Raw genomic sequence first — 113,706 nt, forward strand, 5'->3', positions numbered from 1 at the left:
CAACGCACCCGACAACACGACCGCGACTACCGCATCAACGCCGAACGCACCCGCAACGCAGCCGCCGGCGATAGCGGCACCGATCCCCCGCCCTTCTGAAAAGGGTGGCCGCCCCTACACCGTCACCGGCAACGACAACATGCCGCGCAGCGTGACGTTTGGCTTGTACTTGGGCTCGCCGCCGAGTTCGGCATTCGGAAACCGCTTCGTCACCGCCGACAACACGATCGAGGCCTCCAGTCGCACCAAGGGTGCGCCGAGACAGAAGTGCGCACCGTGGCCGAAGCCGAGATGCCGGATGACGCCACGGTCTGGATCGAAAACGTCGGGATTCCCGTTGGCGGCCGGGTCGCGGTGGGCCGCAGCCAACAACACGATCATGGTGTCGCCCTTGGGAATATGCAGATCGCCCAGGGTGATGTCGTCAGCGGCAACGCGACCCAGCAGTTGCGCGGCCGGGTCGAAACGCAGCGTCTCTTCGATGACCCGCAACGCACGCTTCGGGTCGGCACCCAGCGCCGCCCACTGCTGCTTGTCGCGAAGCATGGCCAGTACCGCCGTGGCCATCATGCTGACAGTCGACTCATGTCCTGCGATGAGCAACAAATTGCAGGTAGAGATGATCTCGTCCTCGGATAGCTGATCCCCGGACTCTTCGACGGCGATCAACGCGGAGATCAGGTCGTCACCGGGATCGCTCCGCCGGGCGCTGATCAGGTCGCGGAAGTAACGGCGCAACCACTTGCCCGCCTCGATGCGGTCGGTGAAACCCTCGGGCACCTCGCCGGTGGCCGACAGGAACGGATCGACCGTCTGGGCCAGCAGCGTGGAGGCGATCCCGAACTTCGGTTCATCCTCGACCGGAACACCGAGCAGCCGGCAGATGACGGCCACCGCGACCGGATAGGCCAGCCCACCGACCGCATCGAACTCGCCACGGTCCTGCGCAGTGTCCAGCAAAGAATCGACCGTGCTGATGATCTCCTGGCGCAGCTGGTTGATCACCCGCGGCGCAAACGCCTTGGCCACCAGCTTGCGCAGCCGGGTGTGGTCCGGCGGATCGAGGAACAGAAAGGCAGGCGTCCGTCGCTTGTCGACGAGTCCGGCCAGGCCGAACGGTCGGGGCTGCTCCCCTGCCGCGATCTGGCGCTGCGCGATGGCCGACTTCATGCGGTCGCTGGCCGCTGCCGGATGCCGCAGCACGGCATCGCAGTGTGCGTAGGAGGACAACACCGTCAAGCTGATCTCGGGGATCTGCAACGGCCCGTATTCACGCAGTTGGCGGTACACCGGATAGGGGTCGATCCGGTTCGCCGGGTCGAGCGCGCGGCCGAGAAGTACCTGCGGGGTGGACACGGAGGTCATGCCCTCATTGTGCAATTGCGTTCTGCAGACGTCTGCGCCACCACCGAATTCGTTCCGGATCCGTCACCGTGTGCTCCGCAGGCAACTGCGGTGCCGGCGACATCGGTGCGACCGGCAGGAACCCCACGACCGGGACCAGACTTCGCGACGCCGCGACGGGATCCGCAGCCACCACCAGTCCCGCGCCCAGCTCGCAGGCGAAGGGCAGTGTGGGCAGCGCGCCGGCAAGGGCCACCCCGACCGCTGCACCAACGCTGGTCTGCTCACCCGAGGTCACCACGCAGGGCATCCCGCTGATCTCGGCGACACGCAGTGCCCGCCGCGCCCCGCCGAGCACACCGCAGTGCAGGATCGCGATATCGGCAAGGCCGCGCAACTCCAGATCCGGCGCAGCGTGGACGGCGATCGGAACATCGACCAGGCGTCGCACGGCGCGCAGCTGCTCGTGGTCGGCACAGGGGCGCGCAATGAACTCGAGGCCACCGGCGGCGCGGTCCAGCGCCCCGATCGCAGCCACCGCGCTCGCGGCGTCCCAACGCTCCCGCGCATCGCACCGGATGTTCCCGTCGGGTCCCAGCGCCGCACGGACCGCCGCCACGCGATCGATGTCCTCACCCGTCGCGCCGTGTACCTCGACCGTGGCGGTGCGGCATCCCGATTCGAGGACTTGCGCTTGGGCACGACCGGGGTCGACGGCGCCGATGCCCACGGCAACAGGGACGCGCCCGCGTACCGCATCCGGCCAACCGACCGTGCCCACCTCGGTGGCTGCCGTGAGCCACCGTCCCAGCAGCTGGTCGGGACAGTCGGCAGGCGGGCTGAATTCGCCCCAGCCCTGCGGTCCTTCCAGCATCATGCCCTCGTGTGTGCCGCCGTCACGGAGCGGAACGGCGAACACCGCGGCGGCCTCGAGGTCGATGAGGGTCTGCACAAGCAGTGGACGCTAGTTGCCCGTGGCGGCGAAGGTGTACAGCGGCACCAACATTTCCGCCGGCGTCAGCGAACCATGATGGCCGAGAAGGTTCGATTGCAAGGGTTCAGCACCGGAGCGGATCACCGCGCGGTCAGCACCGGAGACCACCACGACGTCACCGATGCGCGGCGCGACATCCTCGCGTACGTTCGGTCCGAACCAGCCGGCGCCGGTGACCTCCACGCGGGTCAACACGGTGAAATCGCTGCCCAGCGTCTCGCGCCAGATCGCGGCAACATCGTCGGCCGCACCGGGTTCGGTGTAGACGTGCCGGGCGCGTGGTTCGCCGCCCAGCGTGCGCACACCGGTCTGCAGCACCGCGGTGCTGTCGAAGTCGACCGGGTCGGCGACCTGCACCATGCCGTGGTCGGCGGTGACGATCAGCGCCGACCCGGCCGGTAGCCGTTCGGCGATCAGTCGGATCATGAGGTCGATCTGCGCCAGTTCCAGCGCCCAGGATTCGGAGTGGGGACCACGTACATGGCCGGTCATGTCGAGGTCGCCGTGATAGGCATAGACCAGCGTGCGGTCGGCAGCCGACAGCGCCGTGAGCACCCCGTCGACAAGGTCGCCCGAGGAGAAGGTCGGCCGGAAGTCGCCACCGCGCAGCGCCGCCCGGGTCAGCCCAGAGCCCGCCTGATAGGTCGGTGCCACCTGGGTCACCACCACACCGTCGGCGGCGGCCCGCTCGAAGGCGGTCCGCGATGGCTGGAAATGCTCGGGGATGAGCTCTTTTAGCAGATCGACCTTGGGCCCCTGGCCCATCAACCCCCATTTCAGCGGATTCATCAAACGGTCGTGACCGGGCACCGAAAGCAGGTAGCCGACCAGGCCATGCTCCCCCGACGGCAGGCCGGTGCCCAGCGACGCCAGGCTCGCCACCGTCGTGCTGGGGAAACCCGCGGTGAGCGATCGGTCCGGCCGGGCGGCGAGCAGCGGCGCGACATCCCGGCGGGCCGCGACCAATTCGCTGCCCATGCCGTCGATCAGCAGGACGGCGATTCGTCGCACCGAACCCAGATCCAGACCTATCCGGTCCGACTCGCCAGCCACACCGAGAACCCCGAGCACGGACGGAAGAAGGTCGGCGAGTGCGCCGGTGCCGTAGCGCGGGGAGACGAACATGCCGCCAGACTAGGCTTGCCCCATGTCGAGCGTGCTGACGGTCAACATCGCCCACCCCATGACCAACCCCGATCACAAGAAGAAGCCGACCGGCATCGACAAGCGCCCCACCGATGATGCGGTCGCCGTACGGGCTCCCGGCCCGATGCGGGGTGGTCTCGGCAGTGGCCTGGTCGGCGATCTGGTCAGCGAACAGAAGTACCACGGCGGTGACGATCAGGCGGTTTATGCCTATGCCCGGGAAGATCTGGACTTCTGGGAGGGCGAACTCGGCCGCGATATAGGCAACGGCGTGTTCGGCGAGAATCTCACCACCGCGGGCATCGACGTCACCAACGCGCTCGTCGGCGAACGCTGGCGCATCGGCACGGACGGTCTTGTGCTGGAGGTGACGCGTCCCCGCACCCCGTGCCGGACCTTCTCGGCGTGGCTGGATATCGACGGCTGGATCAAGACATTCACGCGCAAGGGTGCACCGGGAGCGTATCTGCGCGTGATCTCCCCGGGGTCGGTGCGCGGCGGCGATGCGGTCGAGATAATCGATCGCCCGGACCATGACGTGACGATCGGCACCGTCTTCCTGGCGATGACGACGCAGCCCGCCCTTTGGCCCGCACTGCTCGCGGCCGACGCCCTGCCGGGTGAGCTCAAGGAGAAGGCCCGGCGCAAAGCCGGGGTGTGAATCAGCGTCGCGGCGTCAGCTGCGCACCCATCAGCCGGGCAATCTTGTCGGCGAGGTAGAGATGGCCCGCGTCGGTGGGATGCACCCCGTCAGCGGCGATCAGATCGGGGCGGCCGACGAACCAGCCCTCGGCAATCGGATCGACGAATCGCGCGCCGGCCGATCGGGCAACGGCCGCCAGCGCATCCCGGATGCGCAGGATCTCCACCGGCACGTCGGCGGTCGGCCAGGGCGGCCCGATGACCAGGAGGCGGGCCGCCGGTGCGATCCCATGCACCAGGGCAAAGGCATTGCGTGCCTGATCGACGACATCCGTTACCGCCACCGGTTGGTCGTTGCGCGATCCGAAGAACACCACCAACCGATCATCGGGCTGGACTGCGCGCGTCGTCAGATCCCAGAACAGGCTGCCGCGGTCACCCCGCACGCCGTAGCCGGCCCGGCCCTCTGCCGCGACATCGGCGACGACGGGCCTGCCCTGGGAGGCCAGCAACTGCCAGGCCTGAGCCGGCCACCCGGCCGCACCGATCCCGCCCCAATCGGTCCCGTTGGTATACGAGTCGCCGATCACCGCAACCCGGCTCGACGGTGTTTCCACCGACAGTCGCCGCGCGTCGATGCGGGCGTCCGGTATGGCGACGCATACGAGCATCACGACCACCGCTGCCAGAGTCGACAATGGCAGGATGGGGCGCCGCAGCACGTCTGTCATGATCATCGGCGGCGAGCTTACTCGAAGAACCCGTGAGAAGCCCTGCCGCACACGGCCATTGGGGTTCCCCGGCGGGTCATGCCGACAGCCGGGTCTCGGAGTCCACCGCGCGCACGCTGGCGGCAGGCTTTTTTCTACCGACCATCCGACGCATCCATATCCGGGCCGGCTCCTCCACCACGTGATACAGCGCCGCCGACGCCGTCAGGGTGATGGCGAACACCGCGACCAGCCACCACACTCCGCCTGGTCCGGCCATGGTCAGTTCGAACTGCTTGGCCGCCCAGATCCAGGCGGTGTGGATCAGCTCGTGGACCATGTACAGGCTGAACGAGATCTGCCCGCCGTAGATCAGGATGCGGTGTGAGAGTAGCCACGGCAACGTGCCCGCACCGATCGACAACGTCACCACCAGCGGCACGAACAGCAGGTCGACGACTCCCCCGCTGTCGATCACACCGGGGATCGGATGCTCGTCCAGCCAGTACAGGCTGCCGATGATCGTGGCGACCAATGCGATCGAGGCCAGTCCTGCCGCGGTCCGGGCCCGGTCGCTTGGGTACAAACGGCGCACCGCCGCGCACGCGATGACTCCGGCGGTGAACTGCATCAGGATGCGGGGCAACCAGCTCCACGGCGTATAGAACTGGCCGCTGGCCAGCAGGAACATCACGGGCGGCAGGGTGGCCGCGAACGACAGCAGCAACAGGCTGCGAGCGCGGGTGGCCGCGGCCATTCGGAACACCACCAGCGCCAGGAAACCGAAGATCAGGTAGGCCAGCCACTCGGCGCTGATCGACCATGCCGGCCCGTTCCAGCTCGAGCCGTCGAAGTAGGGCAGGTACCACAGCTGCACGAGAAAGAGCTGCCGCAGATAACTGGTGGCGGTCAGGGTATCGGCTACTTCGGACGGGAACCGCCCGACGTAGAGGGTGAAGATGATCCACAACGCCGCCAGATGCAGGGTGACCAGATAAACCGGCCACACCCGAGCCAACCGCATCCACAGGAAGTGCAGGGTGTCGCGGGTCGACCAGGTCGGACCCATTCGGTCCAGGTAGTTCCAGGCCAGGACGAAACCGCTCAGGATGAAGAACAGGTCGACGCCCTGGGCGCCGCTGTTGAGAATCGGTGCCAACGCGGTATTGATATCGGGTATCGACTCGGCGAGCAGCGGGCGGAAATGGAATAACACCACCCAGATGGCGGCGAAGAGGCGAAGGCCGGTGAGGGCCTTGATTTCTCCGCTACGCACGACACTCTTTTCGCGTTCCGATTACCTCGCGCTCGCGCGCGCTGCCCGGGCGGACCGTTCTCCCCGAGGTCCTCACTTCCGGCTCACGCAGAATAACAGCGCTACGGCCCTTGGCGCGGTAGGGCGAGATCGCGCCGCGGGAACCGGACCCCGTCCGGATTAAGGCGCCGGGGTCGGTGGTGCCGGTGCCGGTGGCGCCGGCGGTTTGTTGGCCTCGTACTGCTGGGCGTTGCGGTTGAGCGAATCGAGGTAGCCGCGCACCTGCAGTCCGGCCAGCAGCGGGCCCACTCCCGGCGCCGGCGGCTGTTGATCGGTCAGCGTCCAGGTCTGGCACTCGGTGGTCTTGAACACGCCATCGGTCGGCAGGACCTGGACGACCTGAGGCTGCTTGGTGAACGCACGGTCCAGGGTCTCGCCTTGTTCGGCACCGTCGACCGCCGGTGCCATCCGCCGCCAGGAGCATGTGCCGTCGGGGAACGGTCCCGCCGAGGCATACACACCGGGCACGATATCGACGCCGACCCGGTAGGTGCCGTCCTTGTCGATCACGGTCGCCGGCACCGGGGCCGGGGCCGGAGCGGGATCAACGGCGGGCGCGGAAGGGTCCGCCGGAGCCGGACTAGGGGCGGGTGGTTCGGCGGTCGCGAAACCGGCAGAGGCCATCGCAGCCACCGCCAGAACCGCACCGAGCATCGCCGGATTCCTCAAAGCCATGACACCCAGAGTAAGCGCGGCGCGGCAGCTGCGAAAACGAGTGGTGCGACTCACCCTTGCGTCGCGACCGAATGATTCGGCAAATTCGTTGCGGCCCTTCGGTTTCCCAGTCCAGAGGAGCCATCGCCGCCGCGTCGACCTCGTATCGCTACCGAGTTTGCGAGAACTTCAAATCCGGTCGCAAAGGTTCACGTCAAACAGGTCGACAGAACACCGCCGCGGAGCGTATTTGTGACGTGAACTGCGCTTTTATCATCCTGTGTTGGGAGTCACAGGATTTTGCCCGCTTACAAAATGCTCTGTTAACGTCCGTCGCCATGTTTGCTGTAGCTTCACTATTGGCGCTGGTTGGCCAGGTGTCGGGAACGCCATACATCTCGGGTGGGGACTCCCCGGCCGGGACAGATTGCTCGGGCCTCGCATCATGGGTCAGCAACGCCGCCACGAATCGGCCGGTTTTCGGCGACCGGTTCAATACCGGCAATCAGGAAAGCGCACTGCTGGCGCGCGGGTTCAAGTACGGAACTCAGCCCGGCGCGCTGGTGATCGGATGGAACAGTGGCCACACCGCAGTGACACTGCCGGACGGGACCGCGGTGTCCTCCGGCGAAGGCGGCGGAGTCAAGATCGGCGGCGGAGGCGCGTACCAGCCGCAATTCACCAAGCACATGTATCTCCCCGTCGAGGAGATCGCGCCGGCACCACCCGCGCCGGGAACACCCCCGCCGCCTCCCGCGCCGGGCACACCCCCGCCGCCGGCGCCGGTGGCCTTCGTGCCGCCCCCGCCGGGACAGCTCCCTCCCGTCGCACCCCCGCCCGGCGTTCCCGTCTAGGCGAGACTCAGACGTAGCGGGGACGGCCCGCCAAAGCGCCCAACACCATCTGCACTATGTACACCGTCATGACCATGACCCAAGGCACCGTCCATCCACCGCTCGTCTCGTGCAGCAGTCCGAAGAGGAACGGTCCGACCCCGGCCAGTAGATATCCCAACCCCTGCACCATCCCGGACAACCGGGCGGTATCCGCGGCAGTCCGCGAGCGCAGGCCGATCACCGCCAGAGCGAGCGAGAACACGCTCATGCCCAGTCCGAGCAGGACCGTCCACAACAACGGCGCCGCCATCGGCGCCAGCGTCAACCCCAGAACTCCACCGAAACCGAGCAGTCCCAGTCCGACGATCCAGCCGCTCTGACTGGCCCGCCTGGCAGCCATCGGGGCCACCACGATGCTGATCGGCACGGCGATCACCGCGTTCAAGCCGAGCAGCAGTCCGGCATCGGACTTGCTCATCCCGTGGTCTATGAAGACCTGCGGTAGCCAACCCATCACGATGTAGGCCAGGCACGACTGGCACCCGAAGAATCCGGTGATGGTCCAGGCCAGCCTGCTCCGGAGCATCGAACGCGGTTGTCCCGCCGCGACGGCCGGCGTGGTGGCAGCTGCCCGCGCATGGTGCCCGCGGATGGCCAGCACCCAGAAGACCAGTGCCGCGGCGGCCAGGCCTGCCCAGGCACCGAGAGCGGGCCGCCAGCCGCCGAACAGGTCGTCCAGCGGCGGGGTGACAGCGGAACCGGCGGCGCCCCCGCCCTGCAGGGCCGCCGTATAGATGCCGGTCATCAAGCCGATCCGGGCGGGAAAGGACTCCTTGATCACGACGGGTATCAACACGTTGATCAAGGCGATCCCGGCGGTGGCCACCAGGGTGCCGCCGATGACGACCGCAGGCCCGTCGACGACGCGCAGCACCAGGCCGCCGATCAGGACCCCCAGTGCGGCGGTGATGGCGTGGCCCAATCCGATCCGACGCGCCAGATAGGGCGCAGTCAGTCCGGCCAGCGCAAAGCACAATCCCGGCAAGGTGGTGAGCAGTCCGGCCCACAACGCCGATGTTCCCAGCTCACCCCGCATGTCCGCGAGCAGCGGCCCCACACTTGTGATGGCCGGGCGCAGATTCGCAGCCGTCAGCACGACCGCCGCCATCAGCAGCACGCCACCGGCGACCACCTCGGCGGGACGTGGATCGCTCGGACCGTGGGCCTCGACGTCCCGGCCGTCCAGGGTCTGCGGGTGGCGGCTGTGGTTCATCTGCACTAGGTTGCCATACATCCGATGATTGGATGAAAGGGGTTTCGCGTGCCGTTGGCTTCGACGCGCCGGACAGGCTTGGTCGACCAGGCCATCGAGCAGCTGCGCAGTTCAGTGGCCACCGGCGAATGGCCGGTCAACGCCAAAATCCCGACCGAACCGGAACTGGCGCAGTCCCTCGGAGTGGGACGAAACACCGTCCGGGAAGCCGTCCGTGCCCTTGCTCACAGTGGGATCTTCGAAGTCCGACAAGGTGATGGCACGTATGTGCGGGCCACCAGCGAGGTCTCCGGAGCCCTGCACCGGTTGTGCGGCTCGGAACTGCGCGATGTGCTTCAGGTGCGGCGTTGCCTCGAGGTGGAGGCCGCCCGGCTGGCCGCCACGGCACGCAGCGCCGAGGATCTGGTCACGTTGTGGCAACTCTGGGAGCGCACGGAGCAGCTCCGCGGCGACCGCCGGGACGAGGAGTTCGCCCGCGCCGATGCCGACCTGCACTTCGCGATCGTGCGCAGCGCACACAACGCGGTGTTGACGGAGCTGTACCGCGGATTGACCGAAGTCGTGCTCGCAAGCGTGGTCACGAGCACCGGAAATCTCGATGACAGCCCGCAGCACCGCGAGCTGATCCAGGCCATCGCCGACGGCGACCAGGCGCTGGCGAGCAGGGAGGCCGGCGGCTTTCTCGACGAACTACTCGACCGGCTTCCGGAGCGGTAGTCGCCTACTCCGGCTGCAGGACGTCGGAATCGACGAACGTCAGCGAGCCGCTGTCGAGCAGGACTGCCCACCGCCGCGCCGGATCCGCAATGTGGTGCTCACCGATATCGACGGACTGACCAGCCGTGTCACCGAAATCGTCGACGATCACTCCGACTGCCTCGTCCTCGGTACCGGCATGGACGCGCACTCGCGCGTCGATGGCGAATCCCTGATCCTGGTTGTCGGGGCCGGCACCGACGATTCCCTGAGCAGTCACCAGAACTCCCTAGTCATCCGCGGCGGCCGCCATCCGCGGCCACCCAGTCGAGTGAGACGCAGAAACGGATATGCGATCCGGCCCTGCGCTGTTTCTCATTGCACGTCCAGCCCCCGACGAGCATCGGTTCGATCCCCTCGTACCGATCGACGCCCAACCGAACACGCCGATCCTCATTTACCGAATACAACGTTGTCAATCCGTCCGCCGCAACGAGCCGGAAAGATGGTCGGACTGGCGTTGCACCCGGTGTGTCCATCGTAAACTCCTGGCGCGCCAATCTGCTCGGCCACAGCCCCGCAAAGGACTCCCGAAATGTCGGCGACCGCCGGGTGGTCAATTTGCGGATGGCACAAAAAGCGTGCGCGCTCGCCATTCGAATTCTCGAATGGACAAAGCACCGAAAATCCCCGTTCGTGCAATTTCAGCAAATTCATCTACAGGCCGATGGAGACCATCCGGCACCACGCCGGAGCCGCGGCACAGTGCGGTGTGGGCTGAGCTAACGTCTGTCCCGTGATCGTGCTGCTTCCCCCTTCGGAGACCAAACGCGCCGGCGGCGACGGCCCAGCTCTGCGATTGCACGACCTCAGCTTTCCGGCCCTGAACGGCGTGCGCGGCGAGCTCGTCGACGAACTGGTCGCACTGGCCTCCGATATCCCTGCCGCTCGTCGGGCGCTCGGTGTGACCGCTGCCCAGGATGGCGAGATCGCCCGTAATGCCGAGCTGACGACCGCGCCGACCATCGCGGCCATCCAGCGCTACACCGGGGTGCTCTACGACGCGCTCGACGTCGACTCGTTACGCGGTGCCGCAGCGGCGCGGGCACGTGCCCGGCTGGCGGTCGGGTCCGCGCTGTTCGGCCTGCTGCGCGCCGACGACCCGGTTCCGGCCTACCGACTCTCGGCGGGGTCGAAGATCCCGGGACGCTCCACACTGGCCGCCCGCTGGCGCCCGGTCCTGGAACCACTGCTGGCCGAGATCGCCGAGGACGACCTCGTCATCGATCTGCGGTCGGGGTCCTATGTCGGACTGGGCCGGCTTCCCGGGGCCGTACGAGTGGAGGTCCTTGCCGAACGAGAGGACGGACAGCGTTCGGTGGTGAGCCATTTCAACAAGGCGCACAAGGGCAGACTGGCCAGGGCGCTGGCGACCAGTCGCGCAGAACCCGATGACGCCGCCAAGGTCGCCGGTATCGCGCGCCGGGCGGGTATGTGCGTGGAACGCGACGGGAACACCCTGACGGTCATCGTGCCCGCATGAGTTAAATCGTTATGTAACAACGCGATCACAGCGAGCGTCGCACCGTGGCGACTCATCCGTGCGCTGCTAGTTTGCCGTGCATGACGCATCCGACAAGGCTGCGGCGCTGGGCGCGTCGTTGCGTGTCCACAGTCCTGGCCACCGCCGTCGCGGGCTCGCTGATCGGCGCTCCCGAGGCCGCCGCGTTCTCCAGGCCGGGGCTACCGGTCGAACAACTCGACATCCCGTCACCATCAATGGGACGCAACATCCGTGTCGAGTTCCAGGGTGGCGGCCCCCATGCGGTGTACCTCCTCGACGGACTGCGGGCTCAGGACGATTTCAGCGGTTGGGACATCAACACCGCGGCGTTCGAGTGGTACCACGACTCCGGTCTGTCCATCGTGATGCCTGTCGGCGGTCAGTCGAGCTTCTACAGCGACTGGTATCAGCCGGCCACGGGTAACAATGGCACGCTCACCTACAAGTGGGAGACGTTCCTGACCCAGGAGCTGCCCGGCTGGTTGGCCGCCAACCGCGGGATCAGCCCGGTGGGCAATGCGGTTGTGGGGCTTTCGATGTCGGGCGGATCTGCGCTGACACTCGCCGTCTGGCACCCGACCAAGTTCATCTTCGCCGCCTCGCTGTCCGGCTTCGTCAACCCGTCGCTGGGTCTGTGGCCGACTCTGATCGGACTGGCCATGCGCGATGCGGGCGGATACAACGCCACGAGCATGTGGGGGCAGACCAACGACCCGGCCTGGCGTCGCAACGACCCGATGGTCAACGTGGCGACGCTGGCCGCCAACCGCACCGCGATCTGGATCTACTGCGGTGACGGGACCCCCTCCGACCTCGACACCGGCGGTGATTTCGGCGGGATGTTCAGCGCGCAGTTCCTGGAGAACATCACCCTGAACACGAACAAGACCTTCCAGCAGCGCTATCTTGCCGCGGGCGGCCGCAACGGTGTCTTCAACTTCCCCAAGGACGGGACACACAGCTGGGGCTACTGGGGATCCCAGCTGCAGGCGATGAAGCCGGATCTGCAACGCGTGCTCGGCGTGATTCCGCCTGCCCCGCCGGCCGCCGCGCCAGTGCCGGGCGCTCCTGTTCCAGGTCTGCCACCGGCCGTCGCACCGGCCGTGGGCGCAGGACAACCCCCAGCGGCGGTCGGTTCACCCGTCCCGCCGCTCGCGGCAGCGCCCCGCGTCGCCGCGCCCATCGCACCGGCCCTCGCGGTCCCGGCAGCAGCCCCGGCGGCGGTCCAGCAGGCCACACTTCCGCCCTCCTGAGTATTCGACGGTACGACGGGCATCCGGGTGGGTAGTTTCACCCCATGAAGCTGATTTCCCCGACCGATGCGATGTTCCTCGTCGGCGAGTCCCGCGAGCATCCGATGCATGTCGGAGGTCTTCAACTCTTCGAACCACCCGCCGATGCCGGGCCGGACTTCGTGGCGGACATGTATCGGGCGATCGCCGGTTTCGGCGATTTCCAGCCGACATTCCGTAAGCACCCGGCGACGTTCTTCGGCGGAATCACCAATATCGGTTGGACTTTGGACGACGAGGTCGACGTCGACTACCACCTACGCCGTTCGGGTTTACCGAGGCCCGGGCGGGTACGTGAGCTGCTCGAGCTCACCTCGCGCATCCACGGCAGCCTGCTGGACCGTCATCGGCCACTGTGGGAGGCGTACTTCGTGGAGGGACTCAGCGACGGCAGGTTCGCCATCTACACCAAGATCCACCACTCCCTCATCGACGGCGTCTCGGCACAACGGCTGATGATCAGGACACTGTCGGCGGACCCGCACGATCGCGAGATCCGGGTTCCCTGGACCCTGGCGCCCAAGCGCAGGCCGGCGCGCCCGAACACGGCGGGATCACTGGTGCGGTCGGTGACGGGTACCGCCTCGGCCGTCGCGGGGCTGGCCCCGACCACCTTGGGGTTGGCCCGCGCCGCCCTGCTCGAGCAGCAACTCACGCTTCCGTACCGGGCACCCAAGACGATGTTCAACGTGCCCATCGGCGGCGCCCGCCGGTGCGCCGCGCAATCCTGGCCGCTGGCGCGGATCCGGGCGGTCAAGGCGGCCACCGGCGTCACGGTCAACGATGTCGTGTTGGCCATGTGCGCCGGTGCGCTGCGCGCCTACCTCGAAGAGCAGAACGCGTTACCCGAAACTCCCTTGGTGGCAATGGTTCCGGTGAGCCTGCGCAGTGAGCACGAGCAGGACGCCGGCGGGAACATGGTCGGCACCATCCTGTGCAACCTGGCCACCGACACCGCCGATCCGCTGCGCAGATTGGAGGCCATCAGCTCCTCGACGCGCGACAACAAGCGGGTGTTCAGCGAACTCCCGCGGACTCAGGCACTGGCGCTGTCGGGTTTCCTGGTCGCCGGGCTGGGTCTGAGCCTGGTCCCCGGCGTCGTGTCCTCGACTCCGCCGCCGTTCAACATCGTCATCTCCAATGTGCCGGGGGCACGAGAGCCCATGTACTGGAACGGGGCCCGACTCGACGGCAACTACCCCATGTCGATCGCGCTGGACGGCCAGGCCCTGAACATCACGCTCACCAACAATGCCGACAACCTCGATTTCGGACTCGTCGGTTGCCGGCGCAGCGTGCCGCACCTGCAGCGGTTGCTCGTGCATCTGGAGGATTCACTGACCGACCTGGAAAAGGCCGCCGTCGGGATGTGAGCCGAACCGGCGGCAAAGGCATTCGCGGGACGCTCTTTTCGCGATGCGGGCTTCGCGTCACGGGACGGGCACCGGTTGGCATCGGATCGGTGTCGGCTCCGACGCGCGGTGAATCTGGGAGCCGAACCGCGATAGGTTCCCCACGTCGTTTGTCGCCGGCCGAATCAGGAAATCGATGCCACCCACCGTCAACAGGCTCGCCATCACGTCTGTTGCGACGGCAGGGATGTGTTTCGGCGTGTTGGCCATGAGTTCCGTGGTTTCGGCCGAGCCGACGACCAGTCCAGGCGTGCCCTGCCTGGATATGGTCCAGCAGCTGTCCACCAGTCCCGAGATCGTCCCGCAGGCTGTCGATGCCGCGGTCGCGGCGCCCGCGGAAACGGGGGTGTCCCCACTGATCGAGGCCCCGCTGATCGAGGCCGCGGCCGTCCCCCCGGCGCCCGAACCGTCGGCCGTCGCGGCACCACCGGCGCCCGAACCGGCGGCCGTCGCGGCGCCCATCGCCGAACAGATCGCCGAACCCATCGCCGAACCCGTAGCCGCAGCGGCTGTTCCGACCGAAACGCTGGACCTGATCTCTCCGGTGCTGGCCGGACCGCCGGTTGCCGAACCTCTGTCGGCCGCGCCGATCGGGCCGCCGCCGGCGGTACCGGTGGCGCCGGCACCCGTCCTGCCCGCCGCCGTGCCGCCGGTACCCGTGCCCGTGCCGGGCGCAGCACCTCCGGTCGCACCGGTGGCCGCGCCGCTGACCCAGGCCGGCGCTGTGATCACTCCCCCGGCGCCCGTGCTGAGCCCGGCACCCGTGATGGCCGAAGCCGCGGCGGTACCACCGATTGCCGATGTCGCCGAGACCGTTCCGGCTCCGGTGGAGGCCGCTGCGGCCGAGCTGGTCGAGGCCGCCGCACCGATTCCGGTCGCTGCAGCGCCGGTTGCCGCAGCCGCACCGGCCGAGGCCGCCGCGGCTGCATCGGCTGCTGCCATATCTGCTCCGGCTGCCGCCGCATTGGCCACCGATACCGTGCTGCCCGCCATTGCCTCGGCGCCCGCGGTGCTGGCGGCGACGCCGCCGCCTCCGCTGGCACTACCGGCAATGCCGGGCCTGCCGGTCCAACTGCCTGCCTCGATCCCGTTCCCGACCGACCTGGTGTGTGAGGGCACCGCCTGGTGACGCGCCGCCCACATCTCCTATGGCCGTAAGGATCACCGGGTTTGGGCGATCAGGGTGCGGGCACACCCGGAGCGCGGACCACGACCGGTACGGCCGGGAAGTAGATCGCCATCTCTGATCGGCATTTGCGCAGAGCCGCGGTCGCATAACCCTTCTTGCGGCATTCCGGATGGATCCAGACCCGGACTTCGACCTCGTGGTCGACGAGCTCGCCGAGCACCATGCCGACCTTGCGATCACCCTCCAAGGCGACGAACCATGCCGCTTCTTCGGCGTCGACCCGGCCGAGCGCAGCCCTGATCTCATCCTCCAGACTGCCCGCGGGACCGCCCCTTCCGTCGCCGGCGGTATGCATGTCTTCGATGCGGGCACCGAAGATATCGCGGTCCTCGGTGCCGGAGAAGGTACGCAGCACGACGCTTTCGGCTCCGGAGGCCGGCCGGTCGTTGAGGGTGAAGGTGAGCTGGCTGTTCAAATCCTCCAATTCGGCGGCGATGCTGCGGCGCGAATCCTTGGTGAGTTTGTCGAAGGACAGCCCGAACACCGCTTCGCTGCCTGCCTGGCTGGTGCCCAGCAACTCGGCGATCGCCGAGACAGCGGCATCACGGTCATCGGCGTCGACGATGATGTCGAGTACCTCGTGCCTGCGGTCGAGTGCCTTGAGCAAGGCATCGGTGATATCACGACGGGCGGCAGCACGATCCAGATCGGTCATGCCCCAACCTTAGACCCGAGCGATCCGCTTCTCGCCGGATCGCCGCGCCACGAACCGCGCGTGGCGGGCGCGCATGGTCAGCTCCGCTCCGTGTGCGGGAACAGACCATCGCGCAGCAGCGTGTCCACCGACGTCTGCCAACGATCGAGTTGGGATGGGGCGGTGAACGGTTCGGGCAGGTGACGTTCGATATGCGGGCGCAGGCTCACCGCACCGAGGGCAAGCACCAGCGCATTGGTCGCCGCCCACACCACGTCGATATCGGGACGCGCTTCGCCGCTGTCGGCGCGCGCCTGCCAGCGCGCGACACCGACCTCGAACAGGCGGTCGAAGACCACGTGCCCCAGTGCGCTGCCGTCGACCAGCGCGCGCCCGAGGTAAGCAGCCACATCAGGATGCTCGGCGATGATCCGATTCACCCGTCGCCCCACCTCGGAGATCGAATCCGATGTGCGCTCGTCGATCGGCTGGGCCATCGGCGTGATCACGACGTCGAGCACGTACTCGTCGACAGCCTTGATCAGGCCCGCCTTCGTCGCGAAGTGGTGCTGGACCAGACCCAGCGACACCCCGGCGGCCGCCGCCACACCACGCAGTGTCGTCGCGGCGGCTCCTTGCGCGGCGAAGCTCGCCAGCGCCGCACCGCGAATTCTGTCGATACTGCGCGGTTCTGCCACGCCCGGTCCGCCGCCCTCTGCGCTCACATGAGTAACCGTAGTCAACATCACTCCTCCACCGCCTCGACGGTAAAGACGAATTTACGATACAAACGTATTGTCGAGTTCGGAAGTTTGGAAGGGGGGAACATGTATCCGATAACGGCAGCCGACGGGATGTGGACGGCACCGTGTACGCAAGATCCCGACCGTTGGACGACGACCGCCGACGAGGGGGCCAAGGCACTGTGCCGCGCCTGTCCACGGCGCTGGCAGTGCGCAAAAGAGGCCTGCGTGACACCGGGCGCCGAGGGGCTGTGGGCCGGGATCGTGTTGCCGCCGGCCGGCCGCAGCAGGCAGTTCGCGCTCAAACAGTTGCGGTCGCTGGCCGAACGCAACGGCGTGTCCGTACGGCGCCGATCGAGCTGAATCAGGCCACGCGGGCCTGGGTGTTTCCGGACTGTTAGCCGTGACACACTCTGCTGATGGTTCCACCCATCGAGCGCCCCAAGCTGGAGGGCAATGTCGCGGTCAGCGCAGACCGCCAACTCGGTTTCGCCGAGTTCGGTGACCCACAGGGCCGGGCGATCTTCTGGTTGCACGGCACCCCAGGGGCGCGACGCCAGATACCTGCCGAAGCTCGCGCCTATGCCGAACTGGAGAAGATTCGGCTGATCGGGGTCGACCGGCCCGGCATCGGTTCCTCGACACCGCACCAGTACCCGAACGTACTGGCCTTCGCCGCGGATCTGGGCACGATCGCCGACACTCTGGGCATCGACGAGTTCGCGGTCGTCGGATTGTCCGGTGGCGGGCCCTACACGCTGGCCACCGCCGCCGCCATGCCCGACAGGGTGGTCGCGGCCGGTGTACTCGGCGGTGTGGCGCCCTACGTGGGACCCGACGGCATCACCAGTCCGCTGATGAACCTGGGCTCGACGGTGGCGCCCGTCCTGCACCTCGCCGGGGCTCCCATCCGGTTGGTAGCGGCGACGGTGATCAAGATCGTCGCGCCGATCGGGTCACCGGCACTCGATCTCTACGCCCGCGTGTCGCCCGAGGGTGACCGCAAGCTGCTGGGGCGACCGGAGTTCAAGGCCATGTTCCTCGACGATCTGCTCAACGGCAGCCGCAAACAGTTGGCTGCGCCGTTCTACGACATCGTCGACTTCGTCAGGGACTGGGGTTTCCGCCTCGACGAGGTGAAGGTGCCGGTGCGCTGGTGGCATGGCGACAGGGACCACATCGTCCCCTTCTCCCACGGCGCGCACGCGGTGTCCCGGCTCCCCGACGCCGAGATGACGGTGCTGTCCGGCGAAAGCCATCTCGGGGGCCTCGGTCGCGCCGAGGAGATCCTCCGTACGATGTTGGACATCTGGGATCGCGAGAGGCCAAACTCTCGCTGAAAGGAGTTCGGCACGTGGATCTTTCGGGCACCGGCATCTGGAGTTCACACTTGCGCTACGGTGACGCCGGGCAGGCCGCCGAGGCGGTGGCCGAACTGGAGCAGCTGGGTTATCCGGCGGTCTGGATCCCGGATGTGGGCGGACCGGTGCTCGAGTCGGTGGAGAATCTGCTCGCGGCGACCACGAGGATCACCGTGGCCACCGGCATCCTGAACCTGTGGATGCACGCTCCGGCAGAGGTCGCCGCCGCGCACGCGCGTCTGCAGGCCGCTCACGGCCGGCGGTTCCTGCTGGGCATCGGCGTCAGCCACGCCCCGCTGATCGACTCCAAATCCCCTGGCACCTACCGCAAGCCGCTCGCCGCGACCGCTGCGTTCCTGGACGGGCTCGACAACGCCGAACAACCGGTGCCCGCCGAGGATCGGGTGCTCGCCGCGCTCGGGCCGAAGATGTTGACGCTGGCCGCCGATCGTTCGCGCGGAGCACACCCCTATCTGGTCACCCCGGAGCACACCGCGACAGCCCGCGAGGTCCTCGGGACCGGCCCCCTGCTCCTCCCGGAACAGACGGTGGTGCTCAGCGACGATGCGGATGCTGCCCGCGGTATCGCCCGCGACTGGGTGCGCAACTACCTGGCAATGCCCAACTACGCGAACAACCTGCTGCGGTCCGGCTTCACCGAGGGCGACGTCCACGACGTCAGCGACCGACTTGTCGACGCCATCGTGGTATCCGGTGACGAGGAGGCAATCCTCGCGCGGGTCGACGAGCACAAGGCCGCCGGCGCCGACCATGTCTGCGTGCAGGTCCTCGACGCCGACCCGGCGGTCATGCCGATGGCGCAGTGGCGCAGGCTGGCACCGGTGTTGAACTGACGCGTGCGGGTGAGGCCGACGCGCGTGTCGGTCTCACCTGGTCACGTCAGGGCAGCTGCGTGCTGCCGAGGTGCTCGCGCAGCAGATGCATCGCCACGGTTGTCGACCGCTCGCGGACATCGCTGCGATCCCCTGGCAGGTGCAGTGTCCGCGCCACGGTGTCGCTACCGGCCACGGCCAGCCCGAAACACACCGTGCCCACCGGTTTCTGCTCCGATCCCCCGCCGGGCCCGGCGATACCGGTGATGCCCACCGCCGTGTCTGCGCCGAACCTGGCGAGCGCACCTTCGGCCATCGCCCTGGCGACCGGTTCTGACACCGCGCCGTGCTGGGCGATCAGGGCCTCGTCGACGCCGAGCAACTCGATCTTGGCCTCGTTGGAGTAGGACACCACGCCGCCGGCGAGATAGGCCGAGGAGCCGGCCCGGTCGGCCAGTCGGGCCGCCAACAGACCGGCTGTGCACGATTCCGCGGTGGCGATGGTCCGGCCGGCAAGCGCACCGGCGACCTGGTCATCGATCAGGGAACCGTCCTCGGAGAACAGCTCGCGCGGATAGCGCTCGCGCAGCAGCTCGACAAGGGCGGTGTAGCTGTCGGCGGCGTCGGGTTCATACCGGGTGACGATCTCCAACTCGCCGCGGCGCAGACATGTGGTGATCTCCAGGTTGTCGAATCCGGCCACCTGGAACTGTGCCTCGCGCAGTGTTTCTGCCAGGCCAGACTCGGGCAGCCCGAACATCCGCACCGTCCGTTGCAGGTACCGGGTGCGTCCGGCTATCGCGCGCTGAACCCCGTCGGTGGCCACCGCGGTCGACCACATCGGCTGTAGCTCCCGCGGCGGGCCGGGCAGCACCACGACCGTGGGCTGGTGTTCGGAATACAGCACGACACCAGGGGCGGTGCCCACCGGCTCGAGGATCTGCGCCCCGACCGGCACCATCGCCTGCTTGCGGTTGGCCGCCATCACGGCGTCGAAATCCACACCCGGTCTGCCCGCGCCGAGCCGGCGCAGGATGGCCGCGATGCGCTGTTCCAACGCGTCGTCCAGGACCAGATCGCGACCGTAGAACCGGGCGACGGTGGCGACCGTCAGATCGTCGGCGGTGGGGCCGAGGCCGCCGCTGGTGATGATGAGGTCGACGTTCTGGCCCGCCAGGAAAACCAGCTGTGCGGTGAGATCTTCGGCGCGATCGCCGCATTGGGTGATATGCGCCAGCTCGACGCCCAGCTCCAGCAGTTGGTCGGCCAACCACGGGCCGTTGAGATCACGGACCCGACCGGTCAGCACTTCGGTCCCGGTGATCACGATCCCGGCGCGCACGCTCATGTGTGAAGCCTAGGCAGCGCGTCGGTCAGCGAGACAGCCAGCCCTTCACCGTGTCGAGCTCGCGGGTGTACTGCTCCATCATGTCGTCGTGGTAGCGCGAGCCACCGGAGAGCGCATCGTCACCGCCCCAGATCACCCGAATCCGGGTGGCGTCGCGCAGATAGACGTCGACGCGGTCGATCGTGCGCCGGTTCCATCCCTTGTCGGCGGTGAAGTCGGCGAGGGCCTGCCGTTGCGTTCCGTCAGCCATGGGTCCTCCTCAGTCGGCTGCCCGCCATCCTGCCCTGTGCGGTGGCGGGCGTCGCGAGCGGTGCCGGTCGGCACCGGATCAGAAGAGGTCCTTGTGCGGAACATCGGTCACCAGGCCGCCGTCGACCACGAACTCCGCGCCGGTGGAGAAGGACGACTCGTCGCTGGTCAGAAAGACGATGAAGGTCGCAACCTCTTCGGAGGTACCTGGGCGGCCCAGCGGCGAGGTGACCATATCGTCCGGGAAATGCTTGGTCATCGGGGTACGGATGAATCCGGGGTGCACCGAGTTGATCCGGATGTTGAACTTGCCCAGTTCGATCGCCGCTGACTTCGCCAGACCGCGCACGGCCCACTTGGACGCCACATACGGGTGCACCATCGGCGCGCCACGCAGACCCTCGATCGAGGACACGTTGATGATCGATCCGCCGCCGGCGGCCTTCATCTGCTCGACGACGGCCTGCATACCGAGGAAAGTGCCGGTGAGGTTGACGTCGATGACCTTCTGCCACTTCGCCATGTCGAACTGGCCGATCTTGCCCAGCGCGACGATGCCGGCGTTGTTGACCAGCGTGGTGACCTTGCCATAGGTCTCGACGGCAAGGTTGACCGCGGCCTCCCATTGGTCGGCCTGGGTGACGTCGAGGTGGATGTAGCGTGCGGCGTCACCGATTTCGGCAGCCAGCGCCTCGCCCTTGTCGTCGAGGATGTCGCCGATGACCACCTTGGCACCCTCGGCCACCAGCATCCGGGCGTGCGCGGCGCCCATACCCTGCGCCCCGCCGCTGATCAGTACAACTTTGTCGTCCACGCGTCCCATGCGCGCACACGCTACCGCACGGCATGACAGAACTAGAACCTGTTCCAATTCGCGGCCGAACCGCGCATACTGCGATCAGACCACACACCGTCAGGAGACTCGTATGGCCATTCGCGTGGCACTCGTCGGCACCGGAAACTGCGGGAGGCTGGCCCTGATCCAGCTGATCGAGGATCCGCGATTCGAGCTCGTCGCCGTCGGCACATCCACCGAGTCGAAGGTCGGCGTCGATGCCGGTGAGCTGGCCGGCCTGCATATCAGCACTGGCGTGCGGGCCACCCTCGGCATGGATGACGCCATCGCCGCCGCCCCGGACTGTCTGGTGTACTGCGCGATGGGTGACACCCGCCCCGTGGAGGCCACTCGTGATGTGATGGCCGCCCTGGCCGTAGGCATCAACGTGGTCGGATCCGCGCCGGGGGGCCTGCAATTTCCCTGGGGAGCCATGCCGGAGAAGGCCATCGCCCGGGTGGAAGAGGCTGCTCGCCAGGGGAATTCGAGTGTGTTCATCACCGGGGTCGACCCCGGCTTCGCCAGCGATCTGGTGCCCTTCGCGATCGCCAGCACGTGTCAGCGCATCGACCAGATCAAGACGATGGAGATCGCGGACTACGCCACCTACGACGGCGCCGAGGTGATGTCGATCGTGATGGGATTCGGCAATCCGATCGATCAGCCGGGCATGTTGTTCCTTCCCGGGATCCTCGGCGCCGCGTGGGGAACGGCCATCCAGATGCTCGCGGCGGGACTGGGTGTCGAGGTCGAGGAGATCACCGAGAGCTACGAGCTGGAGCCGGCACCCGAAGATATCGAGGTCGCCACCGGTGTCATCGCCAAGGGCACCGTCGCCGCCATGCGGTTCGAGATCAACGGAATGGTCGGTGGCCGACCTGTGATCGTCGTCGAGCACATCACCAGGGTGCGTGAGGACCTTCGGCCGGACTGGGCCCAACCTGCCCAACCGGGCGGTTCGTACCGCGTGGAGATCACCGGCGAACCGTCCTACGTCGTGGACATCTGCCCGACGAGCGCTCGCGGCGACCACAACTACGCCGCGATCCTGGCCGCTGCGGGGCGGATCGTGAACGCCATCCCGGATGTCATCGCCGCACCCGCAGGCATCCGCACCACCCTCGACCTGCCGCTGGGCACCGGTAAGGGCCTGGTCTATCAGGTCTGATCCACCGATCCGCACAATGGAGGGGTGACCGACCCGCTAGCCGCCGTCCTCGCGAGTCCGCAGGGGCCGCAGGTCGGTGCATTCTTCGATCTCGACGGCACGCTGGTGCGCGGGTTCACCGCAACCGTGCATGCCGGACACCGCTTCCGCAACGGACAGTCCGGCTTCGGTGAACTCACCGGCATCTTGGAGGCCTCGGTCCGCTACAAGGTCGGGCGCATGGAGTTCGCCCGGTTGCTGCAGCGGGCCGCGGGCTATCTGGTCGGCGATTCCCTTGCCGAGCTCGAGGCACTCGGCGATACGTTGTTCAACGAACGCATCATCGGGCGACTGTTCCCGCTGATGACCAAGGTGGTGGCCGCACACCAGGAGCGCGGGCACACCGTCGCCATGAGCTCGTCGGCACTGACCATGCACGCGGGACCGGTCGCCCGGCACCTCGGGATCGAGCATGTCCTGTGCAACCACTTCGACGTCGACGACGCAGGCAGGCTGACCGGTGAGATCGTGCGACCCATCATCTGGGGCCGCAACAAGGCCCGCGCGGTCACCGAGTTCAGCGCCGCCAACGGTATCGAGCTGGGGCGAAGCTTCTGCTACGCCGACGGCACCGAGGATCTGCCGCTGCTCGATGCCGTCGGGCACCCCCACGCGGTGAATCCACGGTCCGGTCTCGCCGCAGCGGCCACCCGGAACGGCTGGCCGATACTGCGGGTCAGTTCCGCGGAGGAACGCCGCCGGTGGTTCCGAACCGCTCGGCCCCGGAGCAGATGACCGCATCGGCGAACCAATACCCGCCTACTGCGTTTCCACCGCGTTAATCACGGTTTCCGAGGTGCTGATCCGGCCTTCGGACACTCCGCATATGCCCAGCTGAGGGCCGGCGTTCCGGACCACTACGTAGAAGTACGGATGACGCAACCACGCTCGAACATCTTCACTCATGCAAGGCCGCGGGGCGTGCCCGCCGCCAGAGAGAAGGTAATGCGATGGGCCGGTTGGCCGGAAAGGTCGCGATAGTCACCGGAGCTGCCGGTGGAATCGGATTGGCGATAGCCAAACGCTGCGCCGACGAAGGCGCCGAGGTCATCGCCACCGATGTGTCGGGGCCCGCCGATATCGACTCCATCCGGGTGCTCGCACAGGACGTGACATCACCCGACCGGTGGGACGAGATCGTCGATAGTGCCGAAAGTGCATACGGCCGAGTCGACATCCTGGTGAACAACGCCGGCGTCGCCGGCTATCAGGACATCGAGAACTCATCGGTGAGTGAGTGGGAGCGGATCATCGGTGTCAATCAGACCGGAGTGCTCTACGGCATGCGCGCGGCCATCCCGGCGATGCGCCGCGCGGGAGGCGGTGCGATCGTGAACGTCTCGTCGATCTGCGGTGCCGCAGCCGTGCCAGGAATCAGCGCTTACCACGCCAGTAAGGGCGCGGTGATCACCATGACCAAGAACGCCGCGATCACGTATGCCGCAGAGCGGATTCGGGCCAACGTCATTCTCCCTGGCTGGATCCCGACACCGATGACACTCGCCCAGACCGACGAGGTCAACAACCGCTACCTCGACCACACACCGTTGGCCGGAGTAGCCGATCCGGACGATATTGCCTGGGGCGCAGTGTTTTTGGCCTCAGACGAAGCGAAATTCATCACCGGAATCGAACTGCCCATCGATGGCGGATATCTGGCCCGGTAGGGCCCGGACCGAAGACAGGAATCATGAACCGACTCGCAGGCAAGATCGCCTTGGTGACCGGAGCGGCGCAAGGCATCGGGCGCAGTGTGGCCGAACAGTTCGCCGCCCAGGGCGCCACCGTCTATGCCACCGACCTCACCACCGGCCAGCCGCCGTCCGGAAGTCAGGCGATGACCCTCGACGTCACCGACCCAGATCAGTGGGCGCAGGTGGTGGACACCATAACCCGCCAGAGCGGGACGATCGACATCCTGGTCAACAACGCCGGCGTGATCGCCTATGCCGACATCGCCACCGTCACCGACGCCGAGTGGGAGCGGGTGCTCGCCGTGGATCAAACGGGCGTCATGCTCGGGATGCGGGCGGTGATTCCCGGAATGAAGCAACGAGGTGGATCCATCATCAACCTGTCCTCGGCCTGGGGCGTCGTGGGCGGATCCGGCGTGGCCGCCTATCAGGCTGCAAAGGGCGCCGTGCGGTCAGTATCGAACAGGCGATGCTCTCGTTGGCCGAGCGCAACGTCGACGCCTTCACCTCCGGGTATTTCGCCTGGCAGGACATTGCCCATGAGATTGCCGCCGATCACGGTGCGCCGTACCTACATGCGGCAACGCTGCAGGTGATGGCAGATCGCGTGCGCGACAATCCAGCCCGCTATGGCCGGATATTCCAGGTGTGCCCCAGCGACACCAACTATGGACCGGGCTTTGTCAGCTTCCTGCAGGACTTACGGACTCGTGACCAGTGGCGGCCGTCAAGCCGCACCTTGGTCGTCTTGCAGGGCGGTTGGGAGGTGACCGATCTCGGCCTGGAGCACGCCGCCGACATCGCCGCTTCCTCGGGCTGGGAACTCCTGGTGATTCCGGTAGGACCCACCGAACGGGACTGGGCGCGATGCGCCGATCGCATCCGAGATCTCGACCCTGCCGCGGTGATGGTGGGCGATTACTTCATCAACGGAGCGTTGGCATTCATCCGTGCGCTGCTCACTGCCGCGCCCGACGCCCTGATCTACTGCTTGTATGCACCCTCGATACCGGAGTTTCGCCAGCGCCTCGGCGAGCAGGCCGAGGGCATCATCTGGGCCACCACAACGGGCACCTACTCCGATCCGGTCGGCACCACGTTCGCCGACTCCTACCGGCGGGCCTACGGGGTGGCGCCCGGACGATCGCACGCCGGGATCAGCTACGACCGAGCGATGATCCTGGCCAATGCGTGGTCGCGCACCACCCGACCGCACGATCACCGGATGGTCGCCGAGGAACTGCGCTCAGGCGTGCACCGGGGCGTCAACGGGGTGTACTACATGGGAGCTGCCGATCAGTCCGCACGTGCGTACCCCGCATCCAACGGTGACGGGTCGCTGGCACTGGCTCATCTGGTGTACCAGATCCAGGGCAACGGCCACCGCATTCTCAGTCCTGCCAGCCAAGCCGACGGAACGTTCCGGCTACCGCCGTGGTTCGATGTCGCGGCTCGTTGATCATCCGAAACGGCCGGCCGATACTGCGGGTCAACTCCGCGGAGGAGCTCCGCCGCTGGGCTCGATGGTCATCATCTGCAAGAAGCACCCGATGAAAACGGGCGGATAGGCTCCGACACCCGCCTCGGCGAGCCACACCGCGGCGTCCTCGGACTCGTGCAGCCAGCGCCGAGCGGTCGACTCGTCGTCGACCTGCTGCAGCATCAGCACCTCGTGCGGGTCATCGAGGGCGCGAAAACTCCAGAACCGCTGCACCCCGGCGGCATGGAATATCGCGGCGTCGTCTCGCACCCGACTGTTCACTCGGCCGATATCGGCGATCGAGCTGATCAGACAGACCATCACCGGCGGGGCGGCATGGGTGTCGCTGTCGAAATCGATGCGTTCGACCAGTTCCCCGGCGAACACCGCAGGTAGGTCTTGCACGCCGACGGCATCGAACCAATCGAAGAACACCCGCGAGCGCAGCAGGTCGCGTACCGGCTCATGGGCGTGAATTCCCAGGATCACCAGAACGCGTTCGGAATCGGTCGTCGAGGTGTAGACCAGGACGTGATGCACGCCCAGGTCCGCGAGCGAGTCGGCGCGTCGTTGCAAGAGCATCCACACCGCAGACGGGTCGGGCACCCGATAGTCGGAGACCAGCACCAGCGAGTTGGCCAGCCAATCCCTCATCGGACACCCCCGGCTCGCGGATACGGTCGCTGTTAATGCCATGTGCCTAGTTCGATAATCACATTCTCGCATGATGGCGTGCAGATCGCGCCAGATATTGCCGGGAGTCCCCTGTCGACGACAGCGGCTGTGATACTAAACTAGAACACGTTTCAGTCGCGCCCAAGCAAGGAGCAGGCATGCACACCGCCCTCTGTGACCAACTCGGCATCGAGTTCCCGATCTTCGCCTTCACCCACTGCCGCGACGTCGTCGTCGCCGTCAGCAAGGCAGGCGGCTTCGGCGTACTCGGGGCGGTCGGGTTCACCCCCGAGCAGCTCGAGGTCGAGCTCAACTGGATCGACGAACACATCGGTGACCACCCCTATGGCGTGGACATCGTGATCCCGAACAAATACGAGGGCATGGACGCCAACATGTCGGCCGACGAGCTGAAGTCGACGTTGAACGCCCTGGTGCCACAGGAACATCTCGACTTTGCCAAGAAGCTGCTGGCCGACCACGGCGTACCCACCGGAGACCTCGACGACAACGCGCTGCAGTTGCTCGGCTGGACCGAGGCGACCGCCACCCCCCAGGTCGAGATCGCCCTACAGCACCCGAAGGTGACCTTGATCGCCAATGCACTGGGGACCCCGCCGGCCGACATGATCAAGCACATCCACGAGTCCGGACGTAAGGTCGCCGCGCTGTGCGGCTCCCCCGCGCAGGCCCTCAAGCACGCCGAGGCCGACGTCGACATCATCATCGCCCAGGGTGGCGAGGGCGGCGGCCACTGCGGCGAGGTCGGCTCGATCGTGCTGTGGCCCCAGGTGGTCAAGGCGGTCGCGCCGCGCCCCGTGCTGGCCGCGGGCGGTATCGGCAGCGGCTACCAGATCGCCGCGGCGCTGGCCATGGGCACACAGGGCGCGTGGACCGGCTCGCAATGGCTGATGGTCGAGGAAGCCGAGAACACCCCGGTGCAACAGGCAACGTATGCGAAGGCGACCAGCCGCGATACCGTGCGCAGCCGTTCGTTCACCGGAAAGCCCTGCCGGATGCTGCGCAACGATTGGACCGATGCCTGGCAGACCGCCGGCAATCCCGAGCCGTTGGGCATGCCCTTGCAGTACATGGTGTCGGGCATGGCCGTGGCCGCCACGCACAAGTTCCCCGACCAGACGATCGACGTTGCCTTCAACCCCATCGGCCAGGTGGTCGGCCAGTTCACCAAGGTCGACAAGACCTCCACCGTCATCGAACGCTGGGTGCAGGAGTATCTCGAGGCGTCCAACACGCTCAACGAGATCAACGAAGCCGCCACCGTGTAGCCCGCGTCCCGCATCGACAGACCCGCGAATCCCGCCGGCCTCCGTTCTCCCGGACCGGCGGGATTCGTGCTGTTCGGGGTTGACCGGAGCGCCTCACGATTATGTATGCTGCTATACATAGTTTTGGCGGGAGGAGTCTGCTCGATGGCCAAACACCGAGACCGGATGGTCGCCTCGGCCGCCGTTCTGATCAGAGAACGCGGAGCGCACGCCACCGCGATCTCCGACGTGCTCGAGCACAGCGGCGCACCCCGTGGATCGGCCTACCACTACTTTCCCGGCGGCCGAACCCAGTTGCTGTGCGAAGCAATCGACTTCGCTGCCGATTTCATCGTGCACCGGATCGCTTCGGCACCGTCCGCGCTCGACGCGCTCGACGCCGTGGCCGACGGTTTCCGCGTCCAGTTGACCGAAACGGGCTACCGAGCCGGTTGCCCGGTGGTCGCGGTCGCGGTGGAAGCCGACAACCCTCAGATCACCGAGCGCGCCGCCGCGGCATTCACCCGCTGGATCGACCAGATCGAGCACAGGCTGCGGGCCGACGGCGTCGATGCCGACCGGGCGGCTGAACTGGCAATGCTGACGACCGCCGCCATCGAGGGCGCCGTGCTGGTCAGCCGCACCACCGGATCGAGCAACGCGCTCGACCTCGTGCACCGACAGTTGCGCGCGCTGGTCACAGCGGCGACCGGAAGGGACTGACATGGCCGTGCAGAGCGACTGGCACCCCACCGCATGCATTCTGTGTGAATGCAACTGCGGCATCGTGGTTGCGCTACAGGACCGGACGATCACCAAGATCCGCGGCGACAAGGCGCACCCCGCCTCGCAGGGCTACACCTGCAACAAGGCGCTGCGTCTGGATCACTATCAGAACAACCCGAACCGACTGACCGCACCGCTGCGCCGTCGCGATGACGGCAGTTACGAGGAGATCGACTGGGAAACCGCGATTTCCGAGATCGCCGAGCGGTTCACGACGGTGCGCGACCAGCACGGCGGGGACAAGGTCTTCTATTACGGCGGCGGCGGACAGGGCAACCATCTTGGCGGCGCATACAGCGGTGCGTTCCTCAAGGCCATCGGTTCGCGGTACCGATCGAATGCACTGGCCCAGGAAAAGACCGGCGAGTTCTGGATCGACGCACAGCTCTACGGCGGGCACACCCGCGGCGAGTTCGAACATGCCGAGGTATCGGTGTTCATCGGCAAGAACCCGTGGATGTCACAGAGCTTCCCGCGGGCGCGGGTGGTGCTCAACGAGATCGCCAAGGATCCGGCACGGTCGATGATCGTCATCGACCCCGTGCGTACCGATACCGCCGAGCTCGCCGACTTCCACCTGCGGGTCCGCCCGGGCACCGATGCGTGGTGCCTGGCCGCGCTCGCCGCGGTGTTGGTGCAGGAGGACCTTTGCGACGAGGAGTTCCTGGCCGCCCGGGTCACCGGGGCGGCGGGTGTGCGCGCGGTACTCGCCGATGTCGATGTGGCCGCGTACGCCACCCGTTGTGGAGTCGACGAGACACTGATTCGTGGCGCCGCCCGGCGCATCGCCGCCGCGGCCAGCGTCTCGGTCTTCGAGGACCTCGGGATCCAACAGGCACCCAACAGCACGTTGTGCTCATATCTGAACAAGCTGCTGTGGATCTTGACCGGCAATTTCGCCAAGCGTGGTACCCAGCACCTACATTCGTCGTTCGCACCGCTGTTCAGCGCCGGGGGTGTCGGCCGCACACCGGTCACCGGCGCCCCGATCATCTCGGGACTGGTGCCCTCCAACGTCGTGCCAGACGAAATCCTCACCGATCACCCCGAACGCATTCGAGCGATGATCGTGGAGAGCAGCAATCCGGCGCACTCGGTGGCCGACTCGGCACACGTCCGCAGCGCGTTGGCCGCGCTGGATCTGCTGGTGGTCATCGATGTCGCGATGACCGAGACCGCGCGCCTGGCGCACTACGTACTGCCGGCCGCCAGCCAGTTCGAAAAAGCCGAGGCGACATTCTTCAATCTGGAGTTCCCGCACAATACGTTTCAGCTGCGCCGCCCGGTCCTCGACCCGCTCCCGGGCACCTTGCCCGAACCGGAGATCTGGGCGCGGCTGGTCCGCGCACTCGGGGTGGTCGACGAGGCGGATCTGCATCCGCTGCGCGTTGCCGCCCGTGCGGGGCTGGAAGCGTACACGGCGGCCTTCTTCACCGCGGTGAGCGCCAATCCCGCACTCGGACGGATTCTTCCGTTCGTGCTGTACGACACGCTCGGCCCGACCCTGCCCGCGGGGCTGAGCGGAGCAGCGGCCCTGTGGGGATTGGCGCAGAAGACCGCGATGGCCTACCCGGAGGCAGTCCGCCGGGCCGGCCATGCCGATGGCAACGCCCTGTTCCTGGCGATCCTGGACCATCCCTCCGGCGTCACCTTCACCGAACACGAGTACGTCGACGACGTCGCGTTGATCAGCCATGCCGACCGGCGGATCGCCCTCGACATTCCCGAGATGCTTGCCGAGACGAGAGCCCTGGCCGCCGGCCGCAGCCCCCTCACCAGCACCGAATTTCCCCTGGTGTTGTCCGCAGGCGAACGCCGTGCCTACACCGCGAACGACATACTGCGCGATCCGTCGTGGCGTAAGCGTGATCAGGATGGCGCCCTGCGGATCAGTCCCGAAGACGCCGATGTTGCCGGTGTAGCCACGGGCGATCTGGTGCGCATCACCACCGCGAGCGGTTCGGCCGTGGCCACCGTCGAGATTAGCGATGCCATGCAGTGCGGGCACATCGCCCTGCCCAACGGTTTCGGAGTGGACCACATCGGTGCCGACGGCCGGGCTGTCGCGCCCGGGGTGGCGCCCAACGAACTGACCGCATCGCAGTGGCGCGACGAGTACGCCGGCACCCCGTGGCACAAACACGTCCCGGCGCGGCTGGAAAGGGTCGTGGCAGCCTCGTCATGAGGCGCCGTACGGCTACGGGAGCGGCAGCGGGGCCGGAGCCTCAGCGGCGGCGGGAACCAGCGGTGCGGGACCCGACGGAGCGGGGGCGGGCGGCAGCGGCGCACCGGGCGGCGGCGGCGCCACCGGCGGCAGCGGCGCGCCCGGAGCCAACGGGGCCGCGGCATCGCGCGGGTACTGGATCGGCACGTTCGGCCCCGGGGCCTGCGCAGGCATCGGGGTGTTCATCCCACGCTGCGCGAGGCCGAGGACCAGCGCCTCCTTCCCACTGATCTCCTGACTCTGGACCGCGTGCCACAGATCGCGCAGGTAGCTGACGTTCGGCGACGGATCGCGGCCGGCCAACGTCGGATCCATGGTGGTGCCCACCGGCAACGCGTCGGGGCTCGGCAGGTGCGGGGTGCCATCCATCGATGGCGCCGGAGCAGCCAGCACCGCATCGGGCGCCGGCGCGGCCGGATCGGGCGCAGGGGCCGGGGCAGCCAGCACCCCGGGTCCGGGTGCCGGTGGAGCCACCACGGGACCGGGCGCGGGCACCGGCGGGACGGGGCTTGGAAGCGGCTCGGCCAGCGCAGTCGCAGGTGCAGCAAGCGCGACGCACACGCTCGCCGCGCACCAGCTCACCGTGGTCACGAACCGACGAAGGTCGACACTCATCGCAGCTGCCTCTCACTGAAGCCAAGGGACCGAAGTTCTGACGCAAAATGTATCTCCACCGACCTGGTTCGCGTTACTCGGACAAAACGAGAACAGGTTCTTCCCAGCACTTCGTACGACTTTGCCGAAGCGGCGCCGCGCAGGCCCCGGGGTGGTGTAGCAATGCGTTAGGCCACTAGACAGCTTCGTCGCGAGGAGTCCTGGACGCCATGACCGACACCGCCCACGCCCGGCAGCCCAACATTCCTCCCGGTTTCGATTTCACCGATCCGGACATCTACGCTCACCGGCTGCCCATCGAGGAATTCGCCGAAATGCGCCGGGTGGCGCCCATCTGGTGGAACGAACAACCGGCAGAAAAGGGCGGCTTCGGCGATGGCGGGTACTGGGTCGTCACCAAGCACAGAGACGTCAAGGAGGTTTCGCGGCGCAGCGACGTCTTCTCCAGCCTGGCCAAGACCGCGCTGCCGCGTTATGCCGACGGCACGGTCAAGGAACAGATCGACACAGGCAAGTTCGTCCTGCTGAACATGGACGCCCCGCATCACACCCACCTGCGCAAGATCATCTCCCGCGCCTTCACTCCGCGCGCCATCGAGCTGTTGCGCGCAGACCTGGCCGAACGGGCCCGCGAGATCGCTGCCAGGGCGGCCGCGGCCGGGTCGGGCGATTTCGTCGAACAGGTGTCCTGCGAATTGCCGCTGCAGGCCATCGCCGGGCTGATGGGTGTTCCTCAGGAAGACCGGATGAAGCTGTTCCACTGGTCCAACCAGATGGTCGGCGACATGGACCCCGAGTTCGCCGGTAACGACGCCATCAGCGCGTCGGTCGAGCTGATCACCTATGGCATGAAGCTGGCCGCCGAACGCGCCGACTCCCCCGGTGAGGACCTGGTCACCAAGCTGGTGCAGGCCGATGTCGAGGGGCACAAGCTCACCGACGACGAACTCGGGTTCTTCGTGGTTCTGCTCGCCGTTGCGGGTAACGAGACGACGCGCAACTCGATCACCCAGGGGATGATGGCGTTCACCGACTTCCCGGATCAGTGGGAGCTGTTCAAGCGGGAGCGGCCGTCGACGACGGCCGACGAGATCGTCCGGTGGGCCACACCGGTGACATCGTTTCAGCGCACCGCTCTCGCCGACACCGAACTGTCCGGGGTGTCGATCAAAAAGGGTCAGCGCGTGGTGATGATGTACCGCGCAGCCAATTTCGACGAGGATGTTTTCGAGGATCCGTACACGTTCGACATCCTGCGTGACCCGAACCCCCATGTCGGCTTCGGCGGCACCGGGGCGCATTACTGCATCGGCACCAGCCTCGCCCGGATGACCATCGATCTGATGTTCAACGCGATCGCCGACGCGATGCCCGACATCACCTCGCTGGCCCAGCCCGAACGGTTGCGGTCCGGCTGGCTCAATGGCATCAAACACTGGCAGGTCGACTACGTGGGCGCGTCGAAACAGGCTGTGCACCACTAGTTGCGGGCTCGGGGTAGTCCAGAACGGAACGCCAGTAGCCCTCATCGATCTCAGCACCCCGGCGCAGCGCCAGCGCGAGCCCGGTTGCCATTGCGATGCCGAGCAGCCCGAGCCACAACCCGGCGAGGGCGATCAGCACCCACAGTGCGGCGGTCAGCGCCGGCCACGGAGACATGATGGCAAGCACCGGCGCGAAGAAGAAGCCGGTGCCGATGTACCAGGACGACCCGGCCCGGTCGCACTGCAACACCGTTCGCAACCATCGGGGAACCCGCGGATCCACTGTTGTGCTCATACCGCCACGGTGCTCGCCGCGGATGAGCCTCGCAATTACCGCCGAGGTAATGGAGTTTGGCCCGATTCTGGCCGACACTGGCTTAGGTGACCTGTGTCGACCTGCAGAATCCGCCGCTCGGTGCGCTGATCAAGGCCTGGCGTCAGCGGCGGCACCTCAGTCAGCTCGACCTGGCCTCCGAAGCCGATGTCTCGGCGCGCCACGTCAGCTTCATCGAGACCGGGCGCGCGGTGCCGAGCCGGGCGATGGTGCTGCGGCTCGCCCACGCACTGGGCGTTCCCGCCCGCGAACAAAACCGGTTGCTCCTGGCGGCGGGACTGGCGCCGGCGTACTCCGAACGTGGCCTGGACGATCCCGGGATGTCCGCGGTGCGTACCGGCGTGGAGCGGGTGCTCGACGCCTACAACCCGTTTCCGTGCCTGGCCGTCGACCGATACTGGAATGTGCTGCAGACGAACACCGGCGCGGCGATCCTGCTCGACGGGGTCGCCGCCCATCTTCTGGCTGTGCCCAATGCGCTGCGCATCGCATTGCATCCCGACGGCCTGGCACCGCGCATCCGCAATCTCGCGCAGTGGCGCCACCACGTGATCGGCAGGTTGCGCCGGGAAGCAACGCTGAGCGGATCGGCACAGTCGGCGGCCCTTCTTGCCGAAATCGAGTCCTATCCCGGTGGCCAGGACGAGACCATCGACTCCGGTGACGTGGCGGTCCCACTGGAACTCACCGGTGTCGACGGGCGCAGGCTGACCTTCCTGAGCACGGTCACCACCTTCGGTACCGCGCTGGACCTCACCGCGGCCGAACTCAGCATCGAGGCGTTTCTGCCGGCCGACGACAGCACCGCCGCAGCGCTGCGCTGAATCCCGCGCAGTGCCCATCCTGGATGCCTAACCCGCGGGACGCTCCGCGGGTAGCGGCGGCGCCTCGCCGGCGGGCGGGACGGGCCTGGGTCCCGCCGGCTCACCGTCCGCGGGCGGGCCGGGCGGCGGGCCCGCGGGTCCACGATCGCCGGGACCGGCTCCTCGCGGGCCTGGACCAGGACCCGGGTCACCTGGTCCTTGCGGACCTGGACCGTGGCCACCGGGTCCCGCTCCCCCGGGTCCGGGCGCACCGGGCCCACCGTCGGCCGGGCCGGGCGGCATCGGGGGACGCGGTGCAAACATCCCTGGCCCGCCTGGACCGTCCGGTCCTATACCAGGTGCCGGCGGGCGAGCGAAACCACCGGGGTCCGGTGTGCTGCCCACGGTCAACGAGACCATGGGATGCGCGTCGACGGCGACGCCGCCCAGAAAACCGACCAGCAGCCCGGCTGCCGCGGTGGCCACCGCCACCCCGACCTGGTGGCGGCGCGCCGGACGCTTCTCGGCGATCTCGGGTTCCTGCGCAGCGACCTCCTGGTGGGCCACCGGCGCGGTGACCTCCGACGAGCTCGTCGGCTCGCCGGAATCGGGTTGACTGCGTTGATCATTCGACATGGTGACTCCTCGGGTGAAAAGCTGACGAGAGCCGACGCTAAGCGGCCGATCTGAAGCGAACCTGAAGCCCGGCCCCTGATCGGCGATCTTCAGATTCACTTCAGCCCGCGAACGTCACAATGGACGGGTGACACCCTCCACCGGCGCGGCACGCCGCCCACCGCACGTGCTGCTGGTCGAGGACTCTGCCGCCATCCGAGACATGGTGGCCGAAGCGCTGCGCGATGCGGGGTTCACGGTGTCGGCCTACTCCGACGGTGACGGGCTGGAAGAACGGCTGGCCGGACACCGACCCGACGCCGTCATCTTGGACGTGATGATCCCCGGACGCGACGGCTTCGAGTTGATCGATGTCGTCCGCGAGTGGGGTGAGGCCGGCATCATCATGCTCACCGCCCGCGACGGCCTACCCGACCGGTTGCGCGGGCTGGACGGCGGCGCCGACGACTACGTCGTCAAACCCTTCGAGATGCCCGAATTGCTGTCGCGGGTCAACGCGGTGTTACGGCGCCGCGGAACGCTCGCCTCGATCATCGAACTGGGCGATCTGCTGGTCGACAAGGACGCCGCCGTCGCCACCCGAGCGGGTCAACCCTTGTCGCTGACGGCGACCGAACTGAAACTCCTGGAATTCCTCATCGATCAGCGCGGCCGAATCGTCAGTGCTGCACAGATACTCGATGCCGTGTGGGGTTACACCGCCTATGACGACAACCTGGTGCATGTGCACATGAGCAGCTTGCGTCGGAAGCTCGAGGCGCACGGTCCCCGGCTCGTGCACACGGTGCGTGGGATCGGCTACCGTCTGCAGCTCACCGCATGAGCACCCCGACTCCGTCGCTGACCCGGCGGACGATCGTCGCCGTGCTGATCGTGCTCACGGTCCTGCTGGCACTGCTCGGTGTGACCATTGACTCGGTGGTCGGCGCACAGGCCCGAAACGACCTGCACGACCGACTCATGGCCGCAGTCGCACGTGCCGATTCGCTGGCAGCTCAAGGAGCGTCGCCGCAACGCCTGGTGGCCGAGACCGGCGGTGGTGGAATCCGCACCCGCCTGGTCACCGCCGCGGGGACGTCCTACGGCGACCCCTTCGTGATGGCCGGTCCGGCATCCGACGCGGGTCCACCACCACCCCGCCCGCCCGGGCCTGGCGGGCCAGCGGGTCCGGGCCCCGGTCCGAGACATCACCCACCCCCGCCTCCACCGCCGGTCGGGGCCACCGCGACGGTCATCGAACACCCCCTTCCCGGGGGTGACCGCCTGATTCTGCTCGCGGACACCACGGCCACCACCGCGCTGCTGCAGCAGCTGCGCATCATCCTCGTCCTGTCCAGCCTGGGCGTTCTGCTGGTCGCCGCGATCAGCGTGGCCGTCGTGGTGCGAGCCACGATGTCTCCCCTGGGCCGGCTGACCACGGTGGCCGAGGGCATCGCCGCCGGCGATCGGGGCACACGGCTGGATCCGGATCGTCCGGGCACCGAACTGGGAAGGGCAGCAACCGCGTTCGACACAATGGTGGATTCGCTCGAGACCTCGGAACGGCGTGCGCATGCCGCGGCGGCAGAAGCCGAGCGCGCAGATGCCGCGACCCGGCAGTTCCTGGCCGACGCCGCCCACGAACTGCGCACACCGATCGCCGGCATCCACGCGGGCGCCCAACAGATCGTGGCGGCCGCGCTTCAGGACCTCGACAATCCAGCGGCCGCAGGCCAACAGCATCGGGCCGAGTTGGTGCTGACCGAGGCACGGCGGGCCGGACGACTGGTATCCGACATGCTCGATCTGAGTAGGATCGACGCAGACCCCCGACTGGACGTCCTGCCTTGCGACATCGTCGAATTGGCAGACAACGAGCGACGTCGAATAACGATGCTGGCGCCGTCGGTGACCGTGACGATGAACGCACCGGACGCATTGCCCGCTGTGGTCGACCCGATCCGGATCCAGCAGATCCTCACCAACCTCGGCGACAACGCGCGCCGGCACACGCCCGCCGACGGGTCGATCACCATCGACGTCACCGGACACGGTGAGATGGTCACCGTGACCATCACCGACACCGGACCAGGGGTGCCCGCCGATCAGCGAGAGCGAATCTTCGACCGACTCGTTCGACTCGATCAGTCGCGAGCCCGCGACCAGGGTGGGGCCGGACTCGGATTGTCCATCGCGCGGGCGCTCGCGCGCGCCCACGGCGGTGACCTCATCTGCGTCGACAGTCCGTCAGGGGCGCGCTTCACCGTGAGCTTGCCGGCACGCCGGTAAAGACGCGGCTTCGAACTCCGCCGGCGGGGTACCCCCCGGATCTGATGTCATCGACACGGAGGATTCGCCCATGAGCCCGACCAGCCAGCGCGAGTTGGGCAGCTCCGGCAGTCCGATCGAGGACGAGCTCGAAGACGCCTTCAACCGGATGGTCGACGAGGGCACCCAGCGACTGCACCGCAGCTGGCGCGAAGTGCTGGTGACCGGCTTCTTCGGCGGCACCGAGGTGGCGATGGGTGTACTGGCCTACCTGTCGGTACTCGCCGCCACCGGTGATCAACTACTCGCCGGCGTGGCCTTCTCCATCGGCTTTCTGGCCCTGCTACTCGGCCGCAGTGAGCTCTTCACCGAAGGCTTCCTCATTCCCATCACCACGGTGGCCGCCAAGCGGGCGGGCATCGGTCAGCTGTTCGCGTTCTGGAGCGGCACATTGGTGGCGAACCTGGCCGGCGGATGGGTGCTGATGTGGTTGATCATGTTGGCGTTTCCCAAGTTGCACGAGCAGACGGTGGAATCGGCAGGCCACTTCGTCACCGCGCCGATATCCGCCGAGACGGTGGCGTTGTCGCTGCTCGGCGGGATGGCCATCACGCTGATGACCCGCATGCAGCACGGCACCGACGCCGTGTTCGGCAAGATCGCCGCGGCGGTGGCAGGCGCGTTCCTGCTGGCGGGCCTACAGATGTTTCACTCGATCCTGGACTCGCTGTTGATCTTTGGCGCCCTCGCCACCGGCCAGGCGCCGTTCGGATATCTGGACTGGCTCAGCTGGTTCGGTTACGTGGTGGTCGGAAACATCATCGGCGGATTGGGGCTGGTGACGCTGCTGCGACTACTGCGCAGCAAGGACCGCATCAAAGAGGAGCGTGCGGAGGCCGAGGCCGACGGATCGGGAGACTGAACCGCCGGCGTTGCAACACACCTGGGGTCAACGATCAAGTGCCTTAACACCCTTGAGCGAGATGGGCAATGCCCGCGGACTCGGATCGTCGAGTCGAAGGTACTTCCTGGCCAGCCGCTGTCGCTCAATCGATCCCCATGCCAGTGCGAGCGTCTCCAGCCAGCGGGCTATGCCAAGCGCGGAAGCCACCAGATCCGGTGATCCAACGGCACGCGGCGGGTGCTCAAGATCGATCTGCTCAGGCACCTGGGGCCACTCAGGCGCGACCAATTTCGACTTCGTCCTCTTCGACTCTTCCTCGAAAGCAGCTTGTAAGAGGGTGATTTCCAACTCTACGGTCGCGAGCGTCGACTTGAGGTCAACAACACCGCGGTGGTTGTTCATGTCAGCGGCCTGGCACGCCAAGTGTCCGGGCGGCGTAGCGACGAGGTACCGATCTCGCGTGAGGGTCGTCAGCATGTTGAGCCTCGCTGGATCGATCACCCACGCACCACACATCCGACTTAGTTCGGTTTCCACACTGATGTCGACCTGCCAGACCACTGCACCTTGACTCGCGGCATCCACAATGCACACCGGCTGATACACGACAGTCATGATGGCTGCTGTACCCGCTCTGTGCAGTCCGGGCAAACGTTTGGCCGCCGCCCGCGTACCTTCGGCCGCTCCCACTCGGAGCCACAATCGGAGCACACGAGCAATACCAAGGCTGCGGAGGCGACTTTTACCATCGGGATCCGTTGGCCAGCTGCTGTTTTGCTTTCAAGCAACTCATCGCGCGAGCAGTCTCCACAAACTGTCCCGATCGTCTGGCGCGGCGCCATCCACGATCCGCCGCACCTGACACAAACCACCGCAACGCCGCCTGAGGCGGCCCGCACCACTTGCACTGAGCCACCGGCCTCGAGTGCACGGACGAATTCCGAGAAGGCACATATCGCGATCCCAGCTTGTCGCGCTTTGCGCGCTTTACTCGACCGAGAATCGCCGTCGGCCGCAACGACGAGATCGGGCCCCTTCTTGGTAACTGACTTGGCAACGAGCAACCCGTACTTTGTCGCCATTTGCTCCTGGGCCGACCTGTCGATACATTCACGGCCCAGACGCCCTTGCCCCGTAAAGCACACAGTCATCCCCGGCACGAGTTGAAGGTGCTCGGCAGACGAACGAAACGGGTCTATTCGGCTCATCACCGCTTCGGCGTTGACTTGGAGGAGTGCAGCGGCTCGACACAGCTGGTCGTACTCCTCGTCGGTGACGACCTGATCCTCGACCGCGGCGTCGATGAGTCCGTTGATGAATTCTCGGTGTGCCCGTGCGATAGCACGTTCATCAAGTCCCAGTTGTGTGGCGACGTCACTGAGCGCGCGCCGCTCGTCCGTAGTGAGCTTGAGGTCGGCCATCGCGCTATCCAGCAATTGCACATACGGCGCGACGTCCACGCTTGTGTGCACGCCACGGGCTAGTTCCGCCAGATACGGCGCTGGTGGCAACACATCGACGCGGCCTTCGCGGGCGTGAACTCGAAGGGGGGTCACGTTCAGCGGTCGCGCTGCGGCCGGTGAGCATTCATCGCGGTATCGGTGTCGAGTCGCGAACAGCAAACGTGCGGTGGCTCGCGCGTCAGCGATGGCGCGATGCGCATCAGCAAGTTCGATGCCGTGCTCTTTGCAGGCCTGACCGAGCTTGCAGCCCGTCGCCCGTAGGGTGTCCAGCGACAGACCCCAGTTGACATCGATGCCCGCAGTCAGCAGTTCATTACCGACCATCCTGGTGTCGAATTGAACGTTGTGACCGGCTATTACGGCCCCGTGGAGCCTTGCAGCCACGTGCGGAGCCACGTCAGCGAAGGTCGGTGCCAAATGGACCATGCTTGCCTCGATGCCGTGGATCCAAGTGGGACCGACATCACGGTGCGGTTGGACGAGCGTCTCAAATTCGTCGTGAATGCGCCCGTCGCAATCCAAGGTCAGAATGGCGATCTCGACGATCCGGTCGCTGTTGTAGACGCCGGTCGTCTCGACATCGATGACCGCAACGCGTCCGTCGCGACCAATCAGATGCTCGATCCCCGCAGATAAGGAATCCTCTGACTCTCGCTCGCGGTGGTCACGATTCGTGGTCGCAGTCTGCCCCGTCCACTGTTGCCCATCCCACCAACGAAGATCTGCCTGATTCCAGGGATCGTCATACCAGCCAGCACTAACCCCCATGGGTCCCCTCCCCCTCGCGTCGCCCCTGAAGCGTTGCTCAAACTACAACATCGCGCTAACGCACACGTCAATAATGGGCGAGTTCGGAAGTAGCGCTGGGACCGCTGACAGACTGTTGTTTGCCTCCGATCAAACTGGTCTGACCACTTGACCTCTTACCGCCACCCTGCCATTGTTCAGGCATGGCCCTGCAACCCGTGCCCCGCCGCTCGGTCCCCGATGACGTCGTCGAGCAGATCGTCGACGAGGTGCTCAGCGGCGCCATGCAACCCGGCGACCACCTGCCCAGCGAGCGCCGACTGGCCGAGGTACTCGGCGTATCCCGACCCGCCGTGCGCGAAGCGCTCAAAAGGCTGAGCTCGATCGGCCTGGTCGAGATCCGTCAGGGCGACACCACCACGGTGCGCGATTTCCGCAGGCATGCCGGACTGGATCTGCTTCCCCGGTTGCTACTGCGGGCCGGCGAACTCGACACCGCAGTGGTGCGTTCCATCCTGGAAACCCGTCTGCACAACGGCCCGAAAGTCGCCGAACTGGCCGCACGGCGCCACGGCGCCGAACTACCCGGCCTGCTCGAGGCCGCCGTCGAGGCGTTGCGCACCGAAACCGATCCGGTGAAACTGCAGCGCCACGCACTCGGTTTCTGGGATCACCTTGTCGACCATGCCAATTCGATCGCATTCCGGCTGATGTACAACACTCTGCGCGCCGCCTACGAGCCCGCCCTTCCCGCACTGGCCGCGATGATGGCCGCCGAGGTCGGCCGGCCGGAGGCGTATCAGGCCATCGCGGACGCCGTCATCGCCGGCGATGCCGACACGGCCACCGCCGCGGCCCGCGCGCTGCTGGAACCCGCCACCACGGCGCTGTCCGCCGCGTTGACCGAACTCGAGGAGGCCCGATGAACAGCCGCGGCGGGATGACATTGCACGACGCGGCACGGGAATTCCGGCGCCACCCCACCCCGTGGATGTTGGGCGCGACACTCGTCGGCGCCACCGCAGCCCGCATCCATACCGGCGACTGGCAACTGACCGACGCGCTGGTGCCCGCTGTGATGCTCGCGGCGTTTCCGTTCGCCGAATGGCTGATCCACGTACTGATCCTGCACTGGCGTCCACGCCGAATCGCCGGTATCCGGCTGGATCCCCTGTTGTCGCGCAAGCACCGCGAACACCACGTCGAACCACGTGACCTGCCATTGGTGTTCATCCCCTGGCGGTCATTGCTCCGGGTGTTGCCGCTGGCCGTCGCGATCGCGACGCTGGCCTTTCCCAGTCTGGGCCGTGGTCTGACGTTCCTGACGATCCTGGCCGCGCTCGGTTTGGGCTACGAATGGTGCCACTATCTGATCCACACCGACTACAAACCGAAAACCGCGGTGTACCGTGCGATCTGGCGTAACCACCGCCGGCATCATTTCAAGAACGAGCACTACTGGTTCACCGTGACCAGCAGCGGGACCGCCGACCGCGTGCTGCGGACCTACCCGGATCCGGCGGTCGTCGACACCTCACCGACCGCGCGCAACCTGCACGCCGACGTCTGATGAGGGCGAAAACTCAGGCCTGCACCACAATCGGGTCGCCGATGCTCACATTGTTGTAGTACCAGTCGGCATTGTCCGGGCTGAGGTTGATGCAGCCGTGGCTGACGTTGGCGTAGCCCTGCGAGCCCACCGACCACGGCGCACCGTGCACGTAAACCCCGCCCCAGGTGACACGCACCGCGTCGTACACCGTCAACTTGTAACCCTCGGGATCATCGAGCGGGATGCCGATCGTGCGCGAGTCCATGACCACCACGCTCTGCTTCTCCAGCGCGGTGAATTCGCCGATGGGCGTGGCGTGTCCGGGCTTGCCCATCGATGCGGGCATCTCCCGGGCGACCTCGCCGTCGATGCTGACGGTGAAGGTGTGTGCGTCGATATCGGCGACACCGCGCACCAGAGCGCCGGTCTGGAAGCTCGATTTCAGACCTACTGCCTCGACGGTGATGGTGGAATGCGCCGGCCAGTACTCGGCCGGGGTGAACCGTACGGTGGCATCGTCGAGCCACTCGAACTCACCGCCCGGCACCGTCGGGGCAGAGAAGGTGATGCCCCGTTCGGCGGCATCGCGGTCGAGAACCGGAGCGCCGAAGGACACGGTGACCGGATAAGCGACACCGACGACCTCACCGGCCGCAGGCGACACGGCCACGGCCGACACCGGCACGCTCACCGCGGCCACGCCGGTGGTCGTGGACGCGCCAAGTGACAGCGCGGTGACACCGACGATGGCCACCATGTATCGAATAGCTTTTCGCAACGTGCCGAACCTCCCATGAACTCCGGACACTCCGGACCCGACCTGACCGCTCACCTGCTTGTCGCACCGAGTCCGGTAAATGTTAGCCAGCCGCAGACCAGCGCGGCGCCCGAAAGGCCTAGCCTTGCGGCGGACTGACGATGATCTGGCCCGGAGGGCCCTGGTCGGGACCGCCGAGGCGCAGCCGATCCCTGATCCGCTGCAGGAACGGCTTCTTCGGCTGCTCGAACACCTGGGGCGGCGTCGCGACCGGCGGGACCGGCGGCGGTAGCACGGCCGGCGGTGCATCGACGACCGGCGGTGCGGGCGCCAGCGCCGGATCGGGCATCGCCGCCTCGACCGGCGCGGGGTCGTAGCCTGCGCTCACCTCGGGCGCGGGTGCCTCGGGAAGCACCGGCTCGACCGGTGCCTGCGGCAGCGGCGCGAACTCGACCGGGGGCGCCAGCGCGTCGGAGAGCGAGGACCGCTCCCCCGCGGCCGGCTCGGCGAGCGGTGCCGCGGGCGGGGCCGGACGTGGAGCAACACGCGCGGCGGGCTCATCCTGGACGACCACGGCAGCGGGCTCGGGGGCAGCGGACTCCCGCGCCGGCGACAGTTGCACCGCCACCGCCACCGATGCCGAAATCACGAACGTGAGTACGCCGGCAACCAGCGCTCCGGCGATGAGACGCGTCGCGTTGTTGCCGGCCGGCGGGGCGGCGTGCCGACCCGCCGCGGCGGGGGCAGGCAACTCCAGGCTGAACGGCAGACCTGAGCTGTGCGTGGAGGCCAGCGCGGCACCGCGGGCCAACGCCAGGGGCGCCTCCGCGGGAGCGAACACCGGCACCGAGAGCGCCTCTTCCAGCTGCGGCAGGACGGTGTCGAAGCCACCGGCAGAACCGACGACGACCAGTGCCTCCGGCTGCCAGTCGGCGCGAGTGAACACGGTGCTCAGCCAGCCGATCAGGCTCTCATCGCTGTCGATGCCGTGATTGATCGCCGTATGTATCGCGCCGTCGTCGGTATGGACGATCAGGGCAATGGCGGTGTCCGGTTCGATGACGCACACCGCGCTGGTCCGGTATCCGATGACATCGGCCATTCCGCGGGCGAGCGCCTCGGTGGCTTCCGGCAGGCGGATCGGGACGACATTGCCGAAACCCGACCGATTCAACGAGTCCATCAGGGCGGTCGCCTCGGCGTCGGCGTTCTCACTCCAGGTGACACCGATCGATTTGAGGCGCTGCCCCCGTGCGGCGGCAATGGCCCCGACCGCCGCGGTCGCCTGTTCGGTTGCCGAACGGGCGTCCGATCCATCGACGCGGACCTCGAAGGAATCCCTAGCGGCCGCGCCCTCCGGGGCCCCGTCACCATCGACGACGACCACGCCGAGCGACGTAGGCGTCATCGACAAACCGAGCACCGCGTCCACATGAACCCCTTCGGACCACCCGGCTGCAGGCACGCGACCGGGTCGAGACGATTCGGTCACCGCCCCGTTATCCGGCCGACCTTACCCGGGCGGGCGGCCCGGAGCCCAGTCAGCGCGCCATCACCGGCGGCCACACATTTGCCAGTGCGGACATATATCGACGTCCAGGCCGCAGACATATTCGCCGAATCGTCATCGCACGCACCCCGAGAAAGTGACATCGCCACAATGCGACACGTGGTCGCGAGGCGTGGCAGGGTGGTGTCCCATGACTGGGGCGGAACACACGGCAACCGGCAGCGGCGACGCACGAGCAACTCGCACGGTCTTCGGCCACCCGATCGGCCTGACCAACCTGTTCGGCGTGGAACTGTGGGAACGATTCTCGTTCTACGGGATGCTCACGATCCTGGGGTACTACCTGTATTACTCGGTGACCGACGGTGGCCTGGAGATGGCCAAGGCCACCGCGACAGGCATCGTCGGGGCCTACGGCGGCCTGGTCTACCTGTCGACGGTGCTCGGCGGATGGCTGGCCGATCGGGTCCTGGGCATGGAACGCACGGTGTTCTACGGCGGCGTCGTGGTGATGGCCGGGCACATCGCCCTGGCACTGCTCCCGGGTATCACCGGGGTGGCGGTCGGCCTGGTGCTGGTAGCGCTCGGATCCGGCGCGCTGAAGGCCAACGCCTCCTCGCTGCTCGGCACGCTGTACGACAAGGGTGATGCCCGCGCCGACGGCGGGTTCACGCTGTTCTATCTGGGCATCAACCTCGGCGCCTTCATCGGCCCGTTGCTGACCGGTCTGCTCCAGACCCGGGTGGGCTTCCACTACGGTTTCGGCGCGGCCGCCATCGGCATGGCCATCGGGCTCACCCAGTACGTCGTGTTCCGGCGCAACCTCGGCACGCATGGCCGCGAGGTCCCCAACCCGCTGCCGCGCAGCGGGATCCTGCCCGCAGTGGCCGCCGGTGTCGGGGGGCTGGTCGTCGTGGTGATCGCGTTCTGGACCGGTCTGGTGACGCTGGCCATCCTGTCTCAGGTCACCACCGGCGTGATTGTCCTGGCCTCCATCGCCTACTTCGCGGTGCTGTTGCGCAGCCCGAAGGTCAGCGGCCTGGAACGGACCAGGGTGCGGGCGTTCATTCCGCTGTTCATCGCCAACGCGGTGTTCTGGTCGCTGTTCCAACAGATATTCACCGTGCTGGCGGTGTACTCCGACGAACGGATGAACTGGTCGATCTTCGGGTGGACCGCCCCGTCGAGCTGGATCGGGTCGATCGAGCCGGTGTGGATCATCCTGCTGTCACCGCTTTTCGCGATCATGTGGACTCGGCTGGGCAACCGCGCGCCGACCACCCCGCAGAAGTTCGCCTACGGAGTCATCGGAATGGGCGCGGCGTTCCTGCTGTTCCTGCCGTTCGCCGGCACGACCGGCAAGGCCGTGCCGGCACTGCTGGTGATGGGCATCATGGCAGTTTTCGCGGTATCGGAGCTGCTGCTGTCCCCAATCGGCCTGGCCGTGACCACCCAGCTCGCGCCCGAGGCGTTCCGGGCGCAGATGATGGCGCTGTACTTCTTCTCCGTGGGATTGGGCACGGCCATGTCGGGCGTGCTGTCCGGGTACTACGACCCCGCCAGCGAGTTCGCATACTTCGGGATCCTCGGTGCGGTCGCGATTGCCGCCGGTGCCGTGGTGCTGGGGCTGGCGGGGCGGATCAGCCGGCTCATGGAGGGTGTGCACTAACAGCTGCCCCAGCGTTCCCAAATTGACGCCGTAGCAACATCTCTGACCAACGCGACGTGGTAAGACGCCGTGTTTGGCAACGCCGATCGGCGGGTAGATCGAAGGCGTCCGTTATCCCGGCTTGACCGGATCAGCGTCGACTCGTGACTCGCCGATCCCGCCGAACCAGGGTTCGGCAGCGCAGAATTCGAACTGCGACAAGCTCGCACGTCTGCATGACACCGAGGTCAGGTCGACGAAGGAGATGGATCAGATGAACGTCTTACTGTTGGAAGACCGCCTCACCGCATCGACCGGAAGCGGGGTGGCCTACGTGTACAACCGCGGTGTGGGCAATTCCACCGCCGGCTGCTCGTGCGGCTGGATCGGCCGGCGCCGGCTGTTGAAGGCCGCCGCCGAACAGGATGCCTGGTCGCACTGCGCCCATCTGGGTTGCGGAGTGTCAGTCCCGTTGGTCTTCCCCGATCGCGGCTGACGCGGTCAGGATCTCCGACAGCAACGCCGGCTCGATATTGCCGCCGGAGACGATCACCGCGGTTGGACCCGGCGGCATCACGTGCCGCCGGTAGGCGGCCAGCGCGACGGCTCCGCTCGGCTCGGCGACCAGCCGAGCCTTGAACGCCAATTCCGCTACCGCAGAACGGATATCGTCTTCAGACACGGTGAGAACATCGCTCAGCACGTGCTGCAGGTGGGCGAACGTCAACTCCGAGGGCTGCGAACGGAGACCGTCGGCGATCGTCCGATTGCGATCCTCGATCGGCATGTCGACCCGGGTGCCCCGACGTAGGCCGGCCGCGGTATCGGCGGCCAACTCCGGCTCCACGCCGAAGATCTGGGCATTCGGGCACAGTGCGCGGATCGCCGTTCCGATGCCCGATGCCAATCCACCACCGCTGACCGGAATCACCACATTGGCGATATCCGGGTAGTCCTCGGCGATCTCCAGGCCGATGGTGCCCTGTCCGGCAATCACATCCGGGTGATCGAAGGGTGGGATCAGCGATCCGCCGGTCTGTTCGACGAGCTCGGCGGCCACCGCCTCGCGCCGGCCCATACCGCACAGCACCACCTCGGCACCGTGCGCGCGGGTCCGCTCGATCTTGATACGTGGGGTCTCCTCCGGCATGACGATATGTGCTCGCAGTCCGAATCGTGCTGCGGCATAGGCGACGGCCTGAGCATGGTTACCGCTGGAGTACGCGACAACGCCGCGGCGCTTCTCGTCGGCGTCGAGCCGTCCGATCGCGTTGAGCGCGCCGCGCACCTTGAACGCACCGATCGCCTGCAGACTCTCCGGCTTCAGCCAGAGGGGACGCTGCGGATCACCCCACTCGGCCGCCAGCAGCGGAGTGCGCACCACGGAACCATCCAGGCGTCGGGCGGCGGACCGGATATCGTCGATGCTGATCAGGGTGGGAGGCACCCCCTGATCGTAACGAGCACGTGATGGGGCAAGGTGTGCTCCGTGAGTCCGGTCGACGATGCACGGTTCGCGCTGTCGGTGGTCCCCCGGTACGCCGAGGTCGACCAGCAGTCGGTGGTGTTCCACGCCCACTACCTGACCTGGTTCGACGAGGCCTGGACCGCGTATCTGGACCATCGGTCGCTGCGTTATCCCGACCTGATCGTCGCCGGTGTCGACTTCCAGGTGGTGCGCAGCGAGATCGACTACCGCGCGCCCGTGCGCTGGCGCGACACCGTCCGGGTGGTCGTGGCCTGCGAGTCGGTGGGGACCACCAGTTTCACCGTCACCTTCGACGTGCTGCGCACCGATGGCGACGGCATCGAACGGACGGCAGTCCGCGGCCGCAACGTCTACGTGACGGTATCCACCGGCGATTGGGCGAAACGGCCGGTGCCCGACGAACTCCGCCGCATTTTCGGTGACTCGGCCCCAGGCTGACGCCCGGGCAGCGCTTGGCCGCGATTCCGGCGTGCGCCGACGCCCACGAACCTATGCTGAGGTCCATGTCGATCGCGGTCCGTCGCAACGGAACACCCCCGCGCACCGTCGACCGCGCCGAGGTGGATCTGGGGTCCTGGGGATTCTGGCGCGGCGACGACGATTTCCGCGATGGCGCGTTCGCCACCCTGCGGCACCGCGACCCGATCTCCTTCCACCGACCGGTCACGGCCGAAGGTGTCGATGCCGGGGCCGGACACTGGGCGCTGACCCGTTACGACGACGTGCACTATGCCAGCAGGCACCCGGAGATCTTCAGTTCGAGTCCCAACATCACCATCGGGGACCAAACCCCGGAACTGGCCGAGTACTTCGGCTCCATGATCGCCATGGATGATCCGCGTCACGGTCGACTGCGCAACATCGTGCGCAGCGCCTTCACCCCGCGGGTCCTGGTCAGGGTGGAGGAATCGGTTCGCGAGCGCGCCCGCGACCTGGTTTCCGCGATGGTCGCCGGTCATCGCGATGGGTGCGCGGATCTGGTCTCGGCGCTGGCAGGTCCGCTGCCGCTGCAGGTGATCTGCGACATGATGGGTATCGCCGAGGAGGATCACGATCGGATATTCCATTGGACCAATGTGATTTTGGGCTTCGGCGATCCGGATCTGACCGCCGACTTCGACGAGTTCGCCAGGGTGGCAATCGATATCGGTGCCTACGCCACCGCGTTGGCCGAAGACCGCCGTGCGCGTCCGCGCGATGACCTGACCACCGCCCTCATCTCGGCCGAACTGGACGGTGAACGGCTGACGTCGGCGGAGGTGGCTTCCTTTTTCATCCTCCTCGTGGTGGCCGGTAACGAAACCACCCGCAACGCCATCAGCCATGGTGTGGTCGCGTTGAGCAGGCATCCCGAGCAGCGCGACCTGTGGTGGTCGGACTACGACCGGATCGCGCCGACCGCCGTCGAGGAAATCGTGCGGTGGGCATCGCCGGTGGCCTACATGCGGCGCACCCTGACCCGCGATATCGAGCTCGGTGGTGTCGCCATGACCGCAGGTGACAAGGTCACCATGTGGTACGGCTCGGCCAATCGCGATGAGACCCGGTTCCCCGACCCGTGGCGATTCGACGTGCTGCGCTCCCCCAACCCTCATCTCGGGTTCGGCGGTGGCGGCGCCCATTTCTGTCTGGGCGCGAACCTGGCCCGCCGTGAGATCACGGTGACGTTCGAGGAGTTGCACCGCCAGGTCCCCGATCTGCTGGCCGACGCCGAACCGGACCGCCTTCTCTCGCCGTTCATCCACGGGATCAAGCGGCTGCCGGTGCGCTGGACGCCCGGCGCGGCCCGCGACATCGGCTGATCAGGATGCGCCCAGGTAGCGGCGACGTTCCCAGTCGGTGACCTGTCCCGAGTAGGCAGCCCACTCGGAGCGTGCGATCGTGGCGAAGTCGGCAACCGAATCCCGGCCCAGGATCTCGGCGATGGTGTCGTCCTGGGTGGTCAGGGCCACCGCCACCGCGAGCGAATCCGGCAACGGCGTGCCCGATCCGTACAGATTGCCGGCCAGGGCCGGTTCGGGCCGGCGCCCTGCCTCGATACCGGCCACCACGGCCGCCAGTGCCGAGGCGACCAACCAGTACGGGTTGGCATCCGAACCACCGGTGCGCAGCTCGATACGGGTCGCCCGCGGGTCCTGGTCCAGAAGCGAACGCACAGCGGCACTTCGGTTGTCACGGCTCCAGGTGACCGTCGCCGGCGCGAAGGAGTCCGGCACGAAACGGCGGTAGGCGTTGACCGAATGTGCACCGAACAGCGTGATCGAGGGCAGGTGCTCCAGCAGACCGGCGATGGCGAACTGGGCGAGGTCGTTCTCGGTGCCGTCCACCTCGGCGAAAGCCGGTTCCTCCTCCCGCCAGAGCGAGATGTGCAGGTGCGCAGAACTTCCGGAATGTTCGGTGAAGGGCTTGGCCATGAAGCTGGCGAGCGTGCCGTGCCTGCGTGCCACCTCCTTGGCGGCATACTTCAACCGCGCGCTGTCGTCGGCGGCCTCCAGCGCATCGGTGTAGACCAGGTTCGCCTCGACCTGTCCCGGTCCGTACTCGCTCTGGATTCCTTCCAGTCGGGTGAACGCACCGAGGGTGTCGTAGAGGTCGGACAACACCGGATCCAGCGCGTTGGCGTTCTCCAGCGAGTAGGCGTGGATGTCATCCTGCAGGGCGGTGCCGTCCGGATTCAACAGATAGAACTCCAACTCGACGCCCACCTTGGCGGTATAGCCCAGTGCGGCAAGGCGATCGAGCACCCGCCGCAGCACGGCCCGTGGATCCAACAGCGACGGTGTGCGGTCGTGGGTGACGATATCGGAGACGACATGCCCGACGCCCGGCCGCCACGGCAACTCGCGCAGGGTCGACAAATCGGGCACGGCGTACACATCGGGATAACCGCCTGCCCAGTTGGTCAGCCGCAGCCCGTCGACGACGGTGCCGTCGGCGTTCCAGCCCAGCGAGGCCTCGCAGAACGCGAATCCGCTCCCCTGCGCTCGGTCCAGGAACTGCGCGGCCGGGATCCGTTTACCCTGAGCATGTCCCAGCGGATCGCTCCAGGCCACTTCGATCTCGGTCAGTGAGCCGTCGGCAAGGCGCTCGGACACCGCGCGCACGGGCTCCTCGGTCGCGGTGTCGGAATTTGTGGTGTCGGCGGCGAGGGTCATGAGTGCACCACCGGGGTCACCTCGGCGGCACCCGCCACCCGCCGGGCAATGACCACCCCGACGACAAAGGACACGATCAGAAGGCCGACAATGCCCCACCCCAACGCATTCGAGGTGGCCAGGCCCTCCAGATTGGTGAGGATCAACGCCAGGGTGAGACCGAGTCCGACGAGTCCCGATGCCGGCGCGATGCGTACCCGCCACTGTGAGTACCCGCGGCGGTCACGTGCGAAGAACACCAGCACCGCGACGCTGGTGGCGATCAGCAGGACCACGAATCCCACCGTGGTGGTGGCCGCGAACCACGTGTAGAACTGCGTCACCGGATCCAGGCCGAACACGACGGCCGCCGCGATACCGACCGCGACGACGCCGGAGATCCACAGCGACGCCTTGTGTGGTGAACCATGCACCGAGTGCGCGACCCCGAGTGCGTCGGGCAACACCCGGTGCTGGGACAGCGCGAACACGTAGCGCGATGCCACGTTGTGGAAGGCCAGGATGCAGGCGAACAGACTGGTGAAGTACAGCACGGTGATGATGTCGTTGCCTGCGGTGCGGATATAGGTCTGGGCGATGTCGGCGAGGAAGGTGCCACCGGAATCGGTGGCCTGGGCGACGGCGCGATCATCACCCCATGCCGAGATCAGCGCCCAGCTGCTGACGGCGTAGAAGGTACCGATGAGGATCAGCGCGGCGTAGGTGGCGCGCGGAATGGTGCGCTGCGGGTCCCTGGCTTCGTCGCGGAAGACCGCGGTGGCCTCGAAACCTATGTAGCTGAGCATCGCGAAGAGCAGCCCGATACCGAGCGAGCCGGAGAACACGGTGGCGGGGTTGACCGCGCCGGTCGACAGTCCGTCATCCCCTCCGCCGCGGAGCACGATCACCAGGTCGAGCACGCCGATGACCGCGATCTCGGCGGTCAGCAACACGCCAAGCACCCGACTGGACAACTCGATGTTGCGGTAGCCCAGATAGGTTGTCACCGCGAATGCTACCGCCGCGACGGCCCACCAGGGGATCTCGGCCCCGCCGAACAATGTGATGACACCGACGCCGGCGGGCCCCAGCAGACCGTACACCCCGGCCTCCAGGGCCACGTAGCTGACCAACGCGACGAAGCCGAACCCGATGCCGACCGAGAATCCCAGGGAGTGACGGATATAGGAGAAGAAGGCCCCGGCATCGTCGACGAACGGGGTCAACGCGGTGAAGCCCACCGCGAAAAGCAGCAGGATCACCGTCGAGACGAGGAACGTCGCCGGGAATCCGGCTCCATTGCCGTTGGCGATACCCAGCGGAAAGACACCACCGACCACCCCGAGGGGTGCGGCGGCGGCGACCACCATGAAGACGATGGAGGCCACCCCGAGCTTGCCCCGCAACCTCCGGTCGGGGCTTTTGGCCGGGTCGCTCAGTTGCCCGGCTACAGCGGTGATCTCGGACATGGTGCACCAATCCTTCTCGGCCCTGCGATGACTGTTGGCCAGAACCTAGGCCGCCATCGAACGCACGAGAACCGCTGCGGTCATCGTGCGCCGAAGTCCGTAACATGGCGGCACATTCGCCTCGGCTGCCACCTTGCACGCTGTGCGGTCTTCAGTACGCTGGCGACCATGTCGACCAGTTCGGTGCGATCGGTCAGCACGAAAGGGCTTCGGCCACTGCGGGTCGGCGCGTCGCCGGTCCCGCACGCCGAGATCTTGGAGAGTGTCCGCACAACGCTGGCCGAGTCCCAGATCGATCTGCAGGTGATCGTGTTCGACAGTTTCGACGAGCCCAACGACTGGCTGGCCGCAGGCCGATTGCACGCCAACTACTTTCAGTACCTGCCCTTCCTGGAGCAGTTCAACAGGGCCGCCGGGACCGCGCTGACCCCGGTGGTCGCGGTCCACATCGAGCCGTTCGGGTTGTACTCCAGCCGGGTGACCAGCCTGGCGACCATTCCCGATTACGCGGAAGTGGCGTTGCCTGCCGACGCGGTGAATGCCGACCGCTCACTGATGATGCTCGATCGGCTCGGCCTGCTGGACTGTCGGCCCGACGCGGGGCAGTTGGCCACCACCACCGACGTGTGGGCCAACCCGCGCCGGCTGGTGTTCAAGGAACTGACCAGCTGGACGATGGCCTCGGCTCTCGACGATTTCGACGCGGTGTTCCTCTTCGGCAACCAGGCGATGGAACGCAACGTACACACCGACACCGCCCTGCACTGCGATCGCGGTGACCCCGTCTACGCCGAGTATCTGGTGACCGAGCATGCCGGACAACGCAACCCAGATGTCGCGACGTTGGCAGCGGCGCTCACCGGGCCGCAGACCAGAATGTTCATCGAGACGACGTACTCGGGTCAGGTCATCCCCGCGTTCTGAGTTGCGCTCACGGCGCTCCAAACCCTGCCGGGCACCCGGATCCTGGGGCACCATGCAGCGATGTACCAATCGGGAGCAGGTACGTCGTCGCTGACTCCGCATCCGGTGCAGGTCGTCCTCATCCTGGACGTGCCGCCGGGCTTCACCGAACTTCCGCTGCGCACAGCTCAATTGGCCGATGAGTACGGCAGCGTGATTGCCCGCTCGATACCCGGGGTACACGCCCGACCGGCCGTCATCACCTCCGCAGACCGCGCAGGTGGGCCCACCCGCGAGACCGGCGGCGTGCGGATCCACCCTTCGCGGCGTTCGGTCATTGTCGACGGTCACGCACTGCATCTGAGCTATCGGGAGCTCGAACTGCTCCTTTACCTCGCCGAACACCCGCACCGCACGGTATCCCGCCAGGAGTTGATGGAACAGCTGTGGGATGACCGGCCGGCAGCCGGGCGCACCGTCGACACCCATGTTCGCCGGCTGCGGGTCAAACTCGGCCGCCATGCCCGCGTGATCACCACGATCCGCGGCGGCGGCTATCGGTTCGACATGGGCGCCGATGTGCACTACCTGCGCGACGGCGCTACAGGATGACCGTGGTCGGGCCGACGGTACTGCAATAGGTCACCGGCGGGCTGCCTGCGTTCGCGCACACCCGGCCACTCACGATGTATCCGGCACCAGGGGTGTACGGGCTGAACCTGACCTCGGCGGTGCCGGGGCCCTCGGATTGCACGCACAGCGGGGCCACCGGGCTGCCTGCCTGCTGTAGGCATGCCACCTGCAGTTGTGGAACCGCACGGTTGCACGCTCCCGGACTCACCGATGCGACGACGGCACGCACCCCGGCGTCCTGCACCACCGTGGGCGGCTGCAGGGTGACCGCGCAACCTTGTTCGGGGGCCGCGGTCGCCGATCCCGCGCCGAGCAGTGCCGCCACACTCACCATCGGTACCGCCAGCACAAGCCGTCTCATGCCCAGATCGTAGGACACGGTGCCTGCGGGCCGTCGCGTTTGGTCACCGTCGGGCCAACACGTCCAACATGCCCGCCGCCGAACGGGGCCAGGTGAACTGCTCGGCCCGGCGCCGGGCGCAGCGTCTGCGGGTCGTCTCGGGTCGGCTGATCACCGAGGCGACGGCACGGGCGATGGCCCGCGGATCGTTGTCCGCGGCGGCGCCGCTGTCGGCGGTGAGGATCTCGGCAAGGGCCGAGGTGCGTGAGACCACTGCCGGTGTGCCGCAGGCCAGCGCCTCAAGGGCGGCCAGGCCGAAGGTTTCGTGCGGCCCAGGCGCCAACGCGACATCGGCCGAGGCGAGGATGGCGGCCACCGTGTCGCGGTCACCGATGTAACCGGTGAAGTCGACCGGCAGACCGGCGGCCTTACGCTCCAGCCGCGACCGCAGTGGGCCTTCCCCGACGACGACGAGTCGCGCGTCCACACCCGAGTCACGCAGGGCCGCAACGGTGTCGATGCTGCGATGGGCGTGCTTCTCCACCGAGAGCCTGCCGCAGTGCACCAGCAGGGTCTGCTCCGGGCGCGCCCATCGGCCGCGCAGCTGCAGACAGCGGTAACGCGGGTGGAACTGGTCGAGATCCACGCCCAGCGGCACGGTCGCCACGTTTACCGCTCCGATCCTCTCGAACTCCGCACGTGCGAAACCCGTCGTACAGACCACCGCGTCATAGTTGCGGGCGGTACGTCGGTTGGCCGCATCGGCAATCGTGCGGGCCGCGCGGCGCGGCAGGATCTGCCCGAGCAGCCGGTCGAGTCGCTCGTGCGAGATCATGACGGTGGCCACCCCGTTGCGCCGACCCCAGGGTCCGAGCGAGCGGAGCGTCAGACGATCGGAGACCTCCAGCGCGTCGGGTTGCAATTCCTCGAGCAGGGCGGTCACCGGTCCGGGCAGCACGGCCCGGTAGCCGCCGGTGAACGGGATGCGGCGCGCCGGCAGGGACAACCGCGTGACACCGGAGGGCAGCACCTGCCGACCTGCACCGTCGCCCGGCACCACGAGTAGGACATCGTGGCCGGCGGCGCTGTATTCGGCGCCGAGCCGATCGACGGCGGTGCGCAGTCCGCCCGAGCGCGGACCGTAGAAGTTGGCGACCTGGACGACCCTCATGGGCCATGAGTAGCCGCGATCTGTGTTCGGGTGGTCACGCGCCGCCGACACCGACGTGAACTGCCGGTGAATGCGCTTGCGACTCAGCCGACGTGGGTCGACAGCCAGGCCAGTGCGCGTTGCCAGGCGTCCTCGGCGGCCCGCGGGTCGTACCGATCGCCGGTGTCGTTGAAGAACGCGTGGTTGGCGCCCTGCTCGATGACCAGCTCGTGCACCAGCCCGGCGCGGTCCAGCGCCGCGGCGGCCACCGGTTCGGTGGCGTTCACCCGTTGATCGAGCTCACCGTAGAAGCCGAGCACGGCAACGTTTTTCGAGCCGGCGAAGTCCGGATCATCGGGCGCCGGGCCGTAGAACGGGAAGGCGGCCGACAGCTCGGGCGCTCCCGACGCCAGCAGGCGCCACACCAGCCCGCCGCCCATACAGAAGCCGATGGCCGCCACCCGCTTGCCCGGAGTCCGCGCCTGCACCTCGGCGATCCCGGACTTCAGGTCGGCCACCATGTGTTCGGGCGGACGGTTGCCCAGCGCGGCGGTGGCCTCGGCCGGATCGGCGAAGGCGGCGGTGCCGCCCTCGGCCGACAGCAGGTCGATGGCCAGGCTTGAGTAGCCGGCTCCGGCCAGTCGGCCGGCCACCGAGCGCACCCAGTCGGTGAGCCCCTTGTTCTCGTGGATGACCAGAATCGCCCCGCGCGGATCGGGTGCCTCGGCCCATGCGCCCCGCAGCTCCCCGGCCGGCCCCTGCCAGCTGACGGGGGCCGTCGGACGGGCGGCGTCCATCCCCGGCGGCGTGGAACCGGTCGTCTCCGTGCTGGTCGCGGTCACATCCTTCTTGGCGTCCCCGCAGGCAGTGATGAGCGCGGTGGCCGCGGCCGTCCCGACCCCGAGCAGGGCGAGTCGACGCAAGGCCTCCCGTCGCGACAGCAGGCCGTCGACGTGATCGGTGGCGATCTCTTCGGCGATATAGCGCTGCAGTGGCGTCATGGTGTCGAGTATGCGCGCCCGCAGTAGACACCTTTGCAAATCTGTTCACAATTCTCGTTGACACCCGTCGGCGCCACTGTTCTGATGACGGGGTGACCTACGACACAATCCTCCGTGGCGGACGCTGGTTCGATGGCACGGGCGCCCCGTCCGCCGTCCGCAACATCGGTATCCGCGGCGGACACGTCGTCGCCGTCAGCCCCGACGACCTCGATGACACCGACTGCCCGCAGCTGATCGATGCCACGGGCAAATGGGTGATCCCCGGAATGCTCGATATCCACACCCATTACGACGTGGAGGTGCTGGCCCGGCCGTCGCTCACCGAGTCGTTGCGCCACGGGGTGACCACCGTGATGCTGGGCTCGTGCTCGCTGTCCACCGTGCACATCGGCGGTGCCGACGCGGGTGACCTGTTCGGAAGGGTCGAGGCGATCCCGCGCGAGTACGTCATCGACACCGTCGATGACCACAAGACCTGGACCGGCGCCGAGGGCTACGTCGAGGCGCTGGAATCGCTGCCGCTGGGGCCCAACCTCGCGGCCTTCATCGGGCATTCGGACATCCGCACCGCAGTGATGGGCCTGGACCGTGCCACCCGCGCCGATCAACGGCCGACTCGGGCCGAGCAGGCCGAGATGGAACGCATGCTGACCGAGGCCCTGAACGCGGGATTTGTGGGAATGTCTTCGCAGCAACTGCTTTTCGACAAGATCGACGGTGACACCTGCCGCTCGCGCACCTTGCCGTCGACCTATGCCAAACCGCGCGAGCTGCGCAGGTTGAAGTCGCTGCTGCGCCGCACGGGTCGGGCCCTGCAATCCGGGCCCGATATCCAGAATCCGCTGAACCTGCTCTCGCAGATGGCCCAGTCGCTGGGGTTCTTGCGCAACCCACTCAAGACCAGCCTGCTCTCGGCCGCCGATATCAAGGCCAACCCCTACGCGATCAAGATCATGGGTCCGTCTTCGCGACTGATCAACGCACTGGGCGGCAACTTCCGCTGGCAGCATCTCCCGGTGCCGTTCGAGGTGTACGCCGACGGTATCGACCTGGTCGTATTCGAGGAGTTCGGTTCCGGCGCAGCGGCTCTGCACCTGCGCGACGAAGTGGAGCGCAATGCGCTGCTGGCCGACGAGGGCTACCGGCGGCAGTTCCGCAAGGATTACGAGAGCAAGTACGGCATGCGCGTCTGGCACCGGGATTTCTTCGACGCAGAGATCGTCGGGTGCCCCGACGCGAGTGTCATCGGCAAATCGTTCGGACAGGTGGGTCTGGACCTCGGCCTACACCCGGTCGATGCGTTCCTTGATCTGGTCCTCGAGCACGGCCGCGGACTGCGCTGGCGGACAACCATTTCCAATCATCGTCCGGAGGTGCTCAAACAGCTGGCCCGCGAACCCGGTATCCAGCTCGGGTTCTCCGATGCCGGGGCGCACCTGCGCAACATGGCGTTCTACAACATGGGCCTGCGACTGCTGCGCCACGTGCGCGATGCCCAGAACAGCGGGCGGGAGTTCATGACCATCGAGCGAGCGGTGCACCGGTTGACCGGCGAGCTCGCCGACTGGTACCGCCTCGACGCCGGTCACCTGCGCATCGGCGATCGGGCCGATGTCGTGATCATCGATCCCGATCGCCTGGACGCCGGCCTGGACGATTACGCCGAGGAACCCGTCGACTGTTACGGAGGGCTGTCGCGGATGGTCAACCGCAACGACGACACCGTCGCAGCCGTGCTGGTGGGCGGACGTGCGGTATTCATCGACGGGCACGCCACCGAATCCGTGGGCCGGGACCGCACCGGTCGGTTCCTGCGCGCCGCGCACCGCTCCCCCGCCCGTGGCGCCGAGGAGAGCGCGTTGGCCGATGTCGTCTGACACCGCCGGCGCGGCCCACTGCGCCGAATCGGCCACGGTATTGGGCATGTGGCGCGCACTGTCGCGCCGCGACTGGACGGAGGTCGCCACCTTCCTGGCTCCGGACTGCATCTACGCCGACATGCCGGTCGGGCCGGCCGCGGCGGCCCGCGGTCCACAGGACATCGTCAAGCGCCTCAAGATCGGGCTGGAATCGTTGGCCGCCTACGAGAATCACGACGGCCTGCTCGTCGCCGACGGGCCGCATGTCATGTACGAGCACTCCGAGACCTGGACGTGGCCGACCGGTGAGCGAGCGGTGCTGCCGTTCGTCACCGTCCATCGGGTCCTCGACGACCGGATCATCCTGTGGAAGGACTATTGGGACATGGGTGGCCTGACCAACCATGCGCCCGCGAACTGGCTCTCGGATTTCGCCACCGCCGACATGTCATGGGTGTACGACGCGACCGGTCAGCTGTGAGGGGTTGCGCTCGTCCGTAGACTCATACACATGACTGAATTGGCGTTGCCGCCCGGACCGCCGCTGCCACCGGGGCTGCAGGCAGCACTGCTGATGAAATTCTGGCCTCGTCTGATCGCCGGCTGTCGACGTCGGTACGGAAACGTCTTCACGCTGCGCATCGCATCGATGGGCACGGTGGTGTACCTGGCCGACCCGGCCGATATCAAGACTGTGTTCAGCGGAGACCCAACGATCTACCACGCCGGCGAAGCGAACTCCATGCTGACCGGATTGCTCGGTGCCAGCTCGGTTTTGGTGATCGACGAGGATGAACACCGGCAACGACGCAGGATGATGCTGGCACCGTTCGGCCGCGAGGCCGTCGCCGGACAGACCGATGTGATCGCCCGGGTGGCCGCCGACAGTATCGAAGACTGGCCCCTGCGCCGGCGTTTCGCGGTGGCGCCCAAGATGGCCGAGATCACCCTGGAGGTGATCCTTCGGACGGTGATCGGTGCCAGCGACCCCGACCGGTTGGCCGCACTGCGGCGCGTCATGCCCAAGCTGCTCAGCGTGGGAACCTGGGAATCACTGGCGATCAGCACTCCCGGCCTGCAGCGACTGACGCCGTGGCGGCCCTTCGCCGAGCGACTGCGTGCAGCCGACGAGCTGTTGTACGCCGAGATCGCCGACCGGCGCGCCGATCCGGCGCTGGAATCCCGGACCGATGCGCTCGCAATGATGATCCGCACCGGCGAGATGTCCGACGAACAGCTGCGCGACCAGCTGATGACGCTGTTGGTCGCCGGACACGACACCACCGCGACCGCACTGTCGTGGGCGCTGGAGCGACTGACCCGGCACCCGGATCTGCTCGCCAAGGCCACCGCGGCGGCCCGCGACGGCGATGACGCCTACCTGGATGCCGTGTGCAAGGAGATCCTGCGGATTCGCCCGGTCGTCTTCGACGTCGGACGGGTTCTCACCGAGCCGGTCGAGATCGGCGGGTATCGACTTCCGGCGGGTGTGATGGTCGCGCCGGGGATCGGGCTGGTGCACGCCGACGCCGATCGCTATCCCGATCCCGAGAAGTTCGATCCCGACCGGATGCTCGACGCCCAGCTGAGCCCGACCACCTGGTTGCCGTTCGGTGGCGGCAACCGGCGCTGCCTCGGTGCGAACTTCGCGCTCGTGGAGATGGGGATCGTGCTGCGCGAAGTCTTGCGACGCGTCGACCTGGACACCACGACGGCTCCGGGCGAACGGCGCCGCGTCAAGAGCGTGATCCTGATGCCGCACCGCGGGGCGCGGATTCGTGTACGTGCGCGGCACGCGGTGGCGATGTCACCGGGATGCCCGCATGCCGCGGCATCAGCGCAGTAGCGCGACACCGGTCACGACGAGTGCCGCCACTTTGGCCAGTTCCAACCCGACATAGGCGTAGTGCGCCCGCGACCGCGCGGGCGCGCCACCTCCAGACGGCGCGGCGAGCACCGCATCGGACCGGCGGCTCAGTCGTGGCCGGACCACCAATATCTGGACCGCCAACATCGTTGCGGCAACGGCGAATCCGATCAGGGCGGGACCGCGTGCCGAGGAGAGCGCCAAGGCCGTGCCGATGAGTACGGCGAGCACCGTCTCCACGGTGTTCAGCGCGCGGAAGACCAGCCTGCCGATACCCAGCCCGATGCGCAGGGTGACATCGGGAGCCCGGAACTTCAGCGGCGCCTCCAGAAAGGAGATCGCCAGCACCATGCCCAACCAGACGAAGGTGAACGCAACCGCCGCGGCGGGACTGCTCAAAGGGTGATCTTGCAGGACTGGCCGATATCGAGCGTGCGCAGCATGCGCCCCATCCCGAGCCACATCGCGCACGAGAGCGCGAGATCGGTGAGCAATTCATCGCTGAACTGCTCACGGCAGCGAGCCCAGAAGTCTTCGTCGTCACGCAGACCGGTGTGGTCGTCGGCGAAACGTTCGGCGAACTCGGCGGCGACCCGCTCCTGGTCGCTGAACCCCGGCCAGGTCTGCCACACCGCCGCATGGTCATAGAGGTCTTCATCGACCCCGGCCGCCGCGCCCTCGGAATCGCGGGTGTTCTGGCACACCACGCACTCGTTGTTCAGTGCGATCACCATGCGCGCCAGCTCCCGCACCCGCATGGGCAGCCGGTTCTTGTTGTAGACGGCGTGGGTGTAGCCCGCCATCGCCATCCCGATATCGGGCGACTTGGTGATCCAGGCGGCGGCATCGTCATCAGCGAAATCTCCGATACGGCTCATGTGCGCAACCGTACGCCGCCGACGAACAAAGTGGAACGTGTTCTAGTTCTTTGGTGGGCCGGCGGTGGCCAGTTCGTCGCGATCCTCCACCCATTGCGGCTGGACCATCATGCGATGGGCGATTCGTTCCAGCGCCGCCTCCACCTGGAGACGGTCGGGCCGGGCAGCGAAACTCACGCTCGCCCCGTGCCCATCCCCCGTCGCTGCGCTCGCCCCGTGCCCATCCCTCGTCGCTGCGCTCGCCCCGGCGAGGCGGTCGATCAGCTTGCTCACCAGCGCATCGATGACGACCTGCACCTGGTCGGCACCGGCTTGGGTCAACCAGAGCTGGTCGCCGGTGCGCAGGGCGTAACCGGTGTCGACACACCGCTGGAAGGTGGGCTCAAGCACCTCGGCGGGAACCCGCCGCGTATCGGCGATATCGGTCAAGGTTGCCGACCCGTACACCTGGTTGTGTCGGTAGATCTGCACGACGGCCCACAGTCTTGCGATATCGAGTTCGCACCCCGGATGGTCGGTCAGCCTACGCAGGCGAATATCGGGAGAATCCCGGAAGATGCGCGCCACCGCCATCTCCAGTATCTCGTCGGAGGTCTCCAACGTCGGCATGCCGAACCCTTCGCCGAGATCGGATGCCGAGACCGTTTCCATCTCACGCAGCGGAATCTCTTTCAGGAACAGCGAGACGATGAATCCCACGAAGGCCACCGGGGCCGCGCACAGGAAGACCATGCCGAGGGCATCGGCGTAGGCGTCGATGATGGGGGCCGCCATCTCTGGCGGTAGTTCGCGCAGCGCCTGCGGGGATTGCCGAGCGATCGGGCGCGCCGCTGTCAGCCACCGCCTGACCGATCCGGCTCGACAGAAAGTTGGCGAACAACGACCCGAAAATGGCAGCGCCGAAGGAACTTCCGATGGTCCTGAAGAACGTGACTCCCGACGTCGCCACCCCGAGATCGGCGAAATCGGCGGTGTTCTGCACCACCAGGACCAGCACCTGCATGCACAACCCGATACCGGCACCGAGGATGAACAGATACAACGACTGCATCCAGAACGCGGTGTACGCATCCATGGTGGACAACAACGCAAATCCCACGGTCATGACGGCGGTGCCGGTGACCGGAAACATCTTGTACCGACCGGTCCGGCCGACGATCGAACCGCTGCCGATGGAGGTGATCAGCATGCCGGCCACCATCGGGAGGGTGCGCAGACCGGATACCGTCGCCGATACGCCATCGACGAACTGCATGAACGTCGGCAGAAATGTCATCGCACCGAGCATCGCGAAACCGACGATGAACGCCAGCACGCAGCAGACCGAGAACACCTGTCCCGCGAACAGCCGGATCGGCAGAATGGGTTCCGTTGCGCGCAGTTCAACCCGGACGAAAGCCGCCAACGCGATCACCGAACCCACGAACAGCCCGATGATCACCGGCGATGTCCAGGCATACTCACCGCCGCCCCAGCTGGTGGCCAACGTCAGGCCCGAGGCACCGAGACCGACCAGGGCGATACCGCCATAATCGATCACGGGGCGCGAAGTGCGAGCCAGCGCAGGAATTGCGACCGCGGCGACCAGGAACACCGCCACCGCAACCGGCACGTTGATCCAGAACGCCCACCGCCACGACAGGTGGTCGGTGAAGAACCCACCGAGCAACGGGCCGATGACGGTGGTGACACCGAAGACCGCGCCGAGCGCGCCCTGATAGCGGCCGCGGTCACGCAGTGGGATCACCTCACCGATGATGGCGGTGGCGGTCACCATCAACGCGCCGCCACCGATGCCCTGCAGGGCGCGCGCACCCACCAGCATCGCCATCGAACCGGCCAAGCCACAGAGCACCGAGCCGAGCAAGAAGAAGGCCACCGCGACCTGGAACACGGACTTCCTGCTGAACAGGTCGCCCAGCTTTCCCACTATCGCTGTGGCGATGGTGGACGCGAGCAGGTAGCTGGTCACCACCCAGGACTGGTGTCCGGCTCCCCCGAGATCGGCGACCACCGTCGGCAGTGCGGTGGCGACGATGGTCTGGTCGAGCGCCGCCAGCAACATCCCCAACAGCACCGAGACGAAGATGATGTTGCGGCGCTGCAGGCCGATCTGTGTGCCGGCGGCACTCGTACCCGTGGCAGTGGCCGTCACGATTCCCCGGTCCTCCCCGACCCAGCGAAATATTAGCCTTGCTATCTAATATACCGCGGTCGGTGAGCCGGACGACCGCGCGACCTAGGCGGTACCCACACCCGGCGGGCGCGACACACACTGTGCCGAGTACAGCTCTTCGCCGAGCTTGTCCATCAATTCGAGCTGGGTCTCCAGGTAGTCGATGTGGTTTTCCTCATCGGCAAGGATGGTCTCCAGGATGCCCGCCGATGTCGCGTCACCCTTCTCGCGACACATCATCACGCCGGGACGAAGACGTTCGACCACCTCGTACTCGATGGCCAGGTCCGACTGGAACTGCTCGCGCAGCGTCTGCCCGACCCGCAGCGAGAACAGGCGCTGGTAGTTGGGCAAGCCGTCCAGAAGCAGAATGCGGTCGGTGATCGTTTCCGCGTGACGCATTTCTTCGAAGGATTCTTCGCGAGTGTGACGCGCCAATTCGGTGAATCCCCAATTGTCCTGCATTTTGGAGTGCAGGAAGTATTGGTTGATCGCCGTGAGTTCGCTCGTCAGCTGCTCGTTGAGCAGTTTCAGAACATCCGGATCGCCTTGCATGTTGCTCCTAAGCACCTTGAGGGCTGTCAAGTGTCGCCAAAGCCGTGCGCACCTGAATCTAGTCGAGCCGGAAGGCCGCAGCGAGGGTGTCGAGGGCGGTTCGTGACAAAGATTTGCGCCGCTACGGCGTGCCGTAGGCAAGGCAAACCCAACTACGGGAACGTCTTATGGACTGGCTACCCTTAGTTAGGTTACGATGACCTAACTTGCAGACGGCGGTGTCGGCAGCGCCGAGGGAAATGCGTGAGCGAAGGGGGAATCATGACCCACCATGCGAATTCCTCACGCCATTGCCCGGTCTTCCCGTGCAATTCCGACGAATTCTTCGCTTCAATCGCGTTCCGGCACCTGAATTCCGATGTCGAGCGGTATTCATTGCCGATGAATGGCGCGCATTCGGCCGGCCACCCCGCGTTGCCTTTCCCGAATAACCACCACGGCATCACGAGCATGGCGGCCTGATCCGATGTTCGTCTGCCTGTGCACCGGCGCCACCACCCAGGCCGTGCATGACGCCGTGGCCGCGGGCGCGACGACGTCTCGACAGGTTGCCGACGCCTGTGGTGCCGGCTCGGACTGCGGCCGGTGTCGCCGAACGGTGCGGGCGATTCTGGCCGCATCCCGCACGAGCGAGTGCCCGGTGCACGCCGCGGGCTGACCGGTCAGCTACGTCCGGCGTTGAACGACGCCAGCGCGTCGACGTTGGCGGCCTGGCCAAGCAGCTCGGCGAACAGGGCGTTCTCGCGCTCGGACGCCGCGGCGATCGCCGGGCGGATGGCTTCCATCATCGTCTGTTTGACCGCCATCAGGCTGTTCAGCGGGCGGGACGCCAGCAGCTCGGCATGAGAGCGCGCCTCGGACATCAGAACTGCGGGCTCACACACCTTGAACACCAGCCCCATCCGGAGCGCCTCGTCGGCATCGACCCATTCCGAGGACAGCAACAGCCAGGCCGCGTTCTGCCGACCGATCAATCTGGGCATCAAATAGGACGATGCCGCCTCAGGCGGCACACCGAGGCTGGTGAACGGGCACTTGAACCGCGCGGTGCTGGACATGAAGGCCAGGTCGGCATAGCCCAGAATGGTTGCGCCGATGCCCAATCCGAGGCCGTTGACGGCGAGGATGAGTGGTTTGGGGAAAGCCGTCAGCGCCTCGATCAGTCCGCGGAAGCCGTACTTGCCCGGCGTGTACTCCGGGTCGGTGACCAGCTTCTGCATCTCGACCAGATCGTTGCCCGCGCTGAAGGCCCGGCCGGCGCCGGTGAGCAGAACCACCGACACCTCGGGATCTTCTGCCGCGGCCAGCAGGGCCTCGGTCGTCGCGTCGTACAGCGCCTCGCTGAAGGCGTTCAGCGCCTCCGGCCGGTTGAGGGTCAGGGTCCGCACCCGGTTGTCATCCGAGATCAAAAGTGTCACGCGTGCAGCGTAAGCCCCTCGGCCGGGCAGACGTACCTACTGGTGGGCACCGTGTCGATATTGCGGTCCGCACCGAACCTCGCGACGCTGGCTGCCATCCGCCCCATCCGGTCGGCTAGATCTGCCTGATCGGCGGCTCCGAAGAACGCCAGCAGGTCCGACACCGCTTCGATCGGGAACAGTTCCTCGACGATGGCATCGATCACCGGCGCATCGGCGGTCAGCGCGCGGACCACGGTGTTCTGGGTGTAACCGAAGGTGGCTTGGGTCTCGATCGCCACCGGAGTGTGGTCGATGTGCCAGCGTTCCAGCCAGGTCGCCGTGTCCAGATCCGCGGGACGGCGCAGCAACGCCACGTTGGCCAGACCGGGTGTGCGCGCGCCGACGGGCACCTCGGGGGCGGGCAGCGGCACCGACTCGGTCACCAGGTAGGCGGCCAACAGATCGCATTCTTTCTCCAGTCGCCGCAGCGCCGCCGCGACGGCGCTCCCGTAGTACTGCTGGGTCCAGATGCTCACCACCGCGACGACCGGCGGGTCCAACGTGGTCAGTGTCATCATCGACGCCCGCACGTCATCGTCGCGGACGTTGACCGTCAGACCGGCAAGACCCGAGCCGGAGAGGTCGGCGGCCACCTCGGTGCGCAGCCGCAGGCACCACTGCTCGTCCGCGGCCGAGCGGCGCAACGTGATCATCACCTTTTCCACGATCAGAACGTAGCAAGATCAGAACGTAGCAATCGCAGCCGGTTTCGATGATCACAACGGCGCGCGGGAAGGGCGGATCACCGTTGTTACGGGTGCGACTGGGGTGACAATGGCGTCATGACGACGAGCCGCCGGCTGCGCCTGACGCTGTATGACTCGGGCGCGGTGATCCGCAGCCTGGCCGGTGTCGTGGCGATCACGGTGCCCGCGATACTGCTGGGCATCCCGGCTCAGCTGTCGGCGGTGGCGAGCGCCGCGATGGCCGGGATGGTCGCCGGCGCCAGCGCGTTACAGGACAGCCCCCGGGGCCGGTTCCCGATCGTGGTCCTCGTCTCGGCCGAGATGGCGTTGGCGGTGCTGCTGGGCGCGCTGACCGGCGGCAGCGATCTGGCCCTGCTGATCGCGCTGGCGCTGTGGTGCGTGGTAGCAGGCCTGCACTGGGCACTGAGCGCCAACGCAGGTCTGGTCGCCGCCGCGGGCGCGGCGCTGTTGTTGACGGCCGAGCCGCCGGCGACGGCATCCGCGGCGGTGAGCGCGGCCGCGCTCGCGTTGGCCGCCGGATTGACCCAGGCGGTGCTCATCGCGCTGTGGCCGCAGCGGCGCTGGCGCGACCAACGCAGCGCCCTCACCCGGGCCTACCTGTCGCTGGCGACCTACGCCGGGAGCATGCTCACCGATCCGGGCGCCGAGATGAACGCCGAACCGCTGCTGCAGCTGCGGGAGGCCTTCACCGTCAACGAGGCGATGGCCAAACGCCGGCCGCCGATCTACCGGGGTTGGTACGGCCTGCCCGAACGCATCTCGGAGTCACTGACCGGGCTGCGAGAGCACACCGACGACGAAGCCGTCGCGCGGCTGCTGCGCGCCGCTGCCGACCTGCTGACGGTGATCGCCCATGCCAGGCGTCGCTCTCGGCAGGACCTCGGTCACGCCCTCGGACAATTGGCGGGCTCGGCGCAGGCCGTCGGCGGCGGCGAGCCACGCGACACCGCCGTCCGCCTGGTGGGCCAACTACGTGAGGCGGTGGAGTTGCGCTACGGGCAGTTCGAACCCGAGCAGGTCGCCCACCTGCGCAGGCCCGGTCTGCCGCACGCGCTGGCCGCGGCCGTGCACCTGATGCGCGAACAGACCGACCGGTACTCGCCCATCCTGCGGCACACGATCCGGCTGGCCGCCGCCACCGTCATCGGGGTGGCGGTGTGGCGTTTTGCCGGGGTGCCGCATGGCGCGTGGATTGCGCTCACCGTGCTGATGGTGTTGCGGCCCGAGACCGCGCACACCTACACCCGGTGTGTGTGGCGAATCGTCGGAACCGCTGCCGGGGTGGCGCTCGGAGCCGTCATCGTCGCGGTGTCGGGACCGTCGCCCATTGCCTCGACGGTGCTCGCGGTGCTGCTGATCGCACTGGCCTACGCCAGCGCCGAGGTGAGTTACCTGGCGGTGAACACGGCCATCGCCGCGGCCCTGGTACTGCTGCTGAACACCGGTGGCACCGGTGATGCCGCCGCCATCGCCGACCGCCTGCTCGCGGTACTGATCGGCGGCGCACTGGCGGTGACGGTGCACGTCGCCCTACCGGACAACGCATTGGTGCGGTTGCGACAGCGCGCAGGCGAGCTGCTCAAGACCGAGATCGACTATGCGGCAATGGTTGTGCGCGCCTTCGTGCACGACCTGGACCACCCGAAGGAGGCGCTGGAATCGGCATGGGCAAGGGCGGTGAGTGCGCGCACCGCGTTCGAGGCGACCGCCGGGGCGACGGGAACCGACTGGCAGCAGCTACGCCGATGGATGCGCTCCTACCGAGCGGCGTTGAACGCGGTCACCACGTCATGCGCCACGCTGGAAGCCAACCTGCCCGCACATCCGCCGGCCGACCTAAACCGGGAATTCGTCGCGGCCGTCGACGAGTACGTGAAGGCATTGTCGGGTAATCCTGCCACCCCGGCCGCGCCATGGCGTGTCGATACCGACGCGCTGCTCGCCGCCAACGCCGGCGTGCGGACCGCGGCGGCACTGCTGACCGACGCCGACGGCGCCGAGCGGGTACTCGTTGCCGAGATCGCCACCATCACCGCGGTGGTCACCGAGGTTGCGGCAAGCGATATCCAGGTGGCGTGAGACGGCGTCACCCCCGTGCCCACCGGGGTTGGATGAACACCCCCTCGGCCTGCACCGTCGGTCCGGCATCGTCCGATATCGTACCCGCGGCAAAGGTTTTGATGCCCTCGGTACGCACGATCGCCGCTTCGGCGCGCAGCGCGCCCAGCGGTGTCGGACGCAGGTATCGCACGCTGATGGTTCCGGTCAACCGCGGACTGGTGGCCGGACTGGCGGCCTCGCCGAGGACGTGATCGAGGATCAGCGCGGCGATGCCGCCGTGCACATGTCCTGGCGGTCCTTCGTAGGGGGCGCCGAGAACGAAATCGGCCGATACCGAACCGTCGTCGCCGCGGCGAACCGCCAACGGCGGCGCGATCGGGTTGCGCAGGCCGATCACGGCGTTACCCCACGGCATCCGGTCGCCGTGGGCGGTGAACCGCACGCCGAACGCACCGTCGAGTTGCTTACCGCGCAGCGCGGCAGTCGCCTCGTCGATGCGCGCCTTGGCCGCCGCCACGGTGTCGGCATCGGTTTCCGTCCGGATGGTCGCATCGACGAGTCGGCGAACCGATTCGGTGAGCGGGCCGTAGATGCTGCGGAGCCGTTCGACCTCCTCGGCGCTGAGGTCCTCGTGGGTGAAGTCCAACATCCCAGAACTAGAACACGTTCTAGCAACCCTGTCGAGTCACCTCGCGCCGTGTCCACCCCATGACGCTATGGTCGCGACAGAGCGATGCCGGCGACACGACGCGTGGGAGGTGACAACCGTAGCCATGGCGGCACCAAGGATGCCCGGCCCGCGACAGGGCCTACCCGCGACCCTCGTCGACGTGGCCGCCGACCGACTGCGGGCCGCCATCCTCAGCGGCGCACTGTTACCGGGCCAGAAACTGGTCGAAGAACAGCTCTGCGCCGATCTCGGGATCAGCCGGGCACCGTTGCGCGAGGCGCTGCGCTTGTTGGCCCAACAGGGCCTGGTCGAGCACCTACCGCGACGCGGATCCCGGGTCACCGTGTGGTCGCCGACCGACATCCTCCAACTGTTCGCCTTGCGCAATGTCTTGGAGCGGCACGCCATGGAGCTGGCGCTGCCGCTGGCCGATCCGGCCACCGACCTTGAGCCGGTCCGCCGTGCGTTGGAAGAGATGGCCCGGGCCTGCGACGAATTGGACCGAGACGATGCCCACCGCCGCTTCCACGCTGCCGTCGTGGCGCTGGCCGGAAATCGTCAACTCGACATCGCGCTGGCACCGATCTTGCTCAAGCTCCAGCTCCCGATGGCGATGAACCTTCGCGAGGAGGCTCGACACCACCGGGCCCGCGACGGGCTCGACCGGCATCGCGCCATCCTGACCGCACTCGAGACCAACGACCCCGCCACGGTGATCACCGCGCTGGCCGAGCACGGTCATCTCCAGTTTCTCGAGCTGCCGGATCGCTAACACGATCGACACACGGCCGTACCGAGATCGCCACTATTCTGTCGACAATCGACAGATATGGATTCAGATGCGTCGGGCCCGACCGTCGGGCCGTCGGTGGCAGAGATACTGGCGTCGCATGAAAGCGGGAGCGGATCGCCCACCAAGACCGCCGCTCGTGTTGCCGATGCGATAGCCGCCCGCGGTGACGATGGCACCTGGTTGTCGACGGTGCCCAGGGCCGAACTGCTGAACGCCGCCGCCGAGATCGAACGGCGCCCCGGGGCACGCACCCTGCCCCTCTACGGCGTGCCGTTCGGGGTCAAGGACAGCATCGATGTCGCCGGGGTCCCGACCACCCTGTCCTGTCCCGATTTCGGCTACCTGGCGACCGAGACCGCTCCCGCGGTCCAGCGACTGCTCGACGCCGGCGCGTTGTATGTCGGTAAGACCAACCTGGACCAGTTCGCCACCGGCCTCAACGGCACCCGCACCCCCCACACCATTCCGCGCAGCGTGTACGGCGCCGAATTGATCTCCGGCGGTTCGAGTTCCGGTTCGGCAGTGGCCGTCGCGCTCGGCCAGGTCCCGTTCGCCGTCGCCACCGACACCGCCGGGTCCGGCCGGGTGCCCGCAGCATTGAACGGCGTCATCGGCTTCAAACCATCACGCGGACTGATCAGCACCGTCGGCTTGGTACCGGCCTGCAAGTCGCTCGACTGCATCACCGTGATGGCCGGGTGCATAGCTGACGTGGAACGGGTGTTCGACGTGATGGCCGGCCGCGACGATGCCGATGCCTGGTCGCGTGACCGCGGGCCCCGGTACACGGGTGAGCCGATCACGCTCGGGTTGCCTGCCCTCGACGAACTGGAGTTCTTCGGCGACGAGCAGATGGCACGTGCGCACGAGGCGTTTCGCCGCCGCCTCGCGGGTCAGGTGCACACCGTCGAGGTATCGCTGGCGCCCTTCCTTGCCGCAGGCGAGCTGCTCTATCAGGGCCCGTGGGTGGCCGAGCGGCTCGTCGTCTTCGGCGATTTCCTTGCTGCCGAACCGGACTCGATACACCCGGTGGTCAGGGACATCCTGCGCAGCGGCGCGAAATACACCGCCGTCGATGCGTTCGCCGCGCTACAGCGACTGCAGGAACTGCGCGCCGAGGTGAGCCGGATCTGGTGCGATATCGACGCCATGGTGGTGCCGACCATCGGGACCACCTTCACCGTCGACGAGGTGCTCGCCCGGCCGATCGACACCAACACGATGCTCGGGCACTACACCCACTTCGGCAATCTGCTCGATCTGCTCGGGGTGGCAATCCCACTGGGCCGTACACGAGACGGCCGCCCGCACAGCGCCACCGTGCTGTCGGCCGCCCGGCGTGACGACCTCGCGCTGCACATCGCCGCGCAGATTCTCGACGAACCGCGCAGCCGCGCCACCCCCGGCACTCCGGTTGCCACCGCCATCGAGGAGCGAGTATGAGCCAGCACGTTGCCATTCCAGCAACACCCGAACCATTCACCCTGGTTGCCGGCCGAACCGCGCTGGTCATCATCGACATGCAACGAGACTTCCTGTTGGCCGGGGGCTTCGGCGAGAGCCTCGGAAACGATGTCGGGCAGCTGCTGAAGGTCGTACCGCCGCTCGCGGCACTCCTGACAGCGGCACGAGAGGCCGGCGTCATGGTGATCCACACTCGCGAAGGGCACCGGCCCGACCTGTCGGACTGCCCTCCGGCCAAACTCCAGCGCGGCGTCCCCAGCAAGCGGATCGGCGACAAAGGCAGGTTCGGCCGCATCCTGATCCGTGGCGAGTACGGCCACGACATCATCGACGAGCTGCGCCCCCTCGACGGTGAGGTCGTCATCGACAAACCGGGCAAGGGTGCGTTCTACGACACCGAACTGGCCGAGGTGCTCGCCGGGGCGGGCATCACGCAACTACTGATCACCGGTGTCACCACCGAGGTGTGCGTGCACACCACGACCCGCGAGGCCAACGACCGAGGATACGAATGTCTGGTCGTATCCGACTGCGTCGGTTCGTATTTCCCGGAGTTTCATCGAATCGGCCTGGAGATGATCGCCGCACAAGGCGGGATCTTCGGCTGGGTTGCCGACAGCGCCGCCGTCCTCACCGCCCTGCACACCCTGACCATCGACGCCGCCTGATCGGAGATTGCCATGAGTACCGAGATCACCGATCCACCAGTCGGCCCGCCGGTGCCCGAAGCCGCTGCAGCCGTGCCGTGGTGGACCCGCGGCGACACCAACGCGTTCTTCGGGCTCGGGTTCAACATCCTGGTCAACGTCCTCACCCTGACCGGGCTGATGATCGGCGTTGTCGCGGTGCCTGCCGGCGATGTGCTCGGTACGGTGCTCCCCGCCCTCGGCGTCGCGCTGATCCTTGGAAACCTCTACTACACATTTCTTGCCCGCCGGCTCGCGCGGCGCGAGAACCGGACGGACGTCACCGCACTCCCCTATGGCCCGTCGGTGCCGCACATGTTCATCGTCGTGTTCGTGGTGATGCTGCCGGTGTACCTGAACACCCAGGACCCACTGCAGGCGTGGTCCGCCGGACTGGCGTGGGCGTTCATGATCGGCATCATCGTGATGATCGGCGCGTTCGTCGGGCCCTACATCCGCAAGCTCACTCCGCGCGCCGCCATGCTCGGCACGCTGGCCGGGATCTCCATCACCTTCATCTCCATGCGGCCGGCCGCACAGATGTGGGAGGCCGCCTGGATCGGCCTGCCGGTGCTCGCCATCATCCTGATCGGATTCTTCACCGACGTGAAACTGCCGTTCGGCATGCCGGTCGGTTTGGCGGCGCTACTGGTGGGCACCGCCATCGGCTGGATGGGCGGTTACATGTCGGCGCCCGATGTCGGCCGAGCGGTCTCCGATATCGCGATCGGCATCCCCGACCTGCGCCTGGATCTGCTGTTCTCCGGGCTGACCAACCTGGCTCCGCTGCTGGGTACGGCGATCCCGCTGGGTGTCTACAACTTCACCGAGGCGATGAGCAATGTCGAGTCCGCCGCGGCGGCCGGGGACAATTACAACCTGCGCAGCGTGCTGCTGGCCGACGGCGCGGGCGCGGTCATCGGTTCGGCCTTCGGTTCGCCGTTCCCGCCGGCGGTCTATATCGGCCATCCGGGCTGGAAGGATGCGGGCGGTCGCGCCAGCTACTCGCTGGCCAGTGGCCTGCTCATCGGTGTGCTGTGTTTCGTCGGCCTCTTCGGCATCCTGGACGCGCTGCTGCCGGTGCCTGCGATCGTGCCGATCCTGCTCTACATCGGCCTCCTGATCGGCGCCCAGGCCTTCCAGGCGGTGCCACGCCTGCACGCGATTGCCGTGGTGATCGCCTTGTTGCCCAATCTCGCCGAATGGGCCAAGAGCCAGATCGACAATGCCTTGAACGCCGCGGGAACGACGGCCTCAGAGGTCGGCATGGATGCGCTCAACGGTTCCGGCGTGGTGTACGCGGGGTTGAAGACGTTGGGCGAGGGTGCCGTTCTGGTCGGCCTGATCCTCGGCACGATGGTCGTCTTCATCCTGGAGAAGAAATTCCTCTTCGCCGCCGCCGCCGCAACCGTCGGCGCGGCACTGTCCTTCATCGGGCTGATCCACTCTCCGGCAGTGGCGTGGGCGGCCAACCCGTCGGTGGCGCTGGGTTACCTGTTCTTCGCCACGGTATGCCTGTTGTACAGCCTGCTGCCGGGTGCCAAAGAACCGGCCGTGATCGACGAGAGCGATATCGTCGCCGGTCACTGACCTGGGCGGCGGGGGTCACAGGACAACCCCGACGGTGGCATAGATAACCTAAGCTTTCGTAGTCACTTGTCTACGAAGTGCATTACCCTCGCATTCATGGCTGCACGCACACATAGTGCGGACCCGCGCGCCGAGCGGGTCCGCACCCTTCTCTACGAGGCCGCCTTCGCGCTGGCCCACGAACATCCGGTCGACGAGCTGACCGTCGCCACCATCGTCGGTCGCGCCGGCGTGAGCAGGCAGGTCTTCTACCAACATTTCCGCGATCGTGACGACGCGGTCGCGGCCGCCTTCGCGGTGGCATTCGAACAGGCGACCGCCGATATCGGGGACGACCCCCGGGTGCGCATCACCCGGCTGTTCGATTTCGCCGGGGAGCATCGGGAGATGTACCGCAATGTCATCCCCAGCGCGGTCACCCAACGGGTCGTCAATGCCTTCCGCGCCGAACTGGCACCGGCTTGCGCCGAGATCGCCGCGCAGGGCATGTCGGTCATCGCGCCGATGTCCGGGCTCACCGTCGAAGCGGTGACCCGCTTCCTGGTCGGAGGGTTCATGGAGGTGCTGCGATCGTGGATGGAGGCACCGGTCCAGCGCGATGCGCGTGATCTCCGTGAGCGTGTGACCGCCGCATTCGACACCGTCAACGCCCTGCTGACGCTGCCGGGACGGATCTGATGGGCAAGCATCGCGACGCACCTCCGGTCGTCACCAGAACCCAGATCCGCAACGTCGCACTCGCGATGGGCGTGTTCACCGCCCTGGTGCTGGCCATGATCGCCAGCTACGCCGGTGCGTTCGCCAAACCGACGCTGCGCCATATGGATATCGCCGTTGCAGCGCCCACACAGCTGATCGAGGCAATGCAGGCCAGACCCGAACTCGCCGTCACAGCGGTCGGCGACGACGGTGCCGCCCGCGATCTGGTGCTACAGCGAAAGGCCGACGCCGCGTTGGTCGCCCAGCCCACGGGGACCCTGGACATCTATGTCGCCGGCGGCGGTGGCCGCAGCGTGGCCACCGCTGCCGAGAGCGTGGGGCGCAGCGTGGCGGCCGGAGCCGGACTGACCCCGGCTGTCACCGATATCGCGCCGACCTCGGCGGGTGACCCGTCCGGCACGGTCGAGTTCTACGCGGTCATCTTCGTCTCGATCGGCGCCTCGGTGGGCGCGGCGGCGTTCGGGCGGTTGGTCGGCGCCGTGCACCGTCCGGCCACCCTCGCCTTGCGGACGGTCACGCTCGGCTGTTACGCGGCACTGCTGGCCGGTGTCGTCACCGTGTATGTCGACAGCGGGCTCGGGGCACTGACCGGTCACCCCTGGCAGGTTTTCGGGGCGTTGTGGCTCTACGCCATGGCGGTCGGCGGCGCGGTGACCGGGGTCGCGGCCGCCTTCGGCACCGTGGCGGCCATGACGGTCACCGCCTTCCTGGTGGTCGTCGGCAATGCTGCGGCCGCCGGCCCGATCGGCCGACCGCTGTTGACCGGTTTCTACACCTTGTTCAACCAGATCGTGCCGCAGGGTTCGGGAGTCTCGCTGTTGCGCAGTATCGAGTACTTCGACGGCAACGGCGCGCTGACACCCTTTGCCACGCTGATGATCTGGGCCACCACCGGACTCGTGCTCGCCGCGTTGGCGACCACCGTGCGCACACCGGCCGTAGAACGTCTGCGCCGTCGCGCCGGCTCACGCGGTTGACCCCCACTATGGTTGGTCGATGGATGCGGGCTACTACGACCTGGGCAGCTACCGACGCCCGGTCGACACCGATTCTGCACAGGCGCAGGTGTGGTTCGACCGGGGTCTGGTGTGGGCCTACGCCTTCAACCACGAAGAGGCGGTTCGCTGTTTCGAACGCGCACTGGAACACGACGGCGACCTGGCCATCGCCCGCTGGGGCATCGCCTACGCCGTCGGCCCGAACTACAACAAGGCCTGGGATGCCTTCGATCCCGTCGAACTGGACACGGCACTGCGGCGGGCGCGCGCAGAGTTGGCCTCGGCCGCAGCGGGGCGGGCCTCGGCCACCGATCGCGCCCTGATCGACGCCCTGTCGCTGCGGTTCCCCACCGACGACCCGGCCGATGACACCGCGCTGCGCGACGCGCACGCCGTCTACGCAGACGCGATGGTGTCGGTCGCCGCGTGCTTCCCCGACGATGTCGATGTGCAGGCACTGGCCGCCGACGCACTGCTCAACGTCAGCGCCTGGGAACTCTGGGACAGCACGACCGGTCAGCCGGCCGCCGGCTCGCGGGTGCACGAGGCCACGACGATCCTGGAGGCTTGCCTCGCCGGGTCCGCCGGGCAGGCGCATCCCGGGGTCTTGCACCTCTACATCCATGCGATGGAGATGTCGGCGCATCCCGAGCTCGCGTTGCCCGCGGCCGACCTGCTCCGCGGCCTGGTACCCGATGCCGGCCATCTGGAGCACATGCCCAGTCATATCGACGTGCTCTGCGGCGACTACCGCGCCTCGGTGGTGGCCAACCAGGCCGCCGTGGCCGCCGATCGGTTGTTCGTCGCCGATGCCGGGCCGCTGAACTTCTATTCGCTCTACCGCGCCCACGATCTGCACTTCGTGGTGTACTCGGCAATGTTCGAGGGTCGGTTCCAGATTGCCCACGACGCCGCGCGCGAGCTCGCCGAACAGCTCACACCCGAACTGCTCGCCATCCCCTCGCCCCCGATGGCCGACTGGCTGGAGGCGTTCGCCGCCCTTGAGGTTCACGTCCTGGTGCGGTTCGGCCGGTGGTCCGATCTGATCTCGCTGCCGGTGCCCGAAGACGCTGCGCTCTACTGCACCACCACCGCGACGGTGCACTACGGCCGCGGCGTCGCCTACGCCGCGACCGGCCAGCTATCTCAGGCACACATCGAACGTGATGCTCTCGCAGCCGCTTACGCGCTGATTCCCGATACCCGCTACCTGTTCAACAACACCAGCCGCGACATCCTCGCCGTCGGAGTCGCCATGCTCGACGGCGAAATCGCTTATCGGGAAGGGCGATTCGACGAAGCGTTCGCCCGGCTCCGCGATGCCATCGCACTCGATGACGCCCTACCCTACGACGAACCCTGGGGCTGGATGCAGCCGACACGGCACGCCTACGGCGCACTTCTGCTCGAGCAGGGCCGGGTGTCCGAGGCCGCCGACGTGTACGCAGCGGATCTCGGCCTCGACAGCACTTTGCGCCGGTCGTGCCAGCACCCTGGCAACGTCTGGAGTCTGCACGGATACCACGAGTGCCTGCAACGTCTGGGCCGTGATGCAGAAGCGGCAATCATCGGCCAGCAGCTGACGCTGGCCCGCGCCCGCGCCGACGTACCCGTTCTCGCGTCCTGCGCGTGCCGCCTCGATGTCACAGCAGGGCCGGAGACGTGTTGCGAATAGGTGAATTTAGTTGGCAGTCAACGTGTCATGCAACCAACGAGGCCCCGAGCCATTATCGTGTGCGTCAGGAAAAGAACCGGGGGCCCGCGCAAGCCGAGTGCGCTCCCGCCCCTACCTGTGGAGAGGACAACGATGTCCAACGAACGCCACCTGGCGCACCTCCGTTCCAAGGACGAGCCATTGGTCGCACTGGTCGGGATGATCCGGCACGCAGTGAGCGACCCGGTCCGCTCCGCCGGCGGCAGCAAAGCCGATGTCGAGGCCATCGCCGTCGCGGCCGCGTACGCGGCGTGGTGCTGGGGGGCGGCCACCGACGAATCGGCGCCCCAACCGTTGCGCTGCGGTTGACATTCCACCCCGCTGGGTAAACTCGCCCGCGTGGCGATCACCGACGCGGACCTGGAATTCCTTCGGCGGTGTGTCGAACTGGCACGCGACGCGCTGAACCTCGGCGACGAGCCCTTCGGCTCCCTACTGGTCGACGAAGCAGGTGACACCCTGTTCGCCGATCACAATCGCGTCGGCAATGGCGACGCCACCGAACACCCCGAGTTCGCCATTGCCCGATGGGCCGCCGAGCACCTCTCCCCCGAACAACGCGCGAGCGCCACGGTCTACACCTCCGGTGAACACTGCGCCATGTGTTCGGCCGCGCACGCATGGGTGGGCCTCGGGCGCATTGTCTACGCGACATCGGCCCGGCAGCTCAGCCAGTGGAGCGCCGAGTGGGGTGCTCCCCCGGCGCCGGTCGCACCACTTCCCATCACCACCGTCGCGCCGGGTCTCGTCGTCGACGGCCCCGCTCCGCAACTGGGTGACGAGATGCGCGATCTCTACGAGCGGGCATTCCGACCATGAGCGATCCAGACTGGGTGCGCCACGTCATCTGGTGGCAGATCTATCCCCTCGGGTTCGTCGGCGCGTTCCCCGCCGATCCCGCACCGACGGCCGCCGAGCACCGACTGCTGCGGATCATCGACTGGCTCGACCACGCGCTGGAACTGGGCGCCTCCGGTCTGGCGCTCGGGCCGGTGTTCAGCTCCCGGACCCACGGTTATGACACCACCGATCACTTGCGTATCGATCCACGCTTGGGAACCGATGCCGATTTCGACCAGCTCATCTCCGAATGCCGCCGGCGAGGGCTCAGGGTGTTGCTCGACGGTGTGTTCAACCACGTCGGCACCGACTACCCGCGCTATCGCGACGCGGTCGCGGGTGGCCCGAGGGACTGGTTCCGGCATGGTTCCGGCGGTTTCGACACCTTCGAGGGCCACGGCGAACTGATCGCGCTGAACCACGGTAGTCCGGAGGTGGTGGCGCACACCGTCGAGGTGATGAACCACTGGCTCGATCGCGGTGCCGACGGCTGGCGCCTCGATGCCGCCTACGCAGTCGATCCGGAATTCTGGCGGCAGGTCTTACCGCAGGTTCGTCGCCGCCATCGCGATGCGTGGTTCCTGGGCGAGGTCATCCACGGCGACTACCCGGCGCAGGTGAGCGCCGCCGGATTCGACTCGGTCACCCAGTACGAACTGTGGAAGGCCGTCTGGAGTGCCCTGAACGACAAGAACTTCCACGAACTCGACTGGGCGCTGCAGCGCCACAACGACTTTCTGGGATCCTTTGTGCCGCTGACGTTCATCGGCAACCACGACGTCACCAGGATCGCCAGCCGCATCGAAGATCCGCAGCATCTCGAGCATGCCCTTGTGCTGCTGCTGACCACCGGAGGCACCCCGAGCGTGTACGCCGGCGACGAGTGGGCCTGGCGCGGTGTCAAGGAGGAACGCGTCGGCGGTGACGACGCGATCCGCCCCGAGTTCGGCGCGCCGCCGATGCCACCACATGACATGACGCGGCTGTACCAGTACCTCATCGGCCTACGCCGGCGAAACCCGTGGCTGCACAACGCCCGTACCGAATCATTGAGCCTGACCAACACCGGGTACGCCTACCGGGTCGCCGCCGATGATCGAGCGTTGGTGGTGGCACTCAACCTCGACGACGCCCCGTTGACGGCCGGGTTGCCCGGGACCGGGCGGGTGATCGCGGGATCCGGGGCCCCGCCCACCGAACGTGTCGACGAGCTCGTCGTGCCCCCGCACGGCTGGGTGATCGCCGACTACGACTGATCGTTCGTGGTCCACGTATAGGGCTGCTCGGGCACACCGCGATCGCCGAGCATGAACGTCCGATGCTCACGCTCGCCGCGCCCGATCGCTGCCATCCACGTCAGCACGGTGCTGACCCGGTTGTGGACACCGGTCAGGAACGCGATGTGGATGAAGCCCCACGCCATCCAGCCCAGCCGACCCGACAGTTTCACCGGGCCGACCTGGAGCAGCGCGTTGCCGCGGCTGATGTAGGCCGCCGAGCCGAGATCGCGGTACCGGTATCGGCGGCGCGGTTTACCTGCCAGCTCACGACGCACGCACGCGGCAACGTGCAGGCCGCCCTGCATTGCGTTCTCCGCGACACCGGGATAGTCGCCGCCGGCCAGGTCGCCGATGACGAAGACCTCGGGATGACCAGTCACCGACAGATCAGGTTGGACGTCGATCCGGCCGGACCGATCGGTCTTGGCGCCCAGGGCCTGCGCGGCGCGTCGGGCGAACGGCACCGCCTCGACGCCGGCGGTCCACAGGACCGTCCTGGCCTCGTATCGCTGCTCCGGTCCGCCGGACTTGGGCGTGACCGTCACGCCGTCGCGGCCGACGTCGGTGACGTGCACGCCCATGTGCAATTCGACACCGAGCGCCTGCAGGGTGCGGGTGGCCTTGTCGGTCAAGCCCGGGGCGAACGATTTCAAGACCCGGTCACCACCGTCGAACAACAGCACCCTGGCGTCCTCGGGTTGGATGCTGTGAAACTCGTTGGCCAGTGTCCGCGAGGCGACCTCGCGGATCTGCCCGGCGATCTCGACCCCGGTCGGGCCGCCGCCTGCCACGGCGAAGGTCAGCCAGCTGTCCCGCTCGCGGCCCGGCGGCAAGGTCTCGGCGATCTCGAATGCGGTGAACAATCGCTGCCGGATGCACAGCGCGTCATCGAGTGTCTTCATCCCCGGTGCCCACTCGGCGAAACGCTCGTTGCCGAAATAGGACTGCTGCATACCCGCGGCGATCACCAGGACGTCGTAATCCAGGGTGTAGGTCGATTCGTCGGGACGTAACGCCGTCACGGTCCTGGCGTCCGGATCCAGCTGCACCGCCTCGCCGAGCAGGGTGCGCACATTGGGGTATCGCGAGAGCTCCTCGCGCAGTGAATGGCTGATCTGACCGATGCTCAGCGTTCCGGTGGCGCACTGGTAGAGCAGCGGCTGAAAGATATGTCCGGCCGCACGGTCGAGTAGGGTGACCGCCGCGCCGGTGCGCCCGAGCCGGCGGGCGCAGAACAGACCGCCGAACCCTCCCCCGATGATGAGCACCCTGGTGCGTCCGTTGTTCACCCCTGCCAGGCTAGTCGCCCGGTCACTTCCTCAAGCCGCGCGCGTGACCCGCCGCAGACGGCTACGCTCACCGCTTGATGGCGATCACCAGCGAAACAATGTCAGAGCCCGGGCCCGCTGCCGACAACCACAAGCGCCGTAGGCGAAGTGCTCTGTCGCGGATGAGCATCCTGTCCAAATTGTTGATCATGCTGCTGGCGACCAGCATCCTGTCCGCCGCCGTGATCGGCTATATCGGTTATCAGTCCGGGCGTACCTCGCTGCGCGACGCGGCCTTCAACCGGCTCAACGAGATCCTCTCGTCGCAGACTCGCCAGTTGGAGGCCGAGTATCGCTATCTGCGCGAATCGTTGGTGATCTACACCCGCGGTTCCACGGCACACGAAGCCGCCCGCGAGTACACCGCGGGCTTCGACGAGCTGAGTACCGCCGCCACCACTCCCGCTCAAGACCGCGCGATCAACGACTACTACCGGGAGCAATTCGCCAAAGAAACCGCCGCGGCGACAGGGCAGGACATCGATGTCAGTGGCCTGCTGCCGACCGCACCGGCGCAAAAGTACCTCTAGGCGTTCTACACCGCGCCCTTCGACGACTGGGACGCCGCACTGCGTAACGACGACGCCGGGGACGGCAGTCGATGGTCTGCGGCCAACGCGCGGTTCAACGACTTCTTCCGGCAGATAGTGCACCGATTTCGGTTCGAGGACGCCCTGCTTCTCGACACCCGCGGCAATGTCGTCTACACCGCCTACAAAGGGCCGGATCTGGGGACCAACATTCTGACCGGACCCTACCGGGACGGCCAGCTCACCGAAGCCTATCGGGACACGCTGGAGTCCAACGTGGTCGACTACGTCGGGGTCACCGACTTCGCCTACTATCAGCCGACTGCCGAGCCCACGGCCTGGTTCATGTCGCCGATCGGTTCCGGTGGGCAGATCGACGGGGTGCTGGCATTGCAGTTCCCCACCATCGGCGTCAACCGCGTCATGACGATGGACCGCCAATGGGAGCAGGCCGGTATGGGTAGTACCGGTGAAACGTTCCTGGTCGGTCCGGACGGCACCATGCGCTCGAACTCACGCCTGTTCGAGGAGGACCGCGACGCGTTCCGAGAGCGCGTGGTGCAGGCCGGAACACCGCCGGATGTCGCCGACCGGTCGCTGCGCAACAACACCAACGTCCTGATCCAGCCAGTCGAGGACGAGGCCACCCGTCGTGCCAAACGCGGGCAAACCGGAACCATCGTCGAAACCGATTACCTGGGTAACGAATCCCTGCAGGCCTACGGACCGGTAAACCTACCGGGCCTGGACTGGGTGATGGTCGCCAATATCGACACCTCCGAGGCGTTCGCCCCAGTTGCCACGTTCACCCGGACGTTGGTGCTCTCGACAGCGGCCATCGTTTTCATCGTCTCCATCGCCTCGATGTTGCTGGCGCGCTTGTTCACCCGACCTATCCGCAGGCTAGAGGCCGGGGCCCGCCAGATCAGTTCCGGTGACTACGGCGTCACCGTACCTGTGCAGTCCAGGGATGAGTTCGGTGATCTGACGGTCGCCTTCAACGCGATGAGCCGCAATCTGGCCATCAAGGAAGACCTTCTCAACGAACAGCGCAGGGAGAACGACCGCTTGTTGTTGTCGCTGATGCCCGAGCCGGTCGCCGCGCGCTACCGCGACGGGGAGGAGACCATCGCCCAGGACCATCAGGACGTCACGGTGATCTTCGCCGGCATCGCCGGTCTCGACGAGCTGTCCGCCGAACTCAGCGCCGACGAGGATCTGTCCTTGGTCAACAACCTGATCCGCCAGTTCGACGCGGCCGCAGAGGATCTCGGCGTAGAAAAGGTGCGCACGCTGCACAACGGCTATCTCGCGAGTTGCGGGCTGACCACGCCCAGATTGGACAATGTGCGCCGCACCGTGGACTTCGCCGTCGAGATGTCTCGTATCGTCGACAGGTTCAACGCCGAGACCGGGCACAGTTTGACCGTGCGTGCCGGTATCGACACCGGCACGGTCACCAGCGGGCTGATCGGCAAATCGAGCCTGGCCTATGACATGTGGGGCGACACCGTGGATCTCGCCAACAGCATGCAGAGCGGATCGTCGCGGCCCGGGATCTACGTCACGGCAAGGGTCCACGACGTGATGCGGGAGAGCCGCAGCTTCGTCGCGGTGGAAGACAGCGCCATCGGCGAGCCGGTGTGGCGCTTGACCGAGCAACGCTCGTGAACGGACTGTTCGACGCCCCGTGGTTCTTGTGGGCCGTCGGGGTGTCAGTCGGCCTGCCGGTCGCGTTGGTGGCGCTCACCGAGTTGCGCAACGCGCTGGCCCGGCGGGGCAGCGCGCTCACCCCCGCGGTCGGCCTGGTACGCAACTATGTGGTGCCGATCGGGGCACTGTTACTACTGCTCACCGAGGCCACCGAGATATCGGCCGAAGCCACCGGTGTGCGCATCATCGCCACCGTGTTCGGCTTCGTGGTCCTGATCCTGCTGTTGTCAGGGTTCAATGCCGCGTTGTTCCAGGACGCCCCCGAAGGCTCCTGGCGCCAGCGCATTCCGTCGATCTTCCTCGACGTAGCGCGCCTTGCGCTGATCGCGGTCGGTCTGGCAATGATCCTCTCCTTCGTGTGGGGCGCCAATGTCGGCGGCTTGTTCACCGCGCTGGGCGTCACCTCGATCGTGCTGGGTCTCGCGCTGCAGAACTCGGTCGGCCAGATCGTCTCCGGCCTGCTGCTGTTGTTCGAACAACCCTTCAAGCTCGGCGACTGGCTGGACACCCCCTCCGCGCGGGGCCGCATCGTCGAGGTCAATTGGCGGGCCACTCACGTGGACACCGGTGGTGGCGGGCTGCAGATCATGCCCAACTCGGTTCTGGCCGCCGCATCGTTCACCAATCTGAGCCGGCCGCCAGGCCAGCACAGCATCTCGGTCGTCAGCGTGTTCAGCACCGAGGACGCGCCCGACGAAGTCTGCGCGATGCTCACCGAAGTGGCCGCGACGCTGCCGCAGCTACGTAGCGGAGCCCATCCGAAAGCCGTGCCCATCGGTGGACTGGAGTACCGCACCTCGATCCCGGTGCGCAGCCCCGCCGATGACGGCGCGGCCAAGGCGACGTTCCTGCGCTGGGTCTGGTATGCCTCCCGGCGTGCGGGGTTGCATCTCGACGAGCGCACCGACGAGTTCAGTACCCCCGCGCGCGTCGGTGAGGCATTACAGGCCGTCGCCGCCTCCCTGCGCCTGCATCGCAGCGAGCTGGACGGGATCGTCGAGCACGCCCGGATAACGCGGTATGGGGCCGATGAACTGGTGCAGTCCCGCGGGCAGGTCCCCCACCAGATGTCGTTCATCCTCGATGGCCGGGTGCAGTTGTACGCGCCACGCGCAGATGGCGTCGTCGTCGCGGTCGCCACGCTGGAACAGGGCGACTTCCTGGGCCAGACGACACTGACCCGGGAACCTGTTCGTGCCGACGCCCGCGCCCTCGAAGAGGTGGCCGTCCTGCAGATCGGACGCAGCCACGTCGAGGACCTCGTGATGCGAAATCCCTTGTTGCTGCAGGAGATTGGACGAATCATCGAGGATCGACGGATAAGCATGCGTGACGCCTTGGCGACGGCCGACTGACCCTGCCCGGGGGCCACCCTCGGACTGTGCGACGTTCCGGGTCTCGACGCCGAGTCGGAATCGTTGCCCAACCGCGATACACCACGCCGCGCTGGTACGCGTGTGACGCAAGTGGCCCGTGTTGAACTACCCATCGAAGAAAGCAACGGCGATTGCTTGAAGACGAAAGGTGGGTTGGTTGCCGTTATGAAGACCATCAGGAAAATCCGTGGCGGTTGGCTCCGCAGACTGGCGGTGGTTGCCGCATCGATGCTGGCGCTGCCCGGGCTGATCGGTTTCGCCGGGGGTTCGGCGACTGCTGGTGCGTTCTCGCGGCCCGGGCTGCCCGTCGAGTACCTCGACGTGTTCTCCCAGGCGATGAACCGCAACATCCGGGTGCAGTTCCAGGGCGGTGGGCCGCACGCGGTGTACCTGCTCGACGGCCTGCGCGCCCAGGACGACTACAACGGCTGGGACATCAACACCCCGGCATTCGAGTGGTACTACCAGTCCGGTCTGTCCACCATCATGCCGGTCGGCGGCCAGTCCAGCTTCTACGCCGACTGGTACCAGCCCTCGAAGGGCAACGGGCAGAACTACACCTACAAGTGGGAGACCTTCCTGACCCAGGAGCTGCCCACCTACCTGGAGACCGTCAAGGGCGTGTCGCGCACCGGCAACGCCGTGGTCGGCCTGTCGATGGCCGGTAGCGCATCGCTGAACTACGCGATCCACCACCCGCAGCAGTTCATCTATGCCGCATCGCTTTCCGGCTTCCTCAACCCGTCCGAGGGTTGGTGGCCGATGCTGATCGGGCTGGCCATGAACGATGCCGGCGGCTTCAATGCCGAGAGCATGTGGGGCCCGTCCTCGGACCCGGCGTGGAAGCGCAACGACCCGATGGTCAACATCAACCAGCTGGTGGCCAACAACACCCGCGTCTGGATCTACTGCGGTACCGGCACCCCGTCGGACCTCGACGTCGGCGCCAACACCGGCAACCTGATGGCCGCGCAGTTCCTGGAGGGCTTCACCCTGCGGACCAACGTCAGCTTCCGGGACAAGTACGTCGCGGCCGGTGGGACCAACGGGGTGTTCAACTTCCCGTCACAGGGCACCCACAGCTGGGGCTACTGGGGCCAGCAGCTTCAGATGATGAAGCCTGATATCCAGCGCGTGTTGGGAGCCCAGGCCGTCGCATGATGACGGACTGACCCGACACACCAAAGACCCAGGGAGCCTGCCGTACCCCCCGAACGGCAGGCTCCCTGCTTTGTGTCTGTTCACGAGAGTGACGTTTCTGCGCTATCCATGGCCTGGATAGCGCAGAAACGTCACTCTCACGGCTATGTGGCGCGGCTCAGGGACGTTGACAGCCGATAGTCAGAATCGCCATCTAGCATCTGCGCGTGACCCCTGTTCTGCGCGGCATGCTGCTCGACATCGCCCCGCCGCTGGTCGCCTACTACGGGTTGCGCGCCGCGGGGGTGTCCGAATACCTGGCCCTGCTCACCGCGACGCTGCTGGCCGGAGCCAAGGTCGGCTACGACGCGATCCGCGCGCGCCGGTTGGACCCGTTCGCCGGCTACCTGATGCTCAACTTCGGCCTGAGCCTGGCCGTCGGCCTGGCGACATCGGATGCCCGGATGCTGATGGTCGGCGACACCCTGGTCGGCGGCATCGGCGCGCTGATCTTCCTCGGCAGCTGTGTCCTCGGTAAGCCCTTGACCCAGGTTGTCGCCGAACGGGTGCAACCGGACGACGCGCCGGAGTCGGCGGATACCGGGGCCGCGGCCGTCCGGCGACGCATCCACGTCCTGCTCTCCGCGATGTGGGGTGTCGGGTTGCTGGTCGGCACGGGGCTGAGCCTGGGCATCATCTATTCGTTCTCGGTCGACGTCGGCAAGGGCCTCAACACGGCGGTGTCGCTCATCGTCATCGGGATTCTGACGCTGCTGACGATCGTCATCGCCAAACGGGCCCGGGCGCGAGGGCAGCGCATGGACGAGTCGGCGGTGCCGTCGGCCGATCCCCCGGCACCGCCACCCCGGTGTTCGCCCTCAGCGCAGTGACCGTGCGCCGGGAACAACCGCAGACCGCTCCGGGTTGAGTGCATCAGAATCAACTTTGGAGGATTGATGTCTGAAGCCATCACAGTCCCGGTCCTGTTCGTCAGCGAGCCCATCGTGCTGCCCGGCATGGTGGTGCCCATCGAGCTCGACGACGCTGCCCGTGCCGCGGTCGACGCCGCGCAGGCCAGCGAGACCGGCAAGCTGCTCATCGCACCGCGCCTGGATGACCGCTACCCCACCTACGGGGTGCTCGCCTCGATCGTGCAGGTGGGCCGGGTTCCCGGCGGCGGCGCGGCCGCCGTCGTCAAGGGCGAGACCCGCGCACACATCGGCTCCGGCACCACCGGACCCGGCGCCGCGCTGTGGGTCGAGGTCGAGCCGATCGCCGAGGCGGAGGTCTCCATCGAGACCACAGCCCTGGCCGGCGAGTACAAGAAGCTGCTGCTGGCGATGCTGCAACGCCGCGAGGCATGGCAGATCGTTGACGTCGTCAACAAGATCAGCGACCCGTCCGCGCTGGCCGACACAGCCGGCTACGCCTCGTACCTGAGCGATGTGCAGAAGCGTGAACTGCTGGAGACCTCCGATGTCGAGCGTCGGCTCCGTCTGTTGATCGATTGGACCGGCGAGCACCTGGCCGAGGTCGAGGTCAACGACAAGATCGCCGAGGACGTCCGGGCCGGGATGGACAAGCAGCAGAAGGAGTTCCTGCTGCGCCAGCAGTTGGCCGCGATCCGCAAGGAACTGGGCGAGCTGGGTCCCGACGGCCAGGAGGGTGAGGACGATTACCGGGCCCGCGTGGAGGCCGCCGAGCTGCCGGAGAAGGTCCGCGAGGCCACGCTGCGCGAGGTCGGCAAGCTGGAACGCTCCAGCGATCAGAGCCCCGAAGGCGGCTGGATCCGCACCTGGCTGGACACCGTGCTGGACCTGCCGTGGAACGTCACGACCGAGGACTCGGCCGACCTGAAAGCGGCCCGCGAGATCCTCGACGCCGATCACCACGGTCTGGAGGACGTCAAGGACCGCATCGTCGAATACCTGGCGGTGCGGGCGCGGCGCGCCCAACGCAACATGTCCGTCGTCGGCGGGCGTGGCTCCGGTGCCGTCATGGTGCTGGCCGGCCCGCCCGGGGTCGGCAAGACCTCGCTGGGTGAATCCGTGGCACGGGCCCTGGGCCGCAAGTTCGTTCGCGTCGCCCTGGGCGGCGTGCGCGACGAGGCCGAGATCCGCGGGCACCGGCGCACCTATGTCGGTGCGCTGCCCGGCCGGATCGTGCGGGCCATCGGCGAGGCCGGTTCGATGAATCCCGTCGTGCTGCTCGACGAGATCGACAAGGTGGGCTCGGACTACCGCGGCGACCCGTCCTCGGCGCTGCTCGAGGTGTTGGACCCGGCGCAGAACCACACGTTCCGCGACCACTACCTGGAGCTGGACCTGGACCTGTCCGATGTGGTGTTCCTGGCGACGGCCAACGTCATCGAGAACATCCCGTCGGCGCTGTTGGACCGCATGGAGCTGATCCAGATCGACGGTTACACCGAGGACGACAAGGTGGCGATCGCGCGGGATTTCCTGCTGCCCCGACAGGCCGAACGCGCGGCGTTGACCCCCGAGGAGGTCACGCTGACTGACGCGGCATTGCGCAAGATCGCCGCCGACTACACCCGCGAACCGGGCGTGCGGCAGTTCGAGCGGCTGCTGGCCAAGGCGCTGCGCAAGGTCACGACCAAGCTGGCCGCCGACCCGTCGGCGATCACCGTCGACGAGCCGGATCTCGTTGAGTACCTGGGCCGTCCGCGGTTCACTCCGGACTCCGACGAGCGAACCGCGGTGCCGGGTGTGGCGACGGGTCTGGCCGTGACGGGACTCGGTGGCGATGTGCTCTATATCGAGGCGGGTGCGGTCGATGCCGAACCGGGTCTCAAGCTGACCGGTCAGCTGGGCGACGTCATGAAGGAGTCGGCGCAGATCGCGCTGTCCTACGTGCGTGCCCATGCCGAGCAGCTCGGCGTCGACCCGAAGGCGCTGGACCGGCAGATTCACGTGCACGTGCCCGCGGGAGCGGTGCCCAAGGATGGTCCGTCGGCCGGTGTGACGATGGTGACCGCGTTGGTCTCCATGGCGACCGGGCGGCAGGTCCGCGGTGACGTGGGCATGACCGGCGAGGTCACGCTGAACGGCCGGGTGCTGCCCATCGGTGGTGTCAAGCAGAAACTGCTTGCCGCACAACGGGCCGGGCTGAAGACCGTCTTCATCCCGCAGCGCAACGAACCCGATCTCGACGAGGTCCCCGAGGAAGTTCTGGCCGCGCTCGACGTCCGGCCGATGACCGATGTCGCCGAGATCGTCGCGCTGGCGCTGGAGCCGGCCGCCGAGGCCGTCACTGCGGCTGCCTGATTTCCCGCGAGCAGACGCAAACTCGCGCATTTCCCTGGAAATAGTGCAAGTTTGCGTTCCCCCGCAAGCGGGAGGTGCCCCCAGCTCGCCATAGAGAGGTGACCACCCATGCCCCGACGCGGTGAACCGCTGCGCAAGCTCGGATTCCTGACCATCGGTCGGTTCGACGCCGCCGATCCGCGGCCCGGGCTGGAAGAGACCCTGCAAGTCGTCGAGCTCGCCGAACAGCTCGGGTTCGACAGCGTCTGGCTGCGGTGTCGGCATCTACAACCTGGCATCTCCTCACCGGTCGCGATCATGGCGGCCGCCACCCAGCGCACCTCCCGCATCGAACTCGGCACCGCGGTGATTCCGCTGGGTCTGGAAAACCCGCTTCGCCTGGCCGAAGACCTGGCCACCGTCGACCTGCTGTCCGGTGGTCGTATCAATCCCGGTGTCTCGGTCGGTACCCCGATGCTCTACGACCACTACAAGGCGGCGCTGTACCCGAGCACCCATGACACCGAGGATTTCTCGAAGGAGCGCGTGTTGCGCCTGGTGCGTGCGTTGCGCGGTGACCCGGTCAGCGACTTCTCCGGCACCCTCGGCATCGAACAATTCACCGACCACGTCCAACCGCACTCCCCTGGACTGGTGGAACGGATCTGGTATGGGGGTGGCCGGGATTCGGCCGTCTGGGCCGGCCGCCACGGCCTGAACTACCTGACCAGCTCCGTTGTCTCGATCGAGGGAACCGATTCCAGGGACTTCGCCACCATCCAGGCCGAGCACATCGACGCTTACCGGGCCGTCCACACCGGAAACCCAAGGGTGTCACAAGGTTTGGTGGTCATTCCGACCGACAGCGCCACCGATGAACAGGTGCGCCGCTATCGGAACTACGCCGCGAGTCGCTTCGAACGCACCAAGGAACCTCAAGGTCCGCGGGGGATGCTGTTCTCGCCCGATTACGTCGGCCCCTCCAGCGAACTCGCCGAACTGCTCTATGAGCACGCCGGATTTCAGCGCGCCGACGAGGTGACCTTCGCACTACCGTTCACCTTTGCGTCGGCCGACTACACCCAGATCATCAGCGACCTGGCTGCCCACCTGGGACCGGCGCTCGGGTGGACCCCTACCGTATGAGCATGGCCGGCAAGACACACAGCTACGAATTGGACATCACCTGGACCGGGAACACCGGAACCGGCACCAGCGGCTACCGCGCATACGAGCGCGCCCATGACATCAGTGGGGCCGGCAAGCCGACGATCCCCGGCAGCGCGGATCCGTCCTTCCGCGGTGACCCGCAGCGGTGGAATCCAGAGGAGCTGCTGGTCGCATCGCTGTCCCAATGCCACATGCTGTGGTTTCTCGGGCTATGCGCTCAGGAGGGCATCGTCGTCACTGGGTACACCGATCATCCGTCGGGCACAATGACCGAAACCGAGGATGGTGGTGGGCATTTCACCGAGGTGGTGCTGCGGCCGGAGGTCCGGGTGGATGATCCCCGACACCTGGATGCGTTGTCGGCGATCCATGAGCGGGCCCATCACCTGTGCTTCATCGCGAACTCTGTCAATTTCGACGTCCGCTGTGAGCCCGGTACTGCTTAGAATCTCGGCATGACAGACCTGACCATCCGGGCGGACCTGGACTGACATGGCCTACGACCTGCATCTGGCAGAGCGCGTGCGGGAGCTTGTCGGCGGGGCCGATGAGCGGCGGATGTTCGGTGGGCTGGCCTTCCTGGTGAACGGGCACATGGCCGTCTGCGTATCCGGTCAGGGCGGGCTGATGGTGCGGGTGCCCGCCGAAGACACCGGTGCCCTGCTCGGCCGCGAGCATGTCGAGCCGATGGTGATGTCGGGGCGCGAGGTCCGTGGCTGGATCCGGGTGTCGACCGCCGGTGTTTCCGATACACGCAGGCTGCAATCCTGGGTGGGTCGCGGGATCGCGCACGCGAGGTCGCTGCCCCCGAAGTAGCCGACGTTTGTGCCGGACCGCCCTGGGTACCTCAACACCGATGTCTGATTCGCAGAACAGGGCCGAGCGGCTGATCCAGCAGGCGGGTACGACGTATGCCGAACAAGCCGGCATCACGCTCAAGGACACCCCCGCCCCGCTGTTCCAGTTGCTGACGCTGGCGATGCTCGCCAGCAAGCCCATCGGCTCCGATATCGCCACCGCCGCCGCCCGCGAACTCCACACCGCGGGCCTGCGCACACCGGATTCGGTGTTGGATTCCGACCGACGGACGATGATCGACTGTTTCGGCCGGGCACACTACGCCCGCTACGACGAGAGCTCGGCGACCCGGTTGACCGAACTCGCGACCCGGGTCCGCGAGCACTACTGCGGGGACCTCCGCACGCTCGCCGAAAACTCGGGCCACGACGTGGCGACGACGAAACGCCAACTGCAGGAGTTCAAAGGCATCGGGCCGACGGGCGCGGACATCTTCCTGCGCGAGGTGCAGGTCGTGTGGCCCTGGGTGCGGCCCTACTTCGACGACCGCGCGATCGAGGCCGCACGCGGGCTGGGTCTGCCCCACGATCCGGATGGCCTGCACCGCCTGGCACCGCGCAGGTCGGCCCGGCTGGCCGCCGCCCTGGTGCGGGTTTCCCTCGACGACGAATTACGCGCCACCCTCGTAACCGCAACCACGGAGCAGACATGACCACACCAAGCTATCTGATCATCGGCGGCGGACTGGCCGGCGCAAAGGCCGCCGAAGCGTTGCGCGACAACGACTTCGACGGGAGCATCATCCTTTTCGGTGCCGAATCCGCGCTGCCCTACGAGCGTCCGCCGCTGTCCAAGGACTACCTGCTCGGCAAGGCTGCACCGCCCGATTTCACCGTGCACGACGCGGATTGGTTTCGAGAACACGATGTGCAGTTGCGGTTGGGTACCGAGGTCAGCACCATCGACCCGGCCGCACATGCCGTCGGGTTCGACGAAGGCCGGCATGAGCATTACGACAAACTGTTGTTGGCCACCGGATCACGGCCGCGCCGGTTGGAGATCCCGGGCGCCGATGCCGATGGTGTGTATGTACTGCGCACGGTCGCCGATGCCGATGCCCTGCTGTCGGCGCTGCAGCACGGACAGCGACTGGCCATCATCGGCGCGGGCTGGATAGGCCTGGAGGTCGCCGCGGCAGCGCGGTCCCGTGATCTTGCCGTCACCGTCGTCGAGAACGCTGACTTGCCGCTGCTGAAGGCGCTCGGCCCGGAGAACGCCAAGGTGTTCGCCGGCCTGCACACCGGGCACGGCGTCGACTTCCGGTTCGGCGCGACCGTCGAGGGCATCACCACCACTGCCGGTGGACCGGCCTCCGGAGTGCTCCTGGGCGACGGTTCCACGGTCGCGGCCGACGCCGTGCTGATTGCGGTGGGCGCGCAACCGAATCTCGAACTGGCCGAACGCGCGGGTCTGGACATCGCCGACGGTGGGCTCGCGGTCGATGCGTCGCTGCGCACAAGCGACGTGGACATCTACGCCGTCGGCGATATTGTCGCAGCACAGCATCCGCTGTACGGCACCAGGATTCGCACCGAGCACTGGGCCAATGCCAAGAAACAACCCGCCGTGGCCGTCGCAGGGATGCTCGGCAAGCCGGGCGTCTATGACGAGCTGCCCTACTTCTACACCGACCAGTACGACCTCGGTATGGAGTACGTTGGTCACGCACCGGACTACGAGGCTGTGATCTTCCGCGGCGATGTCGACGGTCGCGAGTACACCTCGTTCTGGCTGGACGAGAAGGACCGCGTGCTGGCCGGGATGAACGTCAACATCTGGGAGGGCCTGGATGACATCAAGGCCCTCATCCGATCCGGCACGAAGATCGACCGGCAGAGGCTGGCCGATCCGTCGGTGCCACTCGCGGAGTTGTCCGACTGACCGCGCAGAGGCGCGATTAGGGTGGTCGGCATGTCCCCCACCCCCGTCACCGTCGCCGTCACCGGCGCCGCGGGCCAGATCGGCTACGCGGCGTTGTTCCGGATCGCCGCAGGTGCGATGCTCGGTCATGACACACCGGTTACGCTGCGGCTGCTGGAACTACCCGATGCGGTGCGTGCCGCCGAGGGTGTGGTGATGGAGCTCGACGACGGTGCGTTCCCACTGCTGGCAGGCACCGAGATCTACGACAACCCGGTGCGGGGATTCGACGGAGTCGACGTCGCGCTGCTCATCGGCGCCCGGCCACGGACCAAGGGCATGGAACGCGCCGACCTACTCGGCGCCAACGCGCAGATCTTCGCCAACGCCGGTGCGGCGCTCAATGCCGGCGCGTCCGACGATGTGCGGGTGCTCGTCGTCGGAAACCCCGCGAACACCAACGCCCTGGTGGCATCGGCGCACGCACCCGATATCCCGCGTGACCGATTCACCGCGCTGACCCGTCTCGATCACAACCGGGCCGTCGCCGCGATGGCAAGGCATGCGCGGGTGCCGGTCACCGAGATCAGCCGGATGACCATCTGGGGCAACCACTCCCCGACGCAGTACCCCGATATCTTCCACGCCGTGGTGGGTGGCCGGTCCGGTGCCGACTATGCCGCCGACACCCATTGGCTTGCCGACGATTTCATCCCGACGGTGGCTCGTCGCGGCACCGCGATCATCGAAGCACGCGGCGCCAGCTCGGCGGCCTCGGCCGCCAACGGAGCCATCGACCATATCGACGACTGGGTCCACGGCACCCCGGCCGACGACTGGACTTCCGTGGCACTGCCGTCGCCGGGCGCCTACGGCGTCGACGAAGGTCTGGTGTCCTCGTTCCCGTGCCGGTCGGTCGGCGGCCGCTGGGAGATCATCGAGGGACTCGACGTCAACGCGTTCTCCCGCGCCAGGATCGACGCCTCGGTGGCCGAACTACGCGAGGAGCGCGACGCCGTGGCGGCACTGGGCCTGCTGTAGGTCAGCCCAGCGTCGCCGTGCCGTCGGCGCGCACGGTGACCTTCGCCCCGGCGATGTCCTCGTCCACGCTGGCCCGCGCCTCGGAGCGATCGGTGAGCACCGCCAGTGTGCGCGTGTCAGCGGGGGTGCGCACTGCCAGGAACGCCTTCTCCGGTTCGCCCTCACGATCGAACGGCGTCGTCCACGTCTCCACCGTGCCGACGCCGGACCACTCGACCTCGGCGGCCCGGGTGGGTTCGGCGTCCACCTTCTGCTGCACGTCCTCCCAACGGAATTCGTGGCTCGGCGGCTCGGTCCCGTACACCCCGAAGCTGTGCTTGGTGAGATAGCCACCGTTGGCGGTGATCAGGCCCCGACTGCCCGGTTCGGCGATCAGCCGCTCGGCCATCGTCGCGATCGAATGTGTCACGTAGTTGTTCCACGGTCCGCCGGCGAAGGTCAGCCCGCCGGTCACGGTCAGCGGCCGGCGCGGGTCATCGAGAGCCAGTCCGAGTTCGTTGGCCGCGACCTGCACCGCCGACGGGAAGCACGAATAGACGTCGACCAACGCGATATCGGCGAGATCGGTCTGCGCCAGTTCCAGCGCGGTCAGTCCCCCGATCCGAATAGCAGGTGAGCCATGGAACTCGGCGCGGTGGCTGATCTCGTAGGTGTCGTGCGCGTCGGTGCCGGCGTACGGGAAAACCCAACGCTCGGTGGGTATCTGGAGATAGGTGGCCTTCTCCGCGGACATCAGGATCAGGGCGGCACCCTGATCGACCATATTGTTCGAGTTCATCAGCTTGGTGTAGGGCGTGCTGATCATCCGGTTCTTCGGTCCCGGGTTGGCAATCTCCTCGGCGGACAGCGGCTCCCGGTTCCAGGCGTGCGGGTTGGTCGCCGCGACCGCGCTGAAGCGTGACCACAGTTCGCCGATCCGTCGCTGGTGCTCGACTGGTGCGGCGCCGGCGGCGATGCGCAAGGCCTGCTCGAACATCGGGTACACGAACGACGGCCGGTCCAGATGGATGCGCAGCTCGCCGGGGCCGGCAAGCGCGAACTCCTCATCGGAGCCCGGCGCGAGCGGCACCGACTCGTCCTGCTTTGTGCCGGTGAGCTTTTCACCGCGGGCCCGCAACCGGGTTCGGCTGCGCCACGTTTCACCGCCGCTGATCAGGACCACATCGTTGCGCCCCTGCTGGATGTCGAGGCACGCCTGGTTGACCAGCGACTGCGGCACGTTGCCACCGATCGGGGTGTAGCGGGTGGCCGCCGAGGCCGCCCCGATGCGCTGCGCCAACAGCAGACCGGGATCGCGGTACCGCCAGGACAGCAGGTTGACGATCCGTACCGAGTCGACGGCGGCCAGCACGCGCGGGTCGGCGGCGGCGCGAGCGGCGGCCTCCATGAGGTCGACGGGCTCGGTCGTCGCGCTCTCCTCGCGCTGGTTGGTCTGGCCGAAACCGACGAGCACCGGGGTCCTGGGATCAATGGTCATGCGTGCATTCCTCTCCACGAGCGTGCGGAAATTTCAGTGTCAGAGCTGCGTGTCGGGGTACAGACACGCGCGCTCGTCGGGTTCCGGGTTGGGGATCAGGCGGGGCCGACGCGGTAGATCGACTTGAGCACCTGATAGGCGGCCAGCCCCTCGGGTCCGAGCTCGCGACCCAGGCCGCTGGCCTTGACGCCCCCGAAGGGTGCGTTCACATCGAGCTGATACTCGTTGACGCCGATGGTGCCGGTGTGGACGGCGCGCGCGATCTCGGTGGCGCGTTCGACATCCTGGGACCACACCGTGCCGCCGAGGCCGAACTCGCTGTCGTTGGCGATATCGATAGCCTCCTGGTCCGAGCCGTACGGGATCACCGTGAGCACCGGGCCGAAGATCTCCTCCTGGGCGATGCGCGCCGAGTTGTCGACGTCGGCGAACACCGTCGGCGCCACGAACCAGCCCTGCGGTTGATCGGCCGGAACCGCGCCGCCGGCAACCAGTTTGGCCTCAGACCGGCCCACCTCGATGTACTCCAGTACGCGCTGCTGCTGACGCTTGCTGACCAGCGGCCCGATATCGGTGGACTTCTGCAGCGGGTCACCGACCACCAGTCCGTCGGCCAGGGCGGCGACGGCGTCGACCACCTCGTCGTAACGCGAGCGTGGGGCCAGGATCCGCGAACTCAGGTGACAGGTCTGACCGTTGTTCACGAACGAGGCCGAACGCAGACCTTTGACGGTGGCTTCCAGGTTGGCGTCGTCGAGGATGATCGCAGCCGATTTGCCGCCCAGTTCGAGCGTGACCGGACGCAGCAGTCGGCCGCACGTCTCGGCGATGGCCCGCCCGGCGGCGGTCGAACCGGTGAAGGCGACCTTGTCCACCCCGGGGTGTGACACCAGATGCGCCCCGGCCTGCGGCCCACCGGCCAGCACGTTGAGCACCCCTGCAGGCAACCCGGCCGCTCGGGCCGCCTCGGCGAACACCAATGCGTCCAGGGCGGTTTCGGGAGCGGCCTTGAGCACCATGGTGCAGCCGGCGGCCAGCGCCGGCGCGATCTTCATGGCGGCGAGGGCCTGCGGATAGTTCCACGGTGTGATCGCGGCGACCACCCCGACCGGCTCGCGGCGCACGATGGTGTGTCCGATGGCTGCGGGCCTGGTCTCCTCGTCGGCACCGCGGTCGACGAGGTCGGCGTAGTAGCGCAGCAGCAGCGCGGGGTAGAGGCCATTGGCACCCTTGGACAACCGGATGGGCATCCCGTTCTCGCGCGAACACAGCGTGTGGGTGTCGGGTCCGCGCTGTTGCAGGGCGTCGGCAAAGCGCCGCAGGATCGCCGCGCGTTCGGTGGCCGGTGTCCGTTGCCATCCGATCAGCGCGGACCGCGCCGCCGCCACCGCGGCGTCGACCTCGGATTCGGTTGCCGCCGAACCCAGTCCGAGCTGTTGCTCGGTGGCCGCCTCGATCACCGGGGTCGACTTCGATGCCGAACGGAACTCGCCGTCGATGAAGATAGATGCGGTGCTCATAACGTGTTCCTCGCGTCGGTGGGGGTGGCGACCGGTGCGCTCTCGAAGAGAACACCATCGGCGATCAACCGGTCGATCTCGGATATGTCGAGTCCGAGTGCGCGGTGGGCGATATCGCGGGTGTGCTGCCCCGCCGTCGGCGCCGGGCGCAGCTCGCCGCGCGGTATCCGCCGATAGGGCGCGGGCCCGGTCTCGCTGGGCATCGGTTCGTCGAACAGCGGATGCTCCAGATCGGTGTAGAGCGACCGGAATTGCAGCTGCACATCGTCGAGGACATCGGCGGGGCGGTTCATCGGCCCGGCCGGGATGCCGGCCCGCTGCAGTTGCTCGGTGAGCTCGTGCTTGTCACGCCCGCTGGTGTAGGCACCGAGAATGGCCGTCAGCGCGGCCGCCTCGGTGGGCAGGTCGATGCCGATCAGCGCGGCCAGCGTGTCGCGGTCGGTCTGATCACGCACCGAGATGACGCACCATTCGTCGTCGCCGGCGCAGGGGCACACCGCGTGCACGGCAGGGTCCGCGGTGAGGGCGAGCCCGGACCGGGCGGCGGCCTCAGCGACATAGGCCACCGCGAGTTGGTTGATCGCCACCTCGGCCTGCGAAATGTGCACATGCGCGCCGGTGCCGGTGCGTTCACGGCCGATCAGCGCGGCCAGGGTGGCGATGGCGGTGATCCTGGCGGCGACGTGATCGGGGAACACCGTGGTGGCATCGAAGAACGCCGCAGAACTGTCCTCCCGGCCCCCGGCGGCGCGCCAGAGCCGGGTGACACCGGTGGTGGCGCGCACCAGCGGCCCATAGCCCATCTGGGCACTCCACGGCCCCGTATCGCCGAACGCACTGCTTTCCGCCAGCACCAGTCGCGGGTTGATCTGCTGCAGCTTCTCGAACGAGAAGCCAAGCCCGGCAAGGGTTCCCGGTTTGAAGTTGGCGAACACCAAATCGGTCCGACTGACCAGCTTGGTGAAGATCTCGGCGCCCTCGGGGGTGCGCAGATCGACACCGAAGCTGAGCTCATTGCGGTGGGTCAGCGCCCAGGATGCACTCATGGGCTGCCCCGGTGCGGTTTGGCGCAGCCCGTCGGGATAGGCAGCGCTTTCCACCTTCACCACACGCGCGCCGAGATCGGCATACAGCCGCCCCAGTTCGCCGCCGGCGACGATGACGCCGAGGTCCAGGATCCGCAAACCGTCGAACGGCCGCACACCCTGCTTCTGCGGGCGCCCCAACGCGTTGGGTGCACCGAGCCACTGTGCCCCGGCATCGGCCACCGCGGGCCGCCTCAGCCCGCGGTGCTGCCCGTCGACGACGAAGGGTCCGACCGGCACCGTCACCGACGCGTCGGGGGCCACCGACAGCGATGTCAGGGCTCCGACGGTGCGCAGATGATCGGATGCCAGCGCCTCGGCCGGAGTCTGCACCGCCGCGATGGGCACCCCGCGCGATTGCCCCTGCTCAACCAGGTGGGCCATCGTGTGCTCGGCGAACAGCGCACCGATCAGCGCATTGAGCCGTTCGGTGGCGGCGAACCGGGCGGCGATCGAGTCGAACTCGGGGTCCGCGAACTCCGCGGGCTCGCCGAGCCAGGCCCGCATCCCGCGCCACTGCCGAGGCGAGAGAAGGCAGATGCGGACGTAACCGTCGCGGCATCGGAACGTCGGGTAGATCTGCTGGTTTCTCGGGCGTCCACGCCATCCGCCGGTGCGTTTGAGTCCGGCCGCGGCCTGTCCCTGGGAACCGAAGGGCGGATCGAGGGCCTGGACCACCGCCTCGAATCGGGAGAAGTCGATGTGCTCGCCTCCACCGTGGCGCAGGCGGTGGTAGTAGGCGGCCAGTACCGCCCAGGCGGCCTGAGCGGCGGCCGTCGCCGAAGCGATCCCCACCGGCGGAAGTACCGGGGTGCCGGTGGCGGGTCCGGAGCGCGACAGCGCCGTCGACATCGCGTAGAAGACCGCGTCGGTACCGGACCAGCTCCGGTACGGTCCGTCGGCACCGAAGTCGGTGATCGTCATGGCCACGAGGTCGTGGTGGCGATCGGCGAGTTCGGCGGCGGTGGCGCCGAACTCGGCGGCGAGTCGGCCGTCGGCCACCAGGATGTCGGCCCCCGCGACCAGCTCGTGGAACCGGTCGCGGTCGGTATCGGCCGCCGGATCCAGCGACAGGCACCGCTTGTTGGCGTTGTCCAGCGTGTGCGGGACACTCAGGGATTCCACCAGGGGCGGTGCCAGACTGTCATCGCGACCGGGCACATCGACCCGCAGGGCGTCGACCTTGAGGACGTCGGCACCCAGATCGGCGAGCAGCCGGGTGACCGCTGCACCGTCGGGCCCGGCGGCGTCGAGAACGCGGACTCCGTCGAGCAGCACCTGCCCCGCCGTCACAGTGTCTTCTTCCGCACGACCGACACCTTAGCGCGTCAGTTCGCTAACTTAGGTAGACAACACCACCACGTACACTGACAAGCGATGTCTGACGCCGGCGCGGTGGTTTCACCGATCGATTCGCCTGCCCACCCGCTGGTTGGGCAGCCTTCTGCGTTGCAGCGCTTCCGGGTGTACATCGACGTGGGAATCGTCGTCACCGTTCTGGTGGCCACCAATCTCGTCGCCCATTTCACCACCCCGTGGGCCAATATCGCGATCGTCCCCGCCGCCGCGGTCGGCCTGGTGATCCTGGTGCGCTCCCGGGGGCTGGGCTGGTCGGAGCTGGGTCTCGGGCGCGAACAGTGGCGCTCGGGCGCCGGCTACGCACTGGCCGCCGTCGGGATCGTGCTCGCCGTGATCGCGATCGGTGTCGCGCTGCCGTGGACGCGACCGATGTTCATGAACAACCATTACGCCACGTTGTCCGGCGCGCTCATCGCGTCGATGGTGATCATCCCCCTGCAGACCGTCATCCCCGAGGAGCTCGCCTTCCGCGGGGTGCTGCACGGGGCCTTGGATCGCGCCTGGGGTTTCCGCGGCGTCGCAGCTGCCGGATCGCTGTTGTTCGGCCTCTGGCATATCGCCAGCTCGTTCGGCCTGACCAGTGGCAATGTCGGCTTCACCCGCATCCTCGGCGGCGGCGTGTTCGGCATGGTGGCCGGCATCGTCGGCGCCGTGATCGTCACCGGCGCCGCGGGTTTCGTGTTCACCTGGTTGCGGCGCCGCAGTGGCAGCCTCATCGCACCTATCGCGCTGCACTGGTCGCTCAATGGGATGGGCGCCCTGGCAGCGGCGCTGGTGTGGCACGCCTCCAGCTGAACGGGTCAGCCGGCGTGCTCCAGATCTACGGGAAACAGGCAGCTGTCGGCCAGCTCGTCCAGCGACACCGGTAGCACCCGCGCCAACGCGGCCACGGTGGTGAATGCCGGCGTCGCCAACCGCCCGGTCTCGATCTTGCGCAGCGTTTCCGGTGAGATCCCGGCCGATGCCGCCACCTCGGCCAGCGTCCGCTCGCCACGTGCGTGGCGGAGTTGCTCGCCGATGCGTTTACCGGCGGCGAGCTGTTCGGCTGTCAGCGGAAGGCGCACCATGCGGCCAGCCTAGCGCGCCCGGTATGAAAATACCGGGATGATCGGCTACCGTGATCCCCAGCCGGTATTTTCATACCGGCTTCGACGATCACGGCGGGGTACAGGCGAACATGGTGGAACTGAAGACAGCACAGGAAGTCGACGCGATGGCGGTCACCGGGGCGTTCATCGCCGCCCTTCTCGACGACCTCGCCGGGCGGGCCCGGCCCGGAGTCAATCTGCTGGACCTCGAACTGCGCGCCCGCGACCTCATCGCCGAACGCGGCGCGCAGTCCTGTTACTGGGACTACGCACCCTCCTTCGGCCGCGGACCGTTCCGCAATGTGATCTGCCTGTCCGTCAACGACGCAGTGCTGCACGGTCTTCCGCACGACCACACCCTCGCCGACGGCGACCTGCTCACCATGGACATTGCGGTATCGATCGATGGCTGGGTGGCCGACTCGGCCCGCAGCATCATCGTCGGCACCCCCAGGACCGAGGACCTGCGGCTGATCGAGGCCACCGAGCGCGCACTGGCCGCCGGTATCGCTGCGGCCGTGCCGGGAAACCGACTCGGCGACATCTCCGCGGCCATCGGGAGCGTCGCGGCCGACTACGGCTACCCGGTGAACACCGACTTCGGCGGACACGGGTTGGGCCGCACCATGCACGAGGACCCCCACGTGCCCAATATCGGCCGGGCCGGGCGCGGCCTGAAATTACGCCCGGGCCTGACATTGGCGCTGGAACCGTGGCTGGCCGCCGGCACCGTCCGGATCGTCTACGACCCGGACGGTTGGACCATTCGGTCCGCCGACGGCTCCCGCACCGCGCACAGCGAACACACCATTGCCGTCACCGACGGCGCGCCCCGGGTGCTCACCGCGCGCAGCTGAAACGGCTACGACTTCTTGGTGACGAGCCCGACGATCCACAACAGGATCACCGAACCCAGCACCGCGGTGAACAACGTGAACCACCATCCGCCACCGGCGGTGTCGAGGAAGAAGCTGAGCAGGAAACCGCCGATGAGCGCACCGACGATGCCGATGACGATGTTCATCAAGATCCCGGATCCGGTGCCCTTGACGAGCTTTCCAGCGATCCAGCCTGCGATGGCGCCGATGATGATGTAGCCGATCCACCCCACGCTCGTCTGGGTGGTCGAGCGGGCCAGAACTTCTGTTGCCGCCAGCATGTCCATATCAACACTCCTGCCTAGATCCCCCGGATGGGCTCCCGTAGCGGGATTCACAGCCCCTTCAGGCCGTGCTGTTCTCCGGTGTACCCCGGTCAGATGACGATCACGCCCTCAAAAGGGGCACGATCGTGCCAAAGTCGGCGGCCGGGACAGTGTGGATCAGGCCGGCGGCAGCATCCCCGGAGCTGAGTTCGGATCCACCGGGACCGGCACACCCACGGCGGGACGCGGCGGCGGCGCATTCGGGTCCGGCGGCGGCGCGTTCGGATCCGGCGGCGGCGGAGGCGCGTTGGGGTCCGGCGGCGGCGGAGGCGGAGGTGGCGACCACGGCCTGATCGACTGCGCGAGATTCACGGCAGCCGCCTTGTCGACCGGGTTGTTGGCCGTTCCCAGCCACACGACGAACCAACGCTCGGGAGCACGCTGCCCACGGGTGCCCGCAGCCACCGGCGTGCCGACGACCCCGGACCAGATCTGCCCGTTGGGCTTGTTGGTATCGGTGAATTTGACCTCGTAGTAGGACGCGGACCCGGTGAGATCACCTGCGGTCAGCGGGGCGCTCTCCTGGCCGAGCCGGGTCCCGGGGAAAGGCATGAAGAATTCACCCATATCCGAGGCCAACCTGGTCGCGGCCTTGGCATTGTCGGCTTCGGAACCGGCGAAGAGCTTCAGGTCGAGCCTGCCGAGCAGCACGCTGGTGTCATTGGCCGGCTGTTCGGTGCCTGCCGGCGGAATCTTGGTCAGCAGCGCCTGGCCGTACGACAACTGGGTGGCGTCGGCGACCCTCCAGCCCTCGGGCACGACATAGCTGAAACCGCCGGCCGCGTTGTCGACCCGGCCGGGCTCCGGTGCGGGCGGCGGTGGCGCATTGGGGTCCACCGGCGGCGCGTTCGGATCAGCGGGCGGTGGTGGCACCCCCGGCGGCAACGGGGTCGGTGCGGGCGCCCCAGGAGCCGGTGCGGGCGTGCCGGGAGCCGGCGCCGGCTCGGCAGGTACCGGCGGCGGCGGCGCAGGAACAGGTTCGGCATGCGAGACCGCCACCGGCAGCGTCAGCGCGGCGGCTGTCGCCCCGGCCGCGGCAGCCGCGAGCAACCCGGCGGTGCGGCGCCTGCGGTGTGAGGAATTCACGTCCGACTGATCCATGGAGAAGAAAATACCGTGTTACAGCCGTGACGCAAGTGTGAGTTGCTCTAATAGTGTTTTGCTGAAAGATAGCTACCAGTGCCAAAACACGACGCAAATAGACCCTGCCCACGTTGCCGACATCGGCCGTCGATCACGGGTGCACCGATCGTGCGCGGTGCACGTTCGGCGGGTCTCACCGATGTTTCGCGCGAGCACACGCTTGCGTTACCACACTGCTCCCGAGTGGGCGCGTCGGATTTCACCTCCTAGCTACTGTCCAGTAACATCGCTGGTATTCGCTGTCTCAGCGCTGAACCAAGGAGGGTTCGATGCACGTGTTGCTCACCGGTGGCGACACCGACCTCGGCCGTCAGATCGCCGGAGGTTTCCGGGAAGCCGGCCACGATGTCCTGATCGCCGGCTCGCGGCGCGCGGAGCTCGAGGTGGCCGCCAAGGAACTCGACGTCGATTTCGTCGTCCTCGACAACATCGATCCGGCCAGCCTCGAAGCCGCGCGCGGATCCCTCCCCCAGCATCTGGACGGCATCGTCAACGTTCCCGCACCGCGCTGGGACGCAGGCGATCCTCGGACGCACTCGCTGGCCGAGCGCGCCGCCACCTGGCGGCATGCGCTGGACACCACAGTCCTCTCGGCGGTGCTGACCGTGACCGTCCTCGGCGATCAGCTGAGCTCCGGCGGATCGATCCTCAATATCGTTCCCGAGAACCCAGCAGAGGGCAGCGCCGACGCCGCGATCAAGGCCGCCCTGTCGAACTGGACCGCGGGCCAGGCCGCCCACTTCGGCATTCGCGGCATCACCATCAACACCATCGCCGCGGGCCGCAGCGCCGAGGCAGGCTACCCGGGGGCCGACCCGGAGCCGGGCTCGACTGCCGCCGAGATCAGCCGGCTGGCACTGTTCCTCACCACACCGGCCGCCCGCCACATCACGGGCGAAACGCTGCACGTGAGCCAGGGCGCGCTGGCACAGTTCGGCTGAAATATTCCGCGTTCACCCCAAGCTGAAACGGGGTGACCACTCCGCTTCGCTGTGGTTTGGTGAGTTCATGGCGATTCGACTTGGACTCCAGATCCCCAACTTCTCCTACGGCACCGGCATCTCCGAGCTTTTCCCGACCGTGATCGCGCAGGCCCGCGAGGCCGAAGATGCCGGTTTCGACTCGGTCTTCGTGATGGACCACTTCTACCAACTGCCCGGACTCGGCGCCCCCGAGGAGCCGATGCTGGAGGCGTACACCACCCTCGGCGCCCTCGCGACGGCCACCGAACGGGTCCAGCTGGGAACGCTGGTCACGGGCAACACCTATCGCAATCCGACGGTGCTGGCCAAGGAGATCACCACGCTCGACGTGATCAGCCAGGGCCGCGCCATACTCGGTATCGGCACCGGGTGGTTCGAGCTCGAACACGACAGCCTGGGTTTCGAGTTCGGCACCTTCACCGATCGGTTCAAGAAGCTCGACGAGGCGTTGAGCATCATCATCCCGATGATCAAGGGTGAGCGTGTCACCGTCGACGGCACCTACTACCGCACCAACGAAGCGTTCGCCAATCCCCGTTTCCGCGACCACATTCCGCTGATGATCGGGGGCAGCGGCGAGAAGAAGACCATCCCGTTGGCCGCGCGGCACTTCGACCACCTCAACATCATCGCCGGCTTCGACGAGCTACCCCGCAAGCTCGATGTCGTGCGGGCCAGATGCGAGGAGATCGACCGCGACCCGGCGACGCTGGAGACCAGCATGCTGGTCGTCGCGCTGATCGGCGAGCAGTTCACCGCCGACATGATCCCGGACGATTTCAAGCAGCAGGCCGTGTTCGGCAGTCCCGAGCAGATCGCCGAACAGCTCAAGGAAAAGGTGTACGACGTCGGGGTCGACGGCGTCATCCTGAGCCCGGCGACCATGGGCGGATACGTCCCCGGCGGAGTCACTGGTGTGGCCGAGGCGCTGAAACCCCTGATCTCGGGGTAGAGCTCTCGATGCGATCTCGGTCCAAGGGATGAATTCTCGGTCCGGTGTGCCATCTCACCGCGCTGCTGGGATGGCCACCGACTACCCTGGGGTTGTACTGACAAAGCACTTCGCTAGGAGCAGAGATGAGCCATCCCGGAGCTACGGCATCGGATCGGCACAAGGTCGTCATCATCGGGTCGGGTTTCGGTGGTTTGAACGCCGCGCAGGCGCTCAAGCGCACCGATGTCGACATCAAGTTGATTGCGCGCACCACCCATCACCTGTTCCAGCCGCTGCTGTACCAAGTGGCCACGGGCATCATCTCCGAGGGTGAGATCGCTCCGCCGACGCGGCTCATCCTGCGCAAGCAGCGCAACGCGCAGGTCCTCCTGGGCGACGTCACCCACGTCAACCTGGAAAAGAAGACCGTGGAGTCGGTGCTGCTTGGGCACACCTACAGCACCCCCTACGACACCCTGATCCTGGCTGCCGGTGCCGGTCAGTCCTACTTCGGCAATGACCACTTCGCGGAGTGGGCGCCGGGTATGAAGACCATCGACGATGCGCTGGAACTTCGTGGACGCATCCTGGGCGCCTTCGAGCAGGCCGAACGCTCCAGCGACCCCGAGCGCCGCAAGAAGCTGCTGACGTTCGTGGTCGTGGGCGCCGGTCCGACCGGCGTCGAGATGGCCGGTCAGATCCAGGAGCTCGCCGATCAGACCCTCAAGGGCAGCTTCCGCCACATCGACCCCACCGAGGCCCACGTCATCCTGCTGGATGCCGCACCGGCGGTGTTGCCGCCGATGGGCGAGAAGCTGGGGCTCAAAGCCAAGGAACGGCTGGAGAAGATGGGTGTCGAGATCCAGCTGAACGCCATGGTCACCGACGTCGACCGCAACGGGATCACCGTCAAGGACTCCGACGGCACGCTGCGCCGCATCGAGTCGGCCTGCAAGGTGTGGTCGGCGGGTGTCCAGGCCAGCCCGCTGGGCAAGGACCTGGCGGCACAGTCGGAGACCGAGATCGACCGCGCCGGTCGCGTCATCGTCAACCCGGATCTGTCGATCCCGGGACACCCGAACGTGTTCGTGGTCGGCGATATGGCCTTCGTGCCCGGCGTGCCCGGCATGGCGCAGGGTGCGATCCAGGGTGGCAAGTACGTCGCCGCGATCGTGAAGAACGAAGCGGCAGCGCGCGCCCACGGCACCAAGCCCAAGCCGCGGGTGCCGTTCAAGTACTTCGACAAGGGCTCGATGGCCACCGTGTCGAAGTGGAACGCGGTGGCCAAGGTCGGCAAGCTGGAGTTCGGCGGTTTCATCGCCTGGCTCGCCTGGCTGGGCCTGCACCTGATCTATCTGGTCGGCTTCAAGACCAAGATCGCTACGTTGTTGTCGTGGGCGGTCACCTTCCTGAGCCGACAGCGAGGACAGCTGACCATCACCGAGCAGCAGGCCTACGCGCGGATCAGGATCGAGGAACTCCAGGAGATCGCGGCCTCGGTTCAGGAGAGCGAGAAAGCCGCCAGCTGAACAGATCTCACCGCCCATGTGATCCACCGACCGTAGCCGCACAACGAAGTGCGCGAACGGTACTATGGCGCGGTGACAGACAGCGGCTTCCCGTCCCAATATCCCCATAATCCCGACATCCCTTACGGAGCACCGACTCCCGGTCCCGCGGGCCTCCAGGTTCCCGAGCAATGGCGTAGCCGCTTCGAGTTCTTCTCCCGCTACGGGCATCCGGCCTCGACGCCGGCCGCGCAGGCTGCGTTCAAGCAACTGTCATTCGGCCAGCGGATGCGGTTGGGGGCCAACGGCCCGGCGTTCTTCTTCGGACCGATCTACTTCGCCATCAAGGGACCGTGGCGGAAAGGGTTGAGCCTATTCGGCATCTCGTTCGTGCTGGCGGCGGTGATCAGCGTGATCGAGATCGCGCTGAACTTCACCTTCTCCTCGGCGGCGTACGGCGCCGCGATCGGCGTGCTCTACTCCAGCACGGCGAACTGGGCCTACTTCCTGCACGTCACGCGCGCCAGCACCAGCTGGAACCCGTTCGAGGGCGCGCCGATGTTCCGCGGAAAGCGCTGAACCGATTCGTGCGGGTCAGGTCGGCGCCCCGTCGAGTCGTAGGCCTTGCCAGGTCGACAACGCGCCGCCGGCGGCAAGGCTGAGCACCGTCCCGGCACCGGCGAAAGATGCCTGCGGATAACGTAACTCGCTGACGCACGCGCGCGGCGCGGCGATCTGATCATCGTTGACCGATGCGGTGCCCAACTCCACCCGGTGCCGCAGCAACGGTGCACCGTCGATATCGGCGCGCAGCGACCCGGTCCAGTACCCGTCGTATTCACCGTGCCTGCCGATCTGGATGCGTTCGCGCACCCGGATTCTCGCGTCGGCGGCCATCCGGACTCGGGTGGCCGCCGAATGCCGGGAGCTGCCCGCGATCACGGTCGGCTCTGGGTCGAAGTCCAGCTCGCCGCACACCTCCGCATCCCACGTGCTGTGCGACTCGGCGGTCGCGGCACCGGGCAGCACGACGGTGGCTGCCACCGACCGCACCGCCAACCGTGCCCCTGCCTCCACGATGATCCGCACGGTGATGACGTCGCCGCCCAAGGGTGTGGCAGCCGCCGAGAGCAGGTGCACTGTCTCGGCACCGGTGCGCCGGGCGGTGATGCCGCCGGTGCATTCGATATGCGCGCCACGACCGGGCCGCGCCACCAACAGGACGTCCGAACGCACGATGTCAGCCCGACACCGGCACCTGGAGTTGTTCACGAACCCACGCCAGCACCGGCCCCGCGGTGGGGTCCTCGGTCAGCGAGATGAGCACGAAGGGCCGATCCCCGCGCACCGTCGTCGAATCCCGGCGCATGACGTCCAGATCCGCCCCCACCATCGGCGCCAGGTCGGTTTTGTTGATCACCAACAGATCCGAGAAGGTGACCCCCGGGCCGCCCTTGCGCGGCACCTTGTCACCGCCGGCGACATCGATGACGAAGATCTGGACGTCGATAAGGCCGGAAGAGAATGTGGCGGTCAGATTGTCGCCGCCGGATTCGACGAGGATCAGGTCGAGGCGCGGATTCGCGGCGATCAGATCGTCGATCGCATCGAGGTTGGCCGTGATGTCATCGCGGATGGCGGTATGCGGGCAGCCGCCGGTCTGCACCGCGGTGATGCGCTCGTCGGGCAGTACGGCGTGGCGGCGCAGGAAGTCGGCGTCCTCGGTGGTGTAGATGTCGTTGGTCAGCACGGCCAGCGAGAGCTCATCGCGGAGCTGCCGGCACAATGCGGCGGTCAACGCGGTCTTACCCGACCCGACCGGCCCGCCGATCCCGATGCGCAGCGGTTCGCCGGGACGGCGGACCCGCTTCGGCCGGTCGTGATGGTGATCGTGCGGTTCGCCGTCGATCAGATGTGGTGGCATGTCATTCCTTCGATATCGGTCGGTCAGGAGGAGAACAGCGGGCGCTCGCGCGCGGCGTGATGTTCGGCCAACACGTCGAGCAACGGGTCGGACAGATCGGCAAGGCCCTCGAGCGCCTGCGCGGCGGTCTGTGCGCACAGCGCGGACAGCTCGAAGGTCACGGCGGCCACATCGGCCGGGTCCAACGCCAGCAGGCGCTGCGCGGCGGTCGCCGACCCCGTCATGGTCGTGTAGACCATCGACAGCGCGGTGTGCTCGGGAGCGATCCCGCTGATGCTACCCACCAGGCCGGCGACCACCGGCAGGTGCGGTTTGGCACCAAGCGGGGCCCAACCCGTCTCCGGTTGGGGATCCGACCATACGCGTTTGGCCAGCCGCAGGAGTCCGCGGCCCTGGGCCCGCGAAGCGGCGCGGGCGGCCGGCGACGGTGTGCGGGCATCGGTTTCGGCGTCGGCCAGCTCGACAGACAGCTCGCCGCGGTGAACAGCAGCGGCCAGCGAGGCGCTCACCAGACCCTGGGTGCCGATCCGGCGGCGCAGATACGCGCGCAGCGTGGGCAGATCGTTCACCCGGCCCGTGGTGATCGCCTCTTCGATGCCACCGGAATGCACATGCCCACCGGTGGGCAGCCGGGAATCGGCGAGCGTGAGCAGCGTGGCCAATCCGTGCGGAGCCTGGGCGAGCATCAGAACAGGAAATAGCGCTGCGCCATCGGCAATTCGGCGGCGGGTTGTTCGGTCCACACATCGCCGTCGATCCGGACGGTGAACGTGTCGGGGTCGACCTCGATGCGGGGCATGGCGTCGTTGAGCGGCATCTGCGCCTTTCCGACCTGACGGACGTTCTTGACCGGCACCAACTTTCGCCGGATTTCCAGGCGATCGGACAATCCGCCCTCGACGGCGGCGGGAGCGACGAAGTGCACCGACGTGGCGGCGGCGGCCACCGGGTCCGCGCCGAACATGGGCCGCGGCAGCACGGGCTGCGGGGTCGGGATGGACGCGTTGGCATCCCCCATCGCCGCCCAGGCGATCATGCCGCCCTTGACCACGGCGTGCGGGCGCACCCCGAAGAAGGCCGGTTCCCACAGCACCAGGTCGGCGAGCTTGCCGACCTCGACCGACCCGATCTCATCGTCGAGGCCGTGCGCGACCGCCGGGCAGATCGTGTACTTGGCCACGTACCGGCGGGCCCGGTTGTTGTCGGCTCCCCCGGGGCCGGATCCGTCGCCTTCGAGCGCTCCCCTGCGACGCTTCATGACATGCGCGGTCTGCCAGGTCCGCAACACCACCTCACCGATACGACCCATCGCCTGGGCGTCCGATCCGATCATCGAGATGGCGCCGATATCGTGCAGCAAGTCCTCGGCGGCGATAGTCGACGGCCGAATCCGGCTCTCCGCGAACGCGAGATCCTCGGGGATGCGCGGATTGAGGTGATGACACACCATCAGCATGTCGAGGTGTTCGTCGAGGGTGTTGACGGTGTGCGGGCGGGTCGGGTTGGTGGAGCTGGGAAGCACATTCGGGTGCGACGCGACCGTGATGATGTCGGGCGCGTGCCCGCCGCCCGCCCCCTCGGTGTGATAGGCGTGGATGGACCGGCCCTTGATCGCGGCCAGGGTGTCCTCGACGAAGGCCATCTCGTTGAGGGTGTCGGTGTGGATGTTGGCCTGCACTCCCGCGGCGTCGGCGACGGTGAGGCAGGCGTCGATCGCCGCCGGGGTGGTTCCCCAGTCCTCGTGCAGCTTGAAACCCGCTGCACCGCCGCGCAACTGCTCCCACATCGCCTCGTGGCTGACGGTGTTGCCCTTACCGAGCAGGGCGATGTTCAGCGGCCAGGAGTCCAGGGCCTCCAGCATCCGACCCAGATGCCACGCCCCTGGGGTCACGGTGGTGGCCTTGCTACCCTCGGCCGGACCGGTGCCGCCTGCCACGATCGTCGTGATGCCGCCGCCGAGCGCTTCGGCCATGATCTGCGGGCAGATCAGGTGTACGTGACAGTCGATGGCGCCCGCGGTCACGATGCGGCCGTTACCCGCGATGATCTCGGTGGAGGGCCCGACCACCAGATCGGGGTGCACCCCCGACATGATGTCCGGGTTACCCGCCTTACCGATGGCCACGATGCGGCCGTCACGGATGCCGATGTCGGCCTTGATGATTCCCCAGTAGTCCAGGATGATGGCGCCGGTGATGACGGTGTCGGGAGCGCCCTGTGCCCGGGTGACCCGGGACTGACCCATCGATTCGCGCAGCACCTTGCCACCGCCGAACACGGCCTCGTCGCCGGCCAGCCCCGGTCCACCGCTGCGGTCCTCGGTGATCTCGATGACCAGATCGGTATCGGCCAACCTGATCCGGTCACCGGCGGTGGGTCCGAACAGCGCGGCATACCGGTCGCGGGACAACGAACTCACAGAGACGGATCCAATCTTCCTGGCGGATCGAGCGACAGTCCGTGCACCTCGCGCGTGCCGCCCAGCGGGACCAACGACACGGTCTGGGCGATACCGGGTTCGAACCGCACCGCGGTTCCGGCGGGGATGTCCAGGCGATGGCCGCGCGCGGCGACCCTGTCGAATTCCAGCGCACTGTTGGCCTGCGCGAGGTGCACATGACTGCCGACCTGGATCGGTCGGTCGCCGCCGTTGACCACCGGCAGGGACAGCCGCGCGGCACCGCGGTTGAGCTCGACATCGCCGTCGCCGTAGAGGATCTCACCGGGAATCATCGTGACGGCCTCAGGAGATCGGCTGGTGGACGGTGACAAGCTTGGTGCCGTCGGGGAAGGTCGCCTCGACCTGGACATCGTGCAGCATCTCGGGGATACCGTCCATGACCTGATCACGGGTGAGCACCTCGCGGCCGGTGACCATCAGTTCGGCCACCGTGCGCCCGTCACGGGCACCCTCGAGGATGTGGTCGGTGATCAGCGCGACGGACTCCGGGTGGTTGAGCTTGAGACCACGGTCCTGACGGCGGCGCGCCAGATCGGCGGCGTAGGAGATGAGCAGCCGTTCCTGTTCATGCGGCGTCAAACGCATAGTGCGCGATCCTGCCACGCCGACGGAGTTTCGGCAGCGCTGCGGTCAGTCGGCCATGTTCTGCAGCCGGACCTGACCGCGTGCGACGGTGCGGTCGTCCTCGTCGGTGATGGTGATCAGCCACAGCTGCTGGCGACGGCCGCGGTGAATCGGTGTCGATACCGCTGTGACGGTGCCGGATGTGATGGCACGCAGGAAGTCGGTGTTGTTGTTGACGCCGACGACGGTGCCGCCGCCGTGCTCGGCGAGCCACACGTGACCGGACACACTGGCCAGGCTCTCGACGATGGCGCAGTAGACGCCGCCGTGCACGATCCCCCACGGCTGCTTGACCTTGTCGCTGATGACCAGTTGGGCCCGGCCGCCGTCGGGAGTCACCTCCAGGTACTGCAGTCCCAGTTCGCTGTCGAAGCCGGCGCCGAGGCCGGGAGGCAAGGAAGAAGTCACGATTGATGTGTCTACACCGTCGCGCGAAGGCGGCGTCGACCCACTGCACCCCGCAGATGCGGAAGGGCCCCACGCGTATCGCGTGGGGCCCTTCCTTCGAGTGGACCGGGGGTCTCTGCAGCCCTCAGGACTCCGGCTCGGTCCGTTAGTCTCGCATGATCATCATAGGCAAGGCTTGCCTAATTAAGCAAGGCTTTCCCCGCCGAGAATCTGCTCGCACCGCGCACCGGCAGCCCGAAGCCCACCAATGCATCGAGAATTGCCTGCCCGCGGCTCATGCTCGTCAGTTCACTGGACCCCGCGAGCAGGGGCACCTGCGTCGAGGCGCCCACCACCGCGGCGCCGACGATGTTCCACATCGACGCGATGGAGATGGCGCCGTCGCTCACCTCGTGAAGCTTGGCGAACAACGGGGCCAGCGCGCGATGGCTGCGATGGGCGACCCAGGTCGTCAGCGCCGCCTCACTGGGCAGTGCCACGATGCCGTCGCGCCGGGTACGCACCGAACCGACACTGCGGCGTTGCGCCAGGTGCGGATCGTCGGGAAGGGCGCGCAACGTCGGATCGACGACGCCGACCCAGTCGATCGCACCCTCGGAATCCACGTGCACCCACAGGTTCTCCAGCCCGACATCCCAGGCCCGGCCCTCGAGCGCCACCAACGGGACGACCCGGCCGATCACCACGTGTGAGAGCGTCGCCGCCAATTGCTGGGCGACCGCGATCCGGCTGTCGGTCTCGGCAACGGCCGCATCGAACATCAGGCGCAGCCGGTCGGTCGTGACCATTTCGATCAGCGGCCACCAGCGACGCCGGGACAGATCGCCCATCACGGCCACGCCGTAGACCCGCGGACATTCCGGATACAGCTCGCGCAGCCGGCGACTCGACTCATGCAGCGGTAAAGCCCGCCGGATCGACATACGGGCGATCAGCGGATCGTCGACCACGACCGTCATCGGCACCTCCTCAATCGGTTAGGTTAGCCTTACTATAGTCACGACCTACCAACGGGCCAAAGCGTGTGACTGGACTCACAGGATCACGCAAAACGCCCCGTGACCGGCGCGGGAAGTTTCTTCGCCACGCGGAGCGGCAACCCCGGTGATTGGATACGACGCACGGTAGTAAGCGCGTAGTACGCTGTTTTCATTGCTCAGGGAGTGAACGGAACATGGCCAAGTTGACGCGGCTCGGGGAACTCGAGCGCGAAGTGATGGACCACCTCTGGACCTCGCGCGAACCACAGACGGTGCGCCAGGTCCACGAGGCGCTGGCCGCACGCCGCGATCTGGCCTACACCACGATCATGACGGTGCTGCAGCGGCTGGCGAAGAAGAATCTGGTCGTCCAGCACCGCGACGACCGGGCCCATCGGTATGCGCCCACGCACGGACGCGACGAACTGGTTGCCGGCCTGATGGTCGACGCACTCGACCAGGCGGCCGATTCGGGTAGTCGCGAAGCCGCCCTCGTGCATTTCGTGGAACGGGTCGGTGCCGGTGAGGCCGCCGCGCTGCGCCGGGCACTGGCCGAACTGGAAGCCAAGCACGCGGCGGTCACACCGACTGGTAATTCCGGTACCGACTGAGAGACACTAGCGGCGTGTCCGCGCTGGCTTTCTCCATCGTCGCGCTGGTGCTCGTCGGTCCGGTACCCGCACTGTTGGCGCGGGCCCGCTGGCCGCTACGGGCGCCACGTGCGGCGATCGTGCTGTGGCAAGCCATCGCACTGGCCGCGGTGCTCTCGGCGTTCTCCGCGGGAATCGCCATCGCCAGCCGACTGTTCGTGCCCGGGCCCGACGGACGTCCGACCGCCACCCTGACCAGCGAGATCGCGGTCCTGGGCTGGCCGCTGTGGGCGCTGTACGTGGTGGTCTTCGCGCTGACGCTGATGATCGGCGCCCGGCTGATCGTCGCCGTCATCCAGGTGGGTGTGGCCACCCGCCGCCGCCGCGCGCACCACCGCATGGTCGTCGACCTGGTCGGTAAGTGCCGCGATCAGATCAGCACCCCGGCGCGCCGACCGGCCGGCCTGCGCATCCTCGACGTCGCCCAGCCGATGGCCTACTGCCTGCCCGGTGTGCGCAGCCGGGTGGTGGTCAGCGAGGGAACCCTGACCTCGCTGTCGGAGAACGAGATCTCGGCCATCCTCACCCACGAACGCGCCCACCTGCGGGCCCGCCACGACCTCGTGCTGGAGATGTTCACCGCCGTGCACCGGGCGTTCCCGCGGTTCGTCCGCAGCGGCAACGCCCTCGACGCGGTGCGCCTACTGATCGAACTGCTTGCCGACGATGCCGCCGTCCGGGTCGCCGGACCGACACCGCTGGCGCGGGCGTTGGTGGCGTGCGCAGGCGGACGCACCCCCTCCGGTGCGCTCGCCGCGGGCGGACCGACCACCGTGGTCCGGGTTCAACGCCTGTGCGGTGAGGGCAACAGCCTGGCCCTGGCGGTGGGCGCGTACACGGCGGCGGCCGCCATCCTGATCGTGCCCACGATCGCGCTGGCATTGCCCTGGCTGACCGAACTCCATCGCCTGTTCAGCAGCTAGCGATCACCCGGTTCCGCGGTCGCGATGTGGTCAGGGAATGATCGAGAAGGACGCACACCGACGCGAAAGGCTCCCGCATGACCAACTCGGGCAACACCGGTAAAGCTCAGATCGGGGTCACCGGCCTCGCGGTCATGGGATCCAATATCGCGCGCAACTTCGCCCGGCACGGTTACACCGTTGCGCTGCACAATCGTTCGATCGCCAAGACCGACGCGCTGCTGGCCGAGCACGGCGGCGAGGGCAACTTCGTGCGAAGCGAGACGATCGCGGAGTTCCTCGACGCGCTGGAGAAGCCGCGCCGAGTGCTGATCATGGTCAAGGCCGGCGACCCTACCGACGCCGTCATCAACGAGCTCGCCGACGCCATGGAGCCGGGCGACATCATCATCGACGGCGGTAACGCGCTCTACACCGATACGATCCGCCGCGAGAAGGCGATCCGCGAGCGCGGCCTGCACTTCGTCGGCGCCGGGATCTCCGGCGGCGAGGAGGGCGCGCTGAACGGCCCGTCGATCATGCCGGGTGGTCCCGCCGAGTCCTATGTGTCGCTCGGCCCGCTGTTGGAGGAGATCTCCGCGCATGTCGACGGTGTCCCCTGCTGCACCCATATCGGCCCCGACGGCGCGGGCCACTTCGTCAAGATGGTGCACAACGGCATCGAGTACTCCGATATGCAGCTCATCGGCGAGGCCTACCAGCTGTTGCGCGACGGACTCGGTTTGGCCGCCGCCGATATCGCCGACGTCTTCGCCGAGTGGAACAAAGGCGATCTGGACAGCTACCTGATCGAGATCACCGCCGAGGTGCTCAAGCAGGTCGACGCCAAGACCGGCAAGCCGTTGGTCGACCTGATCCTCGACGAGGCCGAGCAGAAGGGCACCGGCCGCTGGACGGTCAAGTCCGCGCTCGACCTTGGCGTCCCGGTCACCGGCATCGCCGAGGCCGTCTTCGCCCGCGCGCTGTCCGGGTCGGTCGCCCAGCGCAAGGCCACGACCGGGCTGGCGTCCGGGGAACTCGGCGAAAAGCCGGGAGATGCCGCGCAGTTCACCGAGGACATCCGCCAGGCGCTGTACGCCTCGAAGATCATCGCCTACGCGCAGGGGTTCAACCAGATCCAGGCGGGCAGCGCCGAGTACAACTGGGATATCACCCCCGGCGACATGGCGCGGATCTGGCGCGGCGGCTGCATCATCCGGGCGAAGTTCCTCAACCGGATCACCGATGCCTTCGACAACAACGCCGAGTTGCCGACGTTGATCGTCGACCCGTACTTCCGCGATGCCGTCGAGGCCGCGATCGACGGTTGGCGTCGTGTCGTGATCAAGGCCACCGAGCTGGGCATCCCGATCCCCGGATTCAGCTCGGCGTTGTCGTACTACGACGGCCTGCGCACCGAACGGCTGCCCGCGGCACTGACCCAGGGCCTGCGCGACTTCTTCGGCGCGCACACCTACGGGCGCATCGACACCGACCGCGACAAGCGGTTCCACACGCTGTGGAGCGGTCAGCGCAACGAGATCGAGGCCTAGCCTTCCCGCGAGCAGACGCGTTTACCCCTGTCATGGGTGGGTTTCGGGGGTAAAAGCGTCTGCTCGCGGGAGAAACC

At 67.2% G+C, this 113,706-nt stretch carries 116 protein-coding genes and 1 pseudogene; 68 read left to right on the top strand and 49 right to left on the bottom strand.

Annotated features, from left to right (window positions below):
• Nucleotides 1-114: 114 nt before the first annotated feature.
• The 3 genes from G154_RS15135 to G154_RS15145 are packed head-to-tail and all read right to left on the bottom strand — an operon-like array spanning nt 115 to nt 3,463.
• The gene (locus G154_RS15135; protein WP_019514805.1) at nt 115-1,365 is read right to left on the bottom strand and encodes a cytochrome P450; all 1,251 of its coding nucleotides are present in this window, start codon (nt 1,363-1,365) and stop codon (nt 115-117) included.
• Nucleotides 1,366-1,369: 4 nt separating this feature from the next.
• Complete coding sequence (locus G154_RS15140; RefSeq protein ID WP_019514806.1) at nt 1,370-2,296, bottom strand: enolase C-terminal domain-like protein; 927 nt, start codon at nt 2,294-2,296, stop codon at nt 1,370-1,372.
• A 12-nt stretch (nt 2,297-2,308) separates the two neighbouring features.
• Entirely contained in the window at nt 2,309-3,463 is a 1,155-nt protein-coding gene (locus G154_RS15145; RefSeq protein ID WP_019514807.1) for an alkaline phosphatase family protein, read from the bottom strand.
• 22 nt (nt 3,464-3,485) lie between these two features.
• Between G154_RS15145 and G154_RS15150 the strand changes: the two genes are divergently transcribed.
• Complete coding sequence (locus G154_RS15150) at nt 3,486-4,145, top strand: MOSC domain-containing protein (RefSeq protein WP_019514808.1); 660 nt, start codon at nt 3,486-3,488, stop codon at nt 4,143-4,145.
• A gap of 1 nt (nt 4,146) precedes the next feature.
• Here G154_RS15150 and G154_RS15155 read toward each other — a convergent pair whose 3' ends face one another.
• The 3 genes from G154_RS15155 to G154_RS15165 form a co-directional block, all read right to left on the bottom strand.
• Entirely contained in the window at nt 4,147-4,863 is a 717-nt protein-coding gene (locus G154_RS15155; RefSeq protein ID WP_019514809.1) for a GDSL lipase, read from the bottom strand.
• Nucleotides 4,864-4,933: 70 nt separating this feature from the next.
• Nucleotides 4,934-6,112, bottom strand: a complete 1,179-nt coding sequence (locus G154_RS15160) for an acyltransferase (protein WP_019514810.1) — start codon at nt 6,110-6,112, stop codon at nt 4,934-4,936.
• 159 nt (nt 6,113-6,271) lie between these two features.
• Nucleotides 6,272-6,826, bottom strand: a complete 555-nt coding sequence (locus G154_RS15165) for a hypothetical protein (protein ID WP_081650013.1) — start codon at nt 6,824-6,826, stop codon at nt 6,272-6,274.
• Nucleotides 6,827-7,143: 317 nt separating this feature from the next.
• Here G154_RS15165 and G154_RS15170 point away from each other — a divergent pair, with 317 nt between their 5' ends.
• Nucleotides 7,144-7,659, top strand: coding sequence for a hypothetical protein (locus G154_RS15170; protein WP_023985831.1), 516 nt, complete (start codon nt 7,144-7,146; stop codon nt 7,657-7,659).
• Between the two features lie 7 nt (nt 7,660-7,666).
• On the opposite strand, the gene G154_RS15175 is transcribed toward G154_RS15170, so the two are convergent.
• Nucleotides 7,667-8,914, bottom strand: coding sequence for an MFS transporter (locus G154_RS15175; protein ID WP_019514813.1), 1,248 nt, complete (start codon nt 8,912-8,914; stop codon nt 7,667-7,669).
• 48 nt (nt 8,915-8,962) lie between these two features.
• Here G154_RS15175 and G154_RS15180 point away from each other — a divergent pair, with 48 nt between their 5' ends.
• Complete coding sequence (locus G154_RS15180; RefSeq protein WP_023985833.1) at nt 8,963-9,631, top strand: FadR/GntR family transcriptional regulator; 669 nt, start codon at nt 8,963-8,965, stop codon at nt 9,629-9,631.
• A 4-nt stretch (nt 9,632-9,635) separates the two neighbouring features.
• Here G154_RS15180 and G154_RS15185 read toward each other — a convergent pair whose 3' ends face one another.
• Entirely contained in the window at nt 9,636-9,890 is a 255-nt protein-coding gene (locus G154_RS15185) for a hypothetical protein (RefSeq protein WP_019514815.1), read from the bottom strand.
• 516 nt (nt 9,891-10,406) lie between these two features.
• On the opposite strand from G154_RS15185, the gene yaaA reads away from it, so the two are divergent.
• The 4 genes from yaaA (at nt 10,407) to G154_RS15205 (ending at nt 15,007) form a co-directional block, all read left to right on the top strand.
• Nucleotides 10,407-11,153 (top strand): peroxide stress protein YaaA, encoded by a 747-nt coding sequence (gene yaaA, locus G154_RS15190; RefSeq protein ID WP_019514817.1) that lies wholly within the window; start codon nt 10,407-10,409, stop codon nt 11,151-11,153.
• An 80-nt stretch (nt 11,154-11,233) separates the two neighbouring features.
• On the top strand, nt 11,234-12,427 hold the full coding sequence (locus tag G154_RS15195; RefSeq protein WP_045546454.1) for an esterase family protein: 1,194 nt from the start codon (nt 11,234-11,236) through the stop codon (nt 12,425-12,427).
• A 44-nt stretch (nt 12,428-12,471) separates the two neighbouring features.
• Nucleotides 12,472-13,839: a wax ester/triacylglycerol synthase family O-acyltransferase gene (locus G154_RS15200; RefSeq protein ID WP_019514819.1), complete on the top strand. Its 1,368-nt coding sequence runs from the start codon at nt 12,472-12,474 to the stop codon at nt 13,837-13,839.
• A gap of 247 nt (nt 13,840-14,086) precedes the next feature.
• Nucleotides 14,087-15,007, top strand: a complete 921-nt coding sequence (locus G154_RS15205; protein WP_131701300.1) for a hypothetical protein — start codon at nt 14,087-14,089, stop codon at nt 15,005-15,007.
• Nucleotides 15,008-15,056: 49 nt separating this feature from the next.
• On the opposite strand, the gene G154_RS15210 is transcribed toward G154_RS15205, so the two are convergent.
• Both G154_RS15210 and G154_RS15215 read right to left on the bottom strand, forming a co-directional pair.
• Entirely contained in the window at nt 15,057-15,722 is a 666-nt protein-coding gene (locus tag G154_RS15210) for a GNAT family N-acetyltransferase (RefSeq protein ID WP_019514822.1), read from the bottom strand.
• A 77-nt stretch (nt 15,723-15,799) separates the two neighbouring features.
• Nucleotides 15,800-16,426 (bottom strand): TetR/AcrR family transcriptional regulator, encoded by a 627-nt coding sequence (locus G154_RS15215; RefSeq protein ID WP_019510958.1) that lies wholly within the window; start codon nt 16,424-16,426, stop codon nt 15,800-15,802.
• A 102-nt stretch (nt 16,427-16,528) separates the two neighbouring features.
• Here G154_RS15215 and G154_RS15220 point away from each other — a divergent pair, with 102 nt between their 5' ends.
• Genes G154_RS15220 through G154_RS15230 form a run of 3 tightly spaced genes read left to right on the top strand, consistent with a single transcriptional unit; the run spans nt 16,529 to nt 18,659 of the window.
• On the top strand, nt 16,529-16,807 hold the full coding sequence (locus tag G154_RS15220; protein ID WP_023985835.1) for a WhiB family transcriptional regulator: 279 nt from the start codon (nt 16,529-16,531) through the stop codon (nt 16,805-16,807).
• A 56-nt stretch (nt 16,808-16,863) separates the two neighbouring features.
• Nucleotides 16,864-17,784 (top strand): alpha/beta fold hydrolase, encoded by a 921-nt coding sequence (locus G154_RS15225; RefSeq protein ID WP_019510956.1) that lies wholly within the window; start codon nt 16,864-16,866, stop codon nt 17,782-17,784.
• A gap of 14 nt (nt 17,785-17,798) precedes the next feature.
• Nucleotides 17,799-18,659: an LLM class F420-dependent oxidoreductase gene (locus G154_RS15230; protein WP_019510955.1), complete on the top strand. Its 861-nt coding sequence runs from the start codon at nt 17,799-17,801 to the stop codon at nt 18,657-18,659.
• 46 nt (nt 18,660-18,705) lie between these two features.
• Here G154_RS15230 and G154_RS15235 read toward each other — a convergent pair whose 3' ends face one another.
• The 3 genes from G154_RS15235 to G154_RS15245 form a co-directional block, all read right to left on the bottom strand.
• Nucleotides 18,706-19,986, bottom strand: a complete 1,281-nt coding sequence (locus tag G154_RS15235; RefSeq protein WP_019510954.1) for a competence/damage-inducible protein A — start codon at nt 19,984-19,986, stop codon at nt 18,706-18,708.
• A gap of 25 nt (nt 19,987-20,011) precedes the next feature.
• Nucleotides 20,012-20,236 carry a hypothetical protein gene (locus G154_RS15240; RefSeq protein WP_019510953.1) on the bottom strand — a complete coding sequence of 75 codons (225 nt, stop codon included), beginning with the start codon at nt 20,234-20,236 and terminating at the stop codon, nt 20,012-20,014.
• A 78-nt stretch (nt 20,237-20,314) separates the two neighbouring features.
• Nucleotides 20,315-21,058 carry a glucose 1-dehydrogenase gene (locus G154_RS15245; RefSeq protein ID WP_023985836.1) on the bottom strand — a complete coding sequence of 248 codons (744 nt, stop codon included), beginning with the start codon at nt 21,056-21,058 and terminating at the stop codon, nt 20,315-20,317.
• A gap of 103 nt (nt 21,059-21,161) precedes the next feature.
• Here G154_RS15245 and G154_RS15250 point away from each other — a divergent pair, with 103 nt between their 5' ends.
• The 5 genes from G154_RS15250 (at nt 21,162) to G154_RS15270 (ending at nt 25,430) form a co-directional block, all read left to right on the top strand.
• Nucleotides 21,162-22,238 carry a diacylglycerol kinase gene (locus tag G154_RS15250; protein ID WP_019510951.1) on the top strand — a complete coding sequence of 359 codons (1,077 nt, stop codon included), beginning with the start codon at nt 21,162-21,164 and terminating at the stop codon, nt 22,236-22,238.
• 24 nt (nt 22,239-22,262) lie between these two features.
• Nucleotides 22,263-23,012: an HAD family phosphatase gene (locus tag G154_RS15255; protein WP_019510950.1), complete on the top strand. Its 750-nt coding sequence runs from the start codon at nt 22,263-22,265 to the stop codon at nt 23,010-23,012.
• A gap of 215 nt (nt 23,013-23,227) precedes the next feature.
• Nucleotides 23,228-23,944 (top strand): SDR family NAD(P)-dependent oxidoreductase, encoded by a 717-nt coding sequence (locus G154_RS15260; RefSeq protein WP_019510949.1) that lies wholly within the window; start codon nt 23,228-23,230, stop codon nt 23,942-23,944.
• Nucleotides 23,945-23,967: 23 nt separating this feature from the next.
• Entirely contained in the window at nt 23,968-24,567 is a 600-nt protein-coding gene (locus tag G154_RS27125; protein WP_019510948.1) for an SDR family NAD(P)-dependent oxidoreductase, read from the top strand.
• Nucleotides 24,450-25,430: an ABC transporter substrate-binding protein gene (locus G154_RS15270; RefSeq protein ID WP_115657266.1), complete on the top strand. Its 981-nt coding sequence runs from the start codon at nt 24,450-24,452 to the stop codon at nt 25,428-25,430. Before G154_RS27125 ends, G154_RS15270 begins: the two co-directional genes overlap by 118 nt.
• A 30-nt stretch (nt 25,431-25,460) precedes the next feature.
• Here the strand turns inward: G154_RS15270 and G154_RS15275 are convergent, their stop codons facing one another.
• Complete coding sequence (locus G154_RS15275; protein ID WP_019510946.1) at nt 25,461-26,105, bottom strand: hypothetical protein; 645 nt, start codon at nt 26,103-26,105, stop codon at nt 25,461-25,463.
• Between the two features lie 179 nt (nt 26,106-26,284).
• On the opposite strand from G154_RS15275, the gene G154_RS15280 reads away from it, so the two are divergent.
• The 3 genes from G154_RS15280 (at nt 26,285) to G154_RS15290 (ending at nt 30,365) form a co-directional block, all read left to right on the top strand.
• The gene (locus G154_RS15280) at nt 26,285-27,415 is read left to right on the top strand and encodes a nitronate monooxygenase (protein WP_019510945.1); all 1,131 of its coding nucleotides are present in this window, start codon (nt 26,285-26,287) and stop codon (nt 27,413-27,415) included.
• Nucleotides 27,416-27,559: 144 nt separating this feature from the next.
• Complete coding sequence (locus G154_RS15285) at nt 27,560-28,117, top strand: TetR/AcrR family transcriptional regulator (protein WP_023985837.1); 558 nt, start codon at nt 27,560-27,562, stop codon at nt 28,115-28,117.
• Between the two features lies 1 nt (nt 28,118).
• Complete coding sequence (locus G154_RS15290) at nt 28,119-30,365, top strand: molybdopterin-dependent oxidoreductase (RefSeq protein ID WP_019510943.1); 2,247 nt, start codon at nt 28,119-28,121, stop codon at nt 30,363-30,365.
• Nucleotides 30,366-30,377: 12 nt separating this feature from the next.
• On the opposite strand, the gene G154_RS15295 is transcribed toward G154_RS15290, so the two are convergent.
• On the bottom strand, nt 30,378-31,019 hold the full coding sequence (locus G154_RS15295) for a hypothetical protein (protein WP_023985838.1): 642 nt from the start codon (nt 31,017-31,019) through the stop codon (nt 30,378-30,380).
• Between the two features lie 209 nt (nt 31,020-31,228).
• On the opposite strand from G154_RS15295, the gene G154_RS15300 reads away from it, so the two are divergent.
• On the top strand, nt 31,229-32,503 hold the full coding sequence (locus tag G154_RS15300; protein ID WP_019510071.1) for a cytochrome P450: 1,275 nt from the start codon (nt 31,229-31,231) through the stop codon (nt 32,501-32,503).
• Here G154_RS15300 and G154_RS26025 read toward each other — a convergent pair.
• Complete coding sequence (locus G154_RS26025; RefSeq protein WP_081650033.1) at nt 32,448-32,798, bottom strand: hypothetical protein; 351 nt, start codon at nt 32,796-32,798, stop codon at nt 32,448-32,450. The genes G154_RS15300 and G154_RS26025 overlap by 56 nt on opposite strands.
• Before the next feature lie 86 nt (nt 32,799-32,884).
• On the opposite strand from G154_RS26025, the gene G154_RS15305 reads away from it, so the two are divergent.
• Nucleotides 32,885-33,661, top strand: coding sequence for a helix-turn-helix domain-containing protein (locus G154_RS15305; protein ID WP_019510070.1), 777 nt, complete (start codon nt 32,885-32,887; stop codon nt 33,659-33,661).
• A 27-nt stretch (nt 33,662-33,688) separates the two neighbouring features.
• Here the strand turns inward: G154_RS15305 and G154_RS26825 are convergent, their stop codons facing one another.
• Nucleotides 33,689-34,276, bottom strand: coding sequence for a hypothetical protein (locus tag G154_RS26825; protein WP_187697564.1), 588 nt, complete (start codon nt 34,274-34,276; stop codon nt 33,689-33,691).
• Nucleotides 34,277-34,403: 127 nt separating this feature from the next.
• On the opposite strand from G154_RS26825, the gene G154_RS15315 reads away from it, so the two are divergent.
• The 3 genes from G154_RS15315 (at nt 34,404) to G154_RS15325 (ending at nt 37,445) form a co-directional block, all read left to right on the top strand.
• Complete coding sequence (locus G154_RS15315; RefSeq protein WP_045546455.1) at nt 34,404-35,099, top strand: response regulator transcription factor; 696 nt, start codon at nt 34,404-34,406, stop codon at nt 35,097-35,099.
• A complete protein-coding gene (locus tag G154_RS15320; protein ID WP_019510067.1) occupies nt 35,096-36,544 on the top strand; it encodes a HAMP domain-containing sensor histidine kinase in 1,449 nt (482 codons plus the stop codon). The genes G154_RS15315 and G154_RS15320 overlap by 4 nt, the downstream gene beginning before the upstream one ends.
• 70 nt (nt 36,545-36,614) lie before the next feature.
• Entirely contained in the window at nt 36,615-37,445 is an 831-nt protein-coding gene (locus G154_RS15325) for a formate/nitrite transporter family protein (RefSeq protein WP_019510066.1), read from the top strand.
• A gap of 27 nt (nt 37,446-37,472) precedes the next feature.
• Here G154_RS15325 and G154_RS15330 read toward each other — a convergent pair whose 3' ends face one another.
• Together G154_RS15330 and G154_RS26030 are read right to left on the bottom strand one after the other, a co-directional pair.
• Nucleotides 37,473-38,042 (bottom strand): hypothetical protein, encoded by a 570-nt coding sequence (locus G154_RS15330; RefSeq protein WP_036479869.1) that lies wholly within the window; start codon nt 38,040-38,042, stop codon nt 37,473-37,475.
• Entirely contained in the window at nt 38,039-39,658 is a 1,620-nt protein-coding gene (locus tag G154_RS26030; RefSeq protein WP_081650015.1) for an exonuclease domain-containing protein, read from the bottom strand. The genes G154_RS15330 and G154_RS26030 overlap by 4 nt, the downstream gene beginning before the upstream one ends.
• Before the next feature lie 182 nt (nt 39,659-39,840).
• Here G154_RS26030 and G154_RS15340 point away from each other — a divergent pair, with 182 nt between their 5' ends.
• Both G154_RS15340 and G154_RS15345 read left to right on the top strand, forming a co-directional pair.
• A complete protein-coding gene (locus G154_RS15340) occupies nt 39,841-40,563 on the top strand; it encodes a FadR/GntR family transcriptional regulator (RefSeq protein WP_019510062.1) in 723 nt (240 codons plus the stop codon).
• Nucleotides 40,560-41,207 carry a sterol desaturase family protein gene (locus tag G154_RS15345; RefSeq protein ID WP_019510061.1) on the top strand — a complete coding sequence of 216 codons (648 nt, stop codon included), beginning with the start codon at nt 40,560-40,562 and terminating at the stop codon, nt 41,205-41,207. The genes G154_RS15340 and G154_RS15345 overlap by 4 nt, the downstream gene beginning before the upstream one ends.
• A 13-nt stretch (nt 41,208-41,220) precedes the next feature.
• Here the strand turns inward: G154_RS15345 and G154_RS15350 are convergent, their stop codons facing one another.
• Together G154_RS15350 and G154_RS15355 are read right to left on the bottom strand one after the other, a co-directional pair.
• On the bottom strand, nt 41,221-41,946 hold the full coding sequence (locus G154_RS15350; protein WP_019510060.1) for a L,D-transpeptidase family protein: 726 nt from the start codon (nt 41,944-41,946) through the stop codon (nt 41,221-41,223).
• A 139-nt stretch (nt 41,947-42,085) separates the two neighbouring features.
• Nucleotides 42,086-43,354 carry a hypothetical protein gene (locus G154_RS15355; protein ID WP_234713059.1) on the bottom strand — a complete coding sequence of 423 codons (1,269 nt, stop codon included), beginning with the start codon at nt 43,352-43,354 and terminating at the stop codon, nt 42,086-42,088.
• A gap of 292 nt (nt 43,355-43,646) precedes the next feature.
• Between G154_RS15355 and G154_RS15360 the strand changes: the two genes are divergently transcribed.
• Both G154_RS15360 and G154_RS26475 read left to right on the top strand, forming a co-directional pair.
• Nucleotides 43,647-45,125: a peptide MFS transporter gene (locus G154_RS15360; protein WP_019510058.1), complete on the top strand. Its 1,479-nt coding sequence runs from the start codon at nt 43,647-43,649 to the stop codon at nt 45,123-45,125.
• A gap of 253 nt (nt 45,126-45,378) precedes the next feature.
• Nucleotides 45,379-45,600, top strand: coding sequence for a hypothetical protein (locus tag G154_RS26475; RefSeq protein ID WP_045546466.1), 222 nt, complete (start codon nt 45,379-45,381; stop codon nt 45,598-45,600).
• Here G154_RS26475 and G154_RS15370 read toward each other — a convergent pair.
• On the bottom strand, nt 45,568-46,551 hold the full coding sequence (locus tag G154_RS15370) for a threonine/serine dehydratase (RefSeq protein ID WP_019510056.1): 984 nt from the start codon (nt 46,549-46,551) through the stop codon (nt 45,568-45,570). The genes G154_RS26475 and G154_RS15370 overlap by 33 nt on opposite strands.
• Nucleotides 46,552-46,593: 42 nt before the next feature.
• Between G154_RS15370 and G154_RS15375 the strand changes: the two genes are divergently transcribed.
• Together G154_RS15375 and G154_RS15380 are read left to right on the top strand one after the other, a co-directional pair.
• On the top strand, nt 46,594-47,031 hold the full coding sequence (locus G154_RS15375; protein ID WP_019510055.1) for a thioesterase family protein: 438 nt from the start codon (nt 46,594-46,596) through the stop codon (nt 47,029-47,031).
• A 65-nt stretch (nt 47,032-47,096) separates the two neighbouring features.
• Nucleotides 47,097-48,395 (top strand): cytochrome P450, encoded by a 1,299-nt coding sequence (locus G154_RS15380; protein ID WP_019510054.1) that lies wholly within the window; start codon nt 47,097-47,099, stop codon nt 48,393-48,395.
• On the opposite strand, the gene G154_RS15385 is transcribed toward G154_RS15380, so the two are convergent.
• The gene (locus G154_RS15385) at nt 48,396-49,748 is read right to left on the bottom strand and encodes a glutamine synthetase family protein (RefSeq protein ID WP_019510053.1); all 1,353 of its coding nucleotides are present in this window, start codon (nt 49,746-49,748) and stop codon (nt 48,396-48,398) included.
• The gene (locus tag G154_RS15390) at nt 49,745-51,196 is read right to left on the bottom strand and encodes an APC family permease (protein WP_019510052.1); all 1,452 of its coding nucleotides are present in this window, start codon (nt 51,194-51,196) and stop codon (nt 49,745-49,747) included. Before G154_RS15390 ends, G154_RS15385 begins: the two co-directional genes overlap by 4 nt.
• 168 nt (nt 51,197-51,364) lie before the next feature.
• Between G154_RS15390 and G154_RS15395 the strand changes: the two genes are divergently transcribed.
• Together G154_RS15395 and G154_RS15400 are read left to right on the top strand one after the other, a co-directional pair.
• Complete coding sequence (locus G154_RS15395; protein WP_019510051.1) at nt 51,365-52,120, top strand: MetQ/NlpA family ABC transporter substrate-binding protein; 756 nt, start codon at nt 51,365-51,367, stop codon at nt 52,118-52,120.
• 60 nt (nt 52,121-52,180) lie between these two features.
• On the top strand, nt 52,181-52,711 hold the full coding sequence (locus G154_RS15400) for a winged helix-turn-helix domain-containing protein (protein WP_045546456.1): 531 nt from the start codon (nt 52,181-52,183) through the stop codon (nt 52,709-52,711).
• Here the strand turns inward: G154_RS15400 and G154_RS15405 are convergent.
• The 3 genes from G154_RS15405 to G154_RS15415 all read right to left on the bottom strand — a co-directional run bounded on the left by G154_RS15405 (nt 52,701) and on the right by G154_RS15415 (nt 55,223).
• Complete coding sequence (locus G154_RS15405) at nt 52,701-53,093, bottom strand: hypothetical protein (RefSeq protein WP_045546467.1); 393 nt, start codon at nt 53,091-53,093, stop codon at nt 52,701-52,703. The genes G154_RS15400 and G154_RS15405 overlap by 11 nt on opposite strands.
• Nucleotides 53,094-53,136: 43 nt before the next feature.
• Entirely contained in the window at nt 53,137-54,243 is a 1,107-nt protein-coding gene (locus G154_RS15410) for a glycosyltransferase (RefSeq protein WP_019510048.1), read from the bottom strand.
• Nucleotides 54,244-54,326: 83 nt separating this feature from the next.
• The gene (locus tag G154_RS15415) at nt 54,327-55,223 is read right to left on the bottom strand and encodes a dienelactone hydrolase family protein (RefSeq protein WP_019510047.1); all 897 of its coding nucleotides are present in this window, start codon (nt 55,221-55,223) and stop codon (nt 54,327-54,329) included.
• A gap of 92 nt (nt 55,224-55,315) precedes the next feature.
• Here G154_RS15415 and G154_RS15420 point away from each other — a divergent pair, with 92 nt between their 5' ends.
• From G154_RS15420 to G154_RS15430, 3 genes are read left to right on the top strand one after another with little or no spacing between them, the layout of a single operon-like run.
• Nucleotides 55,316-57,103: an amidohydrolase family protein gene (locus tag G154_RS15420; RefSeq protein ID WP_019510046.1), complete on the top strand. Its 1,788-nt coding sequence runs from the start codon at nt 55,316-55,318 to the stop codon at nt 57,101-57,103.
• On the top strand, nt 57,093-57,566 hold the full coding sequence (locus G154_RS15425) for a nuclear transport factor 2 family protein (RefSeq protein ID WP_019510045.1): 474 nt from the start codon (nt 57,093-57,095) through the stop codon (nt 57,564-57,566). The genes G154_RS15420 and G154_RS15425 overlap by 11 nt, the downstream gene beginning before the upstream one ends.
• A gap of 30 nt (nt 57,567-57,596) precedes the next feature.
• The gene (locus G154_RS15430; RefSeq protein ID WP_019510044.1) at nt 57,597-58,931 is read left to right on the top strand and encodes a cytochrome P450; all 1,335 of its coding nucleotides are present in this window, start codon (nt 57,597-57,599) and stop codon (nt 58,929-58,931) included.
• On the opposite strand, the gene G154_RS15435 is transcribed toward G154_RS15430, so the two are convergent.
• From G154_RS15435 to bfr, 4 genes and pseudogenes are all read right to left on the bottom strand, one after another.
• Nucleotides 58,920-59,303, bottom strand: coding sequence for a hypothetical protein (locus G154_RS15435; RefSeq protein ID WP_045546468.1), 384 nt, complete (start codon nt 59,301-59,303; stop codon nt 58,920-58,922). The genes G154_RS15430 and G154_RS15435 overlap by 12 nt on opposite strands.
• 44 nt (nt 59,304-59,347) lie before the next feature.
• Nucleotides 59,348-59,830, bottom strand: a complete 483-nt coding sequence (locus tag G154_RS15440; RefSeq protein ID WP_019510042.1) for a carboxymuconolactone decarboxylase family protein — start codon at nt 59,828-59,830, stop codon at nt 59,348-59,350.
• Between the two features lie 42 nt (nt 59,831-59,872).
• Nucleotides 59,873-61,895: pseudogene (locus G154_RS15445) on the bottom strand (MDR family MFS transporter).
• Between the two features lie 174 nt (nt 61,896-62,069).
• A complete protein-coding gene (bfr, locus tag G154_RS15450; protein WP_019510040.1) occupies nt 62,070-62,561 on the bottom strand; it encodes a bacterioferritin in 492 nt (163 codons plus the stop codon).
• Between the two features lie 261 nt (nt 62,562-62,822).
• Here bfr and G154_RS26480 point away from each other — a divergent pair, with 261 nt between their 5' ends.
• Together G154_RS26480 and G154_RS15455 are read left to right on the top strand one after the other, a co-directional pair.
• Complete coding sequence (locus G154_RS26480) at nt 62,823-63,023, top strand: hypothetical protein (RefSeq protein ID WP_131701301.1); 201 nt, start codon at nt 62,823-62,825, stop codon at nt 63,021-63,023.
• A gap of 4 nt (nt 63,024-63,027) precedes the next feature.
• Nucleotides 63,028-63,219: a bacterioferritin-associated ferredoxin gene (locus tag G154_RS15455; protein ID WP_019510039.1), complete on the top strand. Its 192-nt coding sequence runs from the start codon at nt 63,028-63,030 to the stop codon at nt 63,217-63,219.
• Nucleotides 63,220-63,223: 4 nt separating this feature from the next.
• Here G154_RS15455 and G154_RS15460 read toward each other — a convergent pair whose 3' ends face one another.
• Together G154_RS15460 and G154_RS15465 are read right to left on the bottom strand one after the other, a co-directional pair.
• Nucleotides 63,224-63,979: an enoyl-CoA hydratase/isomerase family protein gene (locus tag G154_RS15460; RefSeq protein ID WP_019510038.1), complete on the bottom strand. Its 756-nt coding sequence runs from the start codon at nt 63,977-63,979 to the stop codon at nt 63,224-63,226.
• Entirely contained in the window at nt 63,976-64,686 is a 711-nt protein-coding gene (locus G154_RS15465) for an EthD domain-containing protein (protein WP_019510037.1), read from the bottom strand. The genes G154_RS15460 and G154_RS15465 overlap by 4 nt, the downstream gene beginning before the upstream one ends.
• A 117-nt stretch (nt 64,687-64,803) precedes the next feature.
• On the opposite strand from G154_RS15465, the gene G154_RS15470 reads away from it, so the two are divergent.
• Nucleotides 64,804-66,807, top strand: coding sequence for an FUSC family protein (locus G154_RS15470; RefSeq protein ID WP_019510036.1), 2,004 nt, complete (start codon nt 64,804-64,806; stop codon nt 66,805-66,807).
• A 7-nt stretch (nt 66,808-66,814) separates the two neighbouring features.
• Here G154_RS15470 and G154_RS15475 read toward each other — a convergent pair whose 3' ends face one another.
• Complete coding sequence (locus G154_RS15475; protein WP_019510035.1) at nt 66,815-67,438, bottom strand: PaaI family thioesterase; 624 nt, start codon at nt 67,436-67,438, stop codon at nt 66,815-66,817.
• Nucleotides 67,439-67,562: 124 nt separating this feature from the next.
• Between G154_RS15475 and G154_RS15480 the strand changes: the two genes are divergently transcribed.
• From G154_RS15480 to G154_RS15525, 10 genes are all read left to right on the top strand, one after another.
• Complete coding sequence (locus tag G154_RS15480; RefSeq protein WP_023985842.1) at nt 67,563-68,231, top strand: GntR family transcriptional regulator; 669 nt, start codon at nt 67,563-67,565, stop codon at nt 68,229-68,231.
• 57 nt (nt 68,232-68,288) lie between these two features.
• Nucleotides 68,289-69,695 carry an allophanate hydrolase gene (locus tag G154_RS15485; protein ID WP_019510033.1) on the top strand — a complete coding sequence of 469 codons (1,407 nt, stop codon included), beginning with the start codon at nt 68,289-68,291 and terminating at the stop codon, nt 69,693-69,695.
• Nucleotides 69,692-70,384 carry a cysteine hydrolase family protein gene (locus G154_RS15490; RefSeq protein ID WP_019510032.1) on the top strand — a complete coding sequence of 231 codons (693 nt, stop codon included), beginning with the start codon at nt 69,692-69,694 and terminating at the stop codon, nt 70,382-70,384. The genes G154_RS15485 and G154_RS15490 overlap by 4 nt, the downstream gene beginning before the upstream one ends.
• A 12-nt stretch (nt 70,385-70,396) precedes the next feature.
• Nucleotides 70,397-71,992 carry a xanthine/uracil/vitamin C permease gene (locus G154_RS15495; RefSeq protein WP_019510031.1) on the top strand — a complete coding sequence of 532 codons (1,596 nt, stop codon included), beginning with the start codon at nt 70,397-70,399 and terminating at the stop codon, nt 71,990-71,992.
• Between the two features lie 96 nt (nt 71,993-72,088).
• Entirely contained in the window at nt 72,089-72,670 is a 582-nt protein-coding gene (locus tag G154_RS15500; protein WP_019510030.1) for a TetR/AcrR family transcriptional regulator, read from the top strand.
• Nucleotides 72,670-73,689, top strand: coding sequence for a hypothetical protein (locus G154_RS15505; protein WP_019510029.1), 1,020 nt, complete (start codon nt 72,670-72,672; stop codon nt 73,687-73,689). The genes G154_RS15500 and G154_RS15505 overlap by 1 nt, the downstream gene beginning before the upstream one ends.
• Nucleotides 73,690-73,708: 19 nt before the next feature.
• A complete protein-coding gene (locus tag G154_RS15510; RefSeq protein WP_019510028.1) occupies nt 73,709-75,385 on the top strand; it encodes a tetratricopeptide repeat protein in 1,677 nt (558 codons plus the stop codon).
• Between the two features lie 132 nt (nt 75,386-75,517).
• Complete coding sequence (locus G154_RS15515) at nt 75,518-75,733, top strand: hypothetical protein (RefSeq protein WP_019510027.1); 216 nt, start codon at nt 75,518-75,520, stop codon at nt 75,731-75,733.
• A 30-nt stretch (nt 75,734-75,763) separates the two neighbouring features.
• Nucleotides 75,764-76,243, top strand: a complete 480-nt coding sequence (locus G154_RS15520; RefSeq protein ID WP_019510026.1) for a nucleoside deaminase — start codon at nt 75,764-75,766, stop codon at nt 76,241-76,243.
• Complete coding sequence (locus tag G154_RS15525) at nt 76,240-77,520, top strand: alpha-amylase family glycosyl hydrolase (protein ID WP_019510025.1); 1,281 nt, start codon at nt 76,240-76,242, stop codon at nt 77,518-77,520. Before G154_RS15520 ends, G154_RS15525 begins: the two co-directional genes overlap by 4 nt.
• Here the strand turns inward: G154_RS15525 and G154_RS15530 are convergent.
• The gene (locus G154_RS15530; protein ID WP_019510024.1) at nt 77,511-78,833 is read right to left on the bottom strand and encodes an NAD(P)/FAD-dependent oxidoreductase; all 1,323 of its coding nucleotides are present in this window, start codon (nt 78,831-78,833) and stop codon (nt 77,511-77,513) included. The genes G154_RS15525 and G154_RS15530 overlap by 10 nt on opposite strands.
• Before the next feature lie 161 nt (nt 78,834-78,994).
• Here G154_RS15530 and G154_RS27400 point away from each other — a divergent pair, with 161 nt between their 5' ends.
• The 12 genes from G154_RS27400 to G154_RS15585 all read left to right on the top strand — a co-directional run bounded on the left by G154_RS27400 (nt 78,995) and on the right by G154_RS15585 (nt 91,826).
• A complete protein-coding gene (locus G154_RS27400) occupies nt 78,995-79,402 on the top strand; it encodes a hypothetical protein (protein ID WP_019510023.1) in 408 nt (135 codons plus the stop codon).
• Between the two features lie 117 nt (nt 79,403-79,519).
• Entirely contained in the window at nt 79,520-81,073 is a 1,554-nt protein-coding gene (locus tag G154_RS15535) for an adenylate/guanylate cyclase domain-containing protein (protein WP_019510022.1), read from the top strand.
• Nucleotides 81,070-82,470 (top strand): mechanosensitive ion channel domain-containing protein, encoded by a 1,401-nt coding sequence (locus G154_RS15540; RefSeq protein ID WP_019510021.1) that lies wholly within the window; start codon nt 81,070-81,072, stop codon nt 82,468-82,470. Before G154_RS15535 ends, G154_RS15540 begins: the two co-directional genes overlap by 4 nt.
• A 186-nt stretch (nt 82,471-82,656) precedes the next feature.
• Nucleotides 82,657-83,652, top strand: coding sequence for an esterase family protein (locus G154_RS15545; protein WP_019510020.1), 996 nt, complete (start codon nt 82,657-82,659; stop codon nt 83,650-83,652).
• Nucleotides 83,653-83,858: 206 nt separating this feature from the next.
• Nucleotides 83,859-84,521 carry a VC0807 family protein gene (locus tag G154_RS15550; protein WP_019510019.1) on the top strand — a complete coding sequence of 221 codons (663 nt, stop codon included), beginning with the start codon at nt 83,859-83,861 and terminating at the stop codon, nt 84,519-84,521.
• 66 nt (nt 84,522-84,587) lie between these two features.
• The gene (gene lon, locus G154_RS15555; protein WP_019510018.1) at nt 84,588-86,918 is read left to right on the top strand and encodes an endopeptidase La; all 2,331 of its coding nucleotides are present in this window, start codon (nt 84,588-84,590) and stop codon (nt 86,916-86,918) included.
• Between the two features lie 108 nt (nt 86,919-87,026).
• The gene (locus G154_RS15560) at nt 87,027-88,043 is read left to right on the top strand and encodes an LLM class flavin-dependent oxidoreductase (protein WP_019510017.1); all 1,017 of its coding nucleotides are present in this window, start codon (nt 87,027-87,029) and stop codon (nt 88,041-88,043) included.
• 2 nt (nt 88,044-88,045) lie between these two features.
• Complete coding sequence (locus tag G154_RS15565; RefSeq protein ID WP_023985844.1) at nt 88,046-88,513, top strand: OsmC family protein; 468 nt, start codon at nt 88,046-88,048, stop codon at nt 88,511-88,513.
• Between the two features lie 46 nt (nt 88,514-88,559).
• Nucleotides 88,560-88,883 carry a TfoX/Sxy family protein gene (locus tag G154_RS15570; RefSeq protein ID WP_019510015.1) on the top strand — a complete coding sequence of 108 codons (324 nt, stop codon included), beginning with the start codon at nt 88,560-88,562 and terminating at the stop codon, nt 88,881-88,883.
• 40 nt (nt 88,884-88,923) lie between these two features.
• Entirely contained in the window at nt 88,924-89,577 is a 654-nt protein-coding gene (locus tag G154_RS15575; protein WP_019510014.1) for a hypothetical protein, read from the top strand.
• Nucleotides 89,574-90,806: an NAD(P)/FAD-dependent oxidoreductase gene (locus G154_RS15580; protein ID WP_019510013.1), complete on the top strand. Its 1,233-nt coding sequence runs from the start codon at nt 89,574-89,576 to the stop codon at nt 90,804-90,806. The genes G154_RS15575 and G154_RS15580 overlap by 4 nt, the downstream gene beginning before the upstream one ends.
• Nucleotides 90,807-90,836: 30 nt before the next feature.
• Entirely contained in the window at nt 90,837-91,826 is a 990-nt protein-coding gene (locus G154_RS15585; protein WP_023985845.1) for a malate dehydrogenase, read from the top strand.
• A gap of 1 nt (nt 91,827) precedes the next feature.
• Here G154_RS15585 and G154_RS15590 read toward each other — a convergent pair whose 3' ends face one another.
• The 3 genes from G154_RS15590 to G154_RS15600 all read right to left on the bottom strand — a co-directional run bounded on the left by G154_RS15590 (nt 91,828) and on the right by G154_RS15600 (nt 97,201).
• A complete protein-coding gene (locus tag G154_RS15590; protein WP_019510011.1) occupies nt 91,828-93,303 on the bottom strand; it encodes an acetyl-CoA acetyltransferase in 1,476 nt (491 codons plus the stop codon).
• A gap of 95 nt (nt 93,304-93,398) precedes the next feature.
• A complete protein-coding gene (locus G154_RS15595) occupies nt 93,399-94,823 on the bottom strand; it encodes an aldehyde dehydrogenase (protein ID WP_019510010.1) in 1,425 nt (474 codons plus the stop codon).
• The gene (locus G154_RS15600; RefSeq protein WP_019510009.1) at nt 94,820-97,201 is read right to left on the bottom strand and encodes a CoA transferase; all 2,382 of its coding nucleotides are present in this window, start codon (nt 97,199-97,201) and stop codon (nt 94,820-94,822) included. The genes G154_RS15595 and G154_RS15600 overlap by 4 nt, the downstream gene beginning before the upstream one ends.
• Before the next feature lie 84 nt (nt 97,202-97,285).
• Here G154_RS15600 and G154_RS15605 point away from each other — a divergent pair, with 84 nt between their 5' ends.
• Entirely contained in the window at nt 97,286-98,062 is a 777-nt protein-coding gene (locus G154_RS15605; RefSeq protein ID WP_019510008.1) for a CPBP family intramembrane glutamic endopeptidase, read from the top strand.
• Between the two features lie 5 nt (nt 98,063-98,067).
• On the opposite strand, the gene G154_RS15610 is transcribed toward G154_RS15605, so the two are convergent.
• Entirely contained in the window at nt 98,068-98,334 is a 267-nt protein-coding gene (locus G154_RS15610) for a helix-turn-helix domain-containing protein (protein ID WP_019510007.1), read from the bottom strand.
• A 110-nt stretch (nt 98,335-98,444) separates the two neighbouring features.
• On the opposite strand from G154_RS15610, the gene map reads away from it, so the two are divergent.
• Nucleotides 98,445-99,212, top strand: a complete 768-nt coding sequence (gene map / locus G154_RS15615) for a type I methionyl aminopeptidase (RefSeq protein ID WP_023985847.1) — start codon at nt 98,445-98,447, stop codon at nt 99,210-99,212.
• A 5-nt stretch (nt 99,213-99,217) separates the two neighbouring features.
• Here map and G154_RS15620 read toward each other — a convergent pair whose 3' ends face one another.
• Together G154_RS15620 and G154_RS15625 are read right to left on the bottom strand one after the other, a co-directional pair.
• A complete protein-coding gene (locus G154_RS15620) occupies nt 99,218-99,520 on the bottom strand; it encodes a GlsB/YeaQ/YmgE family stress response membrane protein (RefSeq protein WP_019510005.1) in 303 nt (100 codons plus the stop codon).
• A 156-nt stretch (nt 99,521-99,676) separates the two neighbouring features.
• Nucleotides 99,677-100,660 (bottom strand): alanine and proline-rich secreted protein Apa, encoded by a 984-nt coding sequence (locus G154_RS15625; protein ID WP_023985848.1) that lies wholly within the window; start codon nt 100,658-100,660, stop codon nt 99,677-99,679.
• 311 nt (nt 100,661-100,971) lie between these two features.
• Here G154_RS15625 and G154_RS15630 point away from each other — a divergent pair, with 311 nt between their 5' ends.
• The 4 genes from G154_RS15630 (at nt 100,972) to G154_RS15645 (ending at nt 104,706) form a co-directional block, all read left to right on the top strand.
• Entirely contained in the window at nt 100,972-101,643 is a 672-nt protein-coding gene (locus tag G154_RS15630) for an SDR family oxidoreductase (RefSeq protein ID WP_019510002.1), read from the top strand.
• Between the two features lie 67 nt (nt 101,644-101,710).
• On the top strand, nt 101,711-102,637 hold the full coding sequence (locus G154_RS15635; protein WP_019510001.1) for an LLM class F420-dependent oxidoreductase: 927 nt from the start codon (nt 101,711-101,713) through the stop codon (nt 102,635-102,637).
• Nucleotides 102,638-102,762: 125 nt separating this feature from the next.
• Nucleotides 102,763-104,148 carry an NAD(P)/FAD-dependent oxidoreductase gene (locus tag G154_RS15640; protein ID WP_019510000.1) on the top strand — a complete coding sequence of 462 codons (1,386 nt, stop codon included), beginning with the start codon at nt 102,763-102,765 and terminating at the stop codon, nt 104,146-104,148.
• A 72-nt stretch (nt 104,149-104,220) separates the two neighbouring features.
• Nucleotides 104,221-104,706: a DUF2628 domain-containing protein gene (locus G154_RS15645; RefSeq protein ID WP_234713060.1), complete on the top strand. Its 486-nt coding sequence runs from the start codon at nt 104,221-104,223 to the stop codon at nt 104,704-104,706.
• Between the two features lie 15 nt (nt 104,707-104,721).
• Here G154_RS15645 and G154_RS15650 read toward each other — a convergent pair whose 3' ends face one another.
• The 8 genes from G154_RS15650 to G154_RS15685 form a co-directional block, all read right to left on the bottom strand.
• Complete coding sequence (locus G154_RS15650; protein ID WP_019509998.1) at nt 104,722-105,363, bottom strand: urease accessory protein UreD; 642 nt, start codon at nt 105,361-105,363, stop codon at nt 104,722-104,724.
• A gap of 4 nt (nt 105,364-105,367) precedes the next feature.
• Entirely contained in the window at nt 105,368-106,051 is a 684-nt protein-coding gene (ureG, locus tag G154_RS15655; RefSeq protein ID WP_019509997.1) for an urease accessory protein UreG, read from the bottom strand.
• A gap of 23 nt (nt 106,052-106,074) precedes the next feature.
• Nucleotides 106,075-106,737: an urease accessory protein UreF gene (locus G154_RS15660; RefSeq protein WP_019509996.1), complete on the bottom strand. Its 663-nt coding sequence runs from the start codon at nt 106,735-106,737 to the stop codon at nt 106,075-106,077.
• The gene (locus tag G154_RS15665; RefSeq protein WP_019509995.1) at nt 106,737-108,470 is read right to left on the bottom strand and encodes an urease subunit alpha; all 1,734 of its coding nucleotides are present in this window, start codon (nt 108,468-108,470) and stop codon (nt 106,737-106,739) included. Before G154_RS15665 ends, G154_RS15660 begins: the two co-directional genes overlap by 1 nt.
• Nucleotides 108,467-108,784 carry an urease subunit beta gene (locus G154_RS15670; RefSeq protein WP_019509994.1) on the bottom strand — a complete coding sequence of 106 codons (318 nt, stop codon included), beginning with the start codon at nt 108,782-108,784 and terminating at the stop codon, nt 108,467-108,469. Before G154_RS15670 ends, G154_RS15665 begins: the two co-directional genes overlap by 4 nt.
• A gap of 10 nt (nt 108,785-108,794) precedes the next feature.
• Nucleotides 108,795-109,097, bottom strand: a complete 303-nt coding sequence (locus G154_RS15675; RefSeq protein ID WP_019509993.1) for an urease subunit gamma — start codon at nt 109,095-109,097, stop codon at nt 108,795-108,797.
• Between the two features lie 45 nt (nt 109,098-109,142).
• Nucleotides 109,143-109,544, bottom strand: a complete 402-nt coding sequence (locus G154_RS15680) for a PaaI family thioesterase (protein WP_023985850.1) — start codon at nt 109,542-109,544, stop codon at nt 109,143-109,145.
• Nucleotides 109,545-109,723: 179 nt separating this feature from the next.
• On the bottom strand, nt 109,724-110,503 hold the full coding sequence (locus G154_RS15685; protein ID WP_019509991.1) for a hypothetical protein: 780 nt from the start codon (nt 110,501-110,503) through the stop codon (nt 109,724-109,726).
• A gap of 215 nt (nt 110,504-110,718) precedes the next feature.
• Here G154_RS15685 and G154_RS15690 point away from each other — a divergent pair, with 215 nt between their 5' ends.
• From G154_RS15690 to gndA, 3 genes are all read left to right on the top strand, one after another.
• On the top strand, nt 110,719-111,135 hold the full coding sequence (locus G154_RS15690; protein WP_019509990.1) for a BlaI/MecI/CopY family transcriptional regulator: 417 nt from the start codon (nt 110,719-110,721) through the stop codon (nt 111,133-111,135).
• 14 nt (nt 111,136-111,149) lie between these two features.
• Nucleotides 111,150-112,097: a M56 family metallopeptidase gene (locus tag G154_RS15695; RefSeq protein ID WP_019509989.1), complete on the top strand. Its 948-nt coding sequence runs from the start codon at nt 111,150-111,152 to the stop codon at nt 112,095-112,097.
• Between the two features lie 77 nt (nt 112,098-112,174).
• The gene (gene gndA, locus G154_RS15700; protein WP_019509988.1) at nt 112,175-113,629 is read left to right on the top strand and encodes an NADP-dependent phosphogluconate dehydrogenase; all 1,455 of its coding nucleotides are present in this window, start codon (nt 112,175-112,177) and stop codon (nt 113,627-113,629) included.
• The last annotated feature ends 77 nt before the right edge of the window (nt 113,630-113,706 follow it).

The sequence above is a fragment of the Mycobacterium sp. VKM Ac-1816D genome, assembly GCF_000416385.1.
Classification (GTDB): Bacteria; Actinomycetota; Actinomycetes; order Mycobacteriales; family Mycobacteriaceae; genus Mycobacterium; species Mycobacterium neoaurum_A.

Coding starts and splice junctions, on each gene's coding strand:
- G154_RS15135 (WP_019514805.1), bottom strand. CDS start 1,365: ATGACCTCCGTGTCCACCCCGCAGGTACTTCTCGGCCGCGCGCTCGAC.
- G154_RS15145 (WP_019514807.1), bottom strand. CDS start 3,463: ATGTTCGTCTCCCCGCGCTACGGCACCGGCGCACTCGCCGACCTTCTT.
- G154_RS15150 (WP_019514808.1), top strand. CDS start 3,486: ATGTCGAGCGTGCTGACGGTCAACATCGCCCACCCCATGACCAACCCC.
- G154_RS15155 (WP_019514809.1), bottom strand. CDS start 4,863: ATGATCATGACAGACGTGCTGCGGCGCCCCATCCTGCCATTGTCGACT.
- G154_RS15165 (WP_081650013.1), bottom strand. CDS start 6,826: ATGGCTTTGAGGAATCCGGCGATGCTCGGTGCGGTTCTGGCGGTGGCT.
- G154_RS15170 (WP_023985831.1), top strand. CDS start 7,144: ATGTTTGCTGTAGCTTCACTATTGGCGCTGGTTGGCCAGGTGTCGGGA.
- G154_RS15175 (WP_019514813.1), bottom strand. CDS start 8,914: ATGAACCACAGCCGCCACCCGCAGACCCTGGACGGCCGGGACGTCGAG.
- G154_RS15195 (WP_045546454.1), top strand. CDS start 11,234: ATGACGCATCCGACAAGGCTGCGGCGCTGGGCGCGTCGTTGCGTGTCC.
- G154_RS15200 (WP_019514819.1), top strand. CDS start 12,472: ATGAAGCTGATTTCCCCGACCGATGCGATGTTCCTCGTCGGCGAGTCC.
- G154_RS15205 (WP_131701300.1), top strand. CDS start 14,087: ATGAGTTCCGTGGTTTCGGCCGAGCCGACGACCAGTCCAGGCGTGCCC.
- G154_RS15210 (WP_019514822.1), bottom strand. CDS start 15,722: ATGACCGATCTGGATCGTGCTGCCGCCCGTCGTGATATCACCGATGCC.
- G154_RS15220 (WP_023985835.1), top strand. CDS start 16,529: ATGTATCCGATAACGGCAGCCGACGGGATGTGGACGGCACCGTGTACG.
- G154_RS15225 (WP_019510956.1), top strand. CDS start 16,864: ATGGTTCCACCCATCGAGCGCCCCAAGCTGGAGGGCAATGTCGCGGTC.
- G154_RS15235 (WP_019510954.1), bottom strand. CDS start 19,986: ATGAGCGTGCGCGCCGGGATCGTGATCACCGGGACCGAAGTGCTGACC.
- G154_RS15240 (WP_019510953.1), bottom strand. CDS start 20,236: ATGGCTGACGGAACGCAACGGCAGGCCCTCGCCGACTTCACCGCCGAC.
- G154_RS15245 (WP_023985836.1), bottom strand. CDS start 21,058: ATGGGACGCGTGGACGACAAAGTTGTACTGATCAGCGGCGGGGCGCAG.
- G154_RS15250 (WP_019510951.1), top strand. CDS start 21,162: ATGGCCATTCGCGTGGCACTCGTCGGCACCGGAAACTGCGGGAGGCTG.
- G154_RS15260 (WP_019510949.1), top strand. CDS start 23,228: ATGGGCCGGTTGGCCGGAAAGGTCGCGATAGTCACCGGAGCTGCCGGT.
- G154_RS27125 (WP_019510948.1), top strand. CDS start 23,968: ATGAACCGACTCGCAGGCAAGATCGCCTTGGTGACCGGAGCGGCGCAA.
- G154_RS15275 (WP_019510946.1), bottom strand. CDS start 26,105: ATGAGGGATTGGCTGGCCAACTCGCTGGTGCTGGTCTCCGACTATCGG.
- G154_RS15280 (WP_019510945.1), top strand. CDS start 26,285: ATGCACACCGCCCTCTGTGACCAACTCGGCATCGAGTTCCCGATCTTC.
- G154_RS15285 (WP_023985837.1), top strand. CDS start 27,560: ATGGCCAAACACCGAGACCGGATGGTCGCCTCGGCCGCCGTTCTGATC.
- G154_RS15290 (WP_019510943.1), top strand. CDS start 28,119: ATGGCCGTGCAGAGCGACTGGCACCCCACCGCATGCATTCTGTGTGAA.
- G154_RS15295 (WP_023985838.1), bottom strand. CDS start 31,019: ATGAGTGTCGACCTTCGTCGGTTCGTGACCACGGTGAGCTGGTGCGCG.
- G154_RS15300 (WP_019510071.1), top strand. CDS start 31,229: ATGACCGACACCGCCCACGCCCGGCAGCCCAACATTCCTCCCGGTTTC.
- G154_RS26025 (WP_081650033.1), bottom strand. CDS start 32,798: ATGAGCACAACAGTGGATCCGCGGGTTCCCCGATGGTTGCGAACGGTG.
- G154_RS26825 (WP_187697564.1), bottom strand. CDS start 34,276: ATGTCGAATGATCAACGCAGTCAACCCGATTCCGGCGAGCCGACGAGC.
- G154_RS15320 (WP_019510067.1), top strand. CDS start 35,096: ATGAGCACCCCGACTCCGTCGCTGACCCGGCGGACGATCGTCGCCGTG.
- G154_RS15325 (WP_019510066.1), top strand. CDS start 36,615: ATGAGCCCGACCAGCCAGCGCGAGTTGGGCAGCTCCGGCAGTCCGATC.
- G154_RS15330 (WP_036479869.1), bottom strand. CDS start 38,042: ATGACTGTCGTGTATCAGCCGGTGTGCATTGTGGATGCCGCGAGTCAA.
- G154_RS26030 (WP_081650015.1), bottom strand. CDS start 39,658: ATGGGGGTTAGTGCTGGCTGGTATGACGATCCCTGGAATCAGGCAGAT.
- G154_RS15340 (WP_019510062.1), top strand. CDS start 39,841: ATGGCCCTGCAACCCGTGCCCCGCCGCTCGGTCCCCGATGACGTCGTC.
- G154_RS15345 (WP_019510061.1), top strand. CDS start 40,560: ATGAACAGCCGCGGCGGGATGACATTGCACGACGCGGCACGGGAATTC.
- G154_RS15350 (WP_019510060.1), bottom strand. CDS start 41,946: ATGGTGGCCATCGTCGGTGTCACCGCGCTGTCACTTGGCGCGTCCACG.
- G154_RS15355 (WP_234713059.1), bottom strand. CDS start 43,354: ATGACGCCTACGTCGCTCGGCGTGGTCGTCGTCGATGGTGACGGGGCC.
- G154_RS15360 (WP_019510058.1), top strand. CDS start 43,647: ATGACTGGGGCGGAACACACGGCAACCGGCAGCGGCGACGCACGAGCA.
- G154_RS26475 (WP_045546466.1), top strand. CDS start 45,379: ATGAACGTCTTACTGTTGGAAGACCGCCTCACCGCATCGACCGGAAGC.
- G154_RS15380 (WP_019510054.1), top strand. CDS start 47,097: ATGTCGATCGCGGTCCGTCGCAACGGAACACCCCCGCGCACCGTCGAC.
- G154_RS15385 (WP_019510053.1), bottom strand. CDS start 49,748: ATGACCCTCGCCGCCGACACCACAAATTCCGACACCGCGACCGAGGAG.
- G154_RS15390 (WP_019510052.1), bottom strand. CDS start 51,196: ATGTCCGAGATCACCGCTGTAGCCGGGCAACTGAGCGACCCGGCCAAA.
- G154_RS15395 (WP_019510051.1), top strand. CDS start 51,365: ATGTCGACCAGTTCGGTGCGATCGGTCAGCACGAAAGGGCTTCGGCCA.
- G154_RS15400 (WP_045546456.1), top strand. CDS start 52,181: ATGTACCAATCGGGAGCAGGTACGTCGTCGCTGACTCCGCATCCGGTG.
- G154_RS15405 (WP_045546467.1), bottom strand. CDS start 53,093: ATGAGACGGCTTGTGCTGGCGGTACCGATGGTGAGTGTGGCGGCACTG.
- G154_RS15410 (WP_019510048.1), bottom strand. CDS start 54,243: ATGAGGGTCGTCCAGGTCGCCAACTTCTACGGTCCGCGCTCGGGCGGA.
- G154_RS15415 (WP_019510047.1), bottom strand. CDS start 55,223: ATGACGCCACTGCAGCGCTATATCGCCGAAGAGATCGCCACCGATCAC.
- G154_RS15425 (WP_019510045.1), top strand. CDS start 57,093: ATGTCGTCTGACACCGCCGGCGCGGCCCACTGCGCCGAATCGGCCACG.
- G154_RS15430 (WP_019510044.1), top strand. CDS start 57,597: ATGACTGAATTGGCGTTGCCGCCCGGACCGCCGCTGCCACCGGGGCTG.
- G154_RS15435 (WP_045546468.1), bottom strand. CDS start 59,303: ATGGTGCTGGCGATCTCCTTTCTGGAGGCGCCGCTGAAGTTCCGGGCT.
- G154_RS15440 (WP_019510042.1), bottom strand. CDS start 59,830: ATGAGCCGTATCGGAGATTTCGCTGATGACGATGCCGCCGCCTGGATC.
- bfr (WP_019510040.1), bottom strand. CDS start 62,561: ATGCAAGGCGATCCGGATGTTCTGAAACTGCTCAACGAGCAGCTGACG.
- G154_RS26480 (WP_131701301.1), top strand. CDS start 62,823: ATGACCCACCATGCGAATTCCTCACGCCATTGCCCGGTCTTCCCGTGC.
- G154_RS15455 (WP_019510039.1), top strand. CDS start 63,028: ATGTTCGTCTGCCTGTGCACCGGCGCCACCACCCAGGCCGTGCATGAC.
- G154_RS15470 (WP_019510036.1), top strand. CDS start 64,804: ATGACGACGAGCCGCCGGCTGCGCCTGACGCTGTATGACTCGGGCGCG.
- G154_RS15475 (WP_019510035.1), bottom strand. CDS start 67,438: ATGTTGGACTTCACCCACGAGGACCTCAGCGCCGAGGAGGTCGAACGG.
- G154_RS15480 (WP_023985842.1), top strand. CDS start 67,563: ATGGCGGCACCAAGGATGCCCGGCCCGCGACAGGGCCTACCCGCGACC.
- G154_RS15485 (WP_019510033.1), top strand. CDS start 68,289: ATGGATTCAGATGCGTCGGGCCCGACCGTCGGGCCGTCGGTGGCAGAG.
- G154_RS15490 (WP_019510032.1), top strand. CDS start 69,692: ATGAGCCAGCACGTTGCCATTCCAGCAACACCCGAACCATTCACCCTG.
- G154_RS15495 (WP_019510031.1), top strand. CDS start 70,397: ATGAGTACCGAGATCACCGATCCACCAGTCGGCCCGCCGGTGCCCGAA.
- G154_RS15500 (WP_019510030.1), top strand. CDS start 72,089: ATGGCTGCACGCACACATAGTGCGGACCCGCGCGCCGAGCGGGTCCGC.
- G154_RS15505 (WP_019510029.1), top strand. CDS start 72,670: ATGGGCAAGCATCGCGACGCACCTCCGGTCGTCACCAGAACCCAGATC.
- G154_RS15510 (WP_019510028.1), top strand. CDS start 73,709: ATGGATGCGGGCTACTACGACCTGGGCAGCTACCGACGCCCGGTCGAC.
- G154_RS15515 (WP_019510027.1), top strand. CDS start 75,518: ATGTCCAACGAACGCCACCTGGCGCACCTCCGTTCCAAGGACGAGCCA.
- G154_RS15525 (WP_019510025.1), top strand. CDS start 76,240: ATGAGCGATCCAGACTGGGTGCGCCACGTCATCTGGTGGCAGATCTAT.
- G154_RS27400 (WP_019510023.1), top strand. CDS start 78,995: ATGAGCATCCTGTCCAAATTGTTGATCATGCTGCTGGCGACCAGCATC.
- G154_RS15545 (WP_019510020.1), top strand. CDS start 82,657: ATGAAGACCATCAGGAAAATCCGTGGCGGTTGGCTCCGCAGACTGGCG.
- lon (WP_019510018.1), top strand. CDS start 84,588: ATGTCTGAAGCCATCACAGTCCCGGTCCTGTTCGTCAGCGAGCCCATC.
- G154_RS15560 (WP_019510017.1), top strand. CDS start 87,027: ATGCCCCGACGCGGTGAACCGCTGCGCAAGCTCGGATTCCTGACCATC.
- G154_RS15565 (WP_023985844.1), top strand. CDS start 88,046: ATGGCCGGCAAGACACACAGCTACGAATTGGACATCACCTGGACCGGG.
- G154_RS15570 (WP_019510015.1), top strand. CDS start 88,560: ATGGCCTACGACCTGCATCTGGCAGAGCGCGTGCGGGAGCTTGTCGGC.
- G154_RS15575 (WP_019510014.1), top strand. CDS start 88,924: ATGTCTGATTCGCAGAACAGGGCCGAGCGGCTGATCCAGCAGGCGGGT.
- G154_RS15580 (WP_019510013.1), top strand. CDS start 89,574: ATGACCACACCAAGCTATCTGATCATCGGCGGCGGACTGGCCGGCGCA.
- G154_RS15585 (WP_023985845.1), top strand. CDS start 90,837: ATGTCCCCCACCCCCGTCACCGTCGCCGTCACCGGCGCCGCGGGCCAG.
- G154_RS15590 (WP_019510011.1), bottom strand. CDS start 93,303: ATGACCATTGATCCCAGGACCCCGGTGCTCGTCGGTTTCGGCCAGACC.
- G154_RS15595 (WP_019510010.1), bottom strand. CDS start 94,823: ATGAGCACCGCATCTATCTTCATCGACGGCGAGTTCCGTTCGGCATCG.
- G154_RS15605 (WP_019510008.1), top strand. CDS start 97,286: ATGTCTGACGCCGGCGCGGTGGTTTCACCGATCGATTCGCCTGCCCAC.
- G154_RS15610 (WP_019510007.1), bottom strand. CDS start 98,334: ATGGTGCGCCTTCCGCTGACAGCCGAACAGCTCGCCGCCGGTAAACGC.
- map (WP_023985847.1), top strand. CDS start 98,445: ATGGTGGAACTGAAGACAGCACAGGAAGTCGACGCGATGGCGGTCACC.
- G154_RS15620 (WP_019510005.1), bottom strand. CDS start 99,520: ATGGACATGCTGGCGGCAACAGAAGTTCTGGCCCGCTCGACCACCCAG.
- G154_RS15625 (WP_023985848.1), bottom strand. CDS start 100,660: ATGGATCAGTCGGACGTGAATTCCTCACACCGCAGGCGCCGCACCGCC.
- G154_RS15630 (WP_019510002.1), top strand. CDS start 100,972: ATGCACGTGTTGCTCACCGGTGGCGACACCGACCTCGGCCGTCAGATC.
- G154_RS15635 (WP_019510001.1), top strand. CDS start 101,711: ATGGCGATTCGACTTGGACTCCAGATCCCCAACTTCTCCTACGGCACC.
- G154_RS15640 (WP_019510000.1), top strand. CDS start 102,763: ATGAGCCATCCCGGAGCTACGGCATCGGATCGGCACAAGGTCGTCATC.
- ureG (WP_019509997.1), bottom strand. CDS start 106,051: ATGCCACCACATCTGATCGACGGCGAACCGCACGATCACCATCACGAC.
- G154_RS15660 (WP_019509996.1), bottom strand. CDS start 106,737: ATGCTCGCCCAGGCTCCGCACGGATTGGCCACGCTGCTCACGCTCGCC.
- G154_RS15670 (WP_019509994.1), bottom strand. CDS start 108,784: ATGATTCCCGGTGAGATCCTCTACGGCGACGGCGATGTCGAGCTCAAC.
- G154_RS15675 (WP_019509993.1), bottom strand. CDS start 109,097: ATGCGTTTGACGCCGCATGAACAGGAACGGCTGCTCATCTCCTACGCC.
- G154_RS15685 (WP_019509991.1), bottom strand. CDS start 110,503: ATGACGGTCGTGGTCGACGATCCGCTGATCGCCCGTATGTCGATCCGG.
- G154_RS15690 (WP_019509990.1), top strand. CDS start 110,719: ATGGCCAAGTTGACGCGGCTCGGGGAACTCGAGCGCGAAGTGATGGAC.
- gndA (WP_019509988.1), top strand. CDS start 112,175: ATGACCAACTCGGGCAACACCGGTAAAGCTCAGATCGGGGTCACCGGC.